This is a genomic window from Photobacterium sp., from assembly GCF_033720175.1.
In the GTDB taxonomy this organism is placed as follows: domain Bacteria; phylum Pseudomonadota; class Gammaproteobacteria; order Enterobacterales; family Vibrionaceae; genus Photobacterium.
The window spans coordinates 115,343-230,685 of record NZ_JAWWDA010000005.1 but is presented as its reverse complement, the minus strand read 5'-3'; the positions used below and the strand labels follow the sequence as shown (position 1 = coordinate 230,685).

The following is a 115,343-nucleotide window of genomic DNA, read 5'->3' as shown; positions in this document are numbered from 1 at the left end:
TGAAACAGGGATATCGGCATTACTGTCTTCACCGTCCTGAAGCGCATTGTTAACATTAAAGTTAAGACTAAGCTCTTGTTTTTCTAGAACATCATTGAAGTTGCTTTTATCAATGCTAATTGGTTGGCGATCCTCCAACTTTCGATCATCACTACGCTGGGTAAAGTCACCTAAAACCATGACCTTAAGAGGTAGTTCAACATCTTCCGTTGCCCCATTACTGGCTGGTTTGAATGTAACGTTGACACGTTCCTTGGGGGCGACAGAGGCTTCTTTCGACATGGTATCTCCTTGATAATTAAATGTTTAAAATTCTAATGGGATTAAGACTGCAAAGCCTCTCACTAATAACCTGTATCTGCTCCGGATCCTGTTCCTTGCCTGGTCGTTGTTGCAGACTACTGAGCCAAAGCGCCAGTAATCGCTCCTGCAGTACTGGCTCCCAAGTCGCTAGATGTGACGACGTAAAACGGGTATCGAGTGAATGTAAAATTGAGCATGCAAGATCAAACCGACGTGAATATATAAATAACTGGGCTTGAGAGAGTTGCCAGAAGAACTGTTCACGTTGTGAATATGCCTGCTGCCAACCTTGAACAAGTGGTGCAACAGCACCGCTGATCCCCAGTTTTTTTAACGATGATTTAGCTTGTTCCAGAGCGAGATCCCATGGCATCTCCGTGCCGGCGATAAGATGATGTTCAGCCGGTATTTCGCTTGCGTCACCCGGTTTAGTTCCTTGTTGTGAAAGCCAGTCTTGTGTCTCAATACTCGCAAATGGGATCCCATCATCAAATGTCAATTTGGTTAAATTCGGATTTTGTTGAACAAATGCAGTAACTTCTCGGCACACCACTTCAGCCCCCTCTGAGTTTCCAAGAGCTTCTAAGCTTTGCCATGCCAGATAGTGGCCATCCAACCAGAATGGCGCTTTAGTTAAACTTATCTCTAATTCTGTCAGTAATTCGCTGTATTTTTGGTCGTTAAACAGATTGTCATAGTGTTGTGTTTTACTTAATGGAACTGGCTTTAAAGGCGTGGCACCGTCGAGGTTTCCTTTTGGAGCTTGTAAAATGTTCAACCAGGTCAAGGTACGATTTAATTTGTATGCTCTTGAATCACCAATTTTTTTTGTTAGCCAAAAGTGAGATATTTTGCGAGAAATTTCCTGTATTTGTCGCAGTGCTTTATTCGCATCCTCGTTGCTGGATATTTCGCAATCTTGAGATTGCCGCTGCCCCAGAGTTGAACCGATATTTATCGTTTGAGTTACAGCTTTTGTTTCTTGTGTATTGGTTTTTTGCGTGTCAATGGCGATGCGTCTGAGTGCTGTTTTTGCCTTTTTTATTAATGGTAATAAGCCTGGAACCTCATTTGGATATAAGATTTCAATCATTTCATCGGTGTGGCTAAACACCTCGATTGCAAGCTCCAGGTCTGATTTCGAGGCTTGTTCGAGGTATTTACCGAACTCAGTGTCGATAAATGTTATGTAGTTAGTGACAACACCTATTTGCGTCCTTTTTCTCAAAGGATAGGCTAGTTCTCCAAATGCTGAAAAAAAGGCCCCAAGAATTCTGACACCTGAAATTAATCCTTTCAGGCTGGCGTTGATTTTATACTCTGATCTTAGATACCAGTTTAATAGTCGGTAATCTTTTGTCTCAGATTGTAATAAAACAGATGTTTGATTTTTTATTTTTTCCCAGTCGCTATAAGAGCCTGAATATAAGCTATTATCTTTATTGACTTCATTCTCAATATTTTCGAAACGTTCATCATATTTAAGATCCGTGCCAGCCTTATCGCCATCGGTAAAGGGCGATAAAATAATATTATCGAATTCCATATGTAATTATAAATTTTAGCTGAAAGTTATTTTGATTCTTTAATCCTTTAAGTGTGTGCAATGCTATTGCATATGGCAGGGCTCTGTAAAGACAATTCTCTCCGCGGTGTTTTTGTTTTTATTTCTTTTATTACAATGACTTGGTTTGTTTTTGTTTGGTGGTTATTATTTAAATGGGAAGATAATCAAGAAGTTTGGAGTTATATCACAGCAATGGATGTTGAATGAAAATGTAGAGTGAATCTAATGATTTTGTTATTTCCATGAAAGTGATAGTTGAATAATTAATGACTTTTAATTGATGGTTTTGTTTTTATTATCTCTTAAGGTTACATTTATATTTATGGGTTTTTTAGATTTTATGGTTAAATTTTTTGTGTAATGAACTCTATTTTAATGAAGCTAAAAGTCATTTTACGAAGTCGTGGCGATTCAGTTTTAGCTGGATTAGTGTTCGCGATGATGGTTGAGGTTAGTCTTGTTTAATACCGTATATCATAAAGCCACCATTCGGTGGCTTTATAGTCGGGCGGGGCATAGAGAGAGTTTAGGGAATTACTCCTCCCACTGGATCAGCTTGTCTTTTGGCCAGTTGGCTCCTAAGTCATGGTATTTTTTCTCTAAGATATGACGTTTGATCTTAAGCGTCGGAGTGAGTATGCCATTCTCAACCGTCCATGGCTCTTTTACCATCAGTACCCCTTTGATTTTCGCATGGGATTCCAGTTCGCTATTAATGGTTTCGATTACTCGTTGGATCTTATGTTCATAACGGGCAGGGTCGAAGTGAGGGAACTCATGTGGGATCGCCAATAAGATAGGGAAAGGCATACCAGAGCCTATTACACACATTGTTTCAATGTTGCTCAATTCGAATAAGCGTTTTTCAATGGGAACGGGGGCGACAAACTTACCTTTGGCTGTCTTGAAGTTGTCATTAATACGACCTTGAATGGTGAGGTAGCCGTCTTCGTCAAGAGAGCCAATATCACCGGTATGTAACCAACCATCTTCATCGAAAATTTCCTTGGTCGCTTTTTCATTTTTGTAATAGCCAGAAAACAGGCCGAGACTGCGAACAAGGATCTCGTCATTAGAGGCGATTTTAATCTCGACCCCAGGACCAGCATTACCGACTGTGCCAACTTTGTCACTGCGGAACGGGTGGTTTATGGTGCTGTAAGCAAAATTCTCGGTCAGTCCCCAGGCTTCGGTGATATTCAGGCCGATGTTTTCATACCAGCGTAATAGAGCAGAGGATACAGGAGCCGAGCCACACCCGAGCATACGTGCTTTATCTAAGCCTAAACCTTTAGCGAGCTTGCGTTTGATAACACCGGAAATGAACGGGATCTTAAGCAAAATATTCAGTCTGGCTTGAGGCAGCTTATCTAAGATACGCTGCTGGAACAGCGTCCACAGCCGAGGGACTGAGATAAAGAGGGTAGGTCGGTACATTTTGACATCTTCGATAAAGGTATCGAGCGATTCAGGGAAGGCGACCTGAATCCCCGCCATGACTGATGTACCGAAGACATAAACGCGTTCAGTAATATGGGCTAAAGGCAGGTAAGAAAATAGTCGTTCGCCATCTTGCATGCCGATATGGTCAACCAGGCGTTGTGTCGTCCAGGCAAATGAACCGTAAGTCAGCATTGCCCCTTTAGGCAAGCCTGATGTACCTGATGTATAAACAATCGACATCAGGGCATCTTGAGCATGTTTTGGACGTTCTTCACTTGGAGGGGTTTCAGTGACGAGTGTATTAAATTTGTGGGTGCACTCCGGGGTTCCGGGATAGGAGAAAGCTATCGTTGGAAGGCCGGGATATTTAGCCAATACGGAGTCAATTGCTTTCGTGTCGTCAAGTTTACCGATAATGAGCACTTTAGATCCACTATGCGTGGTGCAATGTTCGATCGTATCAGGGCCTGCTGTTGGAAAAATGGGAACACTGATATAACTACCCAGCATGAGTGCAAAGTCAGTAATAAACCATTCAGCACAGTTTTTTGACATTAATGCTACCCGATCGCCGGGCTGGATCCCCATATTGCGTAGAGCGCTAACAAGACGAAGTGCTTTATCGGCTACGTCGGCATAAGTGAAATCAACGAATTTTCTATCAATAATCTGTCGCAGATAGACTTCATTCGGACGTTCTTTGGCCCATTTTAAAATCATCTCGTGAGGTAATGGTTGAGCCATAAGTGTCTCTCTTAAGCGTTCCGTGGGCAGAGGTAAAGTCATATTAGTCCCATCCTTGTGGTGTTATGATGCTGTTAAAGTAAAGGCTCTAAGAACTGACCCGTCAAGTTTAAATTTTGACCAGATTTCATGCTATTAGTGGAGTAACACCCCAGCCATGTTGGTGATGTTGCGCCATCTGCCCGAAATACAAGGGAAAATTTAAACGCTTATATTATTTTTTGTGCTCAATGACGAGCTTTTGAAATAATTGCATATGTTATCACCATGTTTCATATGTGTTGAGGTAAATGTGCCGTTGGTTTGTTTTGATGTTCGCTTTCTGGACATTGACCACACCAATCTCATTTATGATTCTGGGATACAATCGTACTTTTAGCGAAAGAAATATCATTTTATCTTGGCTCTTTTGTTTTTTATTGGGATGACTTTATAAAGACGGTCAGTGACGCTCCTTTTTCAGCCTCTCAACCACTCAGCCACGATGATCTGTGCTAGGCAGTTACTATGACGTGAAACGAAAGCGGCGGTGACACTCAAGACGACTCTCAGCTTGAGGTGGTTTGGGGATGGTTGATTTCTTCAAAGTATGATGTGGGGCGAGTATTTTGTTATCTTTTGGCTTTTATTCAGCTTGGCGTATGGAAAAGATGATAATAATGATCGGAACGCTGGTTAGCGGAATTGTATTTTGTGATACTAGTCAGACCAGACTGACAATGAAACCGTTACAGTAGCCTTTCGGACTATTTGCTTGAAAGTGACATTGTTGATAAAAAATTTAAGATCAGAGTCTATTCATTATGCCGAAGCGTAGTAAAGAAGATACAGAGAAAACGATTCAGACGATCATGGATGCAGTGGTCGATCAGATACTAACCTTGGGTTATGATAAAATGTCATACACCACGTTAAGTAACCAGACAGGGATTTCACGTACCGGTATCAGCCACCACTTCCCTAAAAAACAAGACTTCTCTAATGCGCTGGATGGACGTATTTTCTCTCTATTTGTTGAAAGGTTAGAATTGGAACAAGACCTTGATGCATTTGTAACCAGCTGGGTTGAGGCTCTGAGGGATGAAAAATTCTGTGCTATATTACGCTTGTTGTTCCATCATATTGTGACGGCAGATACGTCCCATGAATTTGCATCGCGTGGTATTGATCGCCTGTACAGTCTCTGTCAGGAACGTTTCGGTGAAGGCTGTGGAAAAGAGCTTGAGTGGTTGTTTGGTAAATCGCTAATAAGCCTTGCTTGTTAAGCTAACAGAAGAACAATATGAAAGCGGTCTGTATTATTGCAGGCCATTTTTAATCCATAGTGCTTCTATTTTCTGTCATAGATTGTTGCTTGATTGACTCAAACAATTTCTTTCCGATAGGGTGTTAACTTTTCTTTTTAAAACGCCTCACCCCTTACCTATCTTTTTATTCTTATTTAAGTTATTGAAATTTAATTAAATATATTAATATTCTAGTTTCAATAAGGTGATTGAAAGGATGGATATGACGCTTTGCACTACTTCGTCTCTATTGTTAAGTTGAATTTTAGAGTTAAAACTCTAAAATAGCCTTGAATCAGCCAAAGATAAAGGCTTATAAGGGTTTAACAATGAGAATAAAGCCACGAGTGGCAAAGCCGTTTCTTGCTGCTGTTTTAGTATTATCACCGGGCCTTCACGCGGCACCGGTGACTTTCGCTGAAGCATGGCAGGCGGTCGTTACCGGCAATGATGCATTAGCTGCAGAACGAGCCAATGTTGAGCGAGCTGGGAACCTGCAAGATGCGGCCAGCGATCTATATCTGCCGCAGCTGAGTGTTTCCGCTAACTATACGCGCTTAGATAAGCCGATAGAGATCGCCCCTTCAGATTTATTAGGGAGTATGCCTGCAGGCGGTGCGATTGCGGCTAACCCCAAATTGCAGCACTTATTGCAATCAGTAGGGATCAATCCTGCTGACCTAGATCGACAGTTCACCTCTCAGTTAACAGATCGCGATATATTTACCAGCTCGATTCGTGCGATATGGCCGATATTTACCGGCGGTCGAATCACTGCGGCGCAAGATATCGCCAAAGGTCAGACGGAAGAAGCGAAGCACTTGCTGGCAATGAAGCAGCAGGCAACGTTTGAAGACTTATCCAAATTTTATTTTGGTGTCGTGTTAACCGAGCAGGTGCTGCAAACCCGTATCGATATTGAGCAAGGTCTGCAGAAGCATTTAGATTATGCCAGGAAGCTAGAGCAGCAAGGGCAGATTGCCAAAGTTGAGCGTCTCCAAGCTGAAGCCTCTTATGATAAAGCTCGTGTAGAGCGTCAGAAATCGGCGCGTGATATGGAAATAGCTCAAGTTGCGTTAACCAAATTATTAAAACTGACTACCCCTGCAATGCCATCCTCTGGTCTGTTTACCAATGAATCCTTACCGCCAATGACGGCATTTATTGATAAGACGCTGGCTGACTATCCCGGCTTACATATTCTCGACGCCAAGAAAAAACAAGCGAACGGTTTAATTGATGTCGAGCAGGGTAAGTATTATCCGGAAGTGTTTTTGTATGGCAATTACAGCCTTCATGAAGACGATACTCTTGCTGCGAAAACAGCCCCAGACTGGGCGGTCGGGGTTGGCGTCAGCATTCCCCTGCTAGATCGTTCAGGCCGTTCAGGCAAAGTACAGGCTGCTCATAGCGCGGTCAAACAGGTGAACTACCTGCGTGCCCAGGCCGAGCAGGATTTATCGGTACTGGTTGAGAAAACCTATCGAGAAGCGCGTCAGGCGCTGGAAGAGTACGGCGGACTGGCGTCAAGCCTGACGCTGGCCAAAGAAAATGTTCGGTTGCGTGAAAAAGCCTTTAGCCAGGGCTTATCTACATCACTTGATGTCGTTGACGCTGAAATGTTTCAGGCGGGTGTCAAAATTCAGCGACTGGCGGCTGCTTACCGATATGTGATTTCACTGTCGCGCTTGCTGGCGTTAAGCGGTGAGATAAACAGTTTCAATCAGTATCAACAATATCTAGGTCTAGAGGTTAAATAATGAGTAAGTTTAAGTCACTCGCTGTGGCCATTCCCGCGGCAGCGCTAGTCGGTTGGGTTGGTTATACCTTCTGGCAGGCTTACCAGCCTCAGCCTGAGCGTATGCAAGGTCAGATTGAAGCTCAGCAATACAGTATATCGTCGAAAGTACCGGGTCGTATCGATCAGGTACTGGTAAGAAAAGGCGAGCAGATCGAACGTGGGCAACTGATTTTTACGCTGCTAAGCCCGGAACTGGATGCCAGACTGGAACAGGCTAAAGCTGGCGAACAAGCGGCCGGGGCAATGGCGGCACAAGCAGAAAATGGCGCTCGAAGCCAGGAAATTGAAGCCGCCCGCGATCAATGGCAGAAAGCCAAATCGGCTTCTTCTTTGATGGAGAAAACATACAAACGGGTTGATAACCTTTACAAAGATGGTGTGCTCGCTGAGCAGAAACGTGATGAAGCCTACACTCAGTGGCAAGCTGCTCGCTATACCGAACGTGCTGCGTATCAGATGTTCGGAATGGCACAAGAAGGTGCCCGCGTGGAGACTAAGCGGGCCGCGAATGAGAAAGTACGTATGGCGGCAGGGGCGGTTGCTGAGGTCGAAGCTTACGCGGCTGATACCAGGGTCGAGAGTTGGCACAACGGTGAAGTGACTCAGATCTTGCTGCATGATGGTGAGTTGGCGCCTCAAGGCTTTCCGGTTGTCAGTGTCATTGACATGAAAGATGCGTGGGCTGTTTTCCATGTCCGTGAAGACAAGTTAACAGCCTATAACCAGGGGGCAGAACTGAGCGTCTCTATTCCTGCTCTGGGCGATGAGCGCTATCCGTTTAAAGTGAGTCATGTTTCCGTGATGGGGGATTTTGCAACCTGGCGTGCTACCGATGTAGCGCAAGGCTTTGATATGCGAACCTTTGAAGTTGAAGCTCGTCCTTCGCAGCCAATAGACGGCCTGCGAGTCGGCATGAGTGTGATAGTAGAGTAGAGATCCCATGGCGTTAACTCCACAGCTCCAACGTGAGTGGCGAATACTGACAGCTGATGGTTGGTTGAAGGCATTACTGTTTTGGCTCCCTGTCGTCTTGTTTGTCTCGATTTGGGCCATTTTTTCTGCGGGCATCGCCCGGGATCTGGCGATTGGTGTCGTTGATCTTGACCATAGCCGGATGTCTCGCGGACTGGTGCGTTACTATGACGCCAGTCCGACTCTTGAGGTGACACAGCAGTTTCATTCGGTCGCACAGGGCAGTAAGGCACTGCGAAATGGCGATATTTACGCGCTAGTAGTGATCCCTCATGAGCTAGAAAAAGAGACCATTCTAGGGCGAGTCCCAGATGTGACGGCGTTTTACAACAGTCAGTTCCTCTTGATTGGTAAGTTAATAAACTCTGCAATGAATCAGGCCCAAGGAACCTATACGGCAGCCATTGATACAGTAAAAAATATGGCGGATGGTGCACCGGTTCCGCGCCTGGCTCTGGGGCAGGCGGTGCCGGTTCGCAGTCAGATCACGCCGTTGTTTAACAGTAACAACCACTATGGTCAGTTTTTAGCATCGACAGCGATACCGGCTATCTGGCAGATTGTGATCGTGGCCACCACGGTACTTTCCATGGCCGCAGAGTTCCGCCAGCAGGGGATCCAACCTTGGCTGGCCGCTCATCCGGTACGAAATCTGCTTGCCAAATTAGCACCTTATACGGTCTTATTTTTGGTTCAGGGGGGGCTATTCCTGTGGGGCTTGTATGGCTTACTGGAATGGCCAATGCGGGGTAGCTGGTTGATTTTAATGTTTGCCCAGTTAACGATGGTGATTGCCTGCCAAAGTATGGGAGCGCTTTTCTTCATGCTGCCACTGGACACTACTCGTGCAATGAGTTTAGTTGCCGGTTTCACGGCCCCGGCTTTTGCGTTCATGGGGATCACCTTTCCAGTCAGCGATATGCCGCTTCTGGCGCAATTATGGCGAGCGATGTTGCCTGTGAGTCATTATATTGAAATTCAGATTCAGCAAGTGAACTACGGCGCGTCGTTGCTGGCGGTAATACCTCATCTCGCAGCGCTGATGGGTTTCACTCTGGCACTTGTTCCGGTGATGTTTAAAGTACAGAAACTTGCACGCTCTGAAGCTCGAGACAGAATGCGAAGTGAGCCCGGACGATCTGAACTTGAAACTGGAGATCTGAAATGAATTGGCGCGCATTATTGAAGTTCGAGCTGAATGCGGTATTCACCAACCCGGCACTGTTATTTACCGTGTTTGGCGGGGTGATCATTTATTCGTTTTTGTATCCTCTCCCATACACTCAGCAACTGCCACGGGAGCAAGCTGTGGCAGTCGTCAATCTCGATAACAGCCAGTTGAGCCGGGAGCTGGAACGGATGGTCGATGCGACGCCACAGGTGAAGATCACCCAGCACGCATACAGCCTCGACCAGGCTAAGAGATTACTTATTAACGGTAAAGTGCAAGGTTTATTGGTGATCCCTGATAACTTTTACTGTGATTTATTATTGGGTAAAAGCCCGACCTTGGCTTATGCCGGCGATGCGGCTTATTTTCTGGTCTACGGCACCATCGTGGAAGGGTTAGCGACAGCGGGTGGTACGCTGGGAGCTAAAGCGAAGGTATCTCGAATGGTCATGTCAGGAGATAATATTGCCCTTGCCTCAGAGCAGTCTTCAGCCATGACGTTGAATATGCGACCGGTATTTAACCCGACCATGGGCTATATCAATTACGTTGTACCTGCGGTATTCGTCTTGATCCTGCATCAGACGTTATTGATTGCCGTTGCTTTACTCGGGGGCGGACAGAATGAATACCGTCTGCAGGGGCTAACGGGATACTGGCTACGCTATCCTGGATGGCAGGTTATGGTCGTGCGTGCGGCGTTGTTTGTACTGATATACTTGCCATTGGTGGCCTATTACTTTGGTTACAGCTTTTCAAGCAACCAAATTAACCGTCTGGCATCAATATCCGATCTGATTGCTATGACCATTCCCTTCTTGCTGGCAGTGATTTTCCTTGGAATAATCATTGGTCAATTGATCCCGCGGCGTGAATTGGCCACCTTGATCGTCCTGCTCAGCTCTTTCCCGTTGATTTTCTCCGCCGGATTTATCTGGCCGGCATCAGCGATTCCGGCTCCCATTCATGCCTTGGCTCAACTGGTACCGTCAACGCCTGCAATTAATGGTTTCCTGAGGTTAAATCAGATGGGAGCCAGCTTTGAGCAAGTGATTAATTGGTGGGGTCAACTATGGCTGCAGGTCTTGGTCTACGGCTTGATTGCTGCAGGTTTGATGTGCCGCACTCAGGGTAAGTCAGAGCCTGTTACGCTTTAGACTTTAATGACAAACGGCTAAAAAGCGCCACATTCTTTAATTAGAATCACTGGCGCTTTTTCCGTCATGCCCTTATGGCTTGCGTTGATTTTGAATTATTGTTGTTTCGCAGCCTGCTCGGCAGCCATCATCTCTGTCCAGGCTTCTGAGCCATAGAGTGGAACCGTTGACAGTGAATGCTTGTAGCTACCCTGAGTTTCCTTGGTAGAGTAGGATAGGTACATCAAAGTTTTGCTATCTTTATCATAAATACGACGGATTTTCAGGGTCTTAAACAAAATACTCTTCGAAGCTTTAAAAACCACTTCACCGTTTTTTGAGGTGTCGACGTTTTTCATCATGTCCATGGTAATAAAGCCGGTTTGCCGGCAAGCAATTCCCATATCAGAAGGGTCGGCTAAATCGAGATTTCCCTGAACATGGCTGATGTGGCAGGTTACCCCCGGGATTTCCGGGTCGGTGAAAGTCTGGATTTTAATATCTTTAGTGGTGAATATGCCTAAGCTTACATCACCCACTTCATCATCTGAGCAGCCAGCTAACAGGGCTGTTGCAGCCAGTAATCCCACTAATAATAGCGCTTTTTTCATTTGATTCTCCAAGTCTGTAAGGGGGGACTTATACTTTAAAACGTTTGAGCATTCATCAGCTTATACTATTTTAACAAAAAAAGGGGGAAGCATTAGGATTCACCAAGATTCGCTGGAAATAGCACTCATTGCTGTACTGCTATGAATTGATGTATGGTGGTATTTTTTAGTCTCGCTAACAGTACAAACGCTGAATAAAAATCCGTCATAGTTTCATATTATGATGAAAGGTTTTATTTGGTTTTTAATTAGGTTGTTGATAATAAATCCTTTTTTTTGCCTGTAAACAAGTGAGAGTGATACGGTAGAGTGATGAAGGTATTTTTTATTGAGAAAAATAGTCATTTAAACTTTTCTTTAATAAAAAATACACATAGGATGATAATTACAGCACGTTACAAAGAAAATGTATTAGCGGAGTATTTTTACACATAAATAGAATCTGGAGGATAAGATGTCAAATATCATAGCTTTTCCAGTAAAAGAGCAGCCAAGAGAGCTAACGCAACTCGAACAAATTGTCGAGCAAGAGCTGCTTGATATCGGTGCCGACCACCAAATGGCAAGAGTGATAATTGAGCGGATGGAAAAATTTTTATCACTGGCGTCGTTTGAGTTTGGGATGAGTATGAAGGTACCAAAAGAGTGTGTAGAAGAAATGCATAAATCTGTATTCCCGGCAATTTCACAAATGGAAGTTAACATCAAAGATGCAATGGGCGAATTGCTGACGGAGCGGGTACTTCATGAAATTCAGCTTTATCAATTAGAACAGCAAGCGTGACCAATTATATAATCAGCATCAGCCACTAGAACATGGCAATTATGGACATTTAACATGGAAAAACCACTGCATTTTGGCAGTGGTTTTTCATTTTGGCTAACAGATCCAGTCAGTCGTCGTCGGCCAGTCGAAGCTACCAACTTGGTAACTCTGCGTGAGCCTCGGTGTTCTTAGTTTAATGTGATCTATTGTTACAGCTCGTCAGCGGCAACCTCGCCAGGCATAAAGGTCAGGATGTGTTGTTCAGAGGTTAACGTGAGAGTATCGTTTTCAAGCGCGGCATTGCTCCATTGCTGAAGAGATTTAGTCATTATCGATTCAATGGTTGCTTGGTCATCTTGAATGCAAGCCATTTTAGTGGATCCCATCGCTGTTATTCTGAATTTACTGCCATCAATTTCACCTTGGCCAAAGAAGCGGTTACAGCCTCCGAAACCTGCGACTTTTAAATCGGAATCAATTGTCATATTCGGCGCGACCCGGGGTTCTGTGATATTGCTCTCTTTCCCATCGACTTTAGTCAGCACCCAACTCCGCTGAATATTTTTTGCTGAAAAACCGCTGGGTGGATTGCTGTCGCAACCGAGTAGCGAGAATGACGCAACTATAACTGCCAGTAGCCACTTTTTCATCGTTTAAGCCTTATTCATCAGAGAATTAGTACTAATTTTAGCATATCAATACTAGCGACGACCGAAGAAGTTTACTTCACCTGAATGAAAGCGACATCTCTGATCTGTCTCAATCCCAAGGGGCTAATCTAGAAGTGGCAGAGCTGATAAGCATGTACGACACAGACAGGTGCCAGGCTTGATTGCTGAAGTATTACGCTTGGATAATTCAAAACACCAGCAGGTTGATTTTCCTGCGCTAATGTCACAGTAAGCTGGCTTACCACACTGACTACAGCTGTGTGTTGACCGAATACCTTTGATTTGATCTATTTTGCTACTGTGTTGTTTATCTGACATATGACGCCATTCTCCTATTTCGGCCATTGTGCGGAAACAGCCAATGCAAATCCCTTCATTGTTCTTACATTTTGCAATACAAGGTGTTTTCATTTTTCTACACTGCACCAAATATAACGGAGAGCGTAATATATCTGTTTCTTGTTCTAGCGTCGATGACCTATCCCCAAGTCACCTGAGGATAGACTAACGCTTTCGCCAAATTGTCATTTCCGAGAGCGTGTACTGAAATTTGCGCTTAGTTTCGCGGATAACAAAGGGGATTTCTTTCACCGCGATGAGCTCAAAATTGCTGATCAGGGTTTCAGTTAACCCATCTAAGGTTGTGAAGTTTTCGCCGTGAACTTTAATTCCCCCTAACCATTTATCTTTATCCGTATAGTCTTCCAGCCATGTGTAAGGGGACGCTATGACCAGATAGCCGCTGCTATTGATACGGTGGTGGATGGTCGCCAAAAATTGTTTGGGTTCATTTAGTCGATCAATCAGGTTCGATGCATAGATAAGATCATACCCTGAATATTGTGGTTTTAAGTTACATGCATCACCCTGGATAAAATTGACTTTATGGATCAGAGATTCATAACCCAGTTGTGCTATGGATACACTCTTAAATTCAACCAGATCGCCTTCTGTGCGAATGGTATAACGCTTTTCGCCATGTTCGGCTAATACATAGGCTTGCTGAATAAATCGCGCTGAAAAATCAATACCATCAACATGATCAAAGGTTTTGGCTAATTCAAAAGTGGCCCGGCCAACAGAGCAGCCAATATCCAGCGCTTTGGCAGTATGTACCAGTTGAATTTCTTGCAGACATTGTTGTACACCGTTGATACAAAAATTTGGAACAGAGAAATATTGAGTACCGTAGTGAAATTCGAGGTATTGAGAAATAAGCTCGTCTGTTTCATAAATATTCACCCTGGCCATGGTGGCAGGGTCTTGCTTTGATTCCACATACCTGAACCCGGCATGTTGGTAGAAATGCCGCCGGAAGGCGTAACGAGAGGTGCTGGTAGCTTCGTTACCCGTTGAAATCCAGGATCCGCCTTTAATCAGGTTGTGCTTACCATCGAAGGTCGGGGTAGAGAAATCGTCATATAAAGGATGAACTTGAAAGCCGTTAAAGCCGTCAATCGGTGTTTCTGTCCATTGCCATACGTTTCCGACAATATCATATAGTCCGTTGTGCTCGAATCGGTTAACCGGACAAGAGGAGGCGTAATATTCGAGCTGGATATTTCCTGGTGCTTCTGACCACTGCGGTGAGTCTGTCGTGATATTCTCGCGTAAAATAGACCATTCAGCTTCAGTTAGTAGGCGGATGGTGGTTTGAGCTTGTTCAGTTTTCCAGTTACAGAATGCTTTCGCTTCTAATTGATTGACTTCAACGGGCCAATTAAGGGGGAGTGGCACCTCCTCTGATAAGTTACGCTGTAACCACGTATTGTCACGGTAACGCCAAAAGCGTGGCATTGTCGCTTTTGTATAAGCGAGCCATGCTTGTCCTTCTTCGTTCCAATAGCGAAGCTGGTTATAGCCGCCTGCTTGCACGAAAGCCAGATACTCCTGATTAGAAACCAGGTATTTCGCGGCTTTAAAGTCTTCAACCGTAAAGCTCTGCTCGCCGTATTCGTTATCCCAGCCGTAGGTATGGTTATCCGGCTTCTTACCTAAAGTGATTGACTTTCCTGCTACAGGAAGAAGGTGGTTGGGCTTCGCTTCGCTACTATCGGTACAGGCTGCCCATTCAGGGTGAGGGCTAACGTCGTCGAGGGGGAGCTGACGAATAATCACTGAGGAGGTTTCGAGGTGAATACGCTCATGTTCAATGCCCATTAAAATAATCCAGGCTGGATCAGATTGACTGATTGGTAATTCAAGTATCATTTCATCTATAAATGCATTAACCCTTTGATGAACTTGATTTCGATACTTTCTAACTGCATCTACAGACGGCCATTGATAGTGTGTGTCATCAAGATCATCCCACGACATCTCATCAACACCGACGGCGAACATTGATTCAAAGTGTTGATTTATCCGATGCTCTATGAATTTTCCAAGCTTTAGCTTATTGATATAGAAAGTTGCGGTATGACCAAAGTAGAAGATCAGAGGGTGGCGGAGTGGCTCCGCTATTTTAAAATAGGCGTCATCGTTGTTAACGACTTCAAACAGTGATTCATACAGGGCCCATGTTTGATTAAAATAGCGTTTGAGCTCCAGACGCTTACTTTCCTGATCAGTACCGGTTAGTAAGATGGTCTGAGTATTTCTAATGAGTTTTGTATCCATTGGCTAGCGAACTCCGTAAGAAAAGGGCCTGTATCCAGATGGTGCGAGTTTACAATCTAGTTCATCTTCAGCGATAGTTACAGGTGTACAGCCAGTAATACCGACATTGTCAGTTGGAATATAAATTTTGATGATGTTTACGCGAATAGTGGAGAAAATTTTTGCCATACTTGAAGTACTCTGCCGTAGGTACAGGAAGATGAAATTGAAAAAGGCGTTAACCATACCGACGTGGACCTTAGTTGGCACAGGCTTGCTGTTAAATGTGGTATCAGCGTTGATGACCAATTTTTATATTGATGATGCAACTCGTCAGGCAAACGCCTTTATCCAAAAACAAGCTGATAATGACAAATTAATTACACTGATATGGCAACAAGTTGAAACTGTTGAGCGTAAACGTGAGCATGTTTTAGACCTGATGGTAAATAGTGACTCAATGAATAAACCGTTAGCACCTGAAATTATGCAGCAAGTGATAAGTGATTTAAACTATTGGATAAAAAATGACATTTCAATACTATCACTCGATGGGGTTTCTTCATTAATGGTTGAATTAAATGAGGTACAACTTGAACTGAGAGATAAAATAAACCATCTATATCTGGAAAACTTGGATTTAAGTGACTTATATTCAGATGAAATGAAATATATTTCACGCCTTAGAAATCTAGCTTTATTTTTGCAAGTAATAGGTTTGGGGCTGGTACTCTCAAGGGATTTGAGTCGTCGCGATGACATGGATAAAAAAAGTAAGCCCCATAAGATAGGCTATGGGGCTTGGGATTAGTAATTATTTGTTGGTAGAGTGGAATGCAAAACGAGATGATTCCTTACCTGTTTCAGTTTTTGCTTTGTATTTAACGGAACGCGAGCTTTCCAGTGTTAATGGAATGAAAACTCGACCATTTTCATCAGTTTGGTAGCTTTGTTTTTGTTGGGGAACATTCGCTACAGAAACTGAAGCATTGGCTGCTGGCTTACCATTCTCAGTGATAGTAACCCAAGCGCCGTTATGAGTGTCCGCAACTCTGATGTCCGCAAATGCTGAAGAAGACATTAGAATCACAGCTGTGGCTGTTAGTACTTTCAAGCTAGACATAATCTTCACCTCATCGTTTGGCAGTAAATACCAATTTGTTATAAGTATATTTGTCTACAATCATTTAATAAGACCTATTGTTCACAAATATATTTCAAAAAAGCTAATTAAAATTAAAGATGCTTAATAACAAACGGTTAGACCAAAAACTGTGACTTTAAATAAGCTTGGTCATCTATATGCATATAAAGCAATTCTCAAATTTTGCTTAATCATGCCTGTTGCTTATTACATCACTATCGATATGAGTATAGTCATATCGTTAGTAATACGGTAAGTTTTTTCTATAAGGAAGTTTTTAATTGTCCTATTGTAATGAATTATTTGGAAATAAAGGCTGGTTTCTATATGTAACTAAATGTTATATATATAATTCTTCCGATGAAGAATTATCACTTATAGTTTGTTTAATACTGTCTCTTATAAAAAGGTCGTAATTAAAGTTCGTTTTATAAAATGAAAGGGCTAATGATTGATGTAATACGATATAGATGACCGATATAACTATTCGGTTAAACCAACACTATGCAGAATCCCAATTACATATCCAGTTGATCAACAATATAGCTAGCAATCGGAAAGCATGAGGTTGCGGCCGGTGAAGGGGCATTACAGACAACTAAAGATCGTTCAGTGTGGTGGAAGATAAAGTCATCAATTAATAACCCCTTCTTATCGACAGCCTGAGCGCGAATACCAGGCGGGTAAGGTTGTAAATCAGTCAGTTTTAACTGAGGACAATACTTTTGTACCCGCTTTAAATATGCGGGCTTCCAGAAGCTATTTGTTAATTCTGCTAAAGCAGAGCGGAAGTGATGACGAATTACTTTCCTGAAACCGGGGAAAGCAAGCATTTCAGTGCAGTCTTTAAGGTGTACGCTATGTTTATTATAGCCTTCGCGTGAGAAGTTAATAACGGCATTGGGTCCGACGGTCACACTGCCATCAATCATGCGGGTAAGGTGAACGCCTAAGAAAGGTAAATCCGGATCAGGAATAGGATATATCAAGTGACTTATCAGTTGATTATGCCTTTCAGGCAGTTGGTAGTAATCACCACGGAAAGGAATGATCTGGAACTTGGGTTTATCACCGAGTAGCTTAACGATACGGTCTGCCATCAGTCCGCCGCAGGCAAGTAATCTATTGCAACGCAGTGTGACATCGTTAGCCACAACGTTTACGCCATGGTTCGTTTCATCAATTGAGGTTACTTGGTGGTTGAACAGTACTTGGCCTCCGGCTTGTTTAATTAACTTAACCAGTTTCAGGCATATTTGTCGGTAATCGACAATACCCGTCGCAGGGATCAACAAAGCACCAAGCCCTATGATATTAGGCTCTTTTTGCACCAGCTCAGCATGATCGAGGATCTTAAATTCAATATCATTCAACACTGCTCGTTCAGCCAGATCATGCATTCGTTTCAGTTCGAGCTGCGTTGTTGCGACCAAGAGCTTGCCACATTCATCAAATGGAATTTGATGTTGCTGACAGAACTGTTTGATGGCGATATTACCCTGTCGGCAGAACTGAGCTTTTAAACTGCCAGGAGTGTAATAAACCCCGGCATGAATGACACCACTATTATGGCCGGTTTGATGAAAGCCCGGAGCCATTTCTTTCTCGACCACAACGACATGGCATTCTGGTTGCCGCTTCTGCAACTCATAGGCGGTACTTAAACCGATAATACCTGCACCAATGACCAAATAGTCACAATGGATCATGTAAACACCAATGGTGAAGAAAGTTGATAGCAATAATCCTAATTGATATAACCGATGAGAACTGTGCTATGGCAGGTAAAACAATAGTTTATTTCTGTTAATAAATAAAAACGATGTATTGCAAACAGAACGAATACCGATCTAATTTAACAGTGATGACTTTCCGTTTCTGTCATCGTATTGAGTTCATAATATTCTAAATTTTCAGTGATCATATTAACCCTAGTTGCATCGATTTTTGTGGTGATATGCTGCATACCAATTTTCTGCATTACTTTTCCAGGTGCAGGATCACGACTTAAATGCTGGGCGTAGATAACGTCTAAATTGAGTCGTTTGAAACCAAACTCAGTGACGCGTTCAGCAGCTTCCGTACAGAATCCCAGTCCCCAGAATGGTACGCCAATCCAGTAGCCGAGTTGGGCTTTTCGTTCATAAATGTTATGCAACCCAACGCACCCGATGAGCTGATAGGTCGACTTGAGAGTAATGGCGTAAATAGCGGATTCCTGACTTTGCCAACCCGCCAGATGCTTGCCAATCCACCGGCCGGCCATGCCATCATCATAAGGGTGAGGAATATTGATTGTACCGTTAGCAATACTTTGATCTCCAGCCAATAGCTGGACTTTATTGGCATCGGAAAGCTGGAGTGGTCGTAAAATAAGCCTTTCTGTTGTCAAAAGAGGCTGTTGTCCCATGAGTTCATCCCTGAGTGTAAGGTTGCAATTTAATACCTAGTGGTTATCAAATCGATTTCACACGTTGAATAATATTCACCAGATCAAAGATGTACTCAAATAATTTAACCGGAAAGTATGACATTCCTATTATTTTTAGGTGAAACACAGTGAAAGGACGATTGATTCAAATGGCTGACAGACTAGAAGCCAATGAGCTCTCGCTGTACTTTGTTTTTTGAAGTGGTTTGGAGCGATGTGGAGCGACATCTCAGATGAAATCCCGTCAGTACGAGGTCATCTCTGATGGTTAGCACACTCAGCGTTGCCATTCAGATTCTCCAAGTTGGGCAATATGCGATAAAGCTTTTTTGGTGTCTTTTTGTAATAAATATTTGATAAGCCAACCTGTACCTTTGATCTTTGGCGAAAAGTTAATCCGATAATGAATCAGGCTTTGGTTAGCGTTAATGCTTTGAAAGCGGATCCAGCCACCGTGTTCTTTGACTGGGCCACCTTGGATGATTTTGTAGTGGAGGTGCTCGTTTTCCTTGTAATCGATAATTTGTTCTTGAAAAGTAAATGGGCCAGTGGTGACTTCTCTGATAGCACCGATTCCATTGGTCTCAGGCTTTCCTTGCCTAACTAATGAAAACTCAGCATTAAAAAAACGGCCTAAGTTTTCATGGTCAGAGAGCAGGTGAAATAGAATGTCTTTTGGCACATTAGCTGTTTGCTCTAATGTGATGGTGTGGATGGTCATTATCCTTCCTCCCCCTCTCTTCATGCTGTGATAAGAATGCTAGCAAAATGTAAACAAGTGTCAAGGTTTTGGAGTGAATCATTTCTGGCATTTTTTTAAAAATCAGAGGATTAGTGAGATTGTTGGTTTTTATGGTGGGTCTCTGGTTTTTACGTTTTATCAAAAGATTCGAGTATAGAGCTATGCATTGATAGAATACGTTTTTATCTACAAAATCAGATATAACTCGACAAGGCGGGCGCAAAAAAAATCGACATGAATCACAAAAATATTACAAATGATACTTGTAAAAGAGCATAAAGGCTTTTATATTGGTTTTGAGATATAAATCGTCAGGTGAAATTTATTAGAGAATATGGTTTACCTTAATCCATTCAAATAAGGTAACTTCTTAGCATCACTTCCACGAAAAATATCTCATTGATCATTCATTCCTGTTCGTTTTTCAGTCGGCTAATTTTGATTGGAATGTAGAGATCGTTTTACTTTCACCTGGTCGTAATATGTTCGTCATAATTACCTGGTTATAGTAGAGCAAATAAGAGAGTGAGAACGGTATTTAATTAGTGATATCAAGCTTACTCATTGATTAAAATGAGAGGTGTTATATGAAAAGTCAAAACCGTAGAAAGTGGTTTTACTACCAAAATAAAACAACTAAAACAAAATCTAACTGATTGAAAATTCGCTAAAGCGATATGATGTGTTTTAGAACAACCAACTGAAGGTCATTATAGAGAATCTTTAGTATCCCAGTAGCCAGGAGCATGCAGAACCAAATCGGTGTTTCTGGCTAAATAAAAAGTACCCGCTTTAATGCAGATCCCCCGCTGATAAATTACATTGCAGAACGTTTTTTCTCGGCGCTAGATAAACGGTCATCTTACTTGTGTAAGCTGAACGCAATATTTGTCAATACGTTGAGTTACTAAGGCTCGTTATTGATAGATTTTACCCCCGATAGAGGCTTTTTCTGGCACCGATGCTATCTGCGTTCCGCCCAAATAGATACTCCCTTGTACAACCAGAAATTTTGGCAGTTCAGTAATTGCCGTATTTGCCAGATATAAATCACCGCCGACGTAAATATAAGGGGGAAGTTGTGTCAGTTTCGTTCCCATCAGGCTCAAATCCCCTCTGACCCTTAGACCATTATTCAGGTAGGTAATCTGAGAATGGGCAAGATTAATATAGCCGTCGACTTTCAATGTTAGAGGAAGTCGGGTCACTGAGCTATAAGCCAGATTGAGATTCCCTTTTACGACCAGTTTTTTTGGCAGGCGCTGGATACGGCTGTTTTCTAAATTCAGATTGCCATTAACTACCATAGGATCGGGTAGCTCGATATTTGTGGTATTACGGAGTGTGATATTGCCATAGGAGTCGGTGTAGTTCAGTAGCTTGAGCTCTGATACATACTGGTTGGCGTGTGCAAGGCTGATTGTGTTCAAACTGGTGAGCATGATAGCAGCACTTACCCCGGAAATTTTTAGACCGGAAAGCAAAGAGGTGGGGAAGTGGATTCCTGCCATAGTAAAAATGCCCTGAACTGGAGTGATAGTCTTCAATTATTGCCGTTTACATAACGGCACATTCCGTACCAGCGAGAATGGTCTTAGTTAAATCGGCTATGTACGGCGTGATGTACAATAATGCCTTGCTGCCGCGAACTGTCAATTTTAACCGTAGATTTTTTGAGTCAGTGTTGTTTTTTATTTAAATTAATTACTAACAAACTGTAGTCCCTTTCCTGCTATTTCCGTGAGCGATGTTCAGCTTAAATTCAGATATAAAACAATGTTTTTTATTTTAAGCTTAGGTTCAGTTTCCTTGTGTAGAGTAATCATCAACGAAACGAAGTACAGCAGATAACAACGTTAATCTGTACCTTATATAAAGAACAGGCAGGAGTGATTCATGAAAAAGTTCACAGCAATCTCATCGTTAATCTTGGCTACAACGGTTGCACTTCCGGCTTTCGCGGCTGACGCTGATTGGTTTGTTGGTGGTGGTGTCGGTTACCAGCAAGACGAAGTGAAAGGAACCCATGATCAAAACGGAGAAGATGCGACTTATCAGTTACGTGGTGGTGCGATTATCAATGATCATCACCGTGTAATGGGTACCTATAGCTACATGGATAAATCATCACAAGACATGTTATTAGCATCTTACGATTACCTGATACCGCTAGCTCAACAAGTGAACTTATTCGCAGGTGTATCGGCTGGTTTTGCTGATAGCGAGATTGCCAGTAAAAGCTCAACAGACTTTGTATGGGGTGGTCAGGTAGGCGCGATGTATGAAATTAATGATAGCTGGTCAACTGAATTAGCGTACCGTTATCTTGACCAGGACTACAGTGAAAATAACACTAAAATTGATTATTCACAGCAAGTTGTATGGTCTGTCGATTACAGATTCTAACACTCTGATGGTCGCTAACGTGTCATAAAATGAATAACAGGGAGAACGGTGTTCTCCCTGTTGCGCTATATGGACTGTCAAAACAAAATAGGAACATCGTTAGTGAAAAGTCAAATATTGAGCTTATTGCTTTATATTTGCTTGCAAACCATCCATTCGAATCCAGAGCACACTAAAAACGCCGTTTTGGATTGTTAATGTGATCTAGATCTCTATATACTCCCCTTCCGGCCAGAACCATTGAGTTCAGCCACCTTAGTTACAAGCTGTCACCAGGGAAATGTGAACGACCCACGGAGTTGGACCGGCATGATTTTTAGCTTGTTATCAAGGTGACTTGTATGTTGTTTGTTTGGGCGGACAGATCCTTATTGTCTAAGCGTTATTGCTTGGATCCCTCCTATGTTTGCTTTTTTCCTGAAAGCTTATGTTCCCCAATGACAACAAGCAGTAACACCTTCATTTTTCGATATCCATTTAAGAAAAGCAGTAGGACGAAATAATGCAGTTGTTAATTAGTATGGCCGGTATTTTGGTACTGGTAGTGTGCGCTTGGGTCTTTTCCGAGAACCGTAAAGCGATTAACTGGCGCACCGTTGGCGGAGCCTTGTTCTTACAAGCAAGTTTTGCCGCTTTGGTACTGTATGTACCCGCTGGGCAAAAAGCGTTGGGGGCGATGAGCCGTGGTATCGCCAGCGTACTGGGGTTCGCGGATGAAGGGATCAAGTTTCTGTTTGGTGATCTTGCAACGTCCGGTTTCATTTTTGCAATTCGCGTCCTTCCTCTTGTTATCTTTATCAGTGCTTTAATTTCTCTTCTTTATTATCTTGGCGTGATGCAATGGGTGATCAAAGTGATCGGTGGTGGCATTCAGAAGTTTTTGGGTACCAGCCGTGCAGAATCATTAGTTGCAACGGGCAATATCTTCCTTTCTCAAGGCGAATCACCGCTTCTGGTTAAACCTTTTCTTCCTCAAATGACCCGTTCAGAACTCTTTGCCGTAATGACTGGCGGTATGGCTTCTGTCGCGGGCAGTGTGCTAGGTGGTTATGCTGGTCTTGGTGTTGATTTAAAATATCTGATTGCTGCAAGTTTTATGGCCGCGCCGGGTAGTTTGCTAATGGCTAAGATCCTGGTGCCCGAGCAAAACGTTGCCGTTGAGCAAACGGATATTGAAATGGCAACCAGCGAGCATAGCAATGCAATCGATGCACTGGCTGCGGGTGCCATGAACGGGATGAAAGTCGCGGTTGCTATCGGTACGATGCTGATTGCTTTTGTCAGTGTTATCGCAATGGCCAATGCTGGTCTTGAAATGGTTGGTGAATGGTTTGGTATGAGCAACCTGACACTGCAAGGTGTTCTGGGATATATCTTCTCGCCTCTGGCCTTTGTGATTGGCGTACCTGCGAGTGAAATGCTGCAAGCGGGTGCATTCATTGGTCAGAAATTGATCCTGAATGAGTTTGTCGCATTTCTTGATTTTGTTAATGTGAAGGAAACCCTCTCATCTCAGAGCCAGATTATTATTACTTTTGCCCTGTGTGGTTTTGCTAATATTGGCTCGATAGCGATTCAGATTGGTTCTATCGGGGTGATGGCTCCTGAGCGTCGCGGCGATGTCGCAAACCTTGGCTTCAAAGCGGTATTGGCTGCAACCCTGGCTAACCTGATGAGTGCTGCGCTAGCGGGTATTTTTATTACGCTGTAATTTTACTCATCTGTTATAGCTCCTGCGGAGGAGCTATTGATCATGAGCTGATATTTAAGCCGTCATTGATAGTGACGGCTTATTATTTTCCTCGTTATATAAATAGATGCTTTTTGAGCGTGTTTATTGTTGATCAAACTGCTTAATCAGTACTGAGGTATCGGCGCGATTAAAGCCGCGCTTTTGCAGCTCGGCATACTTTTCATCAACTTGTTTAGCCAGTGGCAGATCAACCCCCAGTTTCTCTGCTGCATCAAAGCAGATGCCGAGATCTTTACGCATCCAGTCAATGGCGAAACCAAAGTCAAACTTGTCCTGTGCCATCGTGACAGCCCGATTTTCCATCTGCCATGAACCTGCCGCACCGTGTTTCAGTACATCGGTCATTTTTTCAATATCCAGTCCGGCAGATTTAGCCAGAGTAATCGCTTCAGACAAACCTTGTAGTATACCTGCAATACAAAGCTGATTTGCCATCTTGGTAATTTGACCGTAGCCAACATCGCCCATTAAGGTGCTGGCTTTTGCATAACATTCGATAACAGGCTTGGCTTTTTCAAACACATCAGCGTTACCACCGACCATTACCGTCAGGCATCCGTTGACTGCGCCAGCTTCACCGCCAGAAACTGGTGCATCAAGAAAATCGGCTTGAACCGCTTTGGCGGCTTGTGCAATTTCACGTGCAACTTCAGCGGATGCGGTGGTGTTATCAATCAGGATAGTACCGGGTCGAATGGTTGATAGAATACCATTTTCACCGATATACACCTGGCGAACATCGCTGTCATTACCGACGCAGGTAAAAACAAAATCCGCCTCTTTTGCCGCTTCTGCCGGAGTCAGAGCCAGTTGGCCGTGATGGCTTTTAAGCCACTTTTCTGCTGTTGCTGTCGTGCGGTTATAAACAATAACATGATGACCTGCATCGGCAAGGTGTCCCGCCATTGGGAAGCCCATAGTGCCGAGTCCGATAAATGCGATATTTTGCTGAGTCATTATAATAGCTTCCCTGTTTTGTATTTAATTTTAGTTACGGCAATATATACCCAAACCGTCTCAAGATGTAGCGTCTAGCGAAGATTCCATCAAACAGTATCAATGATAATGTTATCCAGCTCTACCCTAAAAGCAGGCCTTAGGTAGCTGGTAATACTGAGATCATAAGAGCTGTCTGAATTCTCCCAGAGCTATGCATCTTGAGGTACTTTGGGTATAAGTATGTTAACGTCGTTGCTATAGCAACTTAAAAGGATATTTGGGTTTATCATGGGTAAAAAAGAACTAGATACAAAAATTGTCACCGCTGGACGATCGAAGAAATGGACTCAGCATTTGGTCAACCCCCCGGTAAGCCGCGCATCGACAATTGTTTTTGATTCAGTCAAAGAAATGAAGCATGCAACGGCTAACCGCGCCAATAAAGCGCTGTTTTATGGTCGCCGGGGCACTAATACCCATTTCGCTTTTCAAGATGCGATGGTTGAACTGGAAGGTGGTGTTGGTTGTGCTTTGTATCCATGTGGTACCGCGGCGATTTCTAACGCGATTCTGTCATTTGTGAAAAACGGCGATCATATTCTGATGGTTGACGGTGCCTATGAGCCCACTCGTGAATTTTGCGACAAGATCCTAGATAAAATGGGGGTGGAAACTACCTATTATGATCCCATGATTGGCGAAGGTATTCGTGAGCTGATCCGCCCGAATACGACGGTACTCTTTCTTGAATCTCCTTGTTCCATTACGATGGAAGTACAAGATGTGCCGACGCTTGCACGTATTGCTCATGAGCAGGATCTGGTTGTCATGCTGGATAATACCTGGGCATCTCCAATTAACTTTCAGCCTTTTGAGCATGGTGTCGATATTTCAATTCAAGCTGCAACGAAATATATAGTGGGTCATTCTGATGTCATGCTGGGTACCGCAACGGCCAATGAACGTTGCTGGGACCAGCTACGCGAAAGCAGTTACCTCATGGGGCAGTGTACTTCTCCTGATGATGTGTACCTGGCGATGCGTGGTTTGCGTACGCTTGGAGTACGCCTGAGGCAACATGAGCAAAGTAGTCTTAAAATTGCTCAGTGGTTGTCAGAGCGCGAAGAAGTTGATCATGTGCGTCATCCGGCTTTTGAAAGCTGTGAGGGGCATGAGTTCTACAAGCGTGATTTTAAAGGTTGCAACGGGCTATTTTCTTTGGTTTTAAAACGAGGAAATACCCAAGCCTTAACGGCTTTGCTTGATGGTATGGAACATTTCAGTATGGGTTATTCATGGGGGGGGTTTGAAAGCCTGATCCTGGCGAATGAGAATATCAATGCGCTGCGTACAGCGAAGAAGAAAGACTTTGCCGGCCCGATGCTGCGTCTTCATATCGGCTTAGAAGACGCTGATGATCTGATCCGTGATCTTGAAAAAGGCTTTGAGCGTTTTAACGCCGTATTAGACAAGTAATCAGGCTGTCTTCGTAGTAGTATTTTTCTATCAGCTGTTTTCATCTTAATAGAGGCCGTATCAATGGCCTTTATTTTTTCGTGATAGTTATTCGATGAATTTTAGCCTTTGATCTCATGACGTAACTGCGTCAAAAATCCTTTCATATATTCAGTTCGCTTAACGGCTTCTTGTCTTGCCGCTGCGGTGTTCATCGTATCCTGCAACTTAAACAGTTTAGTGTAGAAGTGATCAACCGTAAAGAGCTTATCGTTATAAACACGTGTTTCACAAAAAGGGTCTTCATCTGAATACAGGCTTGCATTGAAAGAGGTACCGACCTGAATACAGCGCGCAATACCGATCGCTCCTAACGCATCGATGCGATCGGCATCTTGCACTATGGCGGCTTCTAATGTTCTTACCGGTATATTTGCACTGTAGCTATGTGCCTCGATGGCGTGTCTGATGTCAGCATAGTATTGCTCGGGATAACCCACAGAACGCAAAAAACGGATAGCTTCTTCTGCCGCTAAGCGCGATGCACAATGACGCTGAGGGTGATCTTTCGGCAGTGAAGCACAATCGTGTAGCCAGGCGGCAGGAATGATAATTTCAAGCTTGGCGTTTTCCTGGTGGGCAAATTGCTTAGCGGCCACCACAACCCGCTCAATGTGGCTAAGATCATGAGCAGGATCGGTTGCCATCATCTGTTGCACGTATTTTTTGAGTTGTGGCTCGATATGTTCCATTTGCTGTATGTTCCTCAGAAAACCAATTATCAAAAGTGTATTTTGCTGGACTTAAGTCGCTGGCTCAAGTTTATGTCGACATGAGTTTTTCAAAAACATGATGTTGTGATCGGGGGGCTTCTCTATTGGTATTAATTTGGTCAACCTAGAAAGTGCCGGAAGACTCAAGGTCAGAGCGAAATGGGCTCGCTGAAGTTAAGGTGTTAGACGGCAGTAACCCCAGTTTAACGAAGGTTAGGATACGGGAAATAAAGCATGCCAAATCAGGCTGCGAAAATGGCAGATTTTTTCTGATCATATAGACTTAGACATCATCAATAAGCCAGTTGTGCATATTTGTCGTAGGAGTATATGAATACCGGGGGGAAAGATTTCAACTTTGCGAAATTAATCTCTTTTATCGAATAGTCGATGAATATGGGAAACTTTTTATTAAAATGGGGGTGGTTAGTTTACCTGAAAATATAAAAGTTGAAGTGAATAATTGATTTTTATAAATTGTTGTTAAGTGATTGTATGTGAATTTATTGTTAATGAGAAACAGACCCTAAGGGTCTGTTTATTTATCATCTTTATTATTAGGACATTCAAAAAAACCTAGCCTGTTTTTTCTTAATCGTTATTGATACCTAAATATATAAAGAAGGTGAGCAAATTTAACTGCCAGTTATGCAGCTTGTATCATATTTATCGAGAATATTTGACCATCATGAAAATTCACCGGTACTACCATATGTACTTCAGGTAACAACAGAAAAGCACCATCATTATGCATTTTTACAATGATTTGTAAGCGCTGGTCGATTGTTTCTTGTAGTTGGGATGTACATGGTTTACTCACTTGAGTGCCAAACTGACTATAATGACCATTACTGGAATATACCCAGATGCTGAAAGGGATTTTTTCTCTTTCAAGCTGCTCTATAAAATCAGTGATATTTCTCATAAAAAGTCCTTTTTATTAAATCAATATCTTTATATTGACGCATTAGTATTATGGAAGGATACGTATATATTACAATTTGAATTCATAACCGTTATTCGAAATATGTGACGTCAGCAAGGTTTTCTTGAGAATTTAAAGAGCTATCCAATATTGTTTTCATAGCCTCTGCAAGAGAAAACAATAATAACGAATTATTTAAAATGATAAACAAAATACATGTAAAGTGTTATTAATCAGAATTATTATAAAATCGGATTTTTATATAAAACACATCCCATATGTTGTGTTGTAATATTGAATAATGGTACAGGATTATGATGCCGTTAGGTACAGAGGTAATACCAATCGGTGTTTAGTCACGTTCAGGACTGTTTAGTACCCGTTTAAAAAGCGTGAAAGCTACCGCACAAGGCATTTGATAACGATGGACTTTAAACCTTAGTTCGCTATGATGATTTCGGCTACGGACTTTATAGCGAAGTAGTTTGAGACCACTATGTTGTAATAAGCTGTTTTGAGAAGAATTTATGTCAGATACACCGGTAAGACTGATTCAGAGAGTCACATGGATTGGAGCAATAGCTAACGTTGCATTAGCACTGTTAAAAATCACTGTAGGTAAACTGACAGGCAGCCAGGCCTTAATTGCCGATGGTGTCCATAGTTTTTCAGATTTAGTGACTGATACGGCAATCTTGATTGGTTCAAGGTACTGGACCGCACCTGCCGATAAAGAGCACCCGTACGGGCATGGACGTTTTGAAACCCTGACCAATATATTTATTGGCATACTGCTTGCCGTTGTCGGGATAGGGATTGGCTGGAATTCCATTGACTCGATTGGCCAGGAATCAAATACCACACCTGGAATGCTGGCCTTTTGGGCCGCTGTCGCATCTATTCTGGTGAAAGAAGTTCTGTATCGTTGGACAGTGATTCAGTCTAAGAAAATTAATAGTCGTGCTTTGTATGCTAATGCTTGGCACCACCGCTCAGATGCATTGAGTTCATTACCTGTTGCTGTCGCTGTTATTGCAAACTACTTTGTACCTGATTTGTATTATCTTGATCAGATTGCCGCTCTGCTGGTTACTGCAATGATATTGAAAGCGGCCTTCGAGATATTGTGGCCTGCAATAGTGGAAATCACAGAAGCCGAAGCAGACAGTGAGATTGAAGCTAAAATTCAGCGTTATGCTTTGCAGGATAGTGATATTCGTGAAGTTCACGCCATTCGTAGCCGCCGTACAGGCAGTATAATTTTGTTAGATTTCCACTTGTTGGTGGATCCGGTGATGAGTGTCGATAAGGCCCATACGATCACTGAAAACTTTAAGAGCCATATTCTAAAACAGATAGATGAAGTGGTTGATGTGATCATTCATGTCGAGCCATATACCTGTGCCGAACGGGTTATTAACCCGTGCTGTGATTGCGATGAGTGTCATGATGAAATGTAAGGCGTTGAAGGCTTGTTTGGTGATGAGCTAGTCGCTTTAATGCCTCTGACTAAGAAAAACGTCTGCAAACTTGCAGGCGTTTTTTTGTTTTATAAGCAAACTCTGTGTGCACTTTTTTATGATTACCATATTATTAAGATTGGCTGGGCTGTCAAATATTCACCAGTATGGCGAATACCAACCCAGATAATAACTATGGTTGGTTTTGTACCGCGATAAAGATGTTGGATTAGTACTGCTTAGATAGCCTGATTAAGCCTTGGACCGGCGCTGTAAAGGGAGAAAGAATATGCCGTTGATCAGAGTGAAATCGCTTCTATTTGACCATGAGGTCAATGTTTCTCAGGTCGTGTGTAATCTATCACAGGCAATGTCTGATGCGACCGGCATTGAACCTCATCATATTATGATCACCTGGGAATATCTGTCTGCGGGTCATTATGCGCATGGCGGTAAAGTAACCCAGACTCAACCTATCAATAGCCATCCGGTGCTGATCGATCTTATCGCACCAAATTTTAATACCGAAGATCAGATTAAGGCGATGCTAGAGCTAATCGCTAACACTGTCGCAGAGCTGGTGCCGATCGCGAAAAATAACATCTTCATTAATTATACCCCTGCCTATAGTGACGGTGTCTATGGTGACGGGCATGTTGTGGAATGGGATCTGTAGCGCCGGACAACAAGAGAGAGGGCTTCGTTACAATTAAAAAACCAATCACCTACCAGTTGCGGGAGGTGATTGGGTGACAGTCATGGCTTTTATACCGTTTTTTCGCTATTCATCTTATCGACAACATAGCCCTGGAAACCTCTGACCATTAACTCTGCCAGTTTCTCTTGCTGGCTTATTGTTTCCACTCTGGATGCGATGGTTGTGATCGATAAATTATTAGCCGTGCGGGTAATGGAAGCCAGTACGTCTGCTTTTATCTGGTTGTCAATTTGACTGGTGTAGGCGAAATCCAGTTTGACATAAGCCGGACGGTACTTGCTTAGATACCCGATGGAGCTGAAGTTGTGGCCAAAGTTATCAATACCAAAACGGAAGTTATTCTGATGAATGATCTCGCATAACAGGCCGGCATCATCGCTGTTTTTAATGAAGCAAATCTCGGGTAACTCAAACAGGATACGGCTGCTCAAAGCCTGGCAGGATTGCATCTTATTCGATAACCAGTGTATGAAGCCAGTATCGTTGACACTGTTTTGGGTAATGTTAACGGCAATTGGCCCCAGTTCTGGGTTGGCTGCAAGCTTATCGAACAGTTGCTCAAGAATGTGCATATCGAGTGGAGCACCCGCGTTAAGCTGTTCAATTGCGCCGAGGAACTGGCCTGCGGAATAACGTTGCTTGCCTTTCTGAATATAGGCAAAGACTTCCTGGTGCAGAGGCATTCCGTCATGGTCGACGGCTTTTTGATAGTTAAATTTAAATAGTTTGCTGGCGATCGCTTCTTCTACTACTGCTTTCCATTGCTGCTTGCCCATAGCTGATTGCCGTTTACCCGGTGCTGATGGTGGCACGATATCAAACAGTGCCAAAGGCTCTTGTGCTTGCTGTCTTGCCTGCATTAAGGCGTTATCAGCCTGAGCCAGAATTGTTGTGATATTGTCGTCTTCACGGCGCATCACCAGACCCACAGCAGCTTGTACAGGGGCTGCATCTAATGAGGTCATGTTAAGCATAGAGCGGCCAATCATTTTAAGCTCTGATGCCGTAATGTTCGGGGCAATGAGCATGAATTCCGACTGGTTCAGGCGTGCGATCGTGTAATCATCCGTTGCCAGTTCTTTCAGCCGAACCGCGAGTTTCTGCACGAATTTATCACCCGCTTCATAGCCCTCTTGAGCATAGCAATCGGTGATCTGGTCAACTTTTAACAGGGCAACCCCTCCTTCCGGAGGGTTAGAGAGCCAATATCCGAGCTGGATCATCAAGTAACTACGGTTCGCCAGGCCAGAAACAGGATCCTGATAGGCGCGTATTCGGAGTTTGTCGGCCTCTTGAGCTTGCTGCTCAAAATGCATTTTAAGTTGATTACTCATTGAGTTAAAGGCGAGAACCACATCACTCAACTCGCGGGTACGGGGAACAGATAAAGGCTGACCAAATTGGTTATCAGACATTTCTCTGGCGCGGCGCTGAATCGATTTTAATGGCATTAAGACTTTCGACAGAATAATAGCCAGAACCACTGCGCCAAACAGGAAGGTCAGAAGAAAACCAATAACCAGCTGCACGGTTGCTTTCCATAGCTGGATATAAGCATGAGCCGGACTACTGGTCACAGAAAGGGTTGCCAGTTGCATCCAGCCACTAGTCAGTGTGGTCGATTTCGTTATTGGCTGAATGGCAATAACATTACGAAACCATTCCGGCACGCCTGAAATTGCTGATGGGTACCTACGCTTCAACTCGGTATTATCTTGCAACATGTCCAGGGTGATTGCACTGTAGAAACTGCCATCAAAAGTTGCATTGATAATGGACTCGGCTGAAACTTTATCGTCAGCTTCCAGATAAGGAGACAGCGCCATACCGACAGCACTGATAGCATTATCCATTTCGGTCGATTGCTGTTCGCGAAGAAAATCTCTCGTGGTATGAAACTGGATAACAAACACGGAGGTGATGAGTGTAAAAAATACAACCAGCATCCATATCAAAAGTTGTCTGTATAGTGTCATTGTGATCACTTATCAAAGTTAATGTTTGGTCGGTGTAGTTGGATGTGGGTTGAACGCTGACGTAAATCATTCCACAAACTTAAACGGGAAGAATTCCCGGCCAACTGTCCTTGTCCTTTTTGCTTCATCAGCCAGAGCTTGCTACCGTTAAAGCTGTAAATAGGCAGTAGATCCGGGCGTTCATTAGCGGGCTTGATGTCGCCGTTTAAGTTATCAAGTAGCAAAGGTACCGCCGAAGGGGTAGGGTAGTAGGCTACCACCATATGAAACTGGTTTAAATTTAGCGCTTTTACATATACCAGTCGGAGCTTGTTATCGGCAATGCCAAGTTCACGAAGTGTGAAGTATTTTGCAATACTGAAGTCTTCACAGTCTCCGGCCGCCGCGCCAAGAAATTCTAGAGGGGTGGCCCAGTAGTCAGTTTTTCCCCATAACTTGATATCATCGATAAAGATCAGTTGGTTAAAGAAGCTATTTACCTCTGCAAGTTTGGCGCTTTCGTCAGTGGTCGCAATGTCATTGATTAACTGGTGCCACGCATTCACACGCTTTCCAGCACGCTCCCCGTAAAATTGTGCGACTTTGTTGATTTGCTTTAACTCTTCGCTATCAGTCAACGCAATGGCGCTGGCTGACAACAAGATACAGCAAATCCAGAACATAATAGTCTTCAAGGCAATTGGTCTACTGTTGGATCCATGAGCTGTCACTTACTGTGATAATTAATATACTTTCAGGCGCTTTCTTTTTGCCTGCTGTACTCTTTACTAGACGGTGCTGCGCAGGTTTATGGTTTATCAATCCGTTATTGTGACAATAACAGGTCCGTGGCGTTGAGAATATGTAATTGCGCCAGAATATCATTGTAAGAAATGCTTTTAAAACAGATCAATCGCCCATAATCAGAAAAATCCGGATAACTGAAGGTTGAGTTATTTGTTTGATTTCTGTTGCAAGTGTGATTGTTTTGTTATTGTCTGAGTGATGGTGAACAAACATGGAGTGTCTATGAAAGCATGTGAAGCGAATTTTGATGGGTTGGTTGGTCCGACTCATAACTACAGTGGGCTCTCTTTTGGCAATGTCGCTTCAGAGAAAAACCAGGCGAGGGCGTCTAGTCCTAAGCAGGCGGCCAAGCAAGGGTTGGCGAAAATGAAAGCATTAACCGATATGGGGTTAGTGCAAGGTGTATTGGCACCTCAGGAACGTCCCGATATTAATACACTGCGCCGTTTAGGGTTTACAGGCAGTGATCAGCGCGTGATAGAGCAGGCAGCAAAGCAGGCCCCAAAAGTTTTGACGGCTTGCTGTTCAGCATCAAGTATGTGGACAGCCAACGCGGCCACGGTTTCTCCGTCAGCGGATACCGCCGATGGAAGAGTCCATTTCACCCCGGCTAACCTGACCAATAAATTTCATCGTTCGATCGAACACGAAACGACAGGACGTATTTTGCAGGCAACTTTTGCCGATCCTGACCATTTTGCTCATCATCAGGCACTGCCGGCGGTTGAACATTTTGGCGATGAAGGTGCAGCAAACCACACACGTTTTTGCCATCAATATGGTGAGCAGGGGATAGAGTTCTTTGTTTTTGGTCGTTATGCGTTTGATAGTCGTCACCCGGCGCCGAAAAAGTATCCGGCCCGTCATACGTTTGAGGCTTGTGAAGCCGTTGCGCGTCTGCATCAGCTAACCGCTAAAAATGTTGTTATTGCCCAGCAGAATCCAGATGTTATTGATCAGGGCGTTTTTCATAATGATGTTATTGCGGTGGGTAATAAAAATATACTGTTTTGTCATGAACAGGCATTTTTAAATAAGCAGTCTGTCTATAAGGATTTGCAGTCCAGAGTTGGGGGGGATTTTACCATTATCGAGGTACCAACCAGCGCGGTCTCGATTGATGATGCGGTGACCAGCTATTTGTTTAATTCGCAACTGTTAGAACTGCCTAATGGCGAGACCTTGTTAGTTCTGCCTGAAGAGTGCCGTTCAAATCCGCGAGTTTGGGCCCATGTAGAGCAGATCCTGGCAGCGAAGAAAGGCATTGATCAGGTGCGTGTATTTGACCTTAAGCAAAGTATGGCAAACGGTGGTGGTCCGGCATGCTTGCGTTTACGTGTTGTTCTTAATGAGCAAGAGCAGAAAGCCGTTAATCAGTCGACATTGATGAGTGATCAATTATTTAGCCGCCTGAATACCTGGGTTGATGATCATTATCGCGATAGTCTCTCGGAAGCCGATCTGACTGATCCCTGTTTATTGGATGAGTCTCGTTGTGCTTTAGATGAGTTAACGCAAATTCTACATCTTGGTTCTGTTTATCCATTCCAGCGTTAGAGTCAGGGCAGTGCTGAGCCTTGCATTTAGAGGTTACTTGGCTACGGAATTGAATGTAACCTTGACCCGTTTCTCTTTCGCCAGCGATAATAGGGGCAATTGATATAAATTGTCACCATAATGGAGTCAAAATGGCAAAGCTAAGCTTACAAGAGCAAATGCTGAAAGCAGGTCTTGTTGACAAAAAGAAATTAAAAAAAGCGGCGAAGACATCTAAGAAATCGCGCGTTCAGGCAAGAGAGGCCAAAGCGGCTGTTGAAGAAAAAAAAGCTGCGCAATTGGCTCAGGATCAAGAGCTAAACCGTCAACGAGACGAAGAAGCACAAAAAAAAGCTTTTGCATCTCAGATTAAACAACTTATTGAGATGAACCGGATTGACCGTAAGCACGGCGATATTGGTTATAACTTTACAGACGGCTCACTGGTTAAGAAGATTTATGTTGATAAGAGCATTCAAGATCAGCTAGTGAAAGGTCGCTTGGCGATTGTTCGTTACCTTGATGGCTATGAAGTTATCCCGGGTGTTGTTGCCGATAAAATAGCCCAGCGTGATGATGAGTGTATTGTCCTGAATAACATTGTTGAAGAACAAACGGTGGAAGAAGATGATCCGTACGCAGACTTCGCCATCCCTGATGATCTGATGTGGTAACGTTATTAGCCCAATGCTAATAAGGGTCACTATTCATTCATAGTGTTGCCTTGTTTAAAGCCTCGAATAAGCTTTGTTTATTCGAGGCTTTTTTTGTCTCATTTTTATAATTAAGTCGTTATTTTTGCCGGAAGTTTCTTCTCTTAAGGGTTTCTTAAGTTTCCCCCTATAGGCTTGCGGGTAGATTATCGAGAGTCTATTCGGGGGTGGCTATGCAAGCCTATCAAGCTGTACTTTCTCAATATGAAATAGTGGTGGCCGATGTCAGCCATCCGCGCCGTCGCGAAATAGAATATTATATCTCGCATCGGTATCAGCAAGCGTTTCAGGCGACGATCTGTGAATTCATGCCTTACCTGGTGGCCTTGTTTGATGATCAGCAGGCGTTGGTTTCTGTCTGTGGCTATCGCCTTGCCAAAGATGAGCCGCTATTTCTGGAGCAATATCTTTCTCAACCCGCTGAAGTGTTGATGTCGACGCATTTCCAACGACGCATTTCCCGTGATTCACTCATCGAATTCGGTCAACTGGCTTCATTTTCTTGCGGAATGGCTCCTGTACATTTTTCCGCGATGATCCACCTGCTGCTTGAGCAAGGGTATCACTGGTGCATTTTCACCGCGACCGGTCCTCTGTACGCCATGATGAATCGTATGGGCCTGAAACCCCATTCTCTGATGGATGCGGATCCGACTTATATCGCTGATGCCGATGCCGTGTGGGGCCGTTATTACCACAGCAAGCCAAGAGTTTCGGCAGGAAACCTAGAGGATGGACTGGCAATGATAAATCATCGTATTTCCCGCTTTAACGGCCAGATAGAGAGACGGGATCGCCTTATTAATCCTCTGTCGTTACAGAACATATCGTTACCGCAACTGTCGTTGACGGATGCAGAGAAAAGGAGTTAACGATGGAAGGGATCATCGAAGCGTTACACCGATTTGCCATTGAACGTCCAAACCAGATTGCTTTGCTTGGTGAAGAGTGGGAAAAAGATGACGCAGAAGGGCATCAACCCTGTCAGCTGAGTTACGCCCGGTTACTGGCTGAAGTCGAGCGAGCCGAACAACAGATAATCAGTAGCGGTTGCAAACGTATAGCATTACGGGCTGAGAACGGGTTCGATTGGGTTATCGCAGATTTGGCCTCAATGAAAGCCAATATTACCCTAGTGCCAGTGCCGATGTTTTTCTCTGCCGCTCAGGTGAAACATCTGTTAGCTTCAGCCCGGATTGATGCAGTGTGTGGCGATTGGCAAGGCGTATTGGATGATGGGAACCATAAGGAAAACCCAATTAGCCGGATTGCCGGGTTGCCGCTTTATCAATATTGTTCTGAGCAAGAAGCTGTGCATGACTTGGCGCTGCCTGCACAGACGGCAAAAATCACTTTTACCTCCGGGTCAACCGGGCAGCCTAAAGGCGTTTGTCTGAGTCAGACGCATTTAGAACAAGTCGCCAATGTTTTATCGGCATCGCTGCTGGCGTCAGGCACCGACATCGAACGTCATATGGTGTTACTGCCTTTATCTACCTTGCTTGAAAATGTCACCGGTTTGTATATCCCTCTGTTGTTGGGTGCAACCAGCGTTATTGTACGAGGTGAAGCGTTGGGACTCACCGGCTCCAGCCAGTTTAAGGGAGCCGTATTTGCCCAGGCTCTGGCGAAGTACCAACCGCAAAGCTTAGTGGTAACGCCGGCACTGTTAACGGCGCTCGTCCGCATTGCTGGCCAAGCGCCGAGGTTGATCCAATCCTTGCGATTTGTCGCGGTCGGCGGGGCAAAAGTCTCGCCCGCTTTGTTACAACAGGCGCACCAGTCAGGCATTCCAGCCTATGAAGGCTATGGGTTGTCAGAGTGTGGATCTGTTGTCAGCCTGAACCTTCCGGGAGCCATGAAACCAGGTAGTTGCGGCCGAGTGCTCCCTCACTGTCAGATCAGCATTGAAGATGACGGCGAAGTGATGGTGGCTGGATCGGCGATGCTGGGTTATGCCGGTGAAACCAGCTCTTCGAAGATGATTGCAACCGGTGATTTAGGCTATATCGATAGCGAGCAGTTTTTGCATATCACTGGCCGCAAAAAGAACCAGCTGATCACGGCGTACGGCCGGAATATCTCACCGGAATGGATTGAATCGGAAACACAGACCATTGCCGGACTCGAACAATTTGTGGTGCTCGGGGAAGGAAAAGACGCCTTGGCTGCGGTGGTATTTAGCTCGCGTCCCGACTTGATTGAAGCCGGTATTGAACGGCTGAACGCCGGATTACCCGATTATGCTCGAATACAGCATGTTGTCGTATCGCCAGATCCCCTGCTTTCAATTCCCGGCCTGATGACCAGCAACGGTCGGCCGCGACGAGATGCTATTGCTGATTATTTCCATAATGAACTTTTTGAAAAGGAAAATGCTATGTCTCAGAGCCCCTCATTTTTTAATGTCCTGAAACAGCAGACTGCCGATGCGCAATCTTACATGTACAGTGCCCCTGTTTTTGAAGCTTGTGCGCAGGGACAGATCACCATGCAAACCTATACGGCATTTCTGACACAGGCTTACCACCACGTAAAGCATACCGTGCCGTTACTGATGGGTTGCGGCTCTCGTTTACCTGAACAGTATGAGTGGTTACGTCAGGCGTTAGCAGAATATATCGAAGAAGAGAAAGGACACCATGAATGGATCCTGGACGATATCAGAGCCTGTCAGGCAGATGCCGACTCAGTGAAACACAACCAGGGTGAAGGGCGGATGTGTGCACCAATAGAGCTGATGGTGGCGTATTTGTATCACCAGATAGATCGCCGTAATCCCATGGCATTTTTCGGTATGGTCTGGGTATTGGAAGGAACCAGTGTCAATGTTGGTGGCCAGATGGCCAAAATGATCCAATCGACACTAGGGTTACCCGATAAAGCCATGGTTTACCTGACATCTCACAGCACGTTAGATCAGGAACATATCAAACTATTTGAAGGCCTGATGAATAAGATTGATGATCCGGTTGATCAGCAATCCGTCATCGACGGTGCCAATATGGTTTTCCGCTTGTATGGCGAGATGCTACACAGCTTGAGTCAGCCAGTTCACGCCCGTTCGGCAAATGCAGCATAAGCCAGCCAGATAACAGGAGTATGTTATGGAACTGAAAGCGAAACACATTCTGCTGACCGGAGCGAGTGGGGGGATAGGCTCTGCTCTGGCACTGGCTCTCGCTGAACAAGGAGCCAATCTATTGCTGGTGGGCAGGAAAGAAGCAGCCCTGAACGAATTAAAAACCAGCTTACTGCGTCCGAGCGAGCACCAGATCCTTGCCGTAGATTTATTAACGACAGAAGGAATGAGCGAACTGGATCATACATGCAAGCAATGGCGAACCGAAGGACGGGGCATTGATGTCGTCATAAATAATGCCGGGATCAACACCTTTGCTTTTTTGTCACAGCGAGATGCAAAGTCAATTCAAAGCGAAGTCAGCCTTAATGTTATTACGCCGATTTTATTAACCCAAAAGGCCATTCAGTGGATCCGACGTCCGGGTATTGTTCTCAACATCGGGTCGACTTTCGGTGGGATAGGTTACCCCGGATACAGTGTCTATAGCGCAACGAAAGCGGCCCTCCATCGTTTTAGTGAAGCGATGAACCGAGAGTTAGAAGGTACTGAAATCAAGGTGCTTTTTATTGCCCCCCGGGCGACACAGACAGCCAGTAACGATCTCCGGGTCAAAGATATGAATCAGGCCCTGGGAAATAAAACCGACTCGCCAGAATGGGTGGCTCAGCAAGTGATAACTACGCTGACGCAAGAAAAGCCCGTGACATGGCTGGGGTGGCCGGAAAAAATATTTGTCCGAATTAATAACCTGCTGCCCAGAGTAGTGTCAGCAGCAATCCGTAAACAACATGCCACGATTACTGAGTTTGTCAGTAAACACTCGTAAGCCAGGAGATATTTGCTATGTATGACCTCAAATGTAAACCGACTAAATTGTTGTCAACGATTGCCGTTGCTTGCACATTCGGCCTGTCTGCCAGTGTTGCGGCTGCTACGCTGGAAGATATTCAACAACAGTGGTCAAAATGTCAGTACGACGTGTTTAATAAAGACAACAAAGTGGCCTGCTTTGAACAAGTGATAACTGACAATCAAACAGCATTGAATAAAGATCCGGGCCGGAATGATTTAAAGGTGTGGTTAGCGATCAATAAAAGCAGTCTGGCCGGTGCGAAAGGGGGGCTAGGTGCGTTGTCGCTTGTGAAAGAATCTAAGAAACTATTGGAAGATGTGATCAATAAAGAGCCAGAAGTGCTTGATGGATCAGCATTTACCAGTTTGGGTTCGCTATACTACAAAGTACCGGGATGGCCGATTGGCTTCGGCGATGATGATATGGCGGAAACCATGCTTAAAAAAGCATTGGCAATAAACCCTAATGGCATCGACCCTAATTATTTTTATGGTGATTTTCTGGCTGAAGACGGACGAAAAGCGCAGGCTGTGGCCTATCTTAAAAAAGCGCAACAGGCCAAACCCCGGTTAAACCGTGAGTTAGCAGACCGAGGTCGACAGCAAGAAATTAGTAACCGATTGAATGATTTACAATAAGGAATGGCAATAAAGCATGCGGATTTTGCTGGTAGAAGATGATTTTATGTTGGGTGAATCCATGGTGGCATCGCTTGGCCGCCATGGCTATACCGTCGATTGGCTCCGGCAGGGAATGGGTGTTGAAGTCGCGCTCAATACCGAAGAGTTTTTAGCCATTATCCTTGATTTAACCTTGCCGGATATTGATGGTTTGCAAGTTCTGAAAAAGGTGCGAAACGCCGGCCATAAACTTCCTGTTCTGATCCTTACTGCCCGAGATGGTATTAATGATCGTGTTAAGGGCTTAGATGGCGGCGCTGATGATTATCTGGTTAAGCCCTTCGCCCTGGAAGAGTTACTGGCGCGGTTGCGGGCCTTAGTGCGCCGTATGGCTGGAAGTGTCGAGGAATGTATTGAAATAGGGGAGCTTTCTATTTCCCTAAACGCCAACGAAGTTCAGTACCGTAATCAGCCCATCAAGACGACTAAAAATGAATTCAAGATCTTAGCAACACTGGCCACCCAGGCCGGACGGGTATTGAGTAAAGAAAAGCTGCAACAGTGCCTGCATGGCTGGGACGAATCCGCCAGTGATAATGCCATCGAAGTTCATATCCATAACCTTAGAAAGAAAATAGGAAACGATCTGATCAAAAATATCCGGGGCGTGGGGTATATCATTGAGCGCTGAATTTTCTATAACGAAACGACTAATTATCACCACGACAGTGGTTGCCAGTTTGTTGGTGATAATTTCGACGGTATGGACTTTTTATGAAACCCGCCATGAAATCAATGAAATTTATGATGCCCGACTAGGCCAGTCCGCAAAGATTTTAGCGCTGAGTATGAAACATTTGCTCAATGAACCATTTCCGGATCAAACCAAGATCTATGCTGACTGGTACAGTGGCATTCAGATTCAAGCTGCGGGTCGTGACGATACCCCGACCCAATACGGACATGCCTATGAACAGAATCTGATGTTCCAGGTGTTTGATGAAAAAGGGAGCCTGCTGTTACGCTCGCCGGGGGCACCTGTATCGCTCTTTGTCCATTCGACCGCGCAGGGTTATATAGACTTTGACATGGCAGAAGAAGCGTGGCGTAGCTTTCTCATTGCGGTACCAGTGTTATCAGGCGATAGCACTTCTGCGTATTTGCTGGTGGCGGAAAAACGATCGGTACGGGATGAGCTAATGGATGATATCGCTCTTTCTACGGTTGTTCCCCAATTGGTTTTGATCCCACTGTTGGCGCTGGTTATTGTGATCTTATCCAACAAATTTCTTCGTCCAATCAGAGAGCTAAAGCAAGCCGTCGCTCAGCGTAGTATCAATAAGCTGGATTCTATCTCTGTGCCTAATCCGACCGTAGAATTGAATCCATTAATTGCTCAGTTGAATGCGTTATTCAGTGAGTTAGATAAAGCTTGGCAACGGGAAAAACGCTTCACCCATACTGCAGCTCATGAGCTGAAAACACCATTGGCAGTGTTGCGGCTGAATACAGAAAATGCGCTTAATAGCCGAAATAAGGACGAATTACACGCTGACTTACAGCAGGTTCTTGCGGGTATTGAGCGTAGTGACCGATTAATTCAGCAGTTGTTGATGTTATCGCGCATTGAGTCTCGTCATGATATTCAATTCGAGCCGTTTGACCTGATCACCTGCTTACAGGATGCGATTTCAGGACTCGCACCGTTTGCATTAAAACAACAGCAAACGTTATCACTCAATGGTCCAGACAAGATGGTGATAAAAGGTAACCCGACATTGTTACTGAGCTTATTTAGTAACCTGATTGACAATGCCGTGCGTTATTCAGGCGCAGGAAGCGTCATTTCAGTCAATGTCACGGAGACTGACAGTCTGCCAGAACGATCCTGGGTAAAAGTACAAGTTACAGACAGCGGCGTATCAATCCCACCGTCTATTCATCATAAGATTTTCGAGAAGTTTTTCCGCGCCCACTCAGAACAAGGCGATGGTGCAGGGTTAGGTATGTCAGTGGTACTCGATATTGTTAATTTCCACGATGGGCAGTTACAGCTGCTTCAGCCGGATTACCCGCAAGGCAACACCTTTGAGGTATGTTTGCCGAAAGGTTGTTGAAATCACTATCCCGAATAGCACTGCATGAAGGAGTGAAGCTAGTTCCTGTAGTACGGGGCGTGCCACAGGAACTAGGCCTCATAGAGTTTTGTCGCTATAGGCTGAATTTATTCCGCATCAATTCTTTCGCTAATGGAGAAAACGGTTGCCTGAGTTTGTTGATTACCCCACTTATTTGTCAGTTTAACCGGAGGAGCGGTGATCTGAAGTTTCTTTGCACGCTTCAGGTTTTGATAAGCCTTGGCATAGTACGTCGGGCTGGCATTGATCGCCTGTTCTAAATAGTTGACAGAGGCCTCATAATCGCCTTCAAGCATCGAGAAATAACCAATGTCATTGAGTGCTTCAGCCGGTGACATTACGTGCTGCAGTGAGTCAAGAGCATCTTCATAGCGCTTGCTACGAATGTAAATCAAACCTAAATTTGACCACGCACGCTTGTCATCAGGGTAAAGGATAGTTGCTCGTTTATTGATGATTTCTGCCTGTCTGGTATCTCCGCTAAGATAATATGAATAGCCGAGGTTGGTCAGGGCTGAACGTGATTTGCCGTCCACTCGCAGGCAGCTACGATATATCAGCTGGGCTTGGTCGTGACGGGCATCTAAATCGGTAATAATACCTAGTGCAATGTAGGCGCTAAATGGCGAAGATTTGTCAATACTCAGCTGGCTGGCAAAGGTATCCAGATTAGGATCCCAATCCGCCTTCCCTTGCCGTTGTTGATCCATTCGGATGGTACGTAAAAGGTGTTGCTTTGCGTTATCACGCTCCCCGAGTTTTAATTCCATGATCCCCGCGGATGCGGCATATTGAATATTATTCTCATCGATAAGCGCGGCTCGGCTGTAGGCAATTTTCGCCAATTCAGAGTTTCCCCGCTGTTGGTGTATGTAGCCTATTTTATAATAAGCTTGATCAGCTTTATCTTGAGTTGGAAAACTCAGAGCTCGAATATATTCGTAGAGCGCAAGGTCTGTATTTTTTTCTAAATAGGCTTTGTCACCACGAATCATCGCCTCTTCCGGTGTTGCTGGCGGGAAATCACCGCTTAAGCCCAGCGTTGACTTACCATCATAAAGTTCATGATCAAAGTTAGTATTTGAAGCGTTAGTCTGGTCTTCCTGAGTTGCACATCCACTAAGTAAGGATGAAAGCAATATACTCAGGAATATGAGAAGCTTGATATTAGAGCGTATTAGGTTCATTCATTATCTCCCTTAATCCTTACTGTTAGGGCTATCCCTAGATCTATTATTTTCCGAACACTTCCAGTACTGCGACAATAGCCGGGCCGATGGCGATGGCGAAGAATCCTGGCCATATGCAAGTAACTAGTGGAAAAATCATTTTGGTGCCTATCTTTGCCGCTTCCTCTTCGGCTCTTTGCATGCGTCGGTCACGAAATTCCACAGCATATTCTCTTAATGTGTCGCCCATGCTGGCTCCTAGCTTGACCGATTGACTGATGATGCTAACAAGCCCTTGTAACTCAAACAGACCTGTTCGTTGGACAAATTGCCCCAGAGCGGACGGCATCGGCACACCAACTCTGACTTTTCGACCGACTATTTGCAGCTCCTGACTTAACTCAGGAGAAATGGCGTCTATTTCGTTGGCGACTCGATTTAACGCGGCATTGAAACCCAAGCCAGCTTCTGACGTAACCACCAGCAAATCCAGAGCATCGGGAAAGGCGTTGGCAAGTCTACGGATTCGTTTTTTTGCTATTTTCCGAAGAATTATGTTGGGTATAATGGTGGCTAAACCCATAGCCACTAAAGTATAAAATAATATTTTTTGTGAGGAGAGCTCGGGCATGAACCGAGTCCCGACCAGTACGCTAAAAAGAGCAAAAATGACCAGTAAAATTTTAATGGCATAAAAATTTGTCAGCGCTTTTTTATCTTCATAACCTGCATGCATCAGTAGCGCTTTAGTGCTATCCCTTTCTTTGGCCGATGTCGGGGTAATGTATTTATCAATCGACTCCAGGGTTTTATCAAAATGTTTTTTCTCATTAACACTTTTGCCAGGTACAACATTTAGATGCGAGATTTTATTGAGTTTTCTTTTTAACGGGCTAAATACACTGGAGAGTAGTATTGCAATACTGATCGTGAACGCTACGGCACTGATGAAAAATAAGCCAAGGAAAATCCATTCGGCCTCTTTTTCATTACCGACTAACCCCATAATCAGGGTGATAAAGTAATCCATATTACACCTCGATTCGAAGAATTTTCCGTATCCAGATCAGGCCGATAAACATACTGACAGCGGTTACAGAGAGAATGGTGGTACCTTGTTCTGATTCAAAAAGCGGGGTGAGGTAGTCAGGGTTACTGAAATATAGAACAATAAATAAAACAAACGGAACTAACATCAATACCCAGGCTGACATTCGCCCTTCAGCAGACAGCGTTTTCACTTTTCGCATCAGACGAAATCGTGCTCTGATAACTTCTGAAAGTTTTTCAAGAGTTTCTGCTAAGTTACCCCCGGTCTCTTTTTGAATGATAACGGCGCTGTTGAAGGCTAATACGCTGATCGAAGGGTTGCGATGTGCAAGGTTTGCTAAAGCTACTTTAATATCGACACCGTAGTTGAGTTCAACAAAGGTTTTACCGAACTCAACCGAGACCGGCGCTGGCATCTCTTGACTGACGGTTTTCATTACTTCGCTAAAAGGATATCCGGTTAATAAAGCGCGTTTCATTACATCAAGCGCTTCAACAAACTGTTCTTCAAACAGGCTAAGACGCTGCTCAGCTTTGTATCTGAGCCATAATGAAAAAACAAGCAGAATGGCTAGCGGCGTTAGCAGGGTTATAGGCAGGCTATGAGTGACAAGTAGTATGACGAGACTACAGATGAAAGCAGTCAGTGCTAACCAAATAGCTGTTCTGTAGGCTTTCCACTCAAGTCCAGCTAAAGAGAGTTTTTCGCCTAAAAACTCACCTAGCCGGTTGTTTTCCATCCAGCGCTCAGTGTTGCTGAGTTTGTCCAAATAATTTTTTCGTAATAATGATTGCTGATGTTGTGCATTGCCTGTTTCGGCGATCATGTCGAGTTGGTTTTTTAACAGGCGAGAGCGTTTGGCTCTGGTACCGTTAGAAGACACTAATACCGTTTGCGAAATCACCACCACCGCAATAAAAAAAACCAATAAATAGAGTTCGAGACTGCTCTCCATCAGAACCCTCCTAAGCCATTATTTGGCGTGAAGTAAGAGTATGGTAAATCAATGCCCATATGTTTAAAGGCTTCAATAAACGAGGGGACATTACCTGTCGCCTGATAGTTGCCCAGCACATTGCCGTTTTCGTCGATACCAGTACGTTTGAAGGTAAAAAGTTCGGTCATTGTAATGACATCACCTTCCATACCGTTGAGTTCAACAATGCTGGTGATTCGACGCTTACCATCTTCCATTCTGCGTAGCTGGATGACGATATGGATAGCAGAAGCGATCTGAGTTCTGACGTTTTTCGTTGGCATATTCCAGCCGGCCATGGCAAACATGTTTTCGATACGGCCCAGTGCATCACGAGGGGTATTGGCGTGGATGGTTGTCATAGAACCATCATGACCGGTGTTCATCGCTGCAAGCATATCGACGGCTTCGCCACCTCGGACTTCGCCGACCACAATACGATCAGGCCGCATTCGAAGTGAGTTAATCACGAGTTCCCGCTGGGTAATTGCCCCCCGGCCTTCGATATTCGGTGGCCGGGTTTCGAGTCGAACAATATGGGGCTGTTGTAATTGAAGCTCGGCTGAATCCTCAATGGTAATGATGCGTTCGGTTTCAGGAATAAAACAGGAGCAGATGTTAAGTGTGGTGGTTTTTCCTGAGCCGGTACCACCAGAAATTAAAATATTGAGACGTCCCTTAACGATAGCCTGAAGGAAATGTGCCATTTCTTGATTAAGGGTGCCATAGTCGAGTAATTGTTCGACTTGCAGTCGTTCAACAGCGAAGCGACGGATAGAGAGCGATGGACCATCAATGGCTAACGGGGGAATGATGGCATTAACCCGTGAACCATCTTTCAGGCGGGCATCTACCATCGGAGAGCTTTCGTCAATGCGGCGCCCAACCAGAGACACAATGCGATCAATGACATTCAGTAAGTGGCTGTCATCACGAAATTGGGCTTCTGTCGCTTCCAGTTTACCTTTACGTTCGACATAAATCTGATCATAACCATTAACTAAAATATCGGAGATGGACGTATCTTTTAACAGTGGCTCAAGCGGGCCTAATCCCAGAATTTCGTCGCCGATCTCATCAATTATGCGTTTACGATTTTCGGCATTCAGAGGAACATTTTGTTCCAGCAATAACATTGCTGCGGTCTCTGAAACTTGTGTCCTTGCCTGAACGGGGTCCAGGGTTTCAAGCAAAGAAAGGTCAAGTGAATTGAACAGGGAGTCAAGTAATTCTCGTTTGATACGCTTGTCACTGTTAGTTGTCGATGGTGAATGCGTCGTAAGATTGGCATCTTCCCTTTTAATGTTGTCAGTGACGGGCTCTGAAGCCTGATCTTTTTTAAAAAACATGCTCAACTCCTTTTAAAAAAACATGCTTAACTGGTTAAAAACGAGAATAAGCGTTTAATGCCGTGTGCTTCGTCTGGTGTCTTATTCAAAATACAGTTCGCTGCAACCCGCATTCCCTTGACTATTGGCCGTTTGACATAATTAACCGCCAATAACTCACCGAGGTTGGTTGCTGCACTGACCGATTGATAGTCATTCGGTATTAATATTAGTTCATTGACATGCAATGTTTTTTTTATTTCATCAGGTTCGATGTCAATACTTTTGGAATAACGGTTAACGATGATTTTAAGGTGATTTTCATTGATACCAAGCAGGTGCTTCAATTGTTTTATCAGATTGGCTGCTTCACTAATCGCAGGAACATTTTGTTGTACTACGATAAAAATGTTATTGGCCTCCGCCAGTGCGGGCAGGGTGCTATTTTCGAGCCCTCTGGACAGGTCAACGACGACATGATCAAAATTATTTCTGAGTTGTAACAGAAAACGATTGAATGCAAGCGCATTTATTGTCGGAATTTTATCAAGAAGATCATCACTCCGACTTGAAATAAAACGCAATCCGGATTCGTGTTTAGTTAACAGTCCGTCAATGGCATATTCATCCAATTCCTCGACTTGGTTGAGTGCATCGCTGAGTATGAATTTTGGTTGTGCTGATAATAAGCTGGGTATACAGCCAAATTGTGCATCTGTATCAATTAACACTGGGTTAGTCGTTTTCTCCAGAGCAAGCATATGTGCAACAGTGGTAGCAATAATTGATGAGCCCATTCCACCTTTAGCATTCATAAATACGCTGACGTCGCCTAATCGAGCCGTATTTCTTTTTTTACCAGCACAGTCGTACAAGATTTGATCGAGTTCAATTTCATTGAAGGGAATGCTTAAAACATCTTTAATGCCGCATTTTAAGGCTTGCCGCATCAGTGAAGTATCTACGTTTTCTGCGAGCAGAACAATATCGGGTATTTTCGTTGTGTTGGTTTGATTAAATTGATTGACAATTGCAAGCCAGTCCGTTTTACCGTCAACAACGACTAAGTCTGGCAATACTTTATTCCCGTCATTGTTTAATAAAGCCCTTGATTCAAGGTCAGAAAAACCTTTAAATCGGGCATTAGACCAATGCCCGACATATGAAGACAGGTGATGGAGAAACGCTTCATCATGAGTGATTATCCAACCATCTATTAAGGTTGCTAACGGTTGTTTAACGTTTTCATTTTTAGTCTGAATTGAATGTAAATTATCCATACATCACCTTAGCAGTCTGTAAAACCCGTTCTAGTAACACCCAGACTTTCTCTAGGTAATATTGTCGAAAAGTCAGGGGCAGTAAAATCAACATCAAAAGTCGCTAAAGGAATGATGAGATTAATTTGATAGTTGATAATCCTGGCTTCAATAAAACTGATGTCATTAAATTTAGCCGGAGTTGTGAGGTCTCCTGTAATTGGAGTACCGTCTTCGCCAAGATAACGGAGTTCAATATTGGCGGCGGTAAAATTGGGTAGCGGCACACTATCGATGAAAGCAGAAGTGATGACATCGGTTTGTTCTGTTGCTGATACCTGACAAACACTGGCTATTCGTGCCGCACGCCGAGTGGTTTCATTTAATGTATGCCAGGTAAACATTAATCGTCCAAATTCAATGATCGCAAAAATAAGGATAAAGAACAGTGATGCAACAATAGTAAACTCAACAATTGTTACCCCGTGTTGTTTTCTTTTATTTGCTGCTCTGTTCATAACAACATCCTCATGGTGTAGCTTGATGTCATATTAAAATTTAAAGAAATGGCATCCCCAGAAAAGAAATTAGGTAATTGGTTAAGTACAGGTTGAAATGGATAGATAATTTCAACCTGCACATGACTGCCGTTCAGAGTAACAGAGACTTGTTCGGTTTTTAAGAATGGAAGCCGCGCGTCTCCTCCGCCATTGATATTACCGTAGACCGCTAAGTTCTTGGCATTATCTATATCAATTTGATTTAAGTGATAGTTACCTGATGAACCCGTAGCGATTGTATTTATCAAATATCGGGTACTGTCACGGCTCAACTTTTCTAATTCCGTATAAAGAAAAAATGCACGACCCAACTCCAGGATAGAGAGCAGGAGAAATAACAGGATGGGAAGAATGATGGTAAATTCAACCATTGCTAACCCTTTTATGCTTTTGGCTGCTTTCATCATGAGTCCTCGCTATCCGGGTCTTTATATAACTGGATTTTATAAGGGCCTATTTCACTGGGGATATTACTTGCTTTGCTGGCGTTGACTGGGCATTTGTCGAGAAATTGACCGATGATCCATGAGTTGCCACTTTCACCGCCATTGCTATCAACGTGAGTGGTGACACTTGAAGGCTGTGTCAGGAAGAAGCACCCAAGTCCTTTCAGAGGGATATCCATTCTGCCACCAGTCTTAGTTATCTTGTCACATTTTAGAATTGGTACGCTGATTATACGGCGATAATACCCTGATGCCTGGCAGGTTGAATCACCGATGCAGGTTTTATAATCATTTTCTGCAAATTCCTCATCCATGTATGTCTGGTTATACGTTTCATAGTTGTAAACATCATCCAGCGTCAGAGTTGGTCTGTAGATATTGACCGGGGTGCCATCTTCATTAAATACCGGGATTCGTTTGTTAGGATCATCGGGATATTCAGGATCAGGCTCAGTTTTTTGTACGGTTTCAACCTGAGCAGGCCCCCGGTACTCGGTCACTTTATCGGCAGGGTAGAGTTCCTGATCTTTTTTCATACTTCCGGAATAAAAGCCAAACCGGGTGTCTATACCGTCCGTTGGCCCAACCATGTTGCCCGGTTCGCTGGTAATGGGTTCATCTTCAACAACACTCAGGCAGGCGTCAAAACTACCTGCAAGTGCCTCTTTATAGGAGTTGGCACCTGAAATGGGATTGCCAGAGGCATCTTGTAGTGCCATTGGCATAAAGTTACCTGCGCCTATGCTGGAATCCTGTGAGGATGATGCCTTAAGAACATGCAGCGAATCTTTTTTATAGCCTGAAATTGTACTTGGATCCTCGTCTCCTTCGCAGATACTCAGTGGGACAATGTTACACGTTGATGCCACTTTTGTGCTCGGCCCAGCAACAGCGGAAGCACGAACGCTCATATCAATGTTGAAGATGGTGACTAAAAAATCGGGGATATCAACATTTTCTATACGTATCCTGACATAGGGCGAGTTCTCGGTGCTGGTGGCGGGATTAAAGGGTAATGTTTCTGAAAAGTCATAGCTGATACTGGTGCTATCAACTGTCAAAGCGTTAAAACCGTTTAATGCAAGGTTATCGGCAATGGTCTGATTGCCGGCAGCGATAGCAGCAGCGTGGTCACTACCCAAATCGATGGATTTAGCCGCACTGAGTGCGGCTGTATCGGCCAGATTTTGTAGCTTACCTTTTGATAAAATAAGGTTGCCAACATCAAGAGCCAGAGCACCAGCACCAATCAACACTGCCATTGCTAAAGTGGCGAAAACAGCCACTACACCTTTTTGCGAACGGTATGATGAGGTCATGCATTGTTTCATAGTCATTTTGCACCTCTAAACTCTAAACTTTGAGTTACTGCTGATTGTTATAGTTAATCAGGAAGAAGCTCTTTTGTTTTCACTTTCTCGGCTTCTTCTCCCTTATGATTAGAGCGAATAGCCTTACTTGCTTTTTCGCCACTGAAAGGGGGCGAATTTTCAGGGACTCTGTTTTCAGCCAACGGATCGACCGTTTGCATTCGAATTAGCTGATTTTGGCTATCTCCTAATTTCATGTCGTTAGCACAGGCAGTGACAGTCAAAGAGCTGACAACTAAGAGCATTATTGTTTTATCCATTTTCAAAGTCCCTCTATAAGCTATGACCAAATTGGCCTTCAGAGCCGGCATCTGGTGAAATGTTGTATGTAGAGGTAGCTGAGTCCTGAGAGAGATTGTCCGCTGAAACATCTTTATGCTTCAGTTCACTCATGCGACCTAGCAGGTAGTATTCCCAGTCATTGGGCTCAACAAAGCTGTCTGTTGGTAAGCTGATATCTTGCTGTCTGACAGGCTTGGCTAATCGAGGGGTGACAAGAATAACAAGTTCGGTTTCCCCTTTACGAAACGACTGGCTACGGAACAGTTGACCAATCACTGGCAGATCGCCAAGGCCGGGTAGTTTTTCGACGACATCGGTAATATTTTCACTCAGTAAACCTGCAATGCCGATTGTCTGACCATTGCCTAATTCAACGGTTGTCTTGGCACTTCGCTTGGTTAGTGCGGGAACAAAAAATTGCGTTCCTGTTCCACTGGGAGTAAGAGTAAGTGCATTTTGCGTTGAGATTTCGCTCACTTCGATATTAAGCGCCAGGTTAATGCTGTCTGCAGACATCACTGTCGGGAGGAATTTCAAACCGACACCAAACTCTTTATATTCAATGGTGATACCATCATCATCCGGTACCGGTACCGGGAACTCACCACCTGATAAGAACTCGGCTTGCTCACCGCTGAGTGCGGTTAATGTCGGCTCCGCCAGCACCTTCGCCAGGCCATTGGTCTTGGCAATATTAAGCGCGGTGGCAAATATGGTATTTCCGGTCATAAAGCTGGCAAACAGACCGCTGTCTTCAATATTCAGCAATCCCGTAATTGCATCGACACTCGTATCACCACCAACAGGCAGAGTTGCCCCGCCATTTACTCCACCCCAGGTCCAGTTACTATTATTGCGAGCGAAGACGAAATTTGAATCAAATTCGCGTACCAAGGAGCGCTGAACTTCTGCAACCGTCACTTCCAACATTATTTGATGTGAGCCGCCGACGGTCATCAGGTTAATAATGCCTGCGTTATCGCCTGAAAAAGTACGGGCAATCTCGACAGCAGTATCAACTTTGGCGGCACTTGTTACCTCACCACTGAGAACCAACTTGTTTTGACTGGTAAATACAGAGACTTTCTCACTCGGCATAAACTCATAAAGTTTCGTTTTTAAAGCATTCAGGTCATGGGTGACTTCGACGTCTAACACGCTAATAAGGCGCCCTTTCGAATCCCAGATAATCACGTTGGTTGTACCCAGTGTTTTTCCTAATACATAAATTTTGTTGGAACGCAGAATTAATATGTCTGCGACCTCTGGGTTTCCGACAGATATTTTCTTGGCTTGCCCAGGAATTTCGACAAGACGAGATTTATTTTGTGGCACGGTAATACTTTCCGTTCTTGCCGCAAACGTATTGAAACTAATGCCAAGCCCTAACAATAGGACAAGAATTGATATCAGCCGGCCGAAATCAAACTTGTTTATAAGTGGATTATCCATGTTATCAACTCCCTGTATTTAGATGCGTACATTGACACGACTTGTTTTAGTTCCCTTTATTACGGTGACGGCATCTGTTGTTCGGCGATAAACTCGCTGAGGTTTTTCTTCCGGGTCATTCGGATTCCGTAAAGCGAGTTGTAGTTCCCCTTTTGACTTTGCTGTAATCAGGGTTTCAACTTGTTTTGGCGTGACTTCCAGTGTAACGGCCCGGACGATAATCGGTTTGGATTCATCGGTGCGTGCGGTTTGATCTACGGCCAGTATTTTGATTTTTTTGAGAACGGTCGATGCTCTGTTTACTTTTTCTTGGGCATAAATAACGTCTACGAAATCGCCAGGTAAAAGGAAACCAGCGACCCCAATTACGTCGTTAACCCGAATAGTAACGGCACGCATCTTCGGTGCGATTAATGCTGCTAAGGTTGTTCCTTCTCCGGGGGCAACTAAACGCTCTTTACGGATGATATCCCCTTGAAACATTTCATTTCGGGCCAGTTTACCAATAACTTGTTCAATCTGTTCGTATCCGCTGGTCGACATAAGGTCTGCAGGGTAGTGTTCGACTTGTAAATGTTTCGCCTCAATTTTAGTGCCAAGAGGTATGCCCATCTGAGCAATTACTCGGGCAACTTTGGGTTCTTCCTTAATTGTCGGCTGAACTGGTTGTGTATACTCCGCTTGTTTTTCCTCAGATAAATTGGCTTGTTTTTGTTGTAGCCAGTTATTGGCCAGCAGTAATGCACCGGTTCCCATTAAAATGGAAACAAATAACATTAATATTACTTTTCCTTTAGCCATGAGTTTCTCCTGCTTTACTTGTGGTCATTCATGGTTATTCTGAGTCGACTTGGTCGACGAAATAACTGTTCCAGACACCTTCAATCAGTTGTTGGTCTATTTGAGGTGATAGTTGGAAAAAATCGATTTGATTACTGCACATCAATACCAAGTCTCGTGGATAACATGGCAAGAAAGGTACACTGTGTTCGATATGTAACTTATTGACCACGAGCATAAGACTATCTTTAGCTAGTGCAATACCGTGTTTATTACACTCTTGCTGCCATAGGAAATAGTAATCAGCCTGTGAAATAGGCTCAAATTGAATTTTATAGCCAATACGCCGCAAGAATGCGTCGTCAGCGAGTCGGCTTGGATGAATGTTTGATGAAAAAACAAGTACCTGCTCAAAAGGAATATCGAAGTGTTCACCTGATGCCATTGAAAGGTAATCGATTCGCTCCTCCAGAGGTACAATCCAACGGTTTAGAATCGCATCGATAGATATTTTCTGGCGGCCTAAGTCATCAATTAACAAAATGCCGTTATTGGCTTTCATTTGCAGAGGGGCTCGATTAATTTTGTAGGTGGGATCCATCGATACTTCGAGCATTTCTGCTGTGAGTTCACCACCCACAACGACTTCGGGTCTTTTACAAAGCACTAATCTGTCGTCATGGCCGTCATCGAGACGCAAGCTTTTGGTGTTCAAGCCTTCTTTTTTTATGCTTTGATTAACAGGTGGCTTGACCATTTCATGAATAATTGGGTCAAATACTTGCAGTACCTGGTGGCCAATACAAACAGCATAAGGAATGAGTACATTCGATTTAAATAGTCTGACCAGGCGGCGAGAAACATACGTCTTACCTGTTCCCGGAAGACCGTAAATAAAAATCGCTCGTCCAGAATTTAACGCCGGCCCAAGTTGAGCAACAAGCTTGTCGTTTAAAATCAGATCATTAAGCCCTGCTGTCAGTGAATCGGGGGTGACCGCTTCACGTTTTGACGACTGGCGTACGACTAATTGTTTGTATAGTTCAAGCGGAATCGGTACCGGGCCAAGATAGCCATCGCGCTGGAGTTCTTGTTGCGCAAATTGCCTGCCTTTTTGAGTTAAACCATAGCGCATTCCGCGGTCAAATCTGCCATCGGATCGGACTTCAACCAGTGCTTCTGCTTTCAGTTTCTGCAGAAGTAGATCAACAAGGTTACCCGATAAGGCAAGTGATTGAGATAAGGACGGTACATCTAAATCCGTAGCCTGCGATAAATGTTTCAGCAGCAGCGTTTCCAGTATTCGAGCGGGAATACCGGTTTGTTCAAGCGTACGCGGCTTTGGTACTAACTCACTTAGCGCATCAGGGGCGCACTTTTCAGAATTGAGCAATACTGACGATGCTGAATTGATCATGCTAACCCCTCTAATTGGTATTAAAAAGTTCTGCTATAACAAATAGTAAAATAATCCGTTAAAACAAATAAAACTCACAGTAAATCGTCGCTAGCAGTATGGCTCCTCCCATCGGAACTGCACCGGCTGCCACAGAGTTTGGTTGCGACGGCTGGTAGATGCGATAGATGAGAACATCTCGCCACCGTTTGAGCATATTAAGAAGTTCGCCGTAACAGGCCAGTCGTAAAACAGCGAGACTCCCAGCGGTTAAGACCGCCATGGCAATAAGCAAAATAATGTTCGGATACCCGACAATGGCGCCTAATGCCGCCAGTAGTTTCGCATCCCCCGCACCAAATAAGCCCACTATATGAAGCAGGATAGAAATCAGAAGCCCTACGAACAGTCCCAATAGGGCATCTGGTAATGAAATGGATTGAATCGAGCCTAACCCAATGGTCGTCATTGCTGATTGCACTAATCCAACCGTAATTATTGCAATAACCGCTTTATTGGGGATTTTGCAGTCTCTGAGATCGTAGAGTGCTGCATAAATCATGATGCTTATGATCATTAGGCTCATATCAATCCTTTTTGAGCTGGCAAGGTTTCATACATCCTTACTGTTTCATTCCCATTAGGGAGTCACCGTCCCACTAGCTGCATCTGTAAGATCATTAATGGTGTTTTCAACTGCGTCGCCTAACAAGCTGAATGCGGTAACGACACCCACGGCCACTAATGCACCGGCAATGGCATATTCCACCGTTGTTAAGCCTTCTTCATCACGGCAAAATTCAATTAAATACTGCTTTAAGTTATTCATCTTTGTCACTCCCGATTTGGATATCAAGGTCGTCCGTTATGTGTACCACTTTAAAACGAATTAAAGTGGTATGTTGCTACTGTGTTGCTAATTTAAAACTAGTTGAATATCAGAAAAGTACTAGCTATTTTTTGTTTTAAATTTTTATTTTTTTTACAAGTTATTGTTTAAATTCGTATTTTATGTGTATTTTCTTGCGTCAAAATAATGACGGGCGGTGGTATTAAATGACATGTTAAGGAATCAGGTTAGCAAGCCTGACAATGCTGTTTTTTACGACCGCACCTAACGAGGTAAAGGCTAATAAGAGACTAAAAGTCACTGATGAACCTGCAATCGCGTATTCCACTGTGGTTAAGCCTTCTTCATCAGTACAAAAATCAGTTAAATTCATCTTTAACTTAACCATGCTTGGTATTCACGTGCTGTTTTTACATTCAATTGAAGAATGTTGTTATTTGAAGATTAGTATAAGGTATAAAATAGTGGTATTTATTTGTTTTTATGCGTATTCAGGAATGCCATTTTATTTTAAGCGTATGTATTACATCGGTTATTTTTTTTGTTTTCTGTGGTTGATTAATGTTATTTATGATAAATAAATCGCTATGACGTGGTGTTATCCCTCTTTGTGCAGAGTGTTTTGCTTTAGCTTCTATACTTGATTTATTGCTTTGGTTTTCAATGATACCAATCATTTATCTGGTGAAAGCGTCACCATTGGGCTTCATCAGAAAGAACAGCTCAAGCGCACGAGTGCGTTTGAATGCTATTGCTGCGGATTGAGAGAAAACAACATTGTAGGAACTTTAATAATGAAGACAGAAATTACTCGTTGGTTAGCGCGAGACCCTGACCCTAAAACACGTGAAGAACTACAGCAGCTCATTGATTCGAATAAGGAAGAGGAATTATCTGCCCGGTTTGCTAGCCGTTTGGAATTTGGGACGGCAGGATTGCGTGGTCTGGTGGGGGCAGGCCCGAACCGGATGAACCGACTGGTGATTCAAGAGACGGCAACGGGCCTCGGCCAGTATTTGCTCGCGACTGAAAAAGATGCCGCATTTCGGGGGGTTGTGATCGGGTATGACGGACGGCCGGACTCAAAACAGTTTGCCCATGATACGGCTGCGGCTCTGACAGGGCAGGGGATCAAAGTGTACCTGACGGTTAAGGTATCCCCGACACCGCTAGTGGCTTATGGCGTGACTCATATAGATACGGCGGCAGGTGTAGTGGTAACTGCGAGCCATAATCCGCCTGCTTATAATGGTTTTAAGGTGTACTGGGGCAATGGCGCGCAAATTATTCCGCCACATGATTCAGGTATTGCGGCTGAAATCGATAAAGCGGCGAAGCAAAACCTTCACCTGATGGATCTGGAACAGGCTCAGCAGCAAGGCCTGTTAGTGTGGCTTGATGATGATTTTTATCAGGCCTACCGCCACACCATGAATACGAATGTACTGCTTTCAAATCATACCCAGCCTGATGGGATCAGCCTGGCGTACACCGCTATGCATGGGGTTGGGGCGGAGATGGCAGAAAGCTTGCTGAAAGATGCCGGTTTTAATCAGGTATATAGTGTCGCCGCTCAGCGTGAACCGGATGGTACTTTTCCTACTGTCAACTTCCCGAATCCGGAAGAGGCGGGGGCGATGGACATGGTGATTGCAGAAGCCAAACAGCATAATGCGACACTGGCTTGTGCAAACGATCCTGATGCTGATCGCTTTGCTGTCGCGGTGCGTAAAGAAGATGGCGAATATCAGATGCTGACAGGCGATCAGGTTGGTGTTTTGCTGGGATATTACTTGCTTAATCACGCCGAAGCCGGTCAGAACCTGGTCGGATCAACAATTGTTTCTTCCAGTTTATTAGAACAAATAGCCAAATCTGCCGGGGCCAATTATTTTCAGACGTTGACAGGGTTTAAATGGCTGACAAATATCGCAATGCAGCGCCAGACCGAAGAGAGTCGATTCCTGTTTGCTTACGAAGAAGCACTCGGCTATACCGTTGGCAGCGAAGTGTGGGATAAAGATGGTTTATCGGCATTGGTCGCGTTTGCCCAGCTAACGGCAGAGCTCGCCGCAAATGGAAAAACGGTGTGGGATCAGCTGGAAGCTATTTACCGAGAACACGGCTTATACCTGAATGCGCAAAAGAGTATCGCGCTGGATCCCAGTGCGCCGGCAATCGGTGAAACATTACGTATTAATCCACCGGTTGATATTGCAGGTCGGCGCGTAGTGGTTACAGATGACTTAAAGTCATCACTTAAAATCTATGCTGATGGTAAAACTGAAGCCATTGATTTACCTGCCAGTGATGTGTTGATCTACCGTTTAGAGGATGGTTCCCGTGTGATTGTTCGCCCTTCTGGCACTGAACCAAAACTCAAATGTTACTATGAGGTGATTGAACCGATGAGGCGTGAAGATACATTTGATTTTGCGGAACAGAGAGCGAATATTTCAATGAACGATCTTATTACACAGCATCAGGCTTCAATTTCAAGAGGGTAACGACTCTTCTTATTGCTGTTTTAATTAGAGACTTACAGTAACAGTGAAGCCGCATTAAGCGGCTTCTTTGTTATTTTAGTCGCGAGGGTATATCTGTTTTATGCGTTCAGCTTATTCTTTTTATTAATATTCTGATCGTGAATTTCAGCATAGTTGTGCAGTAACTCGGTCAGTATTTTGACCCAGCCAAAAGCATTATCCGGGGCGGTATCAAGCAGTGACTCAACCTGCTCACAGTGTTCTTCCAGTGAAACGGCTTCTTCCAGATTGAAAGACAGGGCATAGAAATGCCATAGGATCAGTCGGATCATGCGATCAGCATTTTGCTTTGCATTCTCTGATTCTGAAAAGGCACCTTTGACTTCACCTAATGCAATGGCCGTCATGCGTAACATGGCATCGAACTGCGCTGACTTCATCCGGTCGTCGCTATCGATCTCTTCCTGATCGAAGGTGAATAGCTCTTGCATCACATCTTCCGGCACCATACGGCTGATAACTCGGAGACTGAACTCTTCCAGTTCATGGCGTGGCATGGTCACCAGGCAGTCAAATTTATAATCGCGTTCCATAGTTATTCTCAGCAGTTGGATCAACGGGCGCGTATTTTGAGGGATTTTTCTCTCGGTCGCAACTATTGCTCAGACTTTGACAGAGGCATGACACGCTGTGATGGCTGTTTCTCTATCCTGCCCAAAACAGATCTCACAGCCTGATCAACCTTATTGGGTGGTGTGAACCATTTATTAACACTCAGAATGCTCTGAGTGGAGTTAGTACAGATCCCTATGACGACATCAGACAAGCAAAAACAGCCTGAATCCGATCACAAGCCGGAGTCAGAATTAAAGCCTGATCCGGTATTAAAGCAAGGCGCAGCACGCCAGCCACCAAGTAAACGAAAGTGGCTGAAATTGGGCGGTATTGGCGCCGTTATGTTTACCTCAATCAGTATGGTATGGATGGGGTTTTCACTTAACCAGACAGTGACGGAGAAGTTTGAAGGGCAGTTGTGGCAACTGCCATCCATCGTGTATGCCCGCGAACTGACTCTTCAGCCCGGTACGCCAATCCGATATGAAGATTTGGTGAATGAGCTGGAGGTGCTGAAGTACCAGAAGGTTAATGCGCCGCGTCGAAGTGGCGAATATTCAACCGGACGACTGAACGTTGAGTTTATCCGCCGTCCGTTTGAGTTTAAAGAAGGCAGCGAAGATCAGCGTCATGTGGTTGTGGAGTTTGATTACTCGGCGGTGAAACGTATTTATGAGGCAAAGACGCAGCGAGAATTAGGCTTTTTGCGTATTGAACCGAAAATGTTAGGCATGTTGGAAGCCCGAGCTGAAGAGCAACGTATTTACTTGCCGAAAGATGAAATGCCGGAGCCTTTGATTGATGCATTGATCGCAACGGAAGATCGAAATTTTTATCAGCATGATGGCGTCTCTCCGGTTGCCATTGGCCGTGCATTTTTGGCGAACTTGAAAGCAGGCCGCACGGTTCAGGGGGGAAGTACCCTGACTCAGCAGCTGGCAAAGAACCTGTTTTTGAGCAGCGAGCGCAGTTTATGGCGTAAATTCCGCGAAGCGTATATGGCGCTGATCATTGATTATCGCTATGACAAAGATCAGATCCTCGATGCCTATCTTAACCAGGTGTATCTGGCACAAAGTGGTGCTGATGCGGTCCATGGTTTTGCATTGGGGGCGCGGTTCTATTTTGGGCGTCCGCTTTCTGAGTTACGTATCGATCAGCAGGCCTTGTTGGTCGGGTTGGTAAAAGGGCCGTCGTATTATAATCCGTGGCGTTACCCTGAACGTGCAAAACAGCGCCGTGATTTAGTGCTGAAAATGATGTTTGATAATGGTCAGTTAGAACAAGACGAGTATGACATCGCCATTAAGCGCTCCATTGGGGTGCAAGATAAAGGTCGGTTGGCAAATCGACAGCCCGCCTATTTTGAACAGCTTAAGCACGAACTTGAAGAAAATGTCGGCGATAACTACCAGCCAGGAAAAGGGCTGCGTTTATTCACGTCGTTAGATCCGCTTTCGCAAGAAAAAGCAGAGCAAGCGGTACGAAATGCAATTCCTAAGCTTGAAAAACAGGCCGGAAAAGAGCTGGAAACGGCAATGGTGATTGCAGATAGACGATCTGGTGAAATTCGAGCGATGGTCGGGGGAAGTCGTCCCGGTTATGCCGGTTTCAACCGGGCGATTGATGCAAAACGACCAATAGGCTCTATTGTTAAGCCCGCGATCTATCTTGCCGCACTTGAGCAGCCTGAGCGTTTTTCACTGGCGACCACGCTCCAAGACCGTCCGCTGACCTTGAAGGGGGCGAAAGGAGAGGACTGGTCACCGCGCAATTATGACCGGCAATATCACGGTGAAGTGCCGTTGTTTATGGCACTGGCGAAGTCGTACAATATTCCGACGGTCAACTTAGGCATGGCGGTTGGTATAGACAATGTTATCGACACGATGGAAAAGCTCGGAGTCGATCGTAAAGAAGTCCCTAAGCTGCCATCAATGTTACTGGGCGCGTTTACCTTAACGCCGCTGGAAGTGACTCAGATGTACCAGACCATTGCCAGTGGCGGCCATAAAGCCAACCTGACCGCATTAACGGCAGTTACCGATAGTGAAGGTAATGTGCTTTATCAGAACTGGCCGAAATCTTCACCTGCCGTATCTGAACAAGCTGCCTGGCTGACCATGTACGGTATGCAAAAAGTGGTGAGTTTAGGCACCGGACGTTACCTGAATACCCAGTTCGCATCGTCGCATTTGGCTGGAAAAACGGGCACGTCGGATAATGGCCGAGATAGTTGGTATGTCGGTGTGGATGGTCGTGAGGTCGTGACGGTCTGGATGGGCCGGGATGATAATAAAAGTGTCAACTTAACCGGGTCTTCTGGCGCATTGCGTTTATATGCTGATTATATTCAGCGTCGTGATCCTGAAGCGTTAGTACTGCGCCGGCCCGCAAAGGTCACTGATTTTTCTTATCGACAATCTCAGAGTGGCAGTTTCTCTCAAAGTTGCCTCGGTCAAACTACATTGCCCGCCTGGGATCCCAGCGGCCGCTTAAAACCCAGCTGTGTAAATAATGTCGAACGCTTCTTCCAGCGGTTACTCGATTGGTGATTTTTAATCTGTAATGGTTAGGCCTGTTTATCTCCCCACATTGCAAAACGGTTGAAAGATAAACAGGCTCCAAAAAGAGGATTTATGAAAACAGGCCAACTTACGTTAGAATAGCCGACCTTTCATGCTCCTAAACTGACGTAGACGAACTGAGCCATGCGATTATTAAACTCTTCAGTGCATCCTGATATCGAAAACCTGGATGCTCGTATTTTCCACCGTAAGGCTGCCCGTGGCATTATCTTGAATGGTGAAGACATTTTGATGCTATACACCGCACGCTACCATGACTATACCCTGCCCGGTGGTGGGATAGATGATGGTGAAGATGCTGAAGCGGGTCTGATCCGTGAACTTCAGGAAGAAACGGGGGCGCAAAATATACGAGACATTAAAGAATTTGGTTTATATGAAGAATATCGTCCCTGGTATAAGCCCGAGCACGATATCGTTCATATGGAGTCTTACTGTTTTGTGTGTACGGTCGATGCTGAGTTAGGTGAAACGCGGCTTGAAGATTACGAAATCAAAAACGGCATGAAGCCTGTCTGGATGAATATCTATGATGCGATTGCACATAATGAAGACACTATGGCGAACAGTGAAAAGAAAGGTATGTCGATTGAGCGTGAAACATTTTTGCTTAAATTGATTGCAGAAGAACTTCTGCCGTCGCTCGCGTTAAAACAAGCGAGTTAATAAAAACGTTTGTTGATAATAGTGATGATTAAAAAAACCTGCGAAAGCAGGTTTTTTTATCGCTGTCGCTTTTGTTTCGTTATTAATCATTATCTAATTCCTATGGTGGCTCAATAATAATAAAAAAATAACAAGTAATTCACCTATATTGATTGAATCAGAAACCCAAAAATAGGAACATTCTTGATGAGACTACACCATGTATTGATCACTGGCTGTGCTTTATTAGCAGGGCTACCCGCCACAGTGTTTGCTGACTGGATGTTGGATAATGCGCAGTCGAATGTCAATTTCTTATCGGTAAAAAATGCGGCGGTGACAGAAATTCATCAATTCAGAGAGTTAAGCGGATCGGTCTCTGAGCGTGGTGATGTAATTGTTTCGATTGATCTTACCAGCGTTGATACACTGATCCCTGTTCGGGATGAACGCATGAACAAGATGCTATTTGAAACAGAGTTGTTTCCAGTCGCCACACTGATGGCGCAAGTTGATAAAGCGGCGTTGGTGGCTCTAAAACCGGGTCAAACTATGTCTCTCGAAGCTGAAGTCGATCTGGACCTTCATGGCAAGAAGCAGCTTTTAGTCGCCAATTTGCAAGTGGTGGGATTAGAGAATGGCGGGATTTTGGTTAACACCATCAAGCCTGTCGTGATTGACAGCAAGAACTTCGCGTTGGATAAAGGGGTGGAGGCGCTTCAGAATATCGCGAATTTAAACTCTATCGCGACGAGTGTTCCCGTTAATGTTCGTCTCACGTTTGTGCAGAACACAAAGAAAGAATGACAACACCACCCTGATCCGTGAATTAGTCTCATGTGCTGTTTAACGTGTATTTAAAGGAATAAATATGAACCATGTGCGCTTTAATGACCGTTTATTATCACCCAGTAAAATCGTCTGTGTAGGCCGTAACTATGTCGAACATATTCATGAGTTAGGTAACGAGATACCTGAACACATGGTGTTATTCATTAAACCGAACTCTGCGATTACAGCAAGTCTTACCGCTTTTCATGGCAATGATAAATTGCACTATGAAGGCGAAATTGCTTATCTTTATCAAGGCGGTAAATTTGTGGCTGCCGGTTTTGGTTTCGATTTGACTAAGCGTGCTGTGCAGAGTGCCTTAAAGGCGAAATCTTTACCTTGGGAGCGCAGCAAGGCTTTTAATGGTTCTGCGGTATTTAGTGAGTTTGTGCTGCTGCCAGAAAATGCGCAGCCATTGGGATTGACTCTGTATATTAACGACAGATTGGTACAGCAGGGTGACACGACCTTAATGCTGTATCAACCGGATGAGATCCTCGCCGAGATACAGACCTTTATACAGTTAGAAGATGGCGATATTGTCATGACAGGCACACCAAAAGGTGTGGGCAGAGTGAAAGCGGGCGATGTCTATACTGGTGCGTTAGTGCAAAATGATCAGCTTCTGGTTCGCCAGTCATGGTTAGCTCAAGAGAGTTAACCTGCTGCCATGATTGTTGAAATCGAAGAGCGTGTTACACTGATTTTATAAGTCCGGTGCTAGGTTATAAGGATTGCTTAAGCGATGTTTGAAAAAGAACATTTGGTAAAGCTTGCGAATGTAAAAATGCCGTTTGGTAAATACAGTGGTCGGGTATTAATCGATTTGCCAGAAGAGTATTTGCTGTGGTTTCGAAAACAGGGTTTTCCAGATGGAGAGCTGGGAACGCTGATGGCGTTGGCATTAGAGTTCAAAATCGAAGGCTTGGAAAGTATTATCAGGCCATTAAAACGTGTGTGATTATTAGTTTAAATAAGAGCCCGCAGTTTATCGCTGCGGGCTTTCTGTTATCTGGCGGTTTTTGTAACGTAAGCGCCCATTTCTCCCCATATTCCGATACTCGAATCCTTCCGCGACTGGTTGGATAAAGCTGCCGCAAAACTGCTACCTCAAAGCCCAATGGGGAAAGCGGTCAGTTATGCGCTCAAACAGTGGGTCTACTTGGAAAGGTACGTTGAGGATGGCGACTATCCGATAGATAACAACCGTGTCGAACGGGAAATCCGTCCTGTTGCGACCGGGCTGGAGGCATGGCTGTTCGCCGATACACAAAGTGGTGCTGATGCGAGTGCGACCTTGTTAAGTATCATGCTCACCTGCCGTGCCAATGAGGGGAAACCGTATACTTATCTGCGTCATGTACTGACAGAACTACCACAGCGAGAACAAGGTTGTGATGTCAGTGATCTCTTGCCTTATAGCAATACGACCGTTCAATAGCGAGGTGGATGGGAACACTCGCTTACTTTTCAACCGATCATAAAGCGTACAAGTCTCTATTGCTCTTCTCTGTTTTGAAAAAGTTGGATCAATATATCTGATCTTCATCCTTTTTATTTCGTACTGAAAAAAATGTTGGTTATAATTGCCAGCGACTATATTCAACTGTTTGCATTAATGATCTTGTCAGTGAGGCTATATGGATAATGACCCGTTAGGTGAAGCGAATCGCCGACCACTTGCCGTTCGTGATGTTATTATAACCAGATGTATCGCAATTTGGTTAAGTCAGAAGAACATCACTCCTAATCAAATTTCTCTGATGAGTATGGCGTTTGCTCTTATGGGCATTGGAGCAATGCTCAGTTACCACTTTTTTTACTTTAACGTTTTTCTTCTGATTGCTGCACTGTGCATTCAAATGCGTCTGCTGTGTAACTTGTTTGATGGCATGGTGGCCGTCGAAGGTGGTAAGAAAACACCCGCAGGTGAACTGTTTAATGATGTGCCTGATCGCATTGCAGATCCTTTATTCATTGTAGCAGGAGGTTTTGCTACACAGTCAGTATTTGGAATGTCTTTAGCATGGAGCTGTGCGCTGATTGCTGTCTTAACTGCGTATGTGAGAGTATTAGGTGTGAGTATGGGGTGTCCTGCTGACTTCCGAGGCCCAATGGCCAAGCAGCACCGAATGGCATTGCTGACATTTACTTTTGTTTTTCTTTTTATCCATCGAAGTTTTGAGTTATTACCTGCGGTTTTTGATTACAGTATGGATATGGCTTTATTGATCATGTTGGTTGGCAGTATTTTCACTACTTGGTGTCGATTAGCTTCAATCTATCAGTTCAAAAATACGCAAGAACTCGGCAATGAGGTAAGGGACGGAAATGAATAAGATCCCCCCACACTCACTACAGATGATGGCGGCAATTATCGCCGTTCTTATTGTTGCTACTTTAGTTTACTTATGGCTATCTCGAAAACATCGTGACCGAGATTATCTCGAGTTAAAACTGCGTATTCGCTCGTGGTGGTGGATGATCGGTATTGTCTTTGTTGTGCTTTATCTGCCACTACAATACACGCTTTTCTTTGTCGGTTTCCTCAGTTTTATGGCTCTGAAAGAATTTCTTTCAATTGTTCCGACACGCATGGCTGATCGACGAGTGATCTTCTGGGCTTACCTTTCTATTCCTTTTCAGTATTACTGGCTGTCGATTGGCTGGTACGGAATGTTCATTATCTTCATTCCAGTTTACATGTTCCTCTATTTACCGATGGTGGCCGTTTTAATTGGAGAAACCAAAGGATTTATCCGTTCTGTTGGTGTTATCCATTGGGCACTCATGCTGACGGTATTCTGTATCAGCCACATGGCTTACTTGCTGGTGCTGCCAAGCCAAAACCCAGAGGCAAGTTCAATGGGGATGCTGTTGTTCCTCCTCGTGTTTACCCAGTTTAATGATGTCTGTCAGTACGTATGGGGTAAATCATTCGGCAAGCATAAAATTGTGCCAAAAGTCAGCCCGAACAAAACTTGGGAAGGCTTTGTTGGTGGCAGTTTTACTGTGATTGGTGTTTCTTATTTTATAGCCCCTTATCTGACACCTTTAACTTCTTTTCAGGGGCTGCTCGCAGGAATGATCATTGCGTTTAGTGGGTTTATCGGTGATTTGGTTATCTCTTCTGTAAAACGCGATTTGCAGATAAAAGATACCAGCCAGTTTATTCCCGGCCATGGCGGGATATTGGATCGTATTGACAGCTTAATGTTTACTGCTCCTTTGTTCTTCCACTATATCTATTATCTCTACTACTGAGGATTTATGGCTAAAATACTAAAAGTGTTATTTATACTGCTGATTGTAAAGCCACTTGTCTATATTGGTTTAGGGTTGAATATTATTGAGCGGCAAAACTTGCCAACCAAAGGGCCTGTCATTGTGGCTGCCAACCATAATAGCCACCTCGATACGCTGGTGTTGTTGGCGCTATTTCCAATTAGTTTGGTGCATCGTGTACGTCCTGTTGCGGCTGCGGATTACTTTTTGGCGAATCCCATTGTGTCTTGGTTATCACTCAACGTCATCGGCATTATCCCTATTCGTCGCGCCCCCTCTAAAAGTGAGCGTGCTGCCATTTTTGACGAATGCCATCACGCACTCAATCAGGGGGATATCCTGATCATCTTCCCAGAAGGAAGCCGAGGTGAGCCAGAAGTAATGAGCGGTTTAAAGAAAGGAATTTATCATTTAGTAAAGAACTATAACGGTTGTCCAGTGGTGCCTTTAGTTATGCGCGGACTCGGGCGCTCATTACCTAAAGGGACCGCCATGTTCGTCCCGTTTAATTGCGATGTTGTATTAGGGGAGCCTATTGTGGATTTCATCAGTTCAGAACATTTCGTCGATACCATGCAGGTGGAATACGACAAACTCAGCGAACTATGTATCGTGCAGGCTGTTGAGTCGAAATAAGCCATATACCCAAGTGACCTCAAGATGCAGGATTCAGAGTGAGCTCTGCGAGTTCAAATTGAAAAAGGGTAAAGCGCTGGCTTTACCCTTTTTGCTAACTCAAGCCAGCTTATACCAATCTGGAAAAGTATATGACTATTGACCAGATACTTATCCCGGTTGGTATTACTTGCCCATGTAAGCATAACCGGTCGTAAACGCCGCTTCCTGGAACTGACGTAGTCCAGTACTGCGGAAGTCAATCGCCAAAGGATTACGCTTCAGTTTTTGTTTTATTTCAGCGCTGCTGATGAAGTCTACTTCTAAGCCTTCTATCAGCTGGATCGCCGCTTCTAATTTGAAGCCAGTTGCACTGCCGGCAAATTTACCGCGGGTTTCGCGAGTTCGGATCACGACGCGATCAACCTTGTAATCATCCAACAGTTTTTTGAATGCGAATTGGAAATCTCTCATTTGTTGATTATCGAGAGAATCTTGCATGATGAACTTCTGAGTACGGCACTGAGGAATATCAAACAGACCATTTTGTAGAGACAGAAGGCAAATAATTGCCTCGTTGCTTCTTAGCTCAACTGCACAAACTTTCATGTAAACACCTAATTATTTTATTAACCAGTTATTATAGGCTAAAACACCGCCGCTTGTTAGACCTTCATGCGATTTTTTAAAACAAAAAACGCATGAATTGGATCTGTCCAAACGACTTCAAGGTGAAACGCCTCATGTATCTTGAAGGCGTTTGGCCAAAAGCCTGTTTATGAATAAATTGAGCCAATCATGTCAAGTTGGGTCAGGTATAACCGCATATCGAATTCAAGCTGGTGATAGTTAGGTTCCATGTGGCGGCAGAGTTGATAAAAAGCTTTGTTATGTTCCTTTTCTCTCAAGTGGGCAAGTTCATGAACTGCAATCATACGCAAAAAGGGAAGAGGAGCATTTTTAAAGACGCTGGCAACACGGATCTCATGCTTAGCTTTTAACTTCCCGCCTTGAATCCGGGAGACAAAAGTATGCAGGCCCAAAGCGTGATGAATGACATTGATTTTATTATCGTAATTCACTTTACTGATTGGGGCTGACTTCTTTAGATATTTATTTTTTATATCAATAACAAAATCATATAACGCCTTTTCCGTTTTGACATTGTGTGTGTCGGGATATTTGTTCAGCAAGAACGACGCCAATTTCTGATCATCGATCAGCTTTTTTACCTGCTCGGTTAAATGTACAGGATAGCCTTGGAGGTATTTAAATTCTGGCATTATGAAAATCTCGAAACTAACAAAGAAAAGCGCGAACTGATTCTATAAGTCTTACACTGGTGTGGCAATATAATCATACTATGTCGTGTCATTTAGGGTGTTTTATCAATGGCATCATCGCTCCTGTCGATAATAATCATTATTTTATCTATCGATTGTATATCCAGTGAAATACCTGACTCCTACTATTAGTATCTCAAATCGATGATCTTCTGATATTCTACCGGAGTACGTTAAAAGGAGTCAGGAATGTATCTGAAATTGCCACCGCCACTCGTCCTGCTGATAACATTGAGTGGGATGTATTTTCTTGCGACGTATTGGCCTTTATGGTCTTTTTCGTTTGCAGGTCAGCAGGTTATTGTACTTTTACTGTGCTTGATTGGGGCCATGTTAGGTTTGGCTAGTATCATCTCGTTTGCTAAAGCGCGCACCACCGTAGATCCTCACCGGCCCCACAAAGCGACGCGTTTGGTGACAACAGGGATTTATCGTTTTTCACGAAATCCGATGTATCTGTCTTTAGCGGTATTACTTGTCGCTGCATTTATCTATTTTGGTGCCATCTCTAGTCTGGTGATGATTCCATTATTTGTCTTTTATATGAATAACTTTCAGATAGAACCGGAAGAAGAGGTGCTATCTGAACTCTTCGGTGATGAATATCAACAATATTGTACTCAGGTGAGGCGCTGGTGTTAGGCGATTGACCATAGCAATGCAGGGGGTATTATGTGCGACAGTGATTTACTAACCCTGAATATTCGTTATGAAAAACCCTTTTGTTGCACGTTGGACCTCAGTTGGCAACACCTTATGCCTCGGGCACTGGGAGATGTCGTACAAGGGAAGTCGCCTTAGCATACCTCAAGAGCGTCTGGAAAAAGACATGGGAACTTACGGCATTTATAATTTTATGGATCCTGACGATCTTCTGTATGCGGAGGGGGATAAAGACGATGACTGGATTGTTGCAAATGTCGATTGGCTGGCCGATATGTTCGTCGAACACGACATTCCTATTGATGAAGAACATTTCAGACTTTTTTACCTGGCTGCGAATGCTGAAGACTGGCGCTGCGGTAGTTGTGGTGGGTGTTAAAGCTTTAGGCAAAATTGTAATCGGTGGTCAGATTTACCTGACCACGTTATAGCCCTTTGAACGGATATTAACTCGCCATGGTTTCAGGTCTCAGGTATTGCTGCCAGACTGACTGATACAAGTTAATAGATATATTACGTAACGAATTTATCTGAGAGACTTCCAGCTCGTTCAATTCCCTGTTCTGAGAAGACGCTGTGCGTTCAATCGTTTGGAGCTGTTCATAAATTTTATGTTCAACGCCATTTTTTATATCTGAAATAGCTTGCAAGTGAAGCTGGATTTCAGCGACGTGTTGAGTCTGAGGAAGGCGTACCAGCATTTTTAAGTCGCGATAACCGGATGTAGCTGGCTGCTTGAAACGGTTTCTTACTTCAACAATAGTCACTTTTTTACTGAGTAATTCAAACGCCTGAACTAGGCTGCCTATATCACTGGCGATCAGTGAGCCTCGTGCTAAATCAGTAAGGCGATTTACCTCACCATCCAATTCTGTCGATATTTTGTATTTGGCCCTGGTGAGTGATTTTATACCCGGGAGTTGGCTCTGTGTATCGGTAGAGAGTGAGATTTGCTGTATTAACTGTTCAAGCTCAGTCTGTGCCTGATGTGCTTGTTGGTATAGCGAATCAAAGTCATCGTGGGGCTGAGTGATCTGACTTTGTCTCCAGCTCGGAATGGAATAAAGGCCACTGAGAGAACGTTGAAAAGATTTCTTTGAACTTTGGCTAGAAGAGATAATTTCGTAATCAGAGTCGGTGTCAGCGGGTAAGCTGGCAGCGGCAGCAGGATTACGACTTAATACACACAAAAGAACGAAACAGGTGCGAAGTGCTGATTTTACAATCATTTAAGCTCCATTTTAACCATTCTTAGCGATACATACTAAAGAGGCTGTATCGAATCGGACAAGCGATATGTCCTTTGAATTAAGATATCTGTCCTTCAGGGGTATTTTCAATGGGTGAACACATAAAACCGGGTACTAGATTATTGAGGTTGTGATTAGGCTCTCAATCTAACATTCTCTGGCTCTCTTTGAGTGAGCATTGTGTAACAAATGGTAATCTCAATTGCCTGGGGTATAATCATTGACGTTGAGTTAATTGAAGTGTGAGTAAGATTTTGCAACAAGATCTATTGATTGTATTAATGGTGATCTGGCTGGGGATTTCTGCTGGTAGTGTAATGCTTTTTCAGCGTGGCTCAGATGTTCAACGTAAACGTAAGTTATGGCCGGGCTATACGATATTCAGCAATACGGTCATTGCAGGATTTATCATCTATATGCAACCACCGCTAGTTATGATGATTGGCCTGGTTACGTTGCTGCTGCCTTTGACTTGGTTGACGATACGTTCGACTAAATTTTGTGATTCATGTGGAAAAGCAAGCCGTTCACCATTCTTCATGAAGCCACCAACAGAATGTAGCCATTGTAAAAAAACGTTGTAAAAACGATAGAAAGGGGTTGTCGGCCCCTATTGGCTTTATTATACGGTTAACGCCGCTTTTTTTCTAAAAGAGCATCTCCCGCAAAGCGAATACCCAGCCATCCGTATTTCATGAAGTTACGGATGTTCAGATGATCATCGTTACTAGGGTTTTGCAGTACATCTATTCGATAAAATTTGCCAAAGCAAGCGAGGGTTTCTGCTTCAGATAGTTTATGGCGTTTAGCAAAAGCAAAAATACGGCATGATCCTTCATTCGTTCCTGCAGGGTTAGCGAGTGTCTCATTGCCTAACCCATTGCTAAAGGCGGTTGGCCGGTAGTCATAATGATCGTTAATGGTGTTGATCACCGTATCAAAGCCAACTGATTCTGGTGTGTTCTTTAGAGTACTGAATAGCGCATCCATGGCATTACGCCCCCCGTTTCTATTGTCTATTTTAACGATTAAAAGAAAATAATAGTGCATTGTGAGTAAATAAGCATAACGTTGCACTAAAGAAATAAAAAAGGGCCAGATTGAGCCCTTTTATTGCCATAAAATGTTGGTCACGAGTATAGCCTGGTATTCAATCCCCAAGGGATTATCTGTGTAGACTCTTCTCTGCTAACTAATTGGCTAACCGGTATTATTTCCCTTTTTTCGCTTGCTGCTTCAGTTCATAGTCAAGTTCATCAGGGTATACCACTAAGCCGTCTTCATCCTGGTTTGGAAAGATCACGATGGCAAGACCATCGTCTTCAAGACCATGGGTCCAGCGACTATGCCATTTATTGAGGGAAACCGCTTCAGCTTTACACGAGTCCCATTCACCTGTTGCCCATGCATCTGCAAACTCTTTATTGGGCCAAACTGGCACACAATCTTCGTCATCAGTGTTCAGCATGACGCAGCCGTGCTCATCAATCAGGATCCATATTTGGCGGTTGGTGACGACTTCTTTAACCAAGTACTTGAAACGTTTTTCGGCATCATAGCGTTGAATAGTTTCAATCATCGCTGGCTCTAAAGGGGTGGACATGATTTGTGTTCCTGCTACAGCTTTTACTTAAGAGCCATAGGATAGAACAAAATGAGGCTTGAGTCTTTTACTGTGTGACATAAAGTAAAGCCCCAAAGCTGTAGAAGCAAGGGGCTTTTTGTTGTCATTGGTGGTCGTTTCTATCATGGTTTATTTTGACGTATGTCTAACCGTTGATTCGGCTCTGAAAGCATTAGGGCTTAAGTGTATATGGCACCCTGACTGTCAACTGGAAATCCGGTGCATCAGCCGTAAGACCCGCAGACGCGCCGACATTAATTGTAGTATTTCTGTTAAGCGCATAGTTCGCACCAAAAGAAAGGGAATCTAGCTGCAATAACTTGGCGTCTGATGATGTTGCTCCGTTTACTTTTGATTTAAGGATTGTCTTATGGTTGAGACCAATACTGAATGAAAATTTCGGATTAACGGCAAACCCCATACCGGCACTAAACGAGATGGTATCACCAAGATCTATGGTATCGACACGAATGTTTTCTGGACCATCTTCCGTTTCTATATCGAGGTCAACGCTGACATCATCCTTGATATTCCAGATATAGCCCAGGTTCATGTAAATTACAGCCGGATCGATAGGCATGATCATAGTGATCCCAGGTTCAATACTGGGAAATCCGGATCCGGTTGGCAGATCTTTGAAATCGCCAACATTGTTTACCGGTACATCGTATGGTGAATCGCCCGTGGTACTTTTGAAGCGTAAGCTACCCACCCAGTAGGGTGACGAATCCATATTAAATTGGTATTTGAAAGCAGCTTCGATATCACCCAAGCCACTACCATCAACATCAATTAACTGATTTTCACTGCTGCCTGAGTTGATCCGTCGCTTTGATGTTGAATCTGTTCGGTATACCCAAGGTATACGTGCTTCAACTTCAAAACGGTTGGTAATACCATAACGGCCAGTAAGACCAAAGGTCATTGTGGTTCGATCAATGTCACTGGCTTCAATTAAACCCACAATAAGCGAAGGCAGAACCGTATAGCCAACAACTGAAACACTATTAGAGGAGTTCTGGGTGTAAGACAAGGAGGTATCAAGAACAAATGATCCTCTCGGTGTTAGTACGCCAGGTTGCTCGAAGATATCAGCAACAGTTTGTACTCGCTTCGTTTTTTCAGTTTCTTGGGTCGCTGGTGACTCTGCTGCCACCGCAATACCTGAACAGATAGTAAGAAGCGCAATCAGACTTTTATTTTTTAAAATACTCACGATTCCCTCACTTTTTGCATTTTTCAAAGATGCGTCCCGTAATCGGTCCAGACAGTATGCAACAGGTACTTGACCAATAAAAAAAGAGTAGCCGAAGAATAGTCAGGTTGTTAACTATTCGTCTCAAATAATTGTCTTATTACTGAGAGTTTAATGAAACTGTCTCATTATTAATAATGGTTTCATCATGGGGAAAAATATTATATTTAATCAAAGGTTAATCAATATAAAAAAATAGAATTAAAAGTTATTTTTTAGATGTAAATAAAAATTGATTTATTAAAAATAATACAATTTAAATTTTGACTAAAACTATCATTAAATTACCTCGTGGACAACTGCGAGTTATTATAAAAATAGCAGTACAACATAGTTGGAGTTAAATCATGCGTAAATCAAATATTGCACTATTCGTAGCAGTTGTTGTTAGTTCGCCAATCGCATTAGCTAGCGATGGGCATTGGGGAGGGGGCTGGGGTGGTGGCTCTGAAACTGAAACTAACAAAAATGTGGACAATACCAGTATTGTTATCGATGACGTTGCTAATCATAAGCTAGACTACTCGGCGACTGATAGCTTTAATGACAGCCTTGAAGTTACCGACAGCTACAAAAGTGATGATGACACACTCATCATGACTGATATGAATAATAGCGACATTGAGAAAGAGATAGAGGATAGTTATAATTCTTTTAGTGCTACAGACAACAGTGAGCATACTTATAGCGAGACCTCTACATCTACAATGGAGCACAATGAATTTGTTGCAGAATCTGAGCTTGAGGGTGAAGTGACTCACAGCCAAGTGACCTATGGTGGCGGTAGTGATGGAAAATATGGTGGCCATAGCTATGGTAAAAATCACGGCCATGGGCAAGCTTCGGTAAGTGAATTGAAAGTTACTCAGTCAAACGATATGTCAAACGCCTTTGCGAGTGCCTCTGGTATCAATATTGCAGGTCAGAATGCCGGTAATAATGCTTTGGTTCAGCAAAGTGTAAGTACTAATGCAATTCTTTCTGGGCAGTAACATAAAAGCTGAGAGTTGCGGCTAGCAACTCTCAGGAGGATGTTATGAAATATTTAACACTGATAGTTGCTGTTATCTTATCATGCGGTGCAGTAGCAGATGAGTTGGATATACTAACAAGTTCTGAAGTGCTGAATGATGATTTAATGAACCATTCTCGAGCTGGGCAATACGAGCTGAATCTTGACATTATGGAAGCGAATTCAGACATGGACGGTGAGGTTTCAAATAACCGCGCATACAATAATACTACTGGTGATAACATACTCACTGAAGGATCGTTTAATGGTTCCTCTGGGGTATTTAACGTAGTGCAAAACACAGGTAATAATGTGTTAATACAAAATGCAACGGTTGTTAACCTGACATTGAAGTAGCCTGTTAGTTTATCTAATGCTGGCATATGAAAAATATGTCAGCAAAAACTCTGAGTAAGTCGCTCTCATTAATTAGAGTTGATAGTTTTTCAGGGGCTAACACATTTACTTCGTAGTTCAATGCTTATTCATGTAATAGGTATGCAGTTTGATTTTATAATCTGACAGCTAGCTATTGAACATGGTAAGTAAAAATAGTTTACAAATCATAGTTATAAAAATGTAAGCGATTATAAAAATATACACAATATTTGGAGTGTTATCATGCGTAAAACAAATACTGCACTTTTAGTAGCCGCTATAATGGTTTCTCCTTTAGCTTTAGCCAATGGTGGGGGCGGGATGTATCCTTCTGGCGGTGATACAGAAAGTAATACCAATGTAGGCAATCTTGATTATTCAGCTACTGATATGTTTAATACGGATAAATATGTTGATAAGGAGGGTAGTTATAATCAAGAAACCGTTATCGATGACAGTTTTAAAAGTTCCGACGATTCCATGTTGATGAACGATATTGGGAATGAATATGTTGATGTAGAGATAGAAGGTAGTTATAACTCTGACCTTCTCGAGGACAACAGCGTTTGGAATAAGTCGAAAACCTACAGTATGGATGTAGAGATTGAAAAATATCTTGCTGAATCAGAGCTTGAAGGTGAAGTGACAGACAGTGAAGTGACTTATGGTGGCGCATGTTGCGATAGTAAGTATGGCAGTAGCGATAGTGTGCATGTTTATCAGACCAACACAATGAGTGGGGCCTTCGGCGGGGCATCTGGTATTAATGTTGCTGGTCAGAACGTGGGTAATAACTCACTTGTTCAGCAGACTGCAAGTACGAATGCAGCGTTAGTTGGCCAATAGAAATGATAAGAAGGGCTGTTATGGCCCTTTGTCTTAATTTATTCAGACTTGTAATGTGCGAGTTATCAGTCTGAATAAGTTGAGTGAAACGCGTTGAAATTTATTTTTTGGACTGTGACGCATCAAATTCAGGTTGTATAGACTTGTCGCTAGTGTCATCACACTGCAAGGCCAATTGACTGTGAGTCTATGATTATGAAAAATTCAGTATTAATTATTGCAGGCCTGTGTGCCAGTTTTTCAGTATCCGCACTGGACTATTTCCCGAATCGAGGCGGGTATAATGTTGATGTGAAAAGCTACCAGGAAAAGTTATTTGGTGATGTACAAAGGCAGCAATATGATTTTAGTTGTGGTTCGGCCGCAGTCGCATCGTTAATAACGTATCACTATGGTATTGAGACATCGGAAAACACTGTTTTTGAATATATGTTTTCCAATGGCGATAAGCAGAAGATTGAAAAAAAAGGTTTTTCGCTGTTAGACATGAAAAAATATTTAGACTCAGTCGGTTTAGAAGCAAATGGTTATAAGATCCCGCTGAATAAATTTAAGAAGTTAGGCATTCCTGGCATAACAATTGTCAATTTTGATGGCTACATGCACTTTGTTGTTATTAAAGGTATAAATAGTAAGCAGATTATATTAGGCGATCCATCAAGAGGTACAGTTGTGATGGATATTGAAAAATTTGAACCAAATTATAAAGGCCTGGTTCTGCTGGTAAAAAATAAAATAAAAATAGGAAAAGACAGTTTTATCACAGCAGAAAATTATAGCATTTATACTCCATCGCCTGTAACAGAGGCGATTACCAGAGATTCGCTTGCTACGTTCAGTATAACGCTACCCGGTGCAAACGATTATTAGAGGCTTGTATGAATAAATTATCTAAATTATTTATCGCTTCGACGCTAGGAGGGGCGGCCTTCATGGCCAATGCCACTATCAATTTTCAGAGTCTGGATAATCTTGACTTTGGTTTGGTTACAATGAGCGAGGCTGAGATGTCATCGGTACGCGGTGGGTTTGAGTCAATCGGCGATACAATAATAAATATTGGTTTATCAATATCAACGGCATTGAATGGTGAAAAGATATTTAGTTCCCATATTGCTGATCTTACTATATTTAATGGTGTATTAATGCCTAGGGACAGCTCTGTAGGAGGTGATACTGATTGCATTGTCTGTGTTGTGCAATATGGTGACAATAACCTTTTAGAAAGGCCAAGCTTGGTGGAGGGTAGTATAGCCAATATTGTTCAGAATACGGTCGATGGAGTAACGATTCAAGTCGATACAGTATTAGACATTGAGGCTGATGTTGATGGGTTCGTTCTTCAGCAAATTCAGACAAACCGAATGGAGAGTGCGATACTAAACACAGGGTACTAGAGACAGCTTTATATTAACTTTTCGTTCTTAGTGAAGGTATAGTGTGCTTACTATACCTTTTTTGTTGTGTTTTTTTGCTATTTAGTTGTCATGTTAATAATATTCCTTAAACTTTATGGAACTTTTATTTTTGATTAAGTTGTTGATTGAAAAAGGTAGTTACTGTCCTGTTTGCTATCGATTAATATTAAAACAGATGATTCAAGGTGATTCTCACATTTGATACCCTGCAAGGGTGTCTTTTATTGCCTATATTTTTTAATACATAAAGAAGAAATAATACGAACATTGAAAAGAAGGTGACTTCGATGGTGGCCCAATGTCAAACCAAATCAATTACAGGTCGACTTGTTGCAATTGGTTGTAATTACGAACCTTGGATTGCGCTTCTTGAACAATCAGGTTGGAAAACTCACTGCTGTTATGATCTTCGAACGGCTGACTCAATCCTAGAAGACTACAGTCCCTGTATTTGCATTGTTGATTTAAGCAATAATGATTTTAGCTTGAATAGCATTTCTTTAAGGGCAAATAAGACTAAGCAAGTAAAATGGATTGCTATTATAAAAAAAGAGCAGTTGCAAACGGATGCAATTTGCCAGTTTATTAATAATTTCTGTGTTGATTATTTCACGGTTCCAATTCCAAGTAGCCAGCTATTAGACACGGTTGGCCATCAACTTGGGATGCTTGAAATTGAATCTAGCTCATGGGTTGAGATCACTTCTCAACATGATATGGGATTATTTGGTGAGTCAAAATCGATTAAGCAATTGCGTGACATGGTGCGCCGTGTGGCAGCAACAGAAGTGAATGTCTTCCTAACGGGTGAGAATGGTACAGGTAAGGAGTTGATTGCTAAGTCTGTTCATAATCTATCTAAGCGTAAAAATGTACCATTTATTTCGGTTAACTGTGGCTCTTTAGCATATGATGATAAGAAAATGGCATTCTTAAGATCGTCATCTCAGTCTCAAGACGATGAAAAATCAACATTTAATGGCACTATCTTACTCGATAATGTTGAAGAGTTGTCGAGAGAGTTACAAAATGAGCTGCTGGCCTATTTACAGTCATCTTCAGGGGACTCATTGAATGATGATTCCTGTTGTGATGTTCGGATTGTTGCTTCTTCTAGTGCTGATCTTGAAAGTGCAGTTGCAAATGGTGAATTCAGTAAAGAGCTTTATTATCGGTTGAATGTGTTTCATATTAAAGTACCGACATTAAGAGAGCGCGGTTCTGATATATTCTTGTTAGCCGAAAAGTTTCTAACTAAGTTTGCAAATGAATACAGCACGATGGCATCCAGTTTTTCCGATGATTCTAAGCAGTTATTATTACGGTACAGTTGGCCGGGCAACGTACGTGAATTGATCAACCAGGTTAAGCGTGCAGCTCTGTTAGCTGAAGGGAATGAAGTCAGGGCGGAACATTTTGACTTGCCAAGTAAGTCAAACCTTAAACAAAGTTTACGTAATATCAAAGATGAAGCTGAAAAAGATGTATTAATGGCAGTACTCGAAACCCATCGTGGTCAGGTTGCATCAGCAGCAAAAGATTTGGGCGTGTCGAGAGCAACCATGTATCGCCTGTTGAATAAACATAATATCGTGCCGGATGTGAGGCACTATAATAACAGTTATATGCAAGAATAATGATAACAAATGATTTTAATGCTCATTTTTCCTGATAGGTTTTCGTTCTCCGCTCACAAAAAAGCCCGTTAATCGGGCTTTTTTGTGAGCGGAGAATGAGCAATATCGATTAGGGTATGCTTAAGAAAATAACTTCATTTTTACATACTGTGTGGTCTAGATAGAGGAAAATGCGCAACAATCGGGCAGTGATCAGACAGCTGGTATTGCTTAACATCTTCTTGTTCAAACGGCAGCTGATAGACACTTTCCTGATCATTGATTTTATCAGCAATATCTTGCGACACGAGCATGTGGTCGATCAGCATACGATAAAGACGAAATTGTGTTCGGCCGTTGGCGTTGCTGACTCTTGCCCAGCAACTGGCTGTAGTCTTGGCGGTGAGATTGACCAATGGCTGTTGTAGCTGGCTGTTCAGGTCGGTCAGCAACCATTCGTTCGGATGATTGAGTTGATGGTTGAAATCGCCCAAAATCATATAGCTTTGATGCATTTCTTGTCTTTTATTGATCCAATCAGCCAAAACATTCGTTTGACGTTTTAATTGTTTACAACTTTGACCTGATTTTTGTTGTTTCTTGCTGAAGCAACCGGATTTGAGGTGAACGGACAAAAGATGTAGCTGAGTTTCATTATCAAGCTGGACGATGAGGTAGCTGCCGTAGCGTAACTTACCGGTCTGGTTATTGGCGATACGGTTTAATTGATGAAGATCGTCGGGATCGGATACTTCAAGATGGGAGCGAACGGCAAAGCCAGTGTATTGATTACTGACAAGGTAAGATTCACCGGCTTTGTTACTACGATCTGAAAAGTAAAAGTGATAGTCAGCTTCGGGCACTATCTTTTTTAATACAGCAAGACTATCAACTTCTTGAAAGGCGAAAATGTCAGGCGATAAAGCTGTAAAGATCGATCTCATTTTCCGGTAATCAAGATCACTACGTCTACTGGCCGGAAATTTATCTGATAAGCTCAGCCATTGCATGTTCCAGCTAACCAGGCTCAAATGAGAAGGTACAATGTCGGCCGCTATAGTAGGGGCTATGCTGAGCATCAGCAAGAGACTGATGAAGTGAGAACGCACGGATGTAAGCCATTGTTAAGGGGGATGCTTACTATACTATCGACGTTGACGGAGAAGTTGTACGCGAGAAATGTCAGATATGCGGTGTGTATCGCCTCAGTGTGCGGTTGACTGGTCGCGTTGCCATTACTCGCTGTTACTTGTATCTAAAACCTCCTGAAGATTGTGTTTGATTTCCTTAAAATCAAAGTTGCTGAGAATGGAAAATGCAAGGGCTTTTTTTTCAAAAAGATAAAGTGATCGACAATAAATTTGTTGACAAAAAAGGTTTGCAAAAGAGGTTACATACAAAAATCTGGCACCGCTCATAATCATCGCTCGTTCCCTGTACTGTCCTTTATAAAAAATGATTTAGATCAATGTTTGTTTTCCGGAATTCTCGCCTAATACACCACATCTTGTATTACCCAGATCACTAAGCCCTATATTTTGTGTTTTAGTGACAGTGTCATGTTCGTAGGAGCCCCGTGTGAAGCCTGTTGTGATTAAGCGTGATGGATGCCGTTTGCCGTTTAATACTATGCGTATTAAAGAGGCTGTACTTAGTGCTGCCGAGTCAGTTGAAGCTATGGATGAGGCATATGCAGCGTCGGTAGCTGACGGTGTGCTTTCTCAATTTATGTCTGTTGAGGAAGTGGATATTCATGCTATTCAGGACGCGGTTGAAAATCACCTGATGGTGGGCCCGCATAAAAATGTTGCTCGTGCTTATATCGAGTATCGCCACGATCGTGATATCCAGCGTGAAAAGAAAAGTACGCTAAGTGCCGAAATCTCCGGTTTAGTTGAACAGAGCAATGCTGATCTGCTCAATGAAAACGCAAACAAAGATTCTAAAGTGATTCCTACTCAGCGTGACCTGCTGGCCGGTATTATTTCTAAGCACTATGCGAAGAACCATATGCTACCTCGTGATATTGTTCATGCCCACGAGGCAGGACAAATTCACTACCATGATTTGGACTATTCGCCATTTTTCCCAATGTTCAACTGTATGATTGTTGATTTGGAAAATATGCTGACCAAAGGTTTTCGCATGGGTAATGCGGAAATTGACACTCCAAAATCCATTCAGACTGCAACTGCTGTCACGGCTCAGATTGTTGCACAGGTAGCAAGTCATACTTATGGGGGAACAACACTGAATCGTCTTGATGAAGTGCTTGCTCCTTATGTGACTGCGAGTTACAACAAGCACTTGAAAACGGGTCAACAGTGGGATGTTCCGTGTGCAGAAGATTATGCGAAGAAACTTACTGAGAAAGAAGTTTATGACGCTTTTCAATCGCTTGAATACGAGATTAACACACTGTTCTCAAGTAACGGCCAGACCCCATTCTTATCAATTGGCATTGGCCTTGGTACTTCATGGGAATCTAAGCTGATTCAAAAGGCAATTTTTGAAAACCGTATTGCTGGTTTGGGTAAGAATAAAAAGACCGCTGTTTTCCCTAAATTGTTATTTGCCATTAAAGACGGCATCAACCATAAACCAAGCGATCCTAATTACGATATCAAGCAGCTTGCTCTGGAATGTGCATCTAAACGTATGTATCCAGATATTCTTAACTACGACAAAGTCGTTGAAGTTACTGGTTCATTCAAAGCGCCAATGGGTTGTCGTAGCTTCCTTGGGCAATACATTGACGAGAATGGTCAAGAGATCCATGAAGGACGTAACAACCTTGGTGTAGTCAGCTTGAACTTGCCTCGTATTGCTATCGAAGCGGATGGTGATGAAGCGACATTCTTTAAGCTTCTTGATGCGCGAGTTCAGTTAGTTCGAAAAGCACTAGATACACGTATTGATCGCCTTCGTGGTGTGAAAGCGCGTGTCGCGCCCATTCTATATACCGAAGGTGCACTGGGGATCCGTCTTAACCCCGATGATGACGTCTTAGATATTTTCAAAAATGGCCGCGCTTCGATTTCTATGGGTTACATTGGAATCCATGAAACGATCAATGCCCTTTATGCAGACAAAGGCGAGCATATTTACGATAGTGAAGAGCTTCGTGAAAAAGGCATCGCAATCGTTAAGCGTTTAAAAGATGCCGTCGATTCGTGGAAACGAGAGACTGGCTGGGGTTACAGTTTATATAGCACACCATCTGAAAACTTATGTACTCGTTTCTGTTCATTAGATACAAAAGAGTACGGTGTGATCGAGAACGTAACCGACAAAGGTTATTACACCAACAGCTTCCACCTTGACGTTGAAAAAGCAGTTAACCCATACGACAAGATTGATTTTGAAATGCCATATCCAGCCTTAGCGAGTGGGGGTTTTATTTGTTATGGCGAGTATCCAAATATTCAGCACAACATTGAAGCACTAGAGAACGTCTGGGATTACTCGTATTCACGTGTTCCATACTACGGCACAAATACGCCAATTGATGAGTGCTATGAATGCGGCTTCTCCGGTGAGTTTGATTGTACCAGTAAAGGATTTACCTGCCCGAAGTGTGGTAATCATGATCCTAAGAAGGTCTCTGTAACGCGTCGTGTTTGTGGCTACCTCGGCTCTCCTGATGCCCGACCATTTAACGCGGGTAAGCAGGAAGAAGTTAAGCGTCGCGTAAAGCATATGTAAGCTAACTGGAACATAGCCGGTTGATCGCAAAACAGTGAATGGGAGTGCCTTAATGGCACTTCTTCTTTTGGTGAGTATAGAATGAATTACCATAACTATTATCCAGTTGATGTCATTAATGGACCAGGCACGCGCTGTACGTTGTTTGTCTCAGGTTGTGAGCATCAATGTAAGGGTTGCTATAATCAAAGCACCTGGCGCTTAGACGCAGGGCATCTGTTTACGCAGGCCATGGAAGATCAAATTATTCAAGACTTGAATGATCCCCGTATCAAACGCCGCGGGTTGTCTTTGTCTGGCGGCGATCCCCTGCATCCTGCGAATCTTGCTGCAGTATTACAACTGGTTAAACGGGTAAAAGCTGAATGTTGTGGTAAAGACATCTGGTTATGGTCAGGATATGTACTCCATGAGCTGACCGAGCAACAGCAAGAGGTTGTCAATCTCGTTGATGTGTTGGTCGATGGTAAGTTTGAACAAGAAACGCAGGATCCCTCACTCGTCTGGCGTGGCAGTGAAAACCAAGTCATTCATTATTTTGACAATGTCTAATGGTTCAGATTTGTTGATTCTCTAAAGTTGGAAAACTATTTGATCTTGATGAATATCAAACAAATTGTTGGTTTTATGTCGTTGAGCCGATGGGAAAAGTGAAGTTATCCACTGTTTCTGTGTATAACCATGGGAAAAGCAAGTGCATGAATGTCGGTATATCTCTAGATACAGAGCTTGAGCAGAACCGGAAAACAGGCTGGAGTGCAACGATGGTAAGGGCTCGCCTCTTCATTTTAAGTCTTACGCTAAATGAGACCATTTGTTCTTTCATCCCAAGCGTATCTAGGGTACATTCCCTCCCATTCCTGATCCGTAGGGGACCCCTGATGGCACGTACAATTATCTATACCTATAAAAATCAAGAGAAAGAACTAACCTTCTCATACGAACAATACCGTAACATTCATGAAGCAGTTGCTGTTGAAGAAGGGATTGATTTAAAAGAATTTCTTAAAATGGAACAGCAAATAGAAGCTGTTACAAAGAGTAGCAAAGCCGCAAGAGACTTTCGTGATAGTCACTTTAGAAAGTTAGGGTTCGGCAGAATTACGCTGGCTCAAAAAGAAAATCGTGGTGTAGGTAAAAAGTAATACACACGAAGTTACTTCAGTGATTGATCCCAATTAGGGTGCTGAACTCAGTACCCTCTGTTATTTATACCCAAGTGATATGATTCAGAGTGATGCCAGCTGGGTATATACTCAACGTATCTGCGTGCGTCGCTTAAAACCAAGATAAATATAATACCCTCCGATTGCAGCTATGAGGTGTTTTATGCTGTGTCCGCTAATTCCTCCCAAGAAAGCATAAATCTCGTCGTCATTCGATTCAGCCCACTTTGCTATCACATAAGCAATCAAAGCATACAGGTAGTATTGACGGAGTGAGAAACGAGGTGAAAACAAGTATAAAATTAGCGGGAAGTGGATAATAGGGATCACTTGCACCAGCACATAGGCGGCTATATTACCCCGTCCGGTTATCTGGGTGCCGTGATACCAATAGATGACTGATAGCAGCCCATAGACGACCATTGGAAAGAACAGCCATCGACCAGCATCCCGTGACACATATTCACTGAGCATAATGCAATAAAGCGTAATAAAGGTGAGTGTGATAGGAATGCGGTCCAGCATTAAGGTGAAATGATTCGGAGTAAGGTGATAATAACTGGAACCGAAAAAGGCCATTATCATGCTGATAAAGAAAAAAGGGTAAAGATGGGTGACGGCAGGTTCGTGAGCGAAAGAATGACGATCAGTAAAAAGCGACAGTCCTTTAAAACCGACCCACAAGAACGGCAGGTTGGAGATAACGTTCCAAAAATTTTGAATGCCTAACAGCGTGCGGTTATCGGCGTAATCGTAAAAATGACGACTTTGCCTGATAGGGGAATAAATCAAAGCCAGCAGGATCAGTACAATGGCGATACCAATAAGCAACAGCACTTTTTTGTGATATGGAGATAATGTTTTCATTTATCGCCTGATTTGCTATGACGATTGTCTGTAAAGATAATATGGCAGCTCAGTAGCTAAAGGTCGTGTGAGGGGTGATACTGTCTGTCGTGTTATATCCTATATGCTGGCATCGACACGGCATTCTTTTTTCATGATTTCCATCCCCTCATTAAAACAAGCATGCCATGCCTGTTTCACTTCATCGTCGTACAGGGGGTCGCAAATTTGTACCGCAGACAGCAAGCAGTCGAACCAGATATCAAAATCCATCGGATTGACTCCTAACCCTTCGGGGCCATGGCGTTTACCAAACTTTCTGACAGACTCACGAGCCTCACCGGATGTATTGGCCAGCATAATGATAATTAACGAGGCTTTAAGCATTTTTATTTGTCTGCCCATATCTACATTGGCAAACATGAGCTGAAATTTGTCATTTCGGCTACAGAAAATGTCATAGAAAATCGTAAGAAATCTTGGGTTTCGGAGACATCTGGCATAGCTGTCATTATAGCGTTCATGAAATTCCATACTGCCCCTTTTATATTTTTTTATCGAATATATTTATTGCATGTCTATGTAATATAGCGTTTGTCTGCCACCTTAAACTGACCAATAGAAGTATGCCACTACAGACTTACTCTTTAATACTATGAATAGAATGATTCTATTGGCAACTAATAATATGCAAATTGCACATCGGTGAGCTGATCTCCCTGCTCATTGGACTTTTGGTAAGGGGAAGTCGTCAAAGTTGATGCCATACTTACACATCATGCACTTGGATTGCCAGAGAAAGCGCTGAATCATCCATTTTTAAGTAGTTTGGATATAGTTATTGCCGTTTAATGACGAATTAATCACGCCATTGTCTGATTCAATGATAAAATAGTGCTATTAAGTGGCTTCGACTGTGAACCTGATGCCACAGCATGCCGTACCGGCGTTAGAAAAGAGAGAATAGAATGACTAAGCTAACTGCAGATATTCAAGCGAACAGTGAACTATTTGTTACTGAAACACAAGATACTCACGTGGTGTGGGGGCTGTGTAACGAAGAAGGTGACTGGTTATCTGTTGAATCTTCAGAGTTTGAAGAATCAGAGGTCATGCCTTTTTGGTCAAGCGAGGCAAACGCGAAGGTTCATTGTGTTGAGGAGTGGGCTGAGTTTGTCCCGACGAAACTGCCTTTAGATGTATTTGTTCAAGACTGGATGATTACATTGTCTGAAGATGGCGTGCTTGTGGGATTGAACTGGAATGCAAATCTTGAAGGTTCTGAAATGGAACCTTCAGAAGTTGCAAAGCTGTATCTATAATACGCCTTAAATGAAGAGCCACCTCATCATTGATGTGGCTCTACTTCTCTAACCACTATATTTAGTCTATTTCCCCCGCCATTGCTTCTACAAATACCCGAGATAACCTTTCCTTAACACAGCATAATCTAAGTGTTACCTACGATAGAATTTCAACTATATTTAGAGTGAGTGGTTAATAAGGGGATGATGTTATGGTTTTGTCTGAATGTCGTCAGTTAATGGCAGAACACACCTTAGTTGAAGCACGGATAGTCCATGACTTCCTGAGTGCAGGCTGGAGCATTAACTTTAAAGATCGTGAAGGAAATGAATATCCGGTAACTGATATCACAGGTGTACCCTGTAGCTATGATACATTAAAACAAGCAGAAGGCGTTATTCATCAAGTGGGGGATTGCCCCATTTCAGTGGATAGCTTATTCCGTTTCGCAGAGCGTTAAAATGAATAAGAAATAGGGAAGTTATTGTGAAGTGGATTATGCTTCTCGCATGTTAAGTAGAAAAGAGCATCTAGTGGATGCTCTTTTAATAGTGTAGCTATCGAGATGATGTGCCTTGCAGCTTAAGCTGAAAATATTGAATCATCCTGAATTTGTTTCAAACTGTTTTTTTGATTTTTCTTTTCCCAGTTCTATACATTCGACTTCAGCATCCAGCTCAGCAATTTTATCAGACATCAGCTTGTGACAGTAATCTGCGAGTTGTCGTGCGTCTTGTATCTCGTATTTGCTTACATCAATAGGGGCGAGCATCTCGGCGATAACCACACCATTATCTCGTCGGTTTAGATCTATTTTATTATGCGTTGTGCTGACACACATCGGTATGATCGGCACGCCTGCTTCAATCGCCATACGAAATGCTCCACTTTTAAAAGGCTGTAATCCACGGCCTTTGCTGCGGGTACCTTCGGGGTATACCCAAACAGATAAATTGCGTTTATGGATGGCTTCAGCGACCTGCTGAATGGTATTTCGTGCTTTGGATTTATTTTCACGATCGATCAGAATGTTCCCGGTGATCCAATATAATGTTCCAAAAAACGGAACCCAGAGCAAACTTTTCTTACCGAGAGTGACTGTTCGTGGCTGCAGCATGCCGGGATCAGTGACAAAATCAAAGACACTCTGGTGATTTGAAATATAAACACTCTTGTCGGTACTGGCGGCTTTTTCAGTACCGCGCTGAATAAGCTTTACGCCCGCGATTTTTTGTAGCTGGTTAAACCAGCGGCAGAAAAAATAAACGTGTTTAGGATCGCGAGGGCTGAATAAGCAGTAAATCAAAGCGAAAAAGGTTGTAAAAACAACAAATATCGCCGCAATAACTAAGCGGATAAAAGAAAGCACACGGACTCCTTTGTCAAAAACTATAATCTCGTCGTATCGAGATACTCAAAACGGGTCTCGAAAAATTGATAACCTAAACCGGTTTCCTGCTAGGGGTGTTTTTACTAAACACAACAATCAGTTCTATAGGATTACCGCTGGTAAGCAAATGATCTGTCCGCATTATGAAACTATTTGCTTTTTTTAGCTATATTATGATGCTAATTGGTTGCTTTTCAGTCGTCTTTGGCCGTCATGCGCACACTTTGTATCCAGTTTAAGTCAGGAGAACTGGATTAATGGCCACCAGCGAGATAACCAGTATCGCCATAAGGCGATAAATAGCAGTAATTGATGTGGAGCATTCATTTTTCTCGTGATATCACTCGCACAAGCCAGTATAGAGTACGAATTGTCTGGATATTCTCGCTTATATAATTCATATATGTCTAATATATCGGCACTGCTGATGTGCAGGATTAATTAAAGTGTAATGATTATCTTCTGTTGTGTGAAGTTTGAGGCTAGCGCGAGCATAGCCTCTTTTTTTTGTTCTGAGAATAGACATTCTATCTGTTTTCGCCTAAATACTTAGTCATGTTATAGCGTTCAAATGCAATATTGTTTCTTAGTGAGAGCTCTGTTTCGATTGCTATAAAACCCATTTTTTCAAACATTCCTTTTGATATTTTACTTGCGGTCACACTGATAAAAGTTTGTTTGTCGGCGATGGCGATGGTTTCCAGATGCTGATAAAGCTGTTGACCGACCCCCTGACGTGAGAACTCAGGCAAGACATAAAGTAGTGTAAGATGGTTCGTGGGATGAAGCTGAGCGAAGCCAATCGGGTTTCCCCTATGGTCTGCGGCTAGATAGGTGTACCCTTGCAGCAGGATGGTCTGAAATTCATCAAAATGCTGCAAAGGGAAGCTGGCCCACATATCGATCTGGGCCTGGGTGTAATGTCCTTTACCGGAAATTGCAGCCGCTCGGCTATAAATTTGAGCAAGCCTCGGTGTATCTTCTATTGCAAATGGACGAAGCGTAAAATCTGGCATAACGTTTACTTTTCGAATGAGTTGTTGGCGTTAGTCATGCCGGTCTATGAGGCATGATGATGACTTTTATAGCACTTGAGCTGCAGGAGCGTCAGTAGGACTATTCAATAACCGATAGGTTGTACCATAATGATGACTTTATTAAAACGACCTTGAAATGCAGAATTCAGTGAAGAATAACGCTCATAATGTCTTACTCGGCTTGCTGTTGTCGAGCATCGTCGGATGTTCTTCGACCGTTGTGATCGCGCCGTCTGAGCCTGCTTATCATCCGGTTGGCAATGATCTTTCTCCGGGTAAAAAAGATCGTCCAACCCTCACGACAGATGCTTATGATCCCTCGGGTGTATTTGATTATGTTTATGACAATTGGAAAGGCACACCCTATCGGTTAGGGGGGGCAAGTAAACGAGGTATTGATTGCTCTGCTTTTGTACAGGTGGGTTATTTCACTGTGTATGACAAAATGTTACCGCGAACAACGAGTGAATTGGCGAAGTTGGGGCAGTCAGTTTTGGTGTCTAATGCTAAAGAAGGTGATTTGATCTTTTTCAAAACCGGTTATCGCTTACGGCATGTCGGCATTTATTTAGGTAATTCAGAGTTTTTGCATGCATCCACATCGCAAGGTGTCATTATCTCTCGCTTGGATAATCCGTACTGGCGTCGAGCATTCTGGCAGGTACGGAGAATAAACTGACAAGTCCACAAATCTACAAGCGGTAATAGTCAGTTTTTTTACCGGCTAATCTCCCCCTGTTTACCCCATTTAATTCGCAAAAAAGCGCCTCTGGCACCATACTTTTTCTGTAGACGGAATACCAATCTCACGGCTTCTCCCAATTTTGTTCATTAGGGTGATCAATGGGGCTGGTATACATTACTCAGGAGGTAATTATGGCCATCGCAATTACGGTAGGGCAATTTTTGAATAGTCATAATATTGATTTTAGCCTTACTCCTCATCGTCATACCGATACATCATTCAGTTCAGCGATTTCGGCTCATGTGCCTACGGCACAAGTTGCCAAGTCTGTGGTGTTAAAAGATCAACAAGGTGACTATTTGATGGCAGTGGTTCCGTCAAATCGTCGAGTGATGATTGATAAGATTAATCGTATGACGGGAAAACAGTATTTTCTTGTCGCTGAACATGAGCTTGCTCATGTTTTTCAGGATTGTGAACCTGGCGCAGTACCTTCAATAGGCCAAGCCTATAAAGTGGGTATGTTGATTGACGACTTGTTACTGGAACAAGAGGATATCTATATTGAGGCAGGTGATCATGAAAACCTGATCCACTTAGATGGCAAGCAGTTTCATAAAATTATGCAAGATGTTAAACATCAAAATATCAGTGGCTATCGTATGTTGTTTTCTCAGCAACATGACGGCAGACATTGGGAATGGGAGTAGTGTGTTTGAACGTATCCGGTAAGCCTGCAGGTTTGTCGGATGCGTCAGCTTGTTAAGTTAAATAGCAATACCCGGCAAGAGGTGTGAACTTTTTGCAATGCGATGATTATCTCTTCCCCTGCAAATCAGCATCTGACCTTAGCGTCTAAATTCTCGTTGAAACGCGCATCTTGAGATTACTTGGGTATATAATGGTGTCAGCGAAACTTGACACACATTGAATGTAAGAAAGAGATTTATCATGCAAGATGATTTAAACCTGATTAATCAAGATGAAGTAAATAAAGAACCTGAACTGCCAATCCCTTCGATCGAAGAGCAAAAGCGTATTGTTGCTGAGTTAAAGCGTCTTGAAGATGCTGGCGAACTAACTCCTGAAATTCTTGAAGAATTCATGACGGGCAAACGCAGTTAGACCCAAACCGTTAAGTTTATACTAAGCTTTTCGTCTAAACGGCCTCTTTGCGAGGCCGATTTTAATTAAGCTGAGTAATATTAGGTTGGCTTGGCCCTTATGAGGCGAGCAAGATCAAGCCTTATCGAGTAATAAGGCATGTAACTCAGTTAATGATGCTACCTGGTAGTGAGGCTCTATCCCTTCTGGGACATCGTGGCCATGAACATTTAGCCAGCAGGTATCGATTCCGGCATTCAGGCCGCCAAGGATGTCTGAGTGAGGGTTATCACCAATCATCAACACTTGATCTTTATCCGGGTAACCCATTTGTTCAAATGCATATTCGAAAATACCTGGGTTCGGTTTTGCAACTCCGACTTGTTCCGAAATGATCAGGGAAGAGAAGTGATCTTGCAATCCGGTTCGCGCTAAACGAATGTGTTGGAGTTCGGTAAAGCCATTGGTAATAATCCCTAGGTTGGCTTTTTTTGTCAGGGAGGTGATCAGTTTTTCTGCACCGGGCAGGAGAGTGCAAATGTCAGCCATCGCCGTTAAGAATGCACTATTAAGGGTTTGAGTGGTGACACTCAGTTTTTCAGCCCAGGGCTCAAAACGTATGGTTTGCAGTTGTTGGGCGGTGATTTTCCCATCTTGATAATCAACCCATAATGGCTTATTGACTGTTTGATAGTGGCTAAAATCGTGTTCAGTAAAATTGATGTCAAAGCGTGAGAACATCAGTTGTAACCCTTTAAATGCATCGAAATGAAACAGGGTTTCGTCTGCATCAAACAGTATCCATTGGTATTTCATTATTCTGTTTCTCCAATCACTTTCACGTAGTACTTTGACCGCCGGGGGATCTTATGAAAGGACATTCTAATCTAATTTTCTTTAAATATATCAATATATTTTGGCATCAAATGATCAGCTGTCGTATCTGCATCTGGCCAACCTGCCGCGAAAGGGCTGGCAGGGATGATGATGTCGCCGAGGTTAAATTTGTTGCATTTATGTTTATATAGCTATACTCACATGTATTGAGGAAAAGACAATAAGGACGTTGGTAACCTAGCTTAACTCTCCCTTTATCGCAGGCAAGGAGTGAATGATATGGTTGATGAAATACATTTTTATGAACCCGAAGATGATCATGGTTTCTTATCCAACTTTGCACTAAGTCCCATCTGTTTAAGTGATGTAGTTTGGCCAAGTAGTGAGCATTATTATCAGGCCCAAAAGTTTATCGAACCTGGCATTCAGCAACAGATCTTAGCTGCAAAAACACCTGCAGCCGCGTTTAAATTAAGTCGAATTTATGCCGATCAGGTTAAAAAAGACTGGTTGGACGTGCGCCATGCGGTTATGCAATATATTGTGTTCGAAAAATTTCGCCAGAATCCATTTTTTACTCATTTACTTGTGGCTACCGGTGATCGTGTTCTCAAGGAACATTCGCACCAAGACGCTTACTGGGGAGATGGAGGCGACGGGAACGGGCGTAATGAGCTAGGCAAGATTTTGATGGATATCCGCAGTTACTTTTCAGTGAAAGAACCGTTTAATCTGGTGCATTGTATTGATAGTGCGAAGCTTCCTACCAAGTGGGGAATGTTTCACATGTATGGTTTTATTGAACCTTCCACAGGGAAAGAGCACTTAGCATTAGTTTATGGTGATCTTGTTCCGGAATCGGCGGTATTGATCCGTCTCCATTCTGAATGTCTGACCGGGGATGCACTGTTTAGTGCCCGTTGTGATTGCGGTTTTCAGCTAGCGCGAGCGATGGAAAATATTGTCAATGAAGGTAGCGGTGTCTTGTTTTACTTAAGGCAGGAAGGCCGAGGTATAGGCCTGATCAATAAAATTCGGGCGTATCACTTGCAGGACAACGGGGCCGATACGGTTGAAGCAAATGAACAATTGGGGTTTGCTGACGATATGCGGGATTATTCTTTCTGCCGCGGTATGTTGAGTTTTCTTAACATTACATCGGTTAGACTAATGACCAATAATCCTCGCAAGGTAGATGCATTAACGAAAGTTGGTATCCATATTTCAGAGCGTGTCTCTTTGCAAGAAGGAAACAACCCTCATAATGAATTTTACCTGAAAACTAAAGCGGATAAACTTGGTCATATGTTTACACCTGAATTTATAAAATAGCAAGTTATGGACAAGCCACTTCCAGATAGTTGTGGTTTTTTGACTGATTTTTTCTAGAGATATTTTTTGATGATAGAATCAATTTCTCCTGATTTTTTGATTTTTTTTAAGCGTTCATTAATGAATCTTTTTATTTCTTTATCCATATCAGGATCAAATGCCAAATATATGGGGTAGTCTGGAATGACTGAACTGAATGATTGCATGTGGAAACTGGCGGAATCCAATTGTTGTTTATTGATGTTATATTTAACGCGTGATTCCATTTCAACAAAGGCTGTTTCTCCGGGAAGCTTGTTTATCACACGAAATGCTGCAGTATAATCCTTAACCCTGAGCTCTTCTATGCTGCCGTTTTGGAAATAGGGTAAAAGTGGCGGGTAATCAAAACCATGAAGCAGTACAATTATTTTATCATTTAGATCTTCTATTGTTTTGAACTTAAATTTTTTTTTGCTACTGCTCACAAGGGTATGTTTAACATTATATATTGGTATATCAGATAGGTTTTCGGCTTGTACTCCCCCCCATTCAGGGCTGCCATAGGTAACCCAATTGGTTTTTTCACCGGACTCTAATAGGGAGATCATCCGATTAAAAGGGTATGTGTGATAATCGATTTTATATTGGCTGTTAGCAAAAATGGCTTTAACAATGTCGGTGACCATTCCTCTGTGATTCTCATTGCCTTCCTCGATTTGAAGTGGTGTTGCTTGCTTGGTAATCACATAGTAATTAATGGTTTCAGAATCAGCGTAAAAACTAGTGCAACTTAACGTTAACGCTGCAGAAAGTAGATGTTTTTTTCTCATTATGTATCCTTATCTAACTATTCCAGAGTAATAGTGATTATTATGTTAGTTGAAGACCAATAAGATGCGAGTTAGGGATGAATAAAACGTATCATAAAGCGAAAGCAAATAGAAATGTTGGTTTGGCTAAACAGCTATTATTTACAATTCTATTAATGAGCTCTACGTTTACTCTGATTATTACCGGGTTAAATGTCTATCTTGATTATAAAGAAGACTTGGCCAGTATTGATGAAAGACTGCTGCAGATCGAGAAAAGTAATTTATCGAGTTTAACATCAAGTCTTTGGGTTGAAGACCGTGAACAGTTACAGATACAGGCTGAGGGCATTATGCGCTTGCCTGATATTCACTTTTTGTCGATAACCGATGACGATGGCATTATCCTCCAATTAGGGAGTGAACTGAAAAAATATAAGCATGAAAAATCATGGCAGATGATTCATTCTCTGGCCAAACGCGATTATAAATTGGCCACGTTACGTGTTCAGTCAGATATTTATGGCATCTATCAGGGGGTGTTTGATAAGTTTATCATTCTGCTGCTCTCTCAAACGATTAAAACCTTCTGTGTTGCCATATTTATTCTCTATATCGTCTATAGACTTATCGTCCGTCATATTATCGCAATGTCACAAGCCGTTAGTGCGTTTGATGATGATCGAGTACCGGGAAAATTACATCTTGATGAAAGACTATTTGATGATGAAATCACAGTTTTAAGTAAAACCTATAACCATACGGTTGAGCGTATTCGTATAAATTATCAAGAGTTGCAAAAAGCGAAAAAAGAGGCTGAAGAAGCTAGTCGGATGAAAAGTGAGTTTCTGGCGAATATGAGCCATGAAATTCGGACACCAATGAATGGCATTATTGGTTTGTCTTCTTTACTGCAAGATATGGAGATGCCGGAAGACCAGAAAGAGTATATAACAATGCTTCATACATCATCTCTTACTTTACTGGGCTTAATTAACGACATTCTTGATTTCTCTAAAATTGAGGCGGGTCGTATGGAACTTGAACATACAGCACTGAATTTGTTTGAGTTGAATAAAGAAGTTGAGGCGCTTTTTTTGGTTAAAGCTGCTGAAAAAAAACTCCATTTTGAGTGTCATATTGACCGTCAGATCTCTCCCTTATTGTTGGGTGATGCCACTCGGCTGCGTCAGGTATTGAGTAATTTAGTAGCTAATGCGATCAAGTTTACCGAAGACGGCTATGTGCATCTTGGTATTCGATTGGAAACCGAAACTGACAATGTGGCGACGGTGCGATTTGATGTAACCGATAGTGGCCCTGGCGTTGCCCCGGAGAAACATGAAGTGATTTTTGAACAATTTCAACAGGCAGATGGCACGACGACGCGAAAATATGGCGGTACGGGTTTAGGTCTTACGATTTGTCGAAGAATTGTCCGCCTAATGGGGGGGGAACTGGAAATAGCCAGCGAGATCGGTAAGGGAAGTCGTTTCTTTTTCAGTTTGACGTTTGATAAAAATCTTCTGGCATCCGCATCGCTAGAAGGCAGTCAATCTTTATCTGAAGTTTCGGTGCTTTTGGTCGATGACAGTATGCTGAATATGCGCATCACTTCATCCCAGTTGAATAATTTAGGTGCAAAATCGGTATGTTGTGAAGATGCTACGAAAGCCGCGAGTTATGTGCAAGAGGCTATTATTCGCCAAGACCCCTTTGATTTAGTTTTACTCGACAAGGTGATGCCGAAATTAGATGGCTTCACATTGGCGAGGCAGCTTAAATTACAGTTTGGCCAGCAATGCCCGAGATTGATGATGATCTCCGCCGGGCCACAGCCTGGTGATGAAGCAAGGGCTAAAGAGTGCGGAATTCTTATTTATTTGTCGCGACCATATAAAGAGATCAATTTAAAATGGGCTCTTAAGCGGCTTGTCATGACCGATGTGGCCGAATCAGAAACTGTTGCCAGTAATAGTCTAATGGAGAGTGAATTTACCACACCTGATACCCCGTCTATGACCCCATTGATGCCAATCCCTGAAGCGTTTATTCAATCCGTACAAACAGCGAATAGTCGTTTATATGAAAGTTTGGATTTTGTCAGATCAGATAATCAAGTCGTCGAGACAGAAAAGAGAGGTAAGGCGAAGCCGGCCTCAAGAGGGCGGGTTTTAGTGGCTGAAGATACCAGTGTGAATCAGAAAGTTGCCAAAATGATGCTGGAGAAGCAGGGGGTTGAAGTGTTCATTGCAGCGAACGGACAAATAGCCGTAGAGATGCATCAACAGCAGGCCTTCGATTTGATATTCATGGACTGTCAAATGCCGGTTCTTGACGGATTTGAGGCAACCTTAGTCATTAGAGAGTCAGAACCCCAAGGTTTTCATGTGCCTATTGTCGCGTTGACGGCAAATGTGGTGAAAGAAGAAAGAGATAAATGTTTAAATGTCGGAATGGATGATTTCGTATCAAAGCCGGTTAGTCAGAAAACCCTGTCACAGATTCTGGATAAGTATCTGATATCATCTCAAGGCTCTGATCGAACCTCGTTATAGTTTGTCATTATCGGTAAGTGTATCCGGCGACCAGGTGCAGTTAAACAGTCGGTAAACCTGTAAAAACACCTTGTTCCCGATTGTATAGATTAATAACCACAGTCAGGGTTTCAGCTTGTGTATCTTCAGAAATATTCTGGATAACATAATATTTTATCTCTTTTTTCATTAGTGACTGATCGACTAATGTAAGCAGGCTGTCATTGATATTTCCGGTGACTGTGATGGTTTCTACAAACTGATACCCGCCATATTGTATTTCAGGTTGAGAAATCAGCTCAGGGGCTGCGTTTACTGATAATGTTGGTGTGGATAATATCAGTGCTAGTGCAATACGTTTAATCATCAGATAACTCAAGGGTCTATAATGCTGAACTTTAAGAGTTAAACTTTGCCACGGTTATTTTTTATAATGTCAGGGTACAGTTAAATTCCGATGGCTGGGGGCTGTATTTTCCAGTTAATAATTACGGGCAAGTCAGTGTTTTAACGGAGCGATGCTTAACCTAATTGTTCTTCGGCTATTGGTGGTTTTCATAAAGCTTTTCTAGTGCAACGGATAAGCCATTCCCAGCCACAATGCGAATATGGCTTTTATTGAGGTCTCTGGCATGTGTGACGCCACATGAATGGGCAATTAATCCCAACCCGTAAATTATGTGCTTGTTATAGTTAGCCACCCGCTGAGTTTTGTCTTTTACGTTCAAGCCCTGCTGTAACCGTTTGTTGTGGGTGGTGATCCCGGTTGGGCAGGTGTCTTTGTTACATTGCATTGCCTGGATGCATCCTAATGCAAACATATATCCACGAGCTGAAACGATAAAGTCTGCGCCTAATGCAATAGCCCAGGCAACTTGTTAACACTTAAAGTCATGAAATTAATTATAATCACCCCCATCAGTCGATATCGTAATAGTAGTTTAGGAAAAGCAGAAGGTGATTAAATTTTAAATGAATAAGGGCACTGGCCATGCCCTATAGTTTAGCTGGCTGATCTTAGGGGAGGTTGTTGAATATGACGGTTAAGCCGTTGCTGCGTGTTGCTCTGCGCCTCGTAGCATGGCATGGATTAACTCATTTGCTTCGAATTTCGTCAACGCTTCATGAGCACCAACCTGATGAGCCTGAGATACGCTGATTTCACTTGAGAGAGAAGTATGCAGAATAATGTAAATAGTGTTCAGTTTTTCGTTATTCTGAACCTCAAAAGCCAATTCGTAGCCATCCAAGCCAGGCATTTCGATATCGCTGACAAGAATATCAAAGGGTTCACCAGCTTCAGCGGCTCGTTTCATCATATTCAGAGCATCCAGACCATTAGTGGCAATGAAATACGGAATGCTGATGCTATCTAAAGCTTGTGATAGCTGACGTCTGGCAACAGCAGAATCATCAACAAGAAGAATTTTCAACGGTCGTAGAATTTCCCGTTCAACATCCGTTAATACCGGATGCAAGCTATCTGGATCGGCGGGGAAGATTTTTGACATCAGCAATTCAACATCAAGTAACTGAACCAGCTTGTCCTCGACTTTGGTGATACCAGTGACGTATACGTTATTGCCGAGAGAGGCTGGTGGGGCATCGATATCATGCCAGTTACATTCGGTTATTTTATTGATCCCACGGACCAGAAAACCAACCAGCTTACGTTGACAGTCAGTGATGATGATATAGCACTTTTTAATTTCATCGTTACTGAGTGGCGGATAACCAACGGCCTTAGCCATATCGATCACTGGCAGAGTGACTCCCCTCAAACTCGCTGCCCCTAATACCGTAGCATGAGAATGAGGTATTGCAGTGAGTTTTGTATAGGGAACGATCTCTTTAACCTTGAGGGTACCAATAGCAAAAGACTGGTTTTGAGTGAGCTGAAAAAGCAACATGCCCTGAGACTGATTGGTTGCGCTTTTAATCATTTTTCGATCCCTTATTTACAAGCTAACAGCATACACGATGCGTTGAATATAACACTTTGAAGCATAGTAACCTTTTAAAACCTGTATAGGAATTAGGGGTATCAACTTTCTGATTATTTGTCATTGGTAATAGGTCTGCTGCCGGTAGATTTTCTTTGTGAAATATCCTCAGCAAGCATTCATCTCGGATTGGCATCTGGGATGCACAATTGGGATGAGGGTGCGAAAAACAGCAGAAGATTGAGATCTTATTGCATTATTCGTACAACACACATCTAAGATCTTTAATTATTTTTCGCGAAGGAAAAAAACATCGTTAACACTAGTGAAGCATTAGCAAGTCAATTGATATTTGTTTAACTGACTGTGATTAAAAGCAGTTCTGTATTAAGAGAAATTATAAAGGCGAATGCATATCAGGGCTTACAAATATTGAGCCTGAGCTAATGTGAATTGCAGATCCTTACTGTGAAGTAAAGGTGGCAATTGATGTTTTTATTGACCAATACGTGGAGAACAAAAATGCAAAAAGGATTGAATCTGAGCAAACTGGCCGGCGTGGTTACCGCAGTATTAATGGCCGGGGTAGCTTCTACAGCCCAAGCAGCGCCGACTCATGATAAAAATGTGATTGGCTATCTTACCCAGTGGGAAGCATGGAAAGGCACTAACGAAGGTTTCAGCGTTAAGGGAGAAGCGACACACCTGAATGTCAATATGGATATTTATTCCATACTCAATTTTTCATTTTTCGGTGTAGCGAAAGATGGCTCGCTACACAGTGGCGATTTGCGTAATAAGAGCATCTATCAATCTACAGCGGTGCAAGAACCAGGTCCGTTACTGCATCCTGATGTTTACTCAAGCTGGGATTTTCATATTTTGTGGGGGGAGTTGGAATACATTAACCAGTATCCAGTTAATGAACCCTGGGATGCAGAAAACTATCGTAAAGTGCAGGAGCAGGGCTTCGTAAAAAATGGTAGTGGTTGGTTACATCAACCGACAGGGATTACCGGTCAGTACCCGATCCCTTTGAAAAAAGCCGGCGGCGCTCCGGGGTTAATTGGTTTGGCACATCAAAAAGGGGTCAAGGTAATGGCCTCGTTAGGTGGTTGGAGTATGTCGAAGCATTTCCCAGAAATGGCTAGTGATCCCGTCAAGAAGGCCCGCTTCCTTGCCGATGTCGACAAGCTGATGGCCTTGGGTTTTGACGGTATCGATATTGACTGGGAATTCCCCGGAAGTGGCGGTATGAACTTCGCGGGAAGTCCGACAGACTTTGCTGACTTTGAGCTGTTGATGGAAGACATCCGCCAGCAGATTGGGCCGAACAAACTGCTAACCGCAGCTTTCTCGGCTGCGCCGTCAAAACTCGAAGGTTATAACTGGTCACGTCTTGTTGCTTCCATGGATTATTTCAACATGATGACCTATGACCTTAACGGAGGGTGGTCAAACGTAGCTGGCCATAATTCGCCGCTTTATGCTTATCCAGAAGAAGAGTATGCCGAATTTAACCTGGACTACCTGCGTAGCTGGATGGCAGCTAAAGGGGTTCCGTCAAATAAAATCAACTTTGGTGCCGCGTTCTATGGCCGAGGTGTCCAGACCACTGAACCTGTGGCTTATGTAGGTGCCCCGACAGATAAACGAACAGTGAACTTTAGTGTTGACGGCCCGACAAGTTCGTCCGTTGATCTGGATAACTGGAAAGTATTCGAAGGCCAGCCAAACTATAACTATATTATTAAGCAGCCGGGGTGGGAGCACAAATGGGACGTCAATGCTGAAGTGCCTTATGCGGTTAAAGGGAAATACTTCCTAAGTTATGATGATGTACCCGCTATCGAGAAGAAAGCACAGTACATTGTTGACAATAATCTGGGCGGCGTAATTGTTTGGCAGGTTCACGGCGATATTAAGTGCGAAGGCACCTTTATTAATCGTGGTCCCATGTTAAAAGAATGTACCAAGTTGAGTTCTCCACTTGCAGAAACTATTGATCGTGTCTTCAGCGCTGGCACGGTAGTAAACAATACGCCAGTTTTAACCGTGCCTGGTGCTCAAGCGGCAAATTCCGGTCAGGTGATCAGCTTTATTGTCTCGGCCACAGACGCAGATGCTGATCCACTTACATTTACAGCAGTTAACGCAACGGTTATCGATAACGGTAATGGTAGTGCCACAGTAACCTATAAAGCGCCAAATACAGCCTCTGACTTGAATGAAGTGGTAACCGTCAAGGTGACCGATGGTCGCAAGAGTGTCACTAAAGACGTTGTTGTAAATGTTAAAGGCTCAGGTGTTGTTGAAAACAGCGCACCGGTCTTAACCGTTCCTGCAACGGTTATGGCCAATAGCGGCCAAGAAGTGGTTATAGCTGTATCTGCACAAGATGCTGACAATGATCTACTGACCTATAGTGCGTCAACTGGCACGATAAAGGTTACCGCAGCAGGGGCTGATATTGTCTTTATGGCGCCAGTCATTCAAACAGATACGACCGTTGATGTTGTGGTTACGGTGACAGATGGTCAGGCAACTGATTCTGCAACAGTTGTGGTAACGGTGAACGTTGCTGGCACTGATGCGTGGGATGCCAATATTGTCTATAACACAGGTGACCGTGTTGTCGTTAATGGCGTGACATATGAAGCCAAGCATTGGACCAAGGGCGATAACCCAGAGCAAAGTGGTCCATGGGGTGCCTGGAAAAGAGTGTAATTGATTAAATTTTGCCATTAATCAATAGCCGCCTTCTCAGAAGGCGGCTTTATTATTTCTGAAAGTATGCATTTCTGTTAATCGCATGAGGTAGTTGCAAGGCAGGAAAAGTTGACCAGTCACCGCTATAGTTAAGGGGTAGTGGTGAGTTGTTCAGAAAAGGTGGATGGATATGGAATTGCGAAATAAAGCAGGAGAAATCGCCAAACTGGCTGATAATCTCACATTAAAAGAGATTGTAGATATGGGATTTTCAGTGGACATTTGTGATGAAAGTTATGACGCCAATGAACATTGGACAGTCAACAAGCATAAATCGGATAATCAGCAGAACACCCACCAAAGTGAAGATAGCTAGGCTTTCTTAGTATGTGGATTTTGTTGTGTTCAGCGCTATTTAGAGGAAAAAGCCGACCAAGTCGGCTTTTTGAATAAAAAGCAAAACGACACAGAATATGATTTTACAGTTGTGAGTGTTAAGTGTGCGGGTTGATCGTTAACCGTTCAGTCGGATGATCTTTTTGTGCGTAATGTCACACTTTAAAAATGAGCACTTTATTTCAATGAGTTATCTGCCATCATAACGTCAGTTCGATGCAAAACACCTCTCTGGTTATAAAAATCAGTATCTATGCGGGCATCGTATAATGGCTATTACTCCAGCCTTCCAAGCTGATAATGCGGGTTCGATTCCCGCTGCCCGCTCCAGCTTTTATAAGACTCCATATTATCATGTTGAATTAAAGCGCTTAAGAGCGTTTTTGTTGTTTTTAACGTTTGTAAAAAATCGACCAGACCCTTCCGAACTGCTGTTTGTTGATCATCATGAACCAAAATTTCAGCCTTACTCTCAACGGACAGAAGCAATTCCCATAAGTCACTGTTTATACTTATGCCCTCTTTATGGACATGAGAAAAGATGGTAAATTTTACCAAATAACGAATATCGATTAATAAAGGTAAAAATATGATTTCTAAGTGGGCAGTGCGCTTTTCTCAAATGGCCGAATTGGTAGGTTCCTGGAGTAAAGATCCATCAACACAAGTGGGTGCTGTGATCACGAAAGGCAACCGTATCGTTTCGGTTGGATTCAATGGTTATCCGCATGGTATTTCAGATAGCGCTGATACGGATGATCGCGAGATGAAACTGCTAAAAACCCTTCATGCGGAAGAGAATGCGATCTTGTTTGCCAAGCGTGACTTGGCGGGCTGTGAGCTCTGGGTAACGCATTTCCCTTGTCCTAACTGTGCGGCCAAAATCATTCAAACCGAGATTTCGACGGTACACTGCCCTGAGCAGGGACAAGATTTTCTTTCTCGTTGGGGTGATAAGATCAAGGTCAGCCAAGACATGTTCACTCAGGCTGGCGTTACTGTTAATTGGTTGCCGCTTGAAGAGCTGTCAAAACAGTAAATACGACTTCATTTAGTCTTATGTCTTTATTGAATGTTGTTTTTTGATCAGCCTGAAACAAGAATAATCAGTAATAAAAACCGGCATTCAGCCGGATTTTATTAGAGTTAATTGATGGAAATGCAAAAGAGCAAGGTTATTGGCGAATACCTTCAACATGAATTTCCAGATCAGCATAGCTCGCAGGGCCCATAACCTGAATACCGAAGTCTTTCAGTTCGATGCGAGTTGTGCCGGTAAAACCTGCACGGTAGCCACCCCAAGGATCATTACCTTCACCGATGAACTGGGCATCAATAGTGATGGGTTTGGTTTGACCATGAAGTGTCAGTTCACCATTGATAGCCATTTCACCGTTGCCCTTTGGCGTGACGCTGGTACTGGTAAAGGTTGCTGTCGAGTATTTCTGAACGTTAAGGAAGTCATCGCTGCGTACGTGTTTGTCACGCTCTGCATGGTTGGTGTCGAAGCTGCTGGTATCAACATTCACCTTTACCTTAGAATCAGAGATGTTCATTGGATCATAGCTGAATTCACCATCAAAAGTATTGAAGCGTCCTTTGATCCAGCTATAACCCAAGTGATTGACTTTCAGGTTAATAGAAGCGTGAGCACCTTGAGTATCAATCGCATAGTCTGCAGCTGATGAAACGGATGGAACCGAAATCGCAGTTAGAAAGCCTAGCGCTAATAGGTGTTTATTCATGTTTACTTTACTCCCAACATTTTTTTCAATGTATTGTCTTTGTTTATAAAGTGATGCTTTAAAGCAGCAAGTGCATGTACAGCAGCCAGTCCGATAAGACTGAATGCTAGGTAATAATGAATTTCTCCGGCAATATCTGACTGGTTTGGGAACAGCTCTCCCAGAGCTGGGATCGAGAACCAGTTGAATACCGCGATTTCACGTCCGTCAGCGGTAGAGATCAGGTAGCCTGAGATAAAGAGTCCAAAGAGCAAGAGGTAAATCACACCGTGAGCCAGTTTCGCTCCCAAGATCTCCCAACTGGCACCTTCAATAGGTGGGTGTCCTTTTAAGTACTTCCAGCTCAGGCGGAAGAGAGTCGCAAAAGCCAGACACAAGCCAACCGACTTATGCCAGTGCGGTACGGGTTTGTACCACTGTGAATAGTAGTTGAGGTCAACCATCCATAACCCAACAGCAAACAAGCCGATAATCACAATGGCTGATAGCCAGTGGATAGTGATAGACAGCCAGTCGTAATTATTTGGTGTGTTTTTCATTGCTAACGTTATGTCTTATCAATCCAGAATAATAAACATTTTAGTTTAAATTCTGGCAGATAAAACCGGGAGAAGCCGAACAAGTTCATCAAATAATTTGAATGAACATATAGCCACATAGCCACACTACCTCAAGATACGAGATTCAGAGCTTCCTCTGGGAACTCAATTCGAATGAAATGTATGTAGGAATGACATTTCCTTTCAAACACATTTTGTGAAGAAATGATTTTAGCTCCAGGTTACTTTTATTTGATCGGGTAATTTTTTATCCCTAATATTACATCATTTATAATGAACTTTATTTAAAAGTAAAAGGCTAAGCCATGCATGAGATTATGAATAAATCATTGGTATCTTTTTTCTGTAAACCATCAGATACCTCCTTAGAAATCTCTAATCCGGCAACAGGTGAAGTGATCGGTCATATTCCGACACAGTCTGAATCTGAAATTATATCAGCGATTGAAAAATCTCATACTGCGCAACGAAGATGGGCGAAAACGACCGCGAAAGAGAAAGCGAAGGTTCTCCTGCGTTGGTATAAACTGGTGATGGAAAATCAAGCCGATTTAGCGAGTATTATGACTCAGGAGCAGGGTAAGCCGTTGGCTGAATCCGCTGGTGAAGTTGCCTACGGTGCATCCTTTATTGAATGGTTTGCAGAAGAAGGCAAGCGTACATATGGCGATGTGATACCAGCCCCGGCAAGTGACCGTCGTGTGGTTACTATCAAGCAACCTATCGGGGTAGCCGCGGCCATTACGCCATGGAATTTCCCTCTTGCAATGATCACCCGAAAAGCGGCTCCGGCACTGGCTGCAGGGTGTAGCTTTATTGTTAAACCTGCCAACCAAACTCCGTTATCTGCTTATGCGCTGGCCGAATTGGCTGAACAAGCAGGGTTACCCGATGGTTTGCTGCAAGTTGTGGTCAATCACTCATCAAAAATGGTTGGTGATGAATTTTGTCGTAATCCGTTGATTCGAAAGCTCTCGTTTACCGGTTCTACTGCCGTAGGCCGACAGTTGATGATGCAGTGTGCCGATACAGTGAAGCGGACCTCAATGGAGCTCGGTGGCAATGCGCCGTTTATTGTCTTTGACAATGCCGATGTTGATAAAGCCGTACAAGGTGCAATAGCCTCGAAGTTCCGTAATGCAGGGCAGACCTGTGTTTGTGCGAATCGTTTTTACATTCATGACGCAGTGTATGATGAATTTGTAGAAAAATTCGTTGCTGGGGTAAAGGTACTTAAAATTGGCAATGGATTAGATACCGGCGTTAACATTGGTCCGATCATTGACCAGGATGCCAAGAATAACATCAACGACTTGATCCAACGCACGGTTGATCAAGGTGCCAAAATTGCTGTTGGCGGTACGCCGTTAGATGGCCTTTTCATCGATCCGACGGTATTGATAGATGTCTGCCAGGATATGGACATTGTCCAACAGGAAATTTTTGGTCCTGTGGCACCGCTGATCCGCTTTAGTCATGATGAGGAGCTGATCGCTATGGCCAACGATACTATTTATGGTCTGGCATCATATTTCTATAGTAAAGATATCAATCGTATATGGACTGTGGCTGAAGCATTGGAATTCGGTATGGTTGGTATTAACGAGGGCATTATCTCAACCGAGGTCGCACCTTTCGGCGGAGTGAAGCAGTCTGGCATCGGACGTGAAGGGGGTAAGCAGGGAATTGATGAATATATGGCCGTGAAATACCTCTGCTTTGGAAACATTAATTAACTATATAACATACCCATGAAACCTAAATAGCCATCATGGTTGAAATTTCAAGTGGTTTGGCATATACCAAACCACTTTTTTTATCAGGCTGATGGAAGAGTTGATTTTTCAAGACCCGACAATCAGATGTTATCGCAATATATTGTTTTCGTGACGCCAATCCATGATGGTCCATTCATGCATTTGTGCATGCAGGGCAAGAGCCGGATCAGGATTTACCGCAAAAGGGCGGTCAACAGCGTCTAGCATTGGAAGATCATTGATCGAATCGCTGTATCCATAGATCCCCTTAAATTGTGTGTTATGTGCTTTCATCCATGCCTTCATTTTTATCACTTTTCCATTTTTATCACTTAACGTGCCTTTGGTGCTGCCAGTGAAAATACCATTGATAGTTTCAAGTTCAGTGGCAATAACGTGTTTGATATCTAACATCGTCGCGATCGGTTTAACTAAATGTTCACTGGCTGCCGAGATGATTAAAACTACATCCCCCCGTTTTTTATGCCATGCAATTCTAGCCAGAGCATCGGGATATAATGCAGGCTTAATATCTTGTTCAATGAATTCTACTACAAGCGTGTTGATCGCAGTTGTATCACGTCCGGCAAGAGGGGTAAGCGTGGCTTGCATGCAAGTATTCATATCCGATGGGCCTTTTACATCCCCTTTTATCAGATATTGTTCTTTTTCACGTAAAGTCGCAGGAACAAGACCTTTTTGAACAAGAAATGCATTCCATAAGCTGGCTGAATCTGCGGCGATTAATGTTTCGTCTAAATCAAAAATCGCTAAATAGGGTTGATTGTTCATCATAGGGCTATCAAATATCAAACTACTTTTCCTTGACGTATCGGTTTGTTTTTCTCTTTTGGTTACCGCTAGATTAAGCATGGAGTATGACATTTATTTTTCACTTTCATGTATTTTTGGCGTCAGAGATGGGTCAGCGGTGTTTATGGACGATAGCAATATGCGGTGAACGAACTTACCTATTGGGCCTGGATAAACGTCTAATTAATTCAGAATGTCGCAATTATGAAACACCCGATCTTAAAAAAAAGCGTTACTATAGCAACGTTATCGAGTCTTCCATCTGAATTCATACACTTTTTCGATAAAACACGGACCTAAACTAATATTTATTGCGATAACAAATATTAGTTATGATGTTAAATGTTGCGTACTTAAACTGATACATGATTAAAGAGTAACTTTGTGGGAAAAATACTAAGAGCAATAAGTGAGCTGGAGCAACATTTAATCTTATCAGATGACGATAGTTATAGTGTTGTTTATGACAGGTATGTCATGAAAAGCGCTTTTCAGCCGATTGTATCTTTGTCGGGCAAGTTATTTGGCTATGAGGCATTATTGCGGGTATTTGACGAGTCGGGAGATCAATTACTGACTGAGCCCTTTTTCACCTCAGAGCTTCTGACTGAGCGTGATCGAATAAATATCGATCGGCTTGCAAAAGTGATTCATTTACGTAATTTTTCTCGTTTCTCTTCTGGTGAGCGCTTATTTCTTAACATGAGCCCAGCAGCAGTGATTGATGCCGATACGCATATTCTGACCAAAAATACGTTGATCCCTCGTGTCATAGATTTAGGTTTATCTATAGATCAAATTTATTTTGAATTATTAGAGCACTCTTGTTCCAATGATGTCCGGTTAGTGCAATCCCTGCAAACTATGCGTCAACAGGGATTACGAATTGCCATTGATGATTACGGAGTCGGTGCCTCATCTGAATTACGCGTTCGTGAGGTAAAACCGGAGATTATTAAAATGGATAAAAGTCTGTTAGCTGAATACATCAATGGCGATCCGGGTAAATTGCTTAAGGCGATGGCATTGGCCAGAGAAATCGATGCAAGAGTATTGCTTGAAGGCGTTGAAGACCACGGTTGTTATCTAGCGGCTAAAGCGCTCGGTGTCGATTATATGCAAGGCTATTACATTGGTCGTCCTGAACTGGTGCAATGTTTGTCTATTGAGCCAGAGCGGGCTTATACCGATTAATGAATTGTACACTCCCGCCTTAAACCGGCGGGAGCGTAAAGTCTAGTGAGCAATGCCCCCCTGAGTCAGGTTTTCAGGAGCGAGCAATGCTTCGAGCTCGGCCCTGCTTAACTCCGTTTCTTCCTCTGCGACATCAATAATCGCACGTTGCTCGCTGTATGCTTTCTTCGCAATTTTTGCCGCTTCGAGATAGCCAATAACAGGGTTCAGCGCCGTGACAAGAATGGGGTTCTTGGCAAGTGCCCGCTGCAGATTGTCTTCACGTACGGTGAAACTGCTGATAGCTTTATCTGCCAGAACAACTGATACACTTGCCAGTAACTCAATGCTCTGAATTAAGTTGTGCGCAATGACCGGTAACATAACATTCAGCTGAAAGTTGCCTGATTGGCCAGCAATAGTGATCGTTGCGTCGTTACCAATAACTTGTGCGGCGACCATAGCCGCAGCTTCAGGGATCACCGGGTTCACTTTGCCGGGCATAATTGATGAACCGGGTTGCAATGCCTCCAGTTCAATTTCACCTAAACCGGCAAGAGGGCCGGAGTTCATCCAACGTAAATCATTGGTAATTTTCATGAACGCCACCGCCGCCGTTTTCAGCTGACCAGACAGGGCAACGATGGCATCTTGACTGCCGAGGTTATAAAAGAAGTTGTCGCTGGGGCCAAAGGGGATTTCGGTGGATATTGAAATGTTGTTGACAAAGATAGCGGAAAATTCAGGCTCGGCGTTAATACCAGTCCCGACTGCGGTTCCACCTTGTGCCAGTGCACAGGCATTATCTAAAGCGTAAATAATGCCTGCTTGTGCTTTTTCGAGCTGAGTTTTCCAACCTTGCAGTTCTTGACCTAGGGTCACAGGCATGGCATCCATTAAATGGGTGCGACCGGTTTTAGTAATATGGCCAACCTCGTCTGTTTTAGCGTCTAATACCTCAATGAGGTGGGCTAAAGCAGGGAATAGCTTGAAATGACAGGCTAGGGCAGCACTCACTTGAATTGCGGTAGGAATAACATCGTTACTGCTTTGCCCCATATTTACGTGATCATTGGGGCTGATGATCTGACCTGATTTCTTTGAGGCCAGAGTTGCAATGACTTCATTGGCATTCATGTTGGAACTGGTGCCTGAGCCGGTTTGGAAAATATCAATGGGGAATTGTTCTATATGATTTCCATCAATAATTTCCTGGCAGCTGTAGATAATCGCATGGGCTATATGGTGATCTAATAATTTCAACTCCAGGTTACTGCGAGCCGCTGCTTGCTTAATATAGGCCAGTGCTTTGATAAATTGTTCGGGCATGGTCATGCCGCTGATTGGGAAGTTATCAACGGCACGTTGTGTCTGGGCTTGGTAGAGTGCATCTTCTGGCACACGGACTTCGCCCATACTGTCTTTTTCAATCCGGTAATGTGAAGACATGATGTCGTTCCTTATCGTCAAGAGGTGCGCTGTAGCGAGTTTGGGTATTAGTCATGAAGCTGCTTGATTAGCGTTAAAAACAGCCTCGATGCTCGTCCAATGAGCGCATCAGGAAAGTCATAATCCGGGTTATGCAGCTCGGGGTGATCGACACCACTGCCTAAACAAAATAGTGCGCCAGGAGCTTGCCGCAAGAATTCCCCCATATCTTCTGACCATCGCATCGGTTCTGCTGGTGTGATAACGGGGTAGTTTAAGCTATTTGCTGTTTTTATCACTATATCGGTAGCGATGGGATCATTCACTGTTGCACTGAAAGGTTCGATCCAATCAATGTTCATTCCTAATTGATAGCTTTCAGCTTGTTTTTGCGCAAAATCCTGCAGGCTTTGTTTCATGTATTCTAAGGCGTAGTTGTTGTCACTGCGGATCGTTGCCATAACATCAGCACGGCCCGGCGCAGTACCAAAGCCCTCATTACCGACCTTTACATGCACAAGGGTGACTAGGCTGAACACATCTTCAAATGCTTCCGGCATCTGGTGGAGATAATCCATGATCCTCGCAACAGCAGGGGCCGGACTTCTGCCTTTTTCGGGTTTTGCCGCATGCGATGTTTTACCGAACAGCGTGATTTTCACGCCGATCGATGCACAGGCGAAAACACCGCTTTTGATAACGACAGAGCCTAACGGATGGCCCGGAAGGTTATGGTAGGCAAAAACATAATCGGGTCGCAAATCCTGGATTCGAGGGTCTTTCAACATCATTTTCGCCCCCTGCCCAATTTCTTCGGCTGGCTGGAATAACAGAATAACTCGGCCAGATGCTGGCGGGTGCTGGCTCAGTCGATTAGCAACGGCAAGCAGGGTGACTGTGTGACCATCATGACCACAGGCATGCATACAGCCATGATGACGAGAGGCGTGATCATGTTGGGCTTTTTCACTAATCGGCAAGGCGTCAAAATCAGCACGAAGCAGGGTAATTGGTCCTGGATTCTCACTTTTGATTTCAACTAAAATGCCGTGGCCGCCTATATTTGTTTTAGGTGTTAATCCGAATTTAAGGAGTTGGTCCGTAATTTCAGAGGCGGTTTTCTGTTCGTTGAGTGATAGTTCAGGGTAACGGTGGAGATGATGCCTGAAGCGTATTGGATCGAAATGAGTATCTCTATTCGCAGTCATATCATTGTTCAGTCGTCATTCGATTGCTTCACTTTACTCGGCCCACGTAGATTATTATGTGATCGATTTCACGATGATGTGTTATATCAATTGGCATATTCATCTGGCTTATCTGGAGAATTAGCAGCTCAGAGACCGAGATGATGCCATAAACGTGTTTGAGAAGTCGTATGAAAGTATTAAGGGCTAGTATGCGGTTTATTATATTGGTGAGTTTGATGGCGATAGCGCCAGTAGTGGCTGATCCTGTAGATTCTGCAGACGCACTGGTGTTGACTGTGCCCGAGGCAATGAAATTATTGCAGAGTGAAGGCTACTATGATTTTAGAAAAATCAAAGTGGAACGCGATGAATATGAAGTTGAAATCGAAGCCCGTAATAAAAGTGGCCAAAAAGTGGGGCTGGTAATGGACCTTTATACGGGCAAAGTTCTGGATGCTGAACTCGACTAAGTATCGCTATTGATCAGCATTGCACATGATTTCGCGGGTATTTTCAGGCTCTGCTTATCTCCCTTATTGTTACCATAATAAGGCGTCCCCTGAGCGTGAGAAACAGGCTGAATGAGCAGCACGTTTTGCATGCCAACTAAGTCACTATAGTTCCCTTCGGGCAAGTCAATGCTCACTTGCTGACTGCCTTTGTTGATCACCACCAGTCCTTTTGGGCCACGCGTAAATACCAGAAGATCATCACTGTGCTGGACAATTTCCATGGGTAGACCGTGCATTCGGTTATGAAAGTGAATCATATTGACCAGTATCGGATCACGCCAGCTATTATACCAGCGAGGCTGACCCGCTTTGTTTTTTATCCCGCTGGTATCAAGATCGGTGTAGATCAATGGCACGCCGCCATCCCGGCCCATGATATAACAATAAGCCAGACGTTCATCTTCTTCTGACATGACCTGATCAAGAAAGACATCGTTGTTCGGGATATCATGGGTGATGGCAAAGGTAATTGCTCTGTGGTTAGCGAGGGCATAACCAACTGAATATGGGTTAATAAGGGTTGCCATCGATGCATTGTGATTGAATACATCAGATACGGTGTGGAATAGCGGAAAATCATAGGCACCTAACTGGGTGTTTGCCAGGTAAGGCTTAAGAAAAAGTTCATACTCCTCCTTTGTGGCGCCGCCATCGGTAATGATCTCGCCAAAGATGTGCACACCTTCACTGATATCATCATCCCAGATTTGCCGAATGTGTTCTAATGTCATGTGTTTGGCGGCATCGATTCTGAAGCCTTTTATGCCTAATTGTTTTAATGCTGTGAGGTAAGACTTTTGTTGTTTAATTACATTTTTATTTGATTTTAATGTTGGCAGACCAGCATCTTTGACCCCACTACTGATTCGTCCGTGTTGAACTTGCCATGGATCTTTCCAGTTTTTAATAGGAAATGCGTTTACAAAATCACATTCCGTAAAAAGAGGCTGTGATAAATCGCCAAATATCTTGATAGATTCAAAATATTCTTCGCTATCGCTGTATTCCGAAAGTGTTTTTTTACATGGGTAATTCAGATCTTGTCTTTGTGCCGATTCGTTTGCCATGTGATTGAAGACAATATCTGCATAAGTATGTATCTCATGCCTTTTTAATGCATTCACCATTAATTTAAAATCAGTTGTATTACCCAATTGATTATCAATCACACGATAGTCTTGCGGCTGATATCGCTGCCACCATGGTGTGCCGTTGTCTGACCGGTATGATTTACAGGGAGGTGATACCAGAACGGCTTTGTAGCCTGCATCTGCTATAGCTTTAACGTTCTTTGTTACTTTGTTATATGGCCAGTCGAAGGCATGCAAGATAACATTAGTTGCATGTGAAGGCGCAGTGCCAGGTGAGTGTTTTGCTGTTAATAATGAAGCCATGCTTTTACTACCACGCTTTTTAAACTAATAGTCAACTGAATAAATAATATTCTGATTACCATCATTTGAACTCATCTCACCACCGATTTTATTGGTATGAGATCTGGGGGAGTAGCCTTGCTTAGCTGATATTTTCTAGCCTATATCAGAAAATCAATTTTTTATAATATTTTGTCCGTATGTATGCCGACTGATTTGCCTATAGTTACATCCTCAGTTACATCAGCGATCTCATTCCTTTGAAAACCAGCCACGAGAGTTTCATGTTCTGCTCTGAAAATTATCAAATTTCGTAATTACTCATCAGCATGCATTGCAATTCAATTCTCATTTGGTATGGCGATGTGGTATATATGTGTCTGAGTGCTTAAGTATCAACAAGGAGTGACACCATGGCTGGCGTTTTAGGAATGATTTTAGCAGGCGGTGAGGGCTCTCGTTTGCGCCCTTTAACAGATACACGGACCAAGCCTGCGGTTCCATTTGGTGGTAGTTACCGCCTGATTGACTTTGCTTTGAACAATTTTGTAAATGCTGATTTTCTAAAAATTTATGTTCTTACTCAGTTCAAATCTCAGTCTTTGTATGTCCATATGAAAAAAGGCTGGAATATTTCAGGTATTACCGACCGTTTTATTGATCCTGTTCCTGCTCAGATGCGCATGGGTAAGCGTTGGTATGACGGTACCGCCGATGCCATTTATCAGAACATTCGTTTCATTGAACTGGCGGAACCTGACCAAGTCTGCGTCTTTGGAAGTGATCACATCTATAAAATGGATGTGAAGCAGATGCTTGATTTCCATAAGGAAAAAGATGCGGAGCTAACGGTTTCAGCATTGCGTATGCCATTGAGTGAAGCCAGCGCATTCGGTGTTATTGAAGTGGATGAAAAAGGCTGCATGGTGGGTTTTGAAGAAAAACCGACCCAACCAAAATCCATTCCTGGCGATCCTGATCACGCATTGGTTTCAATGGGTAACTACATTTTTGAAGCGGATACATTATGTTCAGAATTGGAAGAAGATGCAATTAATGAAACGTCTAGTCACGACTTTGGCAAAGACATCATTCCTAAGCTTTTCCCGCAGGGTAAAGTGTTTGTTTATGATTTTAATACCAACATTATTCCGGGCGAGAAAAATAAAGGATACTGGCGCGATGTAGGTACGATTGAAGCGTACTGGCAAGCCCATATGGATCTGCTTTCAGCTGATGCTCAGTTCTCATTGTATAACCGTCAATGGCCGTTACATACGCATTACCCACCGCTACCACCTGCGACTATTTTAGATAGTGATGACTGCAAAGTAGATATTAATAACTGTATGATTTCAGCGGGGAGTTATATTCGAGGTGCGCAAATACATAAATCAGTCCTTGGTTTCCGTACCAATGTTGATTATTGCAGCATGATTTCTGAATCGGTTATTTTGGGTGATGTGAAGATTGGTTCAAATTGTTCAATTCGTCGTACGATCATCGATAAAGGCGCACAGATTGCCCCCGGTACAGTGATTGGTGAAAATCTTGAAGAAGACAGAAAGAAATATCACGTATCTGATGACGGTATTGTCGTGATCCCTAAAGGAGCAAAAATTGGCTTCTAACAAGAATGCGGTGTTAACAGTACCGCTTAAGATTTTATTTGTAGCCTCTGAGGTCGACGGTTTAGTGAAAACCGGCGGTCTTGCCGATGTAGTCAAGTCTTTGCCTGCTGCTTTAAGAGAAATGGGACATGATGTTCGAATTGTCATGCCATTTTATAAGACCGTAACTGGTCGTGATCATGCCGTTTCGCTACTGACCACTGAGCTATATGTTGAACCACAACCTGTTGCTGTCGGTTATAAGATCATGCAGCTAGCAAGTGGTGATGTGCCGGTTTATGCACTTGATGCTCCGCAGTATTTTGACCGTTCTGAGCTGTATGCTGAAAATAACCAAGCCTATGCTGATAATGGCGAGCGCTTTGCTTTCTTGAGCGCTGCCTCTTTGGATATGTGTGAAAAAGTCGATTTCCAGCCTGACTTTATTCACTGTAATGACTGGCATACCGGATTGGTGCCTTTTTTGCTCAAAACCCGTTATGCTCAGAGTGCATTTTTCGCACAAACGAAAAGTGTCATTACTATTCATAATGCGGTATTCAAAGGTGTTTTCAATTACGATCAGTACAGTTTGATCCCTGAGTTGATCCAACACCGTTACATCAATGCTGAAGTCGATCCCTCTCATATCAGTATGCTAAAAGCGGGTGTTGCTTATGCGGATAAAGTGAATGCAGTTAGCCCTACTTATGCGTCAGAATTACTGTCTTACTTAGGTGCTCAAGGTATGGAATCTGACTTCCAGAGCAGGTCCGGTGATCTCTATGGCATCGTGAATGGTTGTGATTATGGTGATTGGAACCCTGAAACTGACCCCTACATAAAGCAAAACTTTAAAGCAAATAAGGTCAGCCTGGCTCGCGGTAAAAAAGCGTGTAAGCGTGATTTACAGCAACAGGTTAATTTGCCTGTCGTTGATTTGCCGCTTTACGGTATGGTTTGTCGGCTGACAGAGCAGAAAGGTATTCATTACCTGATCCCTATCTTGAGCGATTTCCTCGTCAACGATGTTCAGATTGTGCTTGTCGGAACCGGTGACCCCAAGCTTGCCAGTGCACTGCGAGAAATCAGTGAAGCACATAAAGAGAAGTTTGCGTTTGTTGAAACCTACAGTAATCCGCTAGCGCATTGCGTTGAAGCCGCAGCTGACTTCTTTATGATGCCTTCAGAGTTTGAGCCTTGTGGTTTAAATCAGATGTACAGCTTAGCTTATGGTACGTTACCGATTGTACGAGCGGTGGGAGGATTGAAAGATACTGTTATCGATTATGATCAGACTCCGCAAGTGGCGACGGGCTTTACTTTTGAGCAGCCTACGCCAGAAGCACTGCTGATCAAGCTGCAGAGAAGTCTGTTACTTTATTGTCAGCAGCCTAAAGAGTTTAAGCGATTGCAGTTAAATGCGATGGCATGCAAATTTAGCTGGAAAGACTCGGCTGAACAATATCTGGCAATGTACTTAGGCTGTAGACAGACACTGGCGGCTGAAGTACTGCGTTCAGAAACCTGCGTTTGATTTGACTTTATTGTTGGATATTCTAAAGCCCTCTCTCGAGGGCTTTTTCGGCAATTAATCTCGACGAAGGATCGTCATTGATTTTGCGGACTGCATATAGGTGGTTTGTACTTCACGACGTGGAATCTTATGTTCCGAGGTGTCACTAATTATGGTCCAGGCACTGCCGGCTGGCAGTTTGAAACGTGTCGGTATTTTGGTCGGGTTGACCAAATATAGAAGCTCAGCTTGATCTTTGTATAAACCGAGGTGAAGAGCGATAGCTGCATGATTATGCCAGTCATTCATTTGGAGAATATGGCCATCAGACTGCATCCAGTTAATGCGGTGGTGACCGCGGTTTTCACCAGAAAAGGCGCGGATGAATGGTGGCATATATTGATGACGAGCTTTGAGTATTCCGCTTAACCAAGCTGTAAATTCAGCTTTTTCGGGGCTGAAGTCCCAATTAGCCCAGCTGATCGAGGTGTCCTGACAATAGGCATTGTTATTTCCCTGCTGACTATGAGAAAAACTATCAACCGCTAAAATATGGGGGATACCAAAGCTGAACAGCAAAGTCATCATCATATTTTTCTTCTGCTTTTTACGCAGTTCTATGATGCTTGCATTTACCGTTTGTCCTTCAACGCCATGATTGAATGATCGGTTATCACCATGCCCGTCTCTGTTATTTTCCTTGTTGTCGGTATTGTGTTTCTCGTTATAAGAAACGAGGTCTTGAAGAGTGAACCCATCGTGATAGCAGATATAGTTAACACATAGTTTGTCCGGCCATTTTGCAGCACTGAACAGGTCTCGCGACCCCATTAAACGTGTCGCAAATTCACTAAGGTGAGCAGTATGATTCCAGAAGCTGCGAATGGTGTCTCGGTATTTATCGTTACACTCATTCCAGCCCAAAGGAAAGGCTCCTAGCTGGTAACCGTTAGGACCAATGTCCCATGGTTCGGCGATGAGTTTTACCGTTTGCAGTATGGGATCTTGCTGTATTACTTGGAAGAAACCTGAATGGCGATCGAAATTATCACCACGGCGGCCTAATGTTGCTGCCAAATCAAATCGAAATCCATCAATGTGGAATTCCTTGACCCAGTAGCGCAATGAATCCATTACCGTTCTCAGTGCGGGTGGATAGCTTAGATCGACTGTGTTGCCACATCCGGAGTGATTTTCAAACTCTTCTTTATCATTCTTCAAATAGGTTTTGGGGGCAATCAACTTAAAGTTATGGGCCGGGCCGTCTTTACCGCTTTCAGCTGTATGGTTATAAACTACATCAAGGACAACTTCGATATCATGCTCGTGCAGGGTTTTGACCATCGTTTTTAATTCGGCTACGGGGTCATTGAGTGCGAATTTTCCATCGGGGGCAAACCAGCATAGTGGATTATAGCCCCAGTAGTTGGTGAGATTTTTGTCGGCTAAATGGGCTTCATCGAAACTGGTCGTAATAGGCATTAGTTGTAGAGTAGTCACCCCCAAATGTTTAAAGTGTTCGATGACTGCTGGCTGGCATAAACCTAAAAATTTACCTCTCAATGCTTGGGGAATACCCGGGTGCTGCTGCGTAAATCCTTTTACATGAAGCTCATATAAAACTGCTTTTTCTCGTTCAATGCAGGGATGAGCACTTTGCCCCCAATCGAACTCGTGATTATGTATAACAGCGGCGGGAACAGAGGCTATTTCTGGATTAGCCGTTAATGTTTTTGCGTATGGGTCAAGGATCCACTGAATTCGCTGCGAATTAATAATACAGTAGGCATAACGCGCTCCCGGTTGAACTCCCGAAAGGAAAAGAGTGTAAATGTTATTATCATTTTTATTTAGGGGAAGATAAGTCGGGCTTGCATCTTGAGCGAATAAAACAAGATGTAAACCATTTCCCTGAGGTGCGTGGATTGCAAAATTGCAGCCATCGAGTGACAGAGTTGCACCCAGCGGGAAGGGGGTACCTGTTTTTTGTTGCCAGTCCATGGAATCCTCTGATACGACTAAAGGCTGCATAGGCAGCCTTTTAAAATTTTTCAAATAGTTTAGCTTACTTTTTGGCTTCTACCGCTTTAATGAATGTCTCTTTGGCATCTTTGATACCAAGAAGTTCAGCTTCATCAAGCAGTTTCATCGCCTTACTTATATCACCATTATTTACTGCAGTCTGAATAGAATTCAAGTAATAACCTTGGGTTTCTACCGTTGTTGGTGCTTGATCGACCACAGGTTTGCTAAAGCTGACTGCCGCATTGTCAATTTGCGGTGATGAAACGTGTAAGTAAAAACTGCCATATGGGCTATGTTGAGCGATTGGATTCGGGATTTCTGGTGGCACAGTATGTCGGGCGATGGCAAAAGCTTTTGCCGGGTGAAGAAGTTCGGTTGACTGCTGAAGATCACCCGGTTTCGTGAGGATAAGAATACGAACTTCCTTATCTGTGATTTGCGGGATAAAAGTAAAGTTACCTTCCAGCATGTCGTCATCCAGCATTGAAGCGGGCTTATAGACAAACAAACTAGTATCAAACTGTTCAATGATTTCATTATTCTCATTTAAAATAACGACAGTAGGCGCATATATGGTGCTGTTAGCAAAACTTTTTAACTGTATTGTGATTGCGCCTCGATTGGCCGGAACACTGAACGCTGCAACAGGCCCGGCACTTAACGTCGACTGCAAAGCCTGGCTTTGTGCATTGAGTTTAAATATGACACTGGATGGTATAGACAGAGGCTTCCATTCTATAGAAGAGAAAGAAGATGCAGCTTGAACCTCACCCGTCGCTTGGTTTGTCGGGCTGGTATCTATGTTTTCTGCTGTAGACACGCAACCTGTAAGCAGGGCTGCAGATAGACAGAGGGGAAGCAATTTATTCATTATTATTCACCTATATTTTGGCTGTATTTGGCCTAAAAGTTTGTAATCAATTAAACCAAATACAGCCAGTCTCATC

The 115,343-nt window shown here is 43.3% G+C and carries 114 protein-coding genes, 1 tRNA gene and 1 pseudogene (1 of these 116 cut by a window edge); 59 read left to right on the top strand and 57 right to left on the bottom strand.

What is annotated here, in order from left to right; translation table 11 throughout:
- The 3 genes from tssB to R3289_RS08015 all read right to left on the bottom strand — a co-directional run.
- Positions 1–282 carry the 5' portion of a type VI secretion system contractile sheath small subunit gene (gene tssB / locus R3289_RS08025; protein ID WP_318925001.1) on the bottom strand. 219 nt of this gene lie to the left of the window's left edge, so only the first 282 of its 501 coding nucleotides appear in the window; the start codon lies at positions 280–282; its stop codon lies beyond the left edge, outside the window.
- Positions 283–298: 16 nt separating this feature from the next.
- Entirely contained in the window at positions 299–1,849 is a 1,551-nt protein-coding gene (gene tssA, locus R3289_RS08020) for a type VI secretion system protein TssA (protein WP_318925000.1), read from the bottom strand.
- 555 nt (positions 1,850–2,404) lie between these two features.
- Positions 2,405–4,033: an AMP-binding protein gene (locus tag R3289_RS08015; RefSeq protein WP_318925038.1), complete on the bottom strand. Its 1,629-nt coding sequence runs from the start codon at positions 4,031–4,033 to the stop codon at positions 2,405–2,407.
- Between the two features lie 827 nt (positions 4,034–4,860).
- On the opposite strand from R3289_RS08015, the gene R3289_RS08010 reads away from it, so the two are divergent.
- The 5 genes from R3289_RS08010 to R3289_RS07990 all read left to right on the top strand — a co-directional run bounded on the left by R3289_RS08010 (position 4,861) and on the right by R3289_RS07990 (position 10,444).
- Positions 4,861–5,322 carry a TetR/AcrR family transcriptional regulator gene (locus tag R3289_RS08010; RefSeq protein ID WP_318924999.1) on the top strand — a complete coding sequence of 154 codons (462 nt, stop codon included), beginning with the start codon at positions 4,861–4,863 and terminating at the stop codon, positions 5,320–5,322.
- Between the two features lie 350 nt (positions 5,323–5,672).
- A complete protein-coding gene (locus tag R3289_RS08005) occupies positions 5,673–7,103 on the top strand; it encodes a TolC family protein (protein ID WP_318924998.1) in 1,431 nt (476 codons plus the stop codon).
- A complete protein-coding gene (locus R3289_RS08000) occupies positions 7,103–8,077 on the top strand; it encodes an HlyD family secretion protein (RefSeq protein WP_318924997.1) in 975 nt (324 codons plus the stop codon). Before R3289_RS08005 ends, R3289_RS08000 begins: the two co-directional genes overlap by 1 nt.
- Positions 8,078–8,084: 7 nt before the next feature.
- Positions 8,085–9,284: an ABC transporter permease gene (locus R3289_RS07995; RefSeq protein ID WP_318924996.1), complete on the top strand. Its 1,200-nt coding sequence runs from the start codon at positions 8,085–8,087 to the stop codon at positions 9,282–9,284.
- A complete protein-coding gene (locus R3289_RS07990) occupies positions 9,281–10,444 on the top strand; it encodes an ABC transporter permease (RefSeq protein ID WP_318924995.1) in 1,164 nt (387 codons plus the stop codon). The genes R3289_RS07995 and R3289_RS07990 overlap by 4 nt, the downstream gene beginning before the upstream one ends.
- Positions 10,445–10,539: 95 nt before the next feature.
- Here R3289_RS07990 and R3289_RS07985 read toward each other — a convergent pair whose 3' ends face one another.
- Positions 10,540–11,034: a CreA family protein gene (locus tag R3289_RS07985; protein WP_318924994.1), complete on the bottom strand. Its 495-nt coding sequence runs from the start codon at positions 11,032–11,034 to the stop codon at positions 10,540–10,542.
- A gap of 454 nt (positions 11,035–11,488) precedes the next feature.
- On the opposite strand from R3289_RS07985, the gene R3289_RS07980 reads away from it, so the two are divergent.
- The gene (locus tag R3289_RS07980; RefSeq protein WP_318924993.1) at positions 11,489–11,818 is read left to right on the top strand and encodes a hypothetical protein; all 330 of its coding nucleotides are present in this window, start codon (positions 11,489–11,491) and stop codon (positions 11,816–11,818) included.
- 191 nt (positions 11,819–12,009) lie between these two features.
- Here the strand turns inward: R3289_RS07980 and R3289_RS07975 are convergent, their stop codons facing one another.
- From R3289_RS07975 to ovoA, 3 genes are all read right to left on the bottom strand, one after another.
- The gene (locus R3289_RS07975) at positions 12,010–12,450 is read right to left on the bottom strand and encodes an META domain-containing protein (RefSeq protein WP_318924992.1); all 441 of its coding nucleotides are present in this window, start codon (positions 12,448–12,450) and stop codon (positions 12,010–12,012) included.
- Positions 12,451–12,573: 123 nt separating this feature from the next.
- Positions 12,574–12,882, bottom strand: a complete 309-nt coding sequence (locus R3289_RS07970) for a DUF1289 domain-containing protein (RefSeq protein ID WP_318924991.1) — start codon at positions 12,880–12,882, stop codon at positions 12,574–12,576.
- 93 nt (positions 12,883–12,975) lie between these two features.
- The gene (gene ovoA / locus R3289_RS07965) at positions 12,976–15,090 is read right to left on the bottom strand and encodes a 5-histidylcysteine sulfoxide synthase (protein ID WP_318924990.1); all 2,115 of its coding nucleotides are present in this window, start codon (positions 15,088–15,090) and stop codon (positions 12,976–12,978) included.
- A gap of 199 nt (positions 15,091–15,289) precedes the next feature.
- Here ovoA and R3289_RS07960 point away from each other — a divergent pair, with 199 nt between their 5' ends.
- Entirely contained in the window at positions 15,290–15,880 is a 591-nt protein-coding gene (locus R3289_RS07960; protein ID WP_318924989.1) for a hypothetical protein, read from the top strand.
- A 3-nt stretch (positions 15,881–15,883) separates the two neighbouring features.
- Here the strand turns inward: R3289_RS07960 and R3289_RS07955 are convergent, their stop codons facing one another.
- From R3289_RS07955 to R3289_RS07935, 5 genes are all read right to left on the bottom strand, one after another.
- Positions 15,884–16,192 (bottom strand): hypothetical protein, encoded by a 309-nt coding sequence (locus tag R3289_RS07955; RefSeq protein WP_318924988.1) that lies wholly within the window; start codon positions 16,190–16,192, stop codon positions 15,884–15,886.
- A 539-nt stretch (positions 16,193–16,731) separates the two neighbouring features.
- On the bottom strand, positions 16,732–17,922 hold the full coding sequence (gene lhgO / locus R3289_RS07950; RefSeq protein WP_318924987.1) for an L-2-hydroxyglutarate oxidase: 1,191 nt from the start codon (positions 17,920–17,922) through the stop codon (positions 16,732–16,734).
- A 146-nt stretch (positions 17,923–18,068) separates the two neighbouring features.
- Positions 18,069–18,623, bottom strand: coding sequence for a GNAT family N-acetyltransferase (locus tag R3289_RS07945; protein ID WP_318924986.1), 555 nt, complete (start codon positions 18,621–18,623; stop codon positions 18,069–18,071).
- A 298-nt stretch (positions 18,624–18,921) separates the two neighbouring features.
- Positions 18,922–19,365 (bottom strand): SRPBCC family protein, encoded by a 444-nt coding sequence (locus R3289_RS07940; RefSeq protein ID WP_318924985.1) that lies wholly within the window; start codon positions 19,363–19,365, stop codon positions 18,922–18,924.
- Positions 19,366–20,303: 938 nt separating this feature from the next.
- Positions 20,304–20,897 (bottom strand): hypothetical protein, encoded by a 594-nt coding sequence (locus tag R3289_RS07935; protein WP_318924984.1) that lies wholly within the window; start codon positions 20,895–20,897, stop codon positions 20,304–20,306.
- 385 nt (positions 20,898–21,282) lie between these two features.
- Here R3289_RS07935 and R3289_RS07930 point away from each other — a divergent pair, with 385 nt between their 5' ends.
- Together R3289_RS07930 and R3289_RS07925 are read left to right on the top strand one after the other, a co-directional pair.
- Positions 21,283–21,792: a porin family protein gene (locus R3289_RS07930; protein ID WP_318924983.1), complete on the top strand. Its 510-nt coding sequence runs from the start codon at positions 21,283–21,285 to the stop codon at positions 21,790–21,792.
- 502 nt (positions 21,793–22,294) lie between these two features.
- The gene (locus R3289_RS07925; protein ID WP_318924982.1) at positions 22,295–23,503 is read left to right on the top strand and encodes a NupC/NupG family nucleoside CNT transporter; all 1,209 of its coding nucleotides are present in this window, start codon (positions 22,295–22,297) and stop codon (positions 23,501–23,503) included.
- Between the two features lie 123 nt (positions 23,504–23,626).
- On the opposite strand, the gene R3289_RS07920 is transcribed toward R3289_RS07925, so the two are convergent.
- Positions 23,627–24,502 (bottom strand): NAD(P)-dependent oxidoreductase, encoded by an 876-nt coding sequence (locus tag R3289_RS07920; RefSeq protein WP_318924981.1) that lies wholly within the window; start codon positions 24,500–24,502, stop codon positions 23,627–23,629.
- Between the two features lie 270 nt (positions 24,503–24,772).
- Here R3289_RS07920 and R3289_RS07915 point away from each other — a divergent pair, with 270 nt between their 5' ends.
- On the top strand, positions 24,773–25,960 hold the full coding sequence (locus R3289_RS07915; protein ID WP_318924980.1) for a cystathionine beta-lyase: 1,188 nt from the start codon (positions 24,773–24,775) through the stop codon (positions 25,958–25,960).
- Between the two features lie 101 nt (positions 25,961–26,061).
- Here R3289_RS07915 and R3289_RS07910 read toward each other — a convergent pair whose 3' ends face one another.
- Both R3289_RS07910 and R3289_RS07905 read right to left on the bottom strand, forming a co-directional pair.
- Positions 26,062–26,691, bottom strand: a complete 630-nt coding sequence (locus R3289_RS07910; protein WP_318924979.1) for an HD domain-containing protein — start codon at positions 26,689–26,691, stop codon at positions 26,062–26,064.
- Between the two features lie 667 nt (positions 26,692–27,358).
- On the bottom strand, positions 27,359–27,637 hold the full coding sequence (locus R3289_RS07905) for a hypothetical protein (protein WP_318924978.1): 279 nt from the start codon (positions 27,635–27,637) through the stop codon (positions 27,359–27,361).
- A gap of 527 nt (positions 27,638–28,164) precedes the next feature.
- Between R3289_RS07905 and R3289_RS07900 the strand changes: the two genes are divergently transcribed.
- Both R3289_RS07900 and R3289_RS07895 read left to right on the top strand, forming a co-directional pair.
- Positions 28,165–29,097 carry a cation diffusion facilitator family transporter gene (locus tag R3289_RS07900; protein ID WP_318924977.1) on the top strand — a complete coding sequence of 311 codons (933 nt, stop codon included), beginning with the start codon at positions 28,165–28,167 and terminating at the stop codon, positions 29,095–29,097.
- 289 nt (positions 29,098–29,386) lie between these two features.
- Positions 29,387–29,773 (top strand): hypothetical protein, encoded by a 387-nt coding sequence (locus R3289_RS07895; protein WP_318924976.1) that lies wholly within the window; start codon positions 29,387–29,389, stop codon positions 29,771–29,773.
- An 89-nt stretch (positions 29,774–29,862) separates the two neighbouring features.
- Here the strand turns inward: R3289_RS07895 and R3289_RS07890 are convergent, their stop codons facing one another.
- Both R3289_RS07890 and R3289_RS07885 read right to left on the bottom strand, forming a co-directional pair.
- The gene (locus tag R3289_RS07890; RefSeq protein WP_318924975.1) at positions 29,863–31,791 is read right to left on the bottom strand and encodes a LapD/MoxY N-terminal periplasmic domain-containing protein; all 1,929 of its coding nucleotides are present in this window, start codon (positions 31,789–31,791) and stop codon (positions 29,863–29,865) included.
- A 5-nt stretch (positions 31,792–31,796) separates the two neighbouring features.
- Positions 31,797–32,453 (bottom strand): transglutaminase-like cysteine peptidase, encoded by a 657-nt coding sequence (locus R3289_RS07885; protein WP_318924974.1) that lies wholly within the window; start codon positions 32,451–32,453, stop codon positions 31,797–31,799.
- 346 nt (positions 32,454–32,799) lie between these two features.
- Here R3289_RS07885 and astB point away from each other — a divergent pair, with 346 nt between their 5' ends.
- The 9 genes and pseudogenes from astB to R3289_RS07840 all read left to right on the top strand — a co-directional run bounded on the left by astB (position 32,800) and on the right by R3289_RS07840 (position 41,501).
- Complete coding sequence (gene astB / locus R3289_RS07880) at positions 32,800–34,134, top strand: N-succinylarginine dihydrolase (RefSeq protein ID WP_318924973.1); 1,335 nt, start codon at positions 32,800–32,802, stop codon at positions 34,132–34,134.
- 131 nt (positions 34,135–34,265) lie between these two features.
- Entirely contained in the window at positions 34,266–34,787 is a 522-nt protein-coding gene (locus R3289_RS07875; protein ID WP_107283239.1) for a DUF2058 domain-containing protein, read from the top strand.
- A gap of 212 nt (positions 34,788–34,999) precedes the next feature.
- The gene (locus tag R3289_RS07870) at positions 35,000–35,698 is read left to right on the top strand and encodes a thermostable hemolysin (protein WP_318924972.1); all 699 of its coding nucleotides are present in this window, start codon (positions 35,000–35,002) and stop codon (positions 35,696–35,698) included.
- Positions 35,699–35,700: 2 nt separating this feature from the next.
- A pseudogene (locus R3289_RS07865) lies at positions 35,701–36,738 on the top strand (AMP-binding protein); the annotation flags it as partial.
- 468 nt (positions 36,739–37,206) lie between these two features.
- Entirely contained in the window at positions 37,207–37,908 is a 702-nt protein-coding gene (locus tag R3289_RS07860) for an iron-containing redox enzyme family protein (RefSeq protein ID WP_318925037.1), read from the top strand.
- Between the two features lie 25 nt (positions 37,909–37,933).
- Positions 37,934–38,737, top strand: coding sequence for an SDR family oxidoreductase (locus R3289_RS07855; RefSeq protein WP_318924971.1), 804 nt, complete (start codon positions 37,934–37,936; stop codon positions 38,735–38,737).
- 17 nt (positions 38,738–38,754) lie between these two features.
- On the top strand, positions 38,755–39,402 hold the full coding sequence (locus R3289_RS07850; RefSeq protein WP_318924970.1) for a hypothetical protein: 648 nt from the start codon (positions 38,755–38,757) through the stop codon (positions 39,400–39,402).
- A gap of 16 nt (positions 39,403–39,418) precedes the next feature.
- Entirely contained in the window at positions 39,419–40,075 is a 657-nt protein-coding gene (locus tag R3289_RS07845; protein WP_318924969.1) for a response regulator, read from the top strand.
- On the top strand, positions 40,065–41,501 hold the full coding sequence (locus R3289_RS07840; protein ID WP_318924968.1) for an ATP-binding protein: 1,437 nt from the start codon (positions 40,065–40,067) through the stop codon (positions 41,499–41,501). Before R3289_RS07845 ends, R3289_RS07840 begins: the two co-directional genes overlap by 11 nt.
- A 107-nt stretch (positions 41,502–41,608) precedes the next feature.
- Here R3289_RS07840 and R3289_RS07835 read toward each other — a convergent pair whose 3' ends face one another.
- From R3289_RS07835 to R3289_RS07765, 15 genes are all read right to left on the bottom strand, one after another.
- Complete coding sequence (locus R3289_RS07835; RefSeq protein ID WP_318924967.1) at positions 41,609–42,709, bottom strand: tetratricopeptide repeat protein; 1,101 nt, start codon at positions 42,707–42,709, stop codon at positions 41,609–41,611.
- A gap of 46 nt (positions 42,710–42,755) precedes the next feature.
- Positions 42,756–43,721: a type II secretion system F family protein gene (locus R3289_RS07830; RefSeq protein ID WP_318924966.1), complete on the bottom strand. Its 966-nt coding sequence runs from the start codon at positions 43,719–43,721 to the stop codon at positions 42,756–42,758.
- 1 nt (position 43,722) lies between these two features.
- The gene (locus R3289_RS07825) at positions 43,723–44,697 is read right to left on the bottom strand and encodes a type II secretion system F family protein (RefSeq protein ID WP_318924965.1); all 975 of its coding nucleotides are present in this window, start codon (positions 44,695–44,697) and stop codon (positions 43,723–43,725) included.
- Positions 44,697–46,067 carry a CpaF family protein gene (locus tag R3289_RS07820; RefSeq protein WP_318924964.1) on the bottom strand — a complete coding sequence of 457 codons (1,371 nt, stop codon included), beginning with the start codon at positions 46,065–46,067 and terminating at the stop codon, positions 44,697–44,699. The genes R3289_RS07825 and R3289_RS07820 overlap by 1 nt, the downstream gene beginning before the upstream one ends.
- Positions 46,068–46,093: 26 nt before the next feature.
- On the bottom strand, positions 46,094–47,326 hold the full coding sequence (locus tag R3289_RS07815; protein WP_318924963.1) for an AAA family ATPase: 1,233 nt from the start codon (positions 47,324–47,326) through the stop codon (positions 46,094–46,096).
- Positions 47,327–47,334: 8 nt separating this feature from the next.
- Positions 47,335–47,823 (bottom strand): TadE family protein, encoded by a 489-nt coding sequence (locus R3289_RS07810; RefSeq protein ID WP_318924962.1) that lies wholly within the window; start codon positions 47,821–47,823, stop codon positions 47,335–47,337.
- Positions 47,820–48,272, bottom strand: coding sequence for a TadE/TadG family type IV pilus assembly protein (locus tag R3289_RS07805; protein ID WP_318924961.1), 453 nt, complete (start codon positions 48,270–48,272; stop codon positions 47,820–47,822). Before R3289_RS07805 ends, R3289_RS07810 begins: the two co-directional genes overlap by 4 nt.
- Complete coding sequence (locus tag R3289_RS07800) at positions 48,269–49,648, bottom strand: pilus assembly protein TadG-related protein (RefSeq protein ID WP_318924960.1); 1,380 nt, start codon at positions 49,646–49,648, stop codon at positions 48,269–48,271. Before R3289_RS07800 ends, R3289_RS07805 begins: the two co-directional genes overlap by 4 nt.
- Before the next feature lie 47 nt (positions 49,649–49,695).
- Positions 49,696–49,941, bottom strand: coding sequence for a hypothetical protein (locus R3289_RS07795; protein WP_318924959.1), 246 nt, complete (start codon positions 49,939–49,941; stop codon positions 49,696–49,698).
- Between the two features lie 13 nt (positions 49,942–49,954).
- Entirely contained in the window at positions 49,955–51,415 is a 1,461-nt protein-coding gene (locus tag R3289_RS07790; RefSeq protein WP_318924958.1) for a type II and III secretion system protein family protein, read from the bottom strand.
- 18 nt (positions 51,416–51,433) lie between these two features.
- Positions 51,434–52,216 carry a Flp pilus assembly protein CpaB gene (cpaB, locus tag R3289_RS07785; protein ID WP_318924957.1) on the bottom strand — a complete coding sequence of 261 codons (783 nt, stop codon included), beginning with the start codon at positions 52,214–52,216 and terminating at the stop codon, positions 51,434–51,436.
- Positions 52,217–52,250: 34 nt separating this feature from the next.
- The gene (locus R3289_RS07780) at positions 52,251–53,612 is read right to left on the bottom strand and encodes an AAA family ATPase (RefSeq protein WP_318924956.1); all 1,362 of its coding nucleotides are present in this window, start codon (positions 53,610–53,612) and stop codon (positions 52,251–52,253) included.
- A 58-nt stretch (positions 53,613–53,670) separates the two neighbouring features.
- Positions 53,671–54,177, bottom strand: coding sequence for an A24 family peptidase (locus R3289_RS07775; RefSeq protein ID WP_318924955.1), 507 nt, complete (start codon positions 54,175–54,177; stop codon positions 53,671–53,673).
- Positions 54,178–54,231: 54 nt separating this feature from the next.
- On the bottom strand, positions 54,232–54,420 hold the full coding sequence (locus tag R3289_RS07770) for a Flp family type IVb pilin (protein WP_318924954.1): 189 nt from the start codon (positions 54,418–54,420) through the stop codon (positions 54,232–54,234).
- A gap of 235 nt (positions 54,421–54,655) precedes the next feature.
- Positions 54,656–54,814: a Flp family type IVb pilin gene (locus R3289_RS07765; RefSeq protein ID WP_318924953.1), complete on the bottom strand. Its 159-nt coding sequence runs from the start codon at positions 54,812–54,814 to the stop codon at positions 54,656–54,658.
- A 421-nt stretch (positions 54,815–55,235) separates the two neighbouring features.
- Here R3289_RS07765 and R3289_RS07760 point away from each other — a divergent pair, with 421 nt between their 5' ends.
- Positions 55,236–56,948: a phospho-sugar mutase gene (locus R3289_RS07760; RefSeq protein WP_318924952.1), complete on the top strand. Its 1,713-nt coding sequence runs from the start codon at positions 55,236–55,238 to the stop codon at positions 56,946–56,948.
- A 98-nt stretch (positions 56,949–57,046) separates the two neighbouring features.
- Here R3289_RS07760 and R3289_RS07755 read toward each other — a convergent pair whose 3' ends face one another.
- The gene (locus tag R3289_RS07755) at positions 57,047–57,520 is read right to left on the bottom strand and encodes an exoribonuclease R (RefSeq protein ID WP_318924951.1); all 474 of its coding nucleotides are present in this window, start codon (positions 57,518–57,520) and stop codon (positions 57,047–57,049) included.
- A gap of 216 nt (positions 57,521–57,736) precedes the next feature.
- Here R3289_RS07755 and mrcB point away from each other — a divergent pair, with 216 nt between their 5' ends.
- The 9 genes from mrcB (at position 57,737) to R3289_RS07710 (ending at position 65,527) form a co-directional block, all read left to right on the top strand.
- Positions 57,737–60,097 carry a penicillin-binding protein 1B gene (mrcB, locus tag R3289_RS07750; protein ID WP_413466688.1) on the top strand — a complete coding sequence of 787 codons (2,361 nt, stop codon included), beginning with the start codon at positions 57,737–57,739 and terminating at the stop codon, positions 60,095–60,097.
- A 156-nt stretch (positions 60,098–60,253) separates the two neighbouring features.
- Positions 60,254–60,796 carry an NUDIX hydrolase gene (locus R3289_RS07745; RefSeq protein WP_318924950.1) on the top strand — a complete coding sequence of 181 codons (543 nt, stop codon included), beginning with the start codon at positions 60,254–60,256 and terminating at the stop codon, positions 60,794–60,796.
- Between the two features lie 186 nt (positions 60,797–60,982).
- Entirely contained in the window at positions 60,983–61,582 is a 600-nt protein-coding gene (locus R3289_RS07740; RefSeq protein ID WP_318924949.1) for a YceI family protein, read from the top strand.
- 64 nt (positions 61,583–61,646) lie between these two features.
- A complete protein-coding gene (locus tag R3289_RS07735; protein ID WP_318924948.1) occupies positions 61,647–62,267 on the top strand; it encodes a fumarylacetoacetate hydrolase family protein in 621 nt (206 codons plus the stop codon).
- An 84-nt stretch (positions 62,268–62,351) separates the two neighbouring features.
- Positions 62,352–62,567, top strand: a complete 216-nt coding sequence (locus R3289_RS07730; RefSeq protein ID WP_318924947.1) for a DUF3820 family protein — start codon at positions 62,352–62,354, stop codon at positions 62,565–62,567.
- A 78-nt stretch (positions 62,568–62,645) separates the two neighbouring features.
- Positions 62,646–63,047, top strand: coding sequence for an IS66 family transposase (locus R3289_RS07725; RefSeq protein ID WP_318925035.1), 402 nt, complete (start codon positions 62,646–62,648; stop codon positions 63,045–63,047).
- 199 nt (positions 63,048–63,246) lie between these two features.
- Positions 63,247–63,945 carry a CDP-alcohol phosphatidyltransferase family protein gene (locus R3289_RS07720; RefSeq protein ID WP_318924946.1) on the top strand — a complete coding sequence of 233 codons (699 nt, stop codon included), beginning with the start codon at positions 63,247–63,249 and terminating at the stop codon, positions 63,943–63,945.
- Positions 63,938–64,870, top strand: coding sequence for a phosphatidate cytidylyltransferase (locus tag R3289_RS07715; protein ID WP_318924945.1), 933 nt, complete (start codon positions 63,938–63,940; stop codon positions 64,868–64,870). Before R3289_RS07720 ends, R3289_RS07715 begins: the two co-directional genes overlap by 8 nt.
- A gap of 6 nt (positions 64,871–64,876) precedes the next feature.
- On the top strand, positions 64,877–65,527 hold the full coding sequence (locus R3289_RS07710) for a lysophospholipid acyltransferase family protein (RefSeq protein WP_318924944.1): 651 nt from the start codon (positions 64,877–64,879) through the stop codon (positions 65,525–65,527).
- A 165-nt stretch (positions 65,528–65,692) separates the two neighbouring features.
- Here R3289_RS07710 and R3289_RS07705 read toward each other — a convergent pair whose 3' ends face one another.
- Both R3289_RS07705 and R3289_RS07700 read right to left on the bottom strand, forming a co-directional pair.
- A complete protein-coding gene (locus R3289_RS07705; protein ID WP_318924943.1) occupies positions 65,693–66,115 on the bottom strand; it encodes a DUF3010 family protein in 423 nt (140 codons plus the stop codon).
- 167 nt (positions 66,116–66,282) lie between these two features.
- The gene (locus R3289_RS07700) at positions 66,283–66,789 is read right to left on the bottom strand and encodes a M48 family metallopeptidase (RefSeq protein WP_318924942.1); all 507 of its coding nucleotides are present in this window, start codon (positions 66,787–66,789) and stop codon (positions 66,283–66,285) included.
- A gap of 249 nt (positions 66,790–67,038) precedes the next feature.
- On the opposite strand from R3289_RS07700, the gene R3289_RS07695 reads away from it, so the two are divergent.
- Together R3289_RS07695 and R3289_RS07690 are read left to right on the top strand one after the other, a co-directional pair.
- A complete protein-coding gene (locus R3289_RS07695) occupies positions 67,039–67,491 on the top strand; it encodes an isoprenylcysteine carboxylmethyltransferase family protein (RefSeq protein ID WP_318924941.1) in 453 nt (150 codons plus the stop codon).
- Positions 67,492–67,558: 67 nt separating this feature from the next.
- Complete coding sequence (locus R3289_RS07690; protein ID WP_318924940.1) at positions 67,559–67,891, top strand: hypothetical protein; 333 nt, start codon at positions 67,559–67,561, stop codon at positions 67,889–67,891.
- A 67-nt stretch (positions 67,892–67,958) separates the two neighbouring features.
- Here the strand turns inward: R3289_RS07690 and R3289_RS07685 are convergent, their stop codons facing one another.
- Positions 67,959–68,741, bottom strand: a complete 783-nt coding sequence (locus tag R3289_RS07685; RefSeq protein ID WP_318924939.1) for a phosphoribosylglycinamide formyltransferase — start codon at positions 68,739–68,741, stop codon at positions 67,959–67,961.
- A gap of 263 nt (positions 68,742–69,004) precedes the next feature.
- Between R3289_RS07685 and R3289_RS07680 the strand changes: the two genes are divergently transcribed.
- Positions 69,005–69,346, top strand: a complete 342-nt coding sequence (locus tag R3289_RS07680; protein WP_318924938.1) for a hypothetical protein — start codon at positions 69,005–69,007, stop codon at positions 69,344–69,346.
- A 46-nt stretch (positions 69,347–69,392) separates the two neighbouring features.
- Here the strand turns inward: R3289_RS07680 and R3289_RS07675 are convergent, their stop codons facing one another.
- From R3289_RS07675 to R3289_RS07665, 3 genes are all read right to left on the bottom strand, one after another.
- Positions 69,393–69,752, bottom strand: a complete 360-nt coding sequence (locus R3289_RS07675) for a HopJ type III effector protein (RefSeq protein WP_318924937.1) — start codon at positions 69,750–69,752, stop codon at positions 69,393–69,395.
- Between the two features lie 220 nt (positions 69,753–69,972).
- Positions 69,973–70,365 (bottom strand): DUF2750 domain-containing protein, encoded by a 393-nt coding sequence (locus R3289_RS07670; RefSeq protein ID WP_318924936.1) that lies wholly within the window; start codon positions 70,363–70,365, stop codon positions 69,973–69,975.
- A 193-nt stretch (positions 70,366–70,558) separates the two neighbouring features.
- Positions 70,559–71,602, bottom strand: coding sequence for a transporter (locus R3289_RS07665; RefSeq protein ID WP_318924935.1), 1,044 nt, complete (start codon positions 71,600–71,602; stop codon positions 70,559–70,561).
- 386 nt (positions 71,603–71,988) lie between these two features.
- Here R3289_RS07665 and R3289_RS07660 point away from each other — a divergent pair, with 386 nt between their 5' ends.
- The 6 genes from R3289_RS07660 to R3289_RS07635 all read left to right on the top strand — a co-directional run bounded on the left by R3289_RS07660 (position 71,989) and on the right by R3289_RS07635 (position 76,932).
- Positions 71,989–72,633 (top strand): hypothetical protein, encoded by a 645-nt coding sequence (locus R3289_RS07660; protein WP_318924934.1) that lies wholly within the window; start codon positions 71,989–71,991, stop codon positions 72,631–72,633.
- 44 nt (positions 72,634–72,677) lie between these two features.
- Entirely contained in the window at positions 72,678–73,010 is a 333-nt protein-coding gene (locus tag R3289_RS07655) for a carbon storage regulator (RefSeq protein ID WP_318924933.1), read from the top strand.
- Between the two features lie 264 nt (positions 73,011–73,274).
- Positions 73,275–73,877 carry a hypothetical protein gene (locus R3289_RS07650; RefSeq protein ID WP_318924932.1) on the top strand — a complete coding sequence of 201 codons (603 nt, stop codon included), beginning with the start codon at positions 73,275–73,277 and terminating at the stop codon, positions 73,875–73,877.
- 195 nt (positions 73,878–74,072) lie between these two features.
- Entirely contained in the window at positions 74,073–74,747 is a 675-nt protein-coding gene (locus R3289_RS07645) for a C39 family peptidase (RefSeq protein ID WP_318924931.1), read from the top strand.
- 8 nt (positions 74,748–74,755) lie between these two features.
- Positions 74,756–75,274 carry a hypothetical protein gene (locus R3289_RS07640; RefSeq protein WP_318924930.1) on the top strand — a complete coding sequence of 173 codons (519 nt, stop codon included), beginning with the start codon at positions 74,756–74,758 and terminating at the stop codon, positions 75,272–75,274.
- 308 nt (positions 75,275–75,582) lie between these two features.
- Positions 75,583–76,932: a sigma-54 dependent transcriptional regulator gene (locus R3289_RS07635; RefSeq protein ID WP_318924929.1), complete on the top strand. Its 1,350-nt coding sequence runs from the start codon at positions 75,583–75,585 to the stop codon at positions 76,930–76,932.
- A 140-nt stretch (positions 76,933–77,072) separates the two neighbouring features.
- On the opposite strand, the gene R3289_RS07630 is transcribed toward R3289_RS07635, so the two are convergent.
- The gene (locus R3289_RS07630; RefSeq protein WP_318924928.1) at positions 77,073–77,921 is read right to left on the bottom strand and encodes an endonuclease/exonuclease/phosphatase family protein; all 849 of its coding nucleotides are present in this window, start codon (positions 77,919–77,921) and stop codon (positions 77,073–77,075) included.
- A 568-nt stretch (positions 77,922–78,489) separates the two neighbouring features.
- On the opposite strand from R3289_RS07630, the gene nrdD reads away from it, so the two are divergent.
- The 3 genes from nrdD to R3289_RS07615 all read left to right on the top strand — a co-directional run bounded on the left by nrdD (position 78,490) and on the right by R3289_RS07615 (position 81,761).
- On the top strand, positions 78,490–80,616 hold the full coding sequence (gene nrdD / locus R3289_RS07625) for an anaerobic ribonucleoside-triphosphate reductase (protein ID WP_318924927.1): 2,127 nt from the start codon (positions 78,490–78,492) through the stop codon (positions 80,614–80,616).
- A gap of 81 nt (positions 80,617–80,697) precedes the next feature.
- On the top strand, positions 80,698–81,168 hold the full coding sequence (gene nrdG, locus R3289_RS07620; RefSeq protein ID WP_318924926.1) for an anaerobic ribonucleoside-triphosphate reductase-activating protein: 471 nt from the start codon (positions 80,698–80,700) through the stop codon (positions 81,166–81,168).
- Between the two features lie 329 nt (positions 81,169–81,497).
- A complete protein-coding gene (locus R3289_RS07615; protein ID WP_318924925.1) occupies positions 81,498–81,761 on the top strand; it encodes a DUF2960 family protein in 264 nt (87 codons plus the stop codon).
- A gap of 111 nt (positions 81,762–81,872) precedes the next feature.
- On the opposite strand, the gene R3289_RS07610 is transcribed toward R3289_RS07615, so the two are convergent.
- Both R3289_RS07610 and R3289_RS07605 read right to left on the bottom strand, forming a co-directional pair.
- On the bottom strand, positions 81,873–82,649 hold the full coding sequence (locus tag R3289_RS07610) for a hypothetical protein (protein WP_318924924.1): 777 nt from the start codon (positions 82,647–82,649) through the stop codon (positions 81,873–81,875).
- A gap of 99 nt (positions 82,650–82,748) precedes the next feature.
- A complete protein-coding gene (locus tag R3289_RS07605; protein ID WP_318924923.1) occupies positions 82,749–83,162 on the bottom strand; it encodes a globin in 414 nt (137 codons plus the stop codon).
- A gap of 434 nt (positions 83,163–83,596) precedes the next feature.
- Between R3289_RS07605 and R3289_RS07600 the strand changes: the two genes are divergently transcribed.
- Together R3289_RS07600 and R3289_RS07595 are read left to right on the top strand one after the other, a co-directional pair.
- Positions 83,597–83,950 (top strand): DUF2750 domain-containing protein, encoded by a 354-nt coding sequence (locus tag R3289_RS07600; protein ID WP_318924922.1) that lies wholly within the window; start codon positions 83,597–83,599, stop codon positions 83,948–83,950.
- A 194-nt stretch (positions 83,951–84,144) separates the two neighbouring features.
- Positions 84,145–84,393, top strand: a complete 249-nt coding sequence (locus R3289_RS07595; RefSeq protein WP_318924921.1) for a hypothetical protein — start codon at positions 84,145–84,147, stop codon at positions 84,391–84,393.
- 141 nt (positions 84,394–84,534) lie between these two features.
- Here R3289_RS07595 and R3289_RS07590 read toward each other — a convergent pair whose 3' ends face one another.
- Both R3289_RS07590 and R3289_RS07585 read right to left on the bottom strand, forming a co-directional pair.
- Complete coding sequence (locus tag R3289_RS07590; RefSeq protein ID WP_318924920.1) at positions 84,535–85,302, bottom strand: 1-acylglycerol-3-phosphate O-acyltransferase; 768 nt, start codon at positions 85,300–85,302, stop codon at positions 84,535–84,537.
- 548 nt (positions 85,303–85,850) lie between these two features.
- Positions 85,851–86,339 (bottom strand): GNAT family N-acetyltransferase, encoded by a 489-nt coding sequence (locus R3289_RS07585; protein WP_318924919.1) that lies wholly within the window; start codon positions 86,337–86,339, stop codon positions 85,851–85,853.
- A 169-nt stretch (positions 86,340–86,508) separates the two neighbouring features.
- On the opposite strand from R3289_RS07585, the gene R3289_RS07580 reads away from it, so the two are divergent.
- The 3 genes from R3289_RS07580 (at position 86,509) to R3289_RS07570 (ending at position 88,170) form a co-directional block, all read left to right on the top strand.
- Positions 86,509–87,039 (top strand): NlpC/P60 family protein, encoded by a 531-nt coding sequence (locus R3289_RS07580; protein ID WP_318924918.1) that lies wholly within the window; start codon positions 86,509–86,511, stop codon positions 87,037–87,039.
- Between the two features lie 197 nt (positions 87,040–87,236).
- Positions 87,237–87,755, top strand: coding sequence for a YbaK/EbsC family protein (locus tag R3289_RS07575; protein ID WP_318924917.1), 519 nt, complete (start codon positions 87,237–87,239; stop codon positions 87,753–87,755).
- A gap of 241 nt (positions 87,756–87,996) precedes the next feature.
- Positions 87,997–88,170, top strand: coding sequence for an ATPase (locus R3289_RS07570; RefSeq protein ID WP_318924916.1), 174 nt, complete (start codon positions 87,997–87,999; stop codon positions 88,168–88,170).
- A 114-nt stretch (positions 88,171–88,284) separates the two neighbouring features.
- Here the strand turns inward: R3289_RS07570 and yjjG are convergent, their stop codons facing one another.
- Positions 88,285–88,965, bottom strand: a complete 681-nt coding sequence (gene yjjG / locus R3289_RS07565; RefSeq protein ID WP_318924915.1) for a pyrimidine 5'-nucleotidase — start codon at positions 88,963–88,965, stop codon at positions 88,285–88,287.
- Positions 88,966–89,265: 300 nt separating this feature from the next.
- Between yjjG and ribA the strand changes: the two genes are divergently transcribed.
- Positions 89,266–90,318, top strand: coding sequence for a GTP cyclohydrolase II (ribA, locus tag R3289_RS07560; RefSeq protein ID WP_318924914.1), 1,053 nt, complete (start codon positions 89,266–89,268; stop codon positions 90,316–90,318).
- Between the two features lie 53 nt (positions 90,319–90,371).
- Here ribA and R3289_RS07555 read toward each other — a convergent pair whose 3' ends face one another.
- Positions 90,372–91,130, bottom strand: coding sequence for a substrate-binding periplasmic protein (locus R3289_RS07555; protein WP_318924913.1), 759 nt, complete (start codon positions 91,128–91,130; stop codon positions 90,372–90,374).
- A 77-nt stretch (positions 91,131–91,207) separates the two neighbouring features.
- On the opposite strand from R3289_RS07555, the gene R3289_RS07550 reads away from it, so the two are divergent.
- Entirely contained in the window at positions 91,208–93,667 is a 2,460-nt protein-coding gene (locus R3289_RS07550) for a response regulator (protein WP_318924912.1), read from the top strand.
- A 40-nt stretch (positions 93,668–93,707) separates the two neighbouring features.
- Here R3289_RS07550 and R3289_RS07545 read toward each other — a convergent pair whose 3' ends face one another.
- The 3 genes from R3289_RS07545 to R3289_RS07535 form a co-directional block, all read right to left on the bottom strand.
- On the bottom strand, positions 93,708–94,013 hold the full coding sequence (locus R3289_RS07545) for a hypothetical protein (protein ID WP_318924911.1): 306 nt from the start codon (positions 94,011–94,013) through the stop codon (positions 93,708–93,710).
- A 175-nt stretch (positions 94,014–94,188) separates the two neighbouring features.
- Positions 94,189–94,509, bottom strand: a complete 321-nt coding sequence (locus R3289_RS07540; RefSeq protein WP_318925034.1) for a glutamate synthase-related protein — start codon at positions 94,507–94,509, stop codon at positions 94,189–94,191.
- Positions 94,510–94,689: 180 nt separating this feature from the next.
- The gene (locus R3289_RS07535; RefSeq protein WP_318924910.1) at positions 94,690–95,589 is read right to left on the bottom strand and encodes a chemotaxis protein; all 900 of its coding nucleotides are present in this window, start codon (positions 95,587–95,589) and stop codon (positions 94,690–94,692) included.
- Between the two features lie 522 nt (positions 95,590–96,111).
- Between R3289_RS07535 and R3289_RS07530 the strand changes: the two genes are divergently transcribed.
- From R3289_RS07530 to R3289_RS07515, 4 genes are all read left to right on the top strand, one after another.
- On the top strand, positions 96,112–98,316 hold the full coding sequence (locus R3289_RS07530; RefSeq protein ID WP_318924909.1) for a glycosyl hydrolase family 18 protein: 2,205 nt from the start codon (positions 96,112–96,114) through the stop codon (positions 98,314–98,316).
- A gap of 172 nt (positions 98,317–98,488) precedes the next feature.
- Positions 98,489–98,674: a hypothetical protein gene (locus tag R3289_RS07525; protein ID WP_318924908.1), complete on the top strand. Its 186-nt coding sequence runs from the start codon at positions 98,489–98,491 to the stop codon at positions 98,672–98,674.
- Positions 98,675–98,949: 275 nt separating this feature from the next.
- A tRNA-Gly gene (locus tag R3289_RS07520) sits at positions 98,950–99,024 on the top strand.
- 259 nt (positions 99,025–99,283) lie between these two features.
- Positions 99,284–99,733: a cytidine/deoxycytidylate deaminase family protein gene (locus tag R3289_RS07515; RefSeq protein ID WP_318924907.1), complete on the top strand. Its 450-nt coding sequence runs from the start codon at positions 99,284–99,286 to the stop codon at positions 99,731–99,733.
- Between the two features lie 136 nt (positions 99,734–99,869).
- On the opposite strand, the gene R3289_RS07510 is transcribed toward R3289_RS07515, so the two are convergent.
- Positions 99,870–100,439, bottom strand: coding sequence for a YceI family protein (locus R3289_RS07510; protein WP_318924906.1), 570 nt, complete (start codon positions 100,437–100,439; stop codon positions 99,870–99,872).
- Positions 100,440–100,441: 2 nt separating this feature from the next.
- Entirely contained in the window at positions 100,442–100,978 is a 537-nt protein-coding gene (locus R3289_RS07505) for a cytochrome b (protein ID WP_318924905.1), read from the bottom strand.
- A 326-nt stretch (positions 100,979–101,304) separates the two neighbouring features.
- Here R3289_RS07505 and R3289_RS07500 point away from each other — a divergent pair, with 326 nt between their 5' ends.
- Complete coding sequence (locus R3289_RS07500; RefSeq protein WP_318924904.1) at positions 101,305–102,735, top strand: NAD-dependent succinate-semialdehyde dehydrogenase; 1,431 nt, start codon at positions 101,305–101,307, stop codon at positions 102,733–102,735.
- 129 nt (positions 102,736–102,864) lie between these two features.
- On the opposite strand, the gene R3289_RS07495 is transcribed toward R3289_RS07500, so the two are convergent.
- Positions 102,865–103,641, bottom strand: coding sequence for an HAD family hydrolase (locus tag R3289_RS07495; protein WP_318924903.1), 777 nt, complete (start codon positions 103,639–103,641; stop codon positions 102,865–102,867).
- Between the two features lie 405 nt (positions 103,642–104,046).
- On the opposite strand from R3289_RS07495, the gene R3289_RS07490 reads away from it, so the two are divergent.
- The gene (locus R3289_RS07490) at positions 104,047–104,763 is read left to right on the top strand and encodes an EAL domain-containing protein (RefSeq protein ID WP_318924902.1); all 717 of its coding nucleotides are present in this window, start codon (positions 104,047–104,049) and stop codon (positions 104,761–104,763) included.
- A gap of 42 nt (positions 104,764–104,805) precedes the next feature.
- Here the strand turns inward: R3289_RS07490 and R3289_RS07485 are convergent, their stop codons facing one another.
- Both R3289_RS07485 and R3289_RS07480 read right to left on the bottom strand, forming a co-directional pair.
- Positions 104,806–106,191 carry a class II fumarate hydratase gene (locus R3289_RS07485; protein ID WP_318924901.1) on the bottom strand — a complete coding sequence of 462 codons (1,386 nt, stop codon included), beginning with the start codon at positions 106,189–106,191 and terminating at the stop codon, positions 104,806–104,808.
- Between the two features lie 47 nt (positions 106,192–106,238).
- Complete coding sequence (locus R3289_RS07480; protein ID WP_318924900.1) at positions 106,239–107,378, bottom strand: amidohydrolase; 1,140 nt, start codon at positions 107,376–107,378, stop codon at positions 106,239–106,241.
- Between the two features lie 170 nt (positions 107,379–107,548).
- Here R3289_RS07480 and R3289_RS07475 point away from each other — a divergent pair, with 170 nt between their 5' ends.
- Entirely contained in the window at positions 107,549–107,830 is a 282-nt protein-coding gene (locus R3289_RS07475; protein WP_318924899.1) for a PepSY domain-containing protein, read from the top strand.
- On the opposite strand, the gene R3289_RS07470 is transcribed toward R3289_RS07475, so the two are convergent.
- Positions 107,827–109,266 (bottom strand): alpha-amylase family glycosyl hydrolase, encoded by a 1,440-nt coding sequence (locus R3289_RS07470; protein ID WP_318924898.1) that lies wholly within the window; start codon positions 109,264–109,266, stop codon positions 107,827–107,829. The genes R3289_RS07475 and R3289_RS07470 overlap by 4 nt on opposite strands.
- Before the next feature lie 392 nt (positions 109,267–109,658).
- Between R3289_RS07470 and glgC the strand changes: the two genes are divergently transcribed.
- Both glgC and glgA read left to right on the top strand, forming a co-directional pair.
- Positions 109,659–110,876, top strand: a complete 1,218-nt coding sequence (gene glgC / locus R3289_RS07465) for a glucose-1-phosphate adenylyltransferase (protein WP_318924897.1) — start codon at positions 109,659–109,661, stop codon at positions 110,874–110,876.
- A gap of 10 nt (positions 110,877–110,886) precedes the next feature.
- Positions 110,887–112,392, top strand: a complete 1,506-nt coding sequence (glgA, locus tag R3289_RS07460; protein ID WP_413466687.1) for a glycogen synthase GlgA — start codon at positions 110,887–110,889, stop codon at positions 112,390–112,392.
- Positions 112,393–112,446: 54 nt separating this feature from the next.
- Here glgA and glgX read toward each other — a convergent pair whose 3' ends face one another.
- Both glgX and R3289_RS07450 read right to left on the bottom strand, forming a co-directional pair.
- Positions 112,447–114,372 (bottom strand): glycogen debranching protein GlgX, encoded by a 1,926-nt coding sequence (gene glgX, locus R3289_RS07455; protein ID WP_318924895.1) that lies wholly within the window; start codon positions 114,370–114,372, stop codon positions 112,447–112,449.
- 64 nt (positions 114,373–114,436) lie between these two features.
- On the bottom strand, positions 114,437–115,267 hold the full coding sequence (locus R3289_RS07450) for a MalM family protein (protein ID WP_318924894.1): 831 nt from the start codon (positions 115,265–115,267) through the stop codon (positions 114,437–114,439).
- Between the last annotated feature and the right edge of the window lie 76 nt (positions 115,268–115,343).

Coding starts and splice junctions, on each gene's coding strand:
- R3289_RS07675 (WP_318924937.1), bottom strand. CDS start 69,752: ATGGATGCGCTATTCAGTACTCTAAAGAACACACCAGAATCAGTTGGC.
- ribA (WP_318924914.1), top strand. CDS start 89,266: ATGGTTGATGAAATACATTTTTATGAACCCGAAGATGATCATGGTTTC.
- R3289_RS07755 (WP_318924951.1), bottom strand. CDS start 57,520: ATGGAACGCGATTATAAATTTGACTGCCTGGTGACCATGCCACGCCAT.
- R3289_RS07510 (WP_318924906.1), bottom strand. CDS start 100,439: ATGAATAAACACCTATTAGCGCTAGGCTTTCTAACTGCGATTTCGGTT.
- R3289_RS07685 (WP_318924939.1), bottom strand. CDS start 68,741: ATGATTGTAAAATCAGCACTTCGCACCTGTTTCGTTCTTTTGTGTGTA.
- R3289_RS07855 (WP_318924971.1), top strand. CDS start 37,934: ATGGAACTGAAAGCGAAACACATTCTGCTGACCGGAGCGAGTGGGGGG.
- R3289_RS07495 (WP_318924903.1), bottom strand. CDS start 103,641: ATGTCATACTCCATGCTTAATCTAGCGGTAACCAAAAGAGAAAAACAA.
- R3289_RS07715 (WP_318924945.1), top strand. CDS start 63,938: ATGAATAAGATCCCCCCACACTCACTACAGATGATGGCGGCAATTATC.
- R3289_RS07820 (WP_318924964.1), bottom strand. CDS start 46,067: ATGTTTTTTAAAAAAGATCAGGCTTCAGAGCCCGTCACTGACAACATT.
- R3289_RS08010 (WP_318924999.1), top strand. CDS start 4,861: ATGCCGAAGCGTAGTAAAGAAGATACAGAGAAAACGATTCAGACGATC.
- R3289_RS07980 (WP_318924993.1), top strand. CDS start 11,489: ATGTCAAATATCATAGCTTTTCCAGTAAAAGAGCAGCCAAGAGAGCTA.
- R3289_RS07505 (WP_318924905.1), bottom strand. CDS start 100,978: ATGAAAAACACACCAAATAATTACGACTGGCTGTCTATCACTATCCAC.
- R3289_RS07935 (WP_318924984.1), bottom strand. CDS start 20,897: ATGGCAGGAATCCACTTCCCCACCTCTTTGCTTTCCGGTCTAAAAATT.
- R3289_RS07800 (WP_318924960.1), bottom strand. CDS start 49,648: ATGACTATGAAACAATGCATGACCTCATCATACCGTTCGCAAAAAGGT.
- R3289_RS07530 (WP_318924909.1), top strand. CDS start 96,112: ATGCAAAAAGGATTGAATCTGAGCAAACTGGCCGGCGTGGTTACCGCA.
- R3289_RS07805 (WP_318924961.1), bottom strand. CDS start 48,272: ATGATGAAAGCAGCCAAAAGCATAAAAGGGTTAGCAATGGTTGAATTT.
- R3289_RS07605 (WP_318924923.1), bottom strand. CDS start 83,162: ATGGAATTTCATGAACGCTATAATGACAGCTATGCCAGATGTCTCCGA.
- R3289_RS07760 (WP_318924952.1), top strand. CDS start 55,236: ATGAAGACAGAAATTACTCGTTGGTTAGCGCGAGACCCTGACCCTAAA.
- R3289_RS07970 (WP_318924991.1), bottom strand. CDS start 12,882: ATGAAAACACCTTGTATTGCAAAATGTAAGAACAATGAAGGGATTTGC.
- R3289_RS07645 (WP_318924931.1), top strand. CDS start 74,073: ATGAAAAATTCAGTATTAATTATTGCAGGCCTGTGTGCCAGTTTTTCA.
- cpaB (WP_318924957.1), bottom strand. CDS start 52,216: ATGGCTAAAGGAAAAGTAATATTAATGTTATTTGTTTCCATTTTAATG.
- R3289_RS07890 (WP_318924975.1), bottom strand. CDS start 31,791: ATGACACTATACAGACAACTTTTGATATGGATGCTGGTTGTATTTTTT.
- R3289_RS07635 (WP_318924929.1), top strand. CDS start 75,583: ATGGTGGCCCAATGTCAAACCAAATCAATTACAGGTCGACTTGTTGCA.
- R3289_RS07945 (WP_318924986.1), bottom strand. CDS start 18,623: ATGGGACAACAGCCTCTTTTGACAACAGAAAGGCTTATTTTACGACCA.
- R3289_RS07585 (WP_318924919.1), bottom strand. CDS start 86,339: ATGCCAGATTTTACGCTTCGTCCATTTGCAATAGAAGATACACCGAGG.
- R3289_RS07555 (WP_318924913.1), bottom strand. CDS start 91,130: ATGAGAAAAAAACATCTACTTTCTGCAGCGTTAACGTTAAGTTGCACT.
- R3289_RS07500 (WP_318924904.1), top strand. CDS start 101,305: ATGCATGAGATTATGAATAAATCATTGGTATCTTTTTTCTGTAAACCA.
- R3289_RS07595 (WP_318924921.1), top strand. CDS start 84,145: ATGGTTTTGTCTGAATGTCGTCAGTTAATGGCAGAACACACCTTAGTT.
- R3289_RS07830 (WP_318924966.1), bottom strand. CDS start 43,721: ATGGATTACTTTATCACCCTGATTATGGGGTTAGTCGGTAATGAAAAA.
- R3289_RS07485 (WP_318924901.1), bottom strand. CDS start 106,191: ATGTCTTCACATTACCGGATTGAAAAAGACAGTATGGGCGAAGTCCGT.
- R3289_RS07770 (WP_318924954.1), bottom strand. CDS start 54,420: ATGAATAACTTAAAGCAGTATTTAATTGAATTTTGCCGTGATGAAGAA.
- nrdG (WP_318924926.1), top strand. CDS start 80,698: ATGAATTACCATAACTATTATCCAGTTGATGTCATTAATGGACCAGGC.
- R3289_RS07895 (WP_318924976.1), top strand. CDS start 29,387: ATGCCGTTGATCAGAGTGAAATCGCTTCTATTTGACCATGAGGTCAAT.
- R3289_RS07695 (WP_318924941.1), top strand. CDS start 67,039: ATGTATCTGAAATTGCCACCGCCACTCGTCCTGCTGATAACATTGAGT.
- R3289_RS07995 (WP_318924996.1), top strand. CDS start 8,085: ATGGCGTTAACTCCACAGCTCCAACGTGAGTGGCGAATACTGACAGCT.
- R3289_RS07875 (WP_107283239.1), top strand. CDS start 34,266: ATGGCAAAGCTAAGCTTACAAGAGCAAATGCTGAAAGCAGGTCTTGTT.
- R3289_RS07930 (WP_318924983.1), top strand. CDS start 21,283: ATGAAAAAGTTCACAGCAATCTCATCGTTAATCTTGGCTACAACGGTT.
- R3289_RS07815 (WP_318924963.1), bottom strand. CDS start 47,326: ATGGATAATTTACATTCAATTCAGACTAAAAATGAAAACGTTAAACAA.
- R3289_RS07905 (WP_318924978.1), bottom strand. CDS start 27,637: ATGAGAAATATCACTGATTTTATAGAGCAGCTTGAAAGAGAAAAAATC.
- R3289_RS07835 (WP_318924967.1), bottom strand. CDS start 42,709: ATGAACCTAATACGCTCTAATATCAAGCTTCTCATATTCCTGAGTATA.
- R3289_RS08015 (WP_318925038.1), bottom strand. CDS start 4,033: ATGATTTTAAAATGGGCCAAAGAACGTCCGAATGAAGTCTATCTGCGA.
- astB (WP_318924973.1), top strand. CDS start 32,800: ATGAAAGCATGTGAAGCGAATTTTGATGGGTTGGTTGGTCCGACTCAT.
- R3289_RS07475 (WP_318924899.1), top strand. CDS start 107,549: ATGAAAGTATTAAGGGCTAGTATGCGGTTTATTATATTGGTGAGTTTG.
- R3289_RS07545 (WP_318924911.1), bottom strand. CDS start 94,013: ATGATTAAACGTATTGCACTAGCACTGATATTATCCACACCAACATTA.
- glgX (WP_318924895.1), bottom strand. CDS start 114,372: ATGGACTGGCAACAAAAAACAGGTACCCCCTTCCCGCTGGGTGCAACT.
- R3289_RS07985 (WP_318924994.1), bottom strand. CDS start 11,034: ATGAAAAAAGCGCTATTATTAGTGGGATTACTGGCTGCAACAGCCCTG.
- R3289_RS07780 (WP_318924956.1), bottom strand. CDS start 53,612: ATGATCAATTCAGCATCGTCAGTATTGCTCAATTCTGAAAAGTGCGCC.
- R3289_RS07775 (WP_318924955.1), bottom strand. CDS start 54,177: ATGAGCCTAATGATCATAAGCATCATGATTTATGCAGCACTCTACGAT.
- R3289_RS07480 (WP_318924900.1), bottom strand. CDS start 107,378: ATGACTGCGAATAGAGATACTCATTTCGATCCAATACGCTTCAGGCAT.
- R3289_RS07470 (WP_318924898.1), bottom strand. CDS start 109,266: ATGGCTTCATTATTAACAGCAAAACACTCACCTGGCACTGCGCCTTCA.
- R3289_RS07670 (WP_318924936.1), bottom strand. CDS start 70,365: ATGTCCACCCCTTTAGAGCCAGCGATGATTGAAACTATTCAACGCTAT.
- R3289_RS07920 (WP_318924981.1), bottom strand. CDS start 24,502: ATGACTCAGCAAAATATCGCATTTATCGGACTCGGCACTATGGGCTTC.
- R3289_RS07570 (WP_318924916.1), top strand. CDS start 87,997: ATGCAAGATGATTTAAACCTGATTAATCAAGATGAAGTAAATAAAGAA.
- glgC (WP_318924897.1), top strand. CDS start 109,659: ATGGCTGGCGTTTTAGGAATGATTTTAGCAGGCGGTGAGGGCTCTCGT.
- R3289_RS07640 (WP_318924930.1), top strand. CDS start 74,756: ATGAATAAATTATCTAAATTATTTATCGCTTCGACGCTAGGAGGGGCG.
- R3289_RS07860 (WP_318925037.1), top strand. CDS start 37,207: ATGTCTCAGAGCCCCTCATTTTTTAATGTCCTGAAACAGCAGACTGCC.
- R3289_RS07885 (WP_318924974.1), bottom strand. CDS start 32,453: ATGTTCTGGATTTGCTGTATCTTGTTGTCAGCCAGCGCCATTGCGTTG.
- R3289_RS07915 (WP_318924980.1), top strand. CDS start 24,773: ATGGGTAAAAAAGAACTAGATACAAAAATTGTCACCGCTGGACGATCG.
- R3289_RS07615 (WP_318924925.1), top strand. CDS start 81,498: ATGGCACGTACAATTATCTATACCTATAAAAATCAAGAGAAAGAACTA.
- mrcB (WP_413466688.1), top strand. CDS start 57,737: ATGACGACATCAGACAAGCAAAAACAGCCTGAATCCGATCACAAGCCG.
- R3289_RS07740 (WP_318924949.1), top strand. CDS start 60,983: ATGAGACTACACCATGTATTGATCACTGGCTGTGCTTTATTAGCAGGG.
- R3289_RS07825 (WP_318924965.1), bottom strand. CDS start 44,697: ATGGAGAGCAGTCTCGAACTCTATTTATTGGTTTTTTTTATTGCGGTG.
- lhgO (WP_318924987.1), bottom strand. CDS start 17,922: ATGATCCATTGTGACTATTTGGTCATTGGTGCAGGTATTATCGGTTTA.
- R3289_RS07845 (WP_318924969.1), top strand. CDS start 39,419: ATGCGGATTTTGCTGGTAGAAGATGATTTTATGTTGGGTGAATCCATG.
- R3289_RS07535 (WP_318924910.1), bottom strand. CDS start 95,589: ATGATTAAAAGCGCAACCAATCAGTCTCAGGGCATGTTGCTTTTTCAG.
- R3289_RS07735 (WP_318924948.1), top strand. CDS start 61,647: ATGAACCATGTGCGCTTTAATGACCGTTTATTATCACCCAGTAAAATC.
- R3289_RS07610 (WP_318924924.1), bottom strand. CDS start 82,649: ATGAAAACATTATCTCCATATCACAAAAAAGTGCTGTTGCTTATTGGT.
- tssA (WP_318925000.1), bottom strand. CDS start 1,849: ATGGAATTCGATAATATTATTTTATCGCCCTTTACCGATGGCGATAAG.
- R3289_RS07910 (WP_318924979.1), bottom strand. CDS start 26,691: ATGGAACATATCGAGCCACAACTCAAAAAATACGTGCAACAGATGATG.
- R3289_RS07600 (WP_318924922.1), top strand. CDS start 83,597: ATGACTAAGCTAACTGCAGATATTCAAGCGAACAGTGAACTATTTGTT.
- R3289_RS07925 (WP_318924982.1), top strand. CDS start 22,295: ATGCAGTTGTTAATTAGTATGGCCGGTATTTTGGTACTGGTAGTGTGC.
- R3289_RS07515 (WP_318924907.1), top strand. CDS start 99,284: ATGATTTCTAAGTGGGCAGTGCGCTTTTCTCAAATGGCCGAATTGGTA.
- R3289_RS07700 (WP_318924942.1), bottom strand. CDS start 66,789: ATGCCAGAATTTAAATACCTCCAAGGCTATCCTGTACATTTAACCGAG.
- yjjG (WP_318924915.1), bottom strand. CDS start 88,965: ATGAAATACCAATGGATACTGTTTGATGCAGACGAAACCCTGTTTCAT.
- R3289_RS08000 (WP_318924997.1), top strand. CDS start 7,103: ATGAGTAAGTTTAAGTCACTCGCTGTGGCCATTCCCGCGGCAGCGCTA.
- R3289_RS07705 (WP_318924943.1), bottom strand. CDS start 66,115: ATGAAAGTTTGTGCAGTTGAGCTAAGAAGCAACGAGGCAATTATTTGC.
- R3289_RS07690 (WP_318924940.1), top strand. CDS start 67,559: ATGAAAAACCCTTTTGTTGCACGTTGGACCTCAGTTGGCAACACCTTA.
- R3289_RS07655 (WP_318924933.1), top strand. CDS start 72,678: ATGAAATATTTAACACTGATAGTTGCTGTTATCTTATCATGCGGTGCA.
- R3289_RS07720 (WP_318924946.1), top strand. CDS start 63,247: ATGGATAATGACCCGTTAGGTGAAGCGAATCGCCGACCACTTGCCGTT.
- R3289_RS07940 (WP_318924985.1), bottom strand. CDS start 19,365: ATGACCATCCACACCATCACATTAGAGCAAACAGCTAATGTGCCAAAA.
- R3289_RS07810 (WP_318924962.1), bottom strand. CDS start 47,823: ATGAACAGAGCAGCAAATAAAAGAAAACAACACGGGGTAACAATTGTT.
- R3289_RS07745 (WP_318924950.1), top strand. CDS start 60,254: ATGCGATTATTAAACTCTTCAGTGCATCCTGATATCGAAAACCTGGAT.
- R3289_RS07790 (WP_318924958.1), bottom strand. CDS start 51,415: ATGGATAATCCACTTATAAACAAGTTTGATTTCGGCCGGCTGATATCA.
- R3289_RS07870 (WP_318924972.1), top strand. CDS start 35,000: ATGCAAGCCTATCAAGCTGTACTTTCTCAATATGAAATAGTGGTGGCC.
- R3289_RS08005 (WP_318924998.1), top strand. CDS start 5,673: ATGAGAATAAAGCCACGAGTGGCAAAGCCGTTTCTTGCTGCTGTTTTA.
- R3289_RS07525 (WP_318924908.1), top strand. CDS start 98,489: ATGGAATTGCGAAATAAAGCAGGAGAAATCGCCAAACTGGCTGATAAT.
- R3289_RS07730 (WP_318924947.1), top strand. CDS start 62,352: ATGTTTGAAAAAGAACATTTGGTAAAGCTTGCGAATGTAAAAATGCCG.
- R3289_RS07955 (WP_318924988.1), bottom strand. CDS start 16,192: ATGTCTAGCTTGAAAGTACTAACAGCCACAGCTGTGATTCTAATGTCT.
- R3289_RS07975 (WP_318924992.1), bottom strand. CDS start 12,450: ATGAAAAAGTGGCTACTGGCAGTTATAGTTGCGTCATTCTCGCTACTC.
- R3289_RS07450 (WP_318924894.1), bottom strand. CDS start 115,267: ATGAATAAATTGCTTCCCCTCTGTCTATCTGCAGCCCTGCTTACAGGT.
- R3289_RS07490 (WP_318924902.1), top strand. CDS start 104,047: ATGAAAAGCGCTTTTCAGCCGATTGTATCTTTGTCGGGCAAGTTATTT.
- R3289_RS07630 (WP_318924928.1), bottom strand. CDS start 77,921: ATGCAATGGCTGAGCTTATCAGATAAATTTCCGGCCAGTAGACGTAGT.
- R3289_RS07990 (WP_318924995.1), top strand. CDS start 9,281: ATGAATTGGCGCGCATTATTGAAGTTCGAGCTGAATGCGGTATTCACC.
- R3289_RS07765 (WP_318924953.1), bottom strand. CDS start 54,814: ATGAATTTAACTGATTTTTGTACTGATGAAGAAGGCTTAACCACAGTG.
- R3289_RS07795 (WP_318924959.1), bottom strand. CDS start 49,941: ATGGATAAAACAATAATGCTCTTAGTTGTCAGCTCTTTGACTGTCACT.
- R3289_RS07900 (WP_318924977.1), top strand. CDS start 28,165: ATGTCAGATACACCGGTAAGACTGATTCAGAGAGTCACATGGATTGGA.
- ovoA (WP_318924990.1), bottom strand. CDS start 15,090: ATGGATACAAAACTCATTAGAAATACTCAGACCATCTTACTAACCGGT.
- R3289_RS07850 (WP_318924970.1), top strand. CDS start 38,755: ATGTATGACCTCAAATGTAAACCGACTAAATTGTTGTCAACGATTGCC.
- R3289_RS07710 (WP_318924944.1), top strand. CDS start 64,877: ATGGCTAAAATACTAAAAGTGTTATTTATACTGCTGATTGTAAAGCCA.
- R3289_RS07650 (WP_318924932.1), top strand. CDS start 73,275: ATGCGTAAAACAAATACTGCACTTTTAGTAGCCGCTATAATGGTTTCT.
- R3289_RS07660 (WP_318924934.1), top strand. CDS start 71,989: ATGCGTAAATCAAATATTGCACTATTCGTAGCAGTTGTTGTTAGTTCG.
- R3289_RS07960 (WP_318924989.1), top strand. CDS start 15,290: ATGAAATTGAAAAAGGCGTTAACCATACCGACGTGGACCTTAGTTGGC.
- R3289_RS07550 (WP_318924912.1), top strand. CDS start 91,208: ATGAATAAAACGTATCATAAAGCGAAAGCAAATAGAAATGTTGGTTTG.
- R3289_RS07575 (WP_318924917.1), top strand. CDS start 87,237: ATGGCCATCGCAATTACGGTAGGGCAATTTTTGAATAGTCATAATATT.